The sequence below is a fragment of the Sphingopyxis sp. MG genome (assembly GCF_002953155.1).
GTDB classification, from domain to species: domain Bacteria; phylum Pseudomonadota; class Alphaproteobacteria; order Sphingomonadales; family Sphingomonadaceae; genus Sphingopyxis; species Sphingopyxis granuli.
In genome coordinates this window covers 336,692-452,034 of the sequence record NZ_CP026381.1, presented here as the reverse complement: position 1 = coordinate 452,034, position 115,343 = coordinate 336,692, and the positions used below count along the sequence as shown (strand labels likewise).

Annotated in this window: 93 protein-coding genes (2 of these 93 running past the window's edge); 28 read left to right on the top strand and 65 right to left on the bottom strand. The window is 66.5% G+C overall.

Going from position 1 to position 115,343, the window contains the following annotated elements:
• Both C3E99_RS02020 and C3E99_RS02015 read left to right on the top strand, forming a co-directional pair.
• Positions 1-1,134: the 3' portion of an amidohydrolase family protein gene (locus C3E99_RS02020; RefSeq protein WP_076074118.1), read on the top strand. The gene continues 201 nt to the left of window position 1, outside the view; the window shows 1,134 of its 1,335 coding nt (coding positions 202-1,335); the start codon falls outside the window, past its left edge; it ends in the stop codon at positions 1,132-1,134.
• 81 nt (positions 1,135-1,215) lie between these two features.
• Entirely contained in the window at positions 1,216-1,533 is a 318-nt protein-coding gene (locus tag C3E99_RS02015; RefSeq protein ID WP_104959335.1) for a hypothetical protein, read from the top strand.
• 8 nt (positions 1,534-1,541) lie between these two features.
• Here C3E99_RS02015 and C3E99_RS02010 read toward each other — a convergent pair whose 3' ends face one another.
• From C3E99_RS02010 to C3E99_RS01990, 5 genes are read right to left on the bottom strand one after another with little or no spacing between them, the layout of a single operon-like run.
• On the bottom strand, positions 1,542-2,798 hold the full coding sequence (locus tag C3E99_RS02010) for an amidohydrolase family protein (RefSeq protein ID WP_076074115.1): 1,257 nt from the start codon (positions 2,796-2,798) through the stop codon (positions 1,542-1,544).
• Entirely contained in the window at positions 2,795-4,201 is a 1,407-nt protein-coding gene (locus C3E99_RS02005; RefSeq protein WP_104960283.1) for an amidohydrolase, read from the bottom strand. Before C3E99_RS02005 ends, C3E99_RS02010 begins: the two co-directional genes overlap by 4 nt.
• Before the next feature lie 11 nt (positions 4,202-4,212).
• The gene (locus tag C3E99_RS02000) at positions 4,213-4,935 is read right to left on the bottom strand and encodes a hypothetical protein (protein ID WP_067113779.1); all 723 of its coding nucleotides are present in this window, start codon (positions 4,933-4,935) and stop codon (positions 4,213-4,215) included.
• Entirely contained in the window at positions 4,932-6,218 is a 1,287-nt protein-coding gene (locus C3E99_RS01995; RefSeq protein ID WP_104959334.1) for an amidohydrolase family protein, read from the bottom strand. Before C3E99_RS01995 ends, C3E99_RS02000 begins: the two co-directional genes overlap by 4 nt.
• Positions 6,215-7,609 carry an amidohydrolase gene (locus tag C3E99_RS01990; protein WP_076074109.1) on the bottom strand — a complete coding sequence of 465 codons (1,395 nt, stop codon included), beginning with the start codon at positions 7,607-7,609 and terminating at the stop codon, positions 6,215-6,217. The genes C3E99_RS01995 and C3E99_RS01990 overlap by 4 nt, the downstream gene beginning before the upstream one ends.
• Before the next feature lie 159 nt (positions 7,610-7,768).
• Here C3E99_RS01990 and C3E99_RS01985 point away from each other — a divergent pair, with 159 nt between their 5' ends.
• From C3E99_RS01985 to C3E99_RS01965, 5 genes are read left to right on the top strand one after another with little or no spacing between them, the layout of a single operon-like run.
• The gene (locus tag C3E99_RS01985) at positions 7,769-8,965 is read left to right on the top strand and encodes an aminotransferase-like domain-containing protein (RefSeq protein WP_076074107.1); all 1,197 of its coding nucleotides are present in this window, start codon (positions 7,769-7,771) and stop codon (positions 8,963-8,965) included.
• Positions 8,965-10,083, top strand: coding sequence for an ABC transporter ATP-binding protein (locus C3E99_RS01980; protein WP_104960282.1), 1,119 nt, complete (start codon positions 8,965-8,967; stop codon positions 10,081-10,083). The genes C3E99_RS01985 and C3E99_RS01980 overlap by 1 nt, the downstream gene beginning before the upstream one ends.
• Positions 10,080-11,129 (top strand): ABC transporter substrate-binding protein, encoded by a 1,050-nt coding sequence (locus tag C3E99_RS01975; protein WP_076074102.1) that lies wholly within the window; start codon positions 10,080-10,082, stop codon positions 11,127-11,129. Before C3E99_RS01980 ends, C3E99_RS01975 begins: the two co-directional genes overlap by 4 nt.
• Before the next feature lie 7 nt (positions 11,130-11,136).
• A complete protein-coding gene (locus C3E99_RS01970; RefSeq protein ID WP_083674999.1) occupies positions 11,137-12,303 on the top strand; it encodes an ABC transporter permease in 1,167 nt (388 codons plus the stop codon).
• Positions 12,300-13,139: an ABC transporter permease gene (locus C3E99_RS01965; RefSeq protein WP_067105137.1), complete on the top strand. Its 840-nt coding sequence runs from the start codon at positions 12,300-12,302 to the stop codon at positions 13,137-13,139. Before C3E99_RS01970 ends, C3E99_RS01965 begins: the two co-directional genes overlap by 4 nt.
• Here the strand turns inward: C3E99_RS01965 and C3E99_RS01960 are convergent.
• The 10 genes from C3E99_RS01960 to C3E99_RS01915 form a co-directional block, all read right to left on the bottom strand.
• Positions 13,113-14,222 carry a dipeptidase gene (locus tag C3E99_RS01960; RefSeq protein WP_076074097.1) on the bottom strand — a complete coding sequence of 370 codons (1,110 nt, stop codon included), beginning with the start codon at positions 14,220-14,222 and terminating at the stop codon, positions 13,113-13,115. The two genes, C3E99_RS01965 and C3E99_RS01960, sit on opposite strands and share 27 nt — an antisense overlap.
• On the bottom strand, positions 14,219-15,442 hold the full coding sequence (locus tag C3E99_RS01955; RefSeq protein ID WP_158682061.1) for a hypothetical protein: 1,224 nt from the start codon (positions 15,440-15,442) through the stop codon (positions 14,219-14,221). Before C3E99_RS01955 ends, C3E99_RS01960 begins: the two co-directional genes overlap by 4 nt.
• Positions 15,439-17,259 carry a DUF885 domain-containing protein gene (locus C3E99_RS01950; protein WP_076074092.1) on the bottom strand — a complete coding sequence of 607 codons (1,821 nt, stop codon included), beginning with the start codon at positions 17,257-17,259 and terminating at the stop codon, positions 15,439-15,441. The genes C3E99_RS01955 and C3E99_RS01950 overlap by 4 nt, the downstream gene beginning before the upstream one ends.
• Positions 17,256-19,067 (bottom strand): DUF885 domain-containing protein, encoded by a 1,812-nt coding sequence (locus C3E99_RS01945; RefSeq protein ID WP_076074089.1) that lies wholly within the window; start codon positions 19,065-19,067, stop codon positions 17,256-17,258. Before C3E99_RS01945 ends, C3E99_RS01950 begins: the two co-directional genes overlap by 4 nt.
• Entirely contained in the window at positions 19,064-20,989 is a 1,926-nt protein-coding gene (locus C3E99_RS01940) for a S9 family peptidase (protein ID WP_158682059.1), read from the bottom strand. The genes C3E99_RS01945 and C3E99_RS01940 overlap by 4 nt, the downstream gene beginning before the upstream one ends.
• 64 nt (positions 20,990-21,053) lie before the next feature.
• Entirely contained in the window at positions 21,054-24,275 is a 3,222-nt protein-coding gene (locus tag C3E99_RS01935; protein ID WP_076074087.1) for a TonB-dependent receptor, read from the bottom strand.
• Between the two features lie 123 nt (positions 24,276-24,398).
• Positions 24,399-25,370: a FecR family protein gene (locus C3E99_RS01930; RefSeq protein ID WP_158682057.1), complete on the bottom strand. Its 972-nt coding sequence runs from the start codon at positions 25,368-25,370 to the stop codon at positions 24,399-24,401.
• On the bottom strand, positions 25,342-25,911 hold the full coding sequence (locus C3E99_RS01925; protein ID WP_083675195.1) for an RNA polymerase sigma factor: 570 nt from the start codon (positions 25,909-25,911) through the stop codon (positions 25,342-25,344). Before C3E99_RS01925 ends, C3E99_RS01930 begins: the two co-directional genes overlap by 29 nt.
• A gap of 150 nt (positions 25,912-26,061) precedes the next feature.
• Positions 26,062-26,781, bottom strand: a complete 720-nt coding sequence (locus C3E99_RS01920; protein ID WP_067181373.1) for a hypothetical protein — start codon at positions 26,779-26,781, stop codon at positions 26,062-26,064.
• 15 nt (positions 26,782-26,796) lie between these two features.
• Complete coding sequence (locus C3E99_RS01915) at positions 26,797-28,491, bottom strand: alpha/beta hydrolase-fold protein (protein WP_158682055.1); 1,695 nt, start codon at positions 28,489-28,491, stop codon at positions 26,797-26,799.
• A gap of 195 nt (positions 28,492-28,686) precedes the next feature.
• Between C3E99_RS01915 and C3E99_RS01910 the strand changes: the two genes are divergently transcribed.
• Together C3E99_RS01910 and C3E99_RS01905 are read left to right on the top strand one after the other, a co-directional pair.
• Positions 28,687-29,769 (top strand): helix-turn-helix transcriptional regulator, encoded by a 1,083-nt coding sequence (locus tag C3E99_RS01910; RefSeq protein WP_067105148.1) that lies wholly within the window; start codon positions 28,687-28,689, stop codon positions 29,767-29,769.
• 103 nt (positions 29,770-29,872) lie between these two features.
• A complete protein-coding gene (locus C3E99_RS01905) occupies positions 29,873-34,627 on the top strand; it encodes an autotransporter family protein (protein WP_104959331.1) in 4,755 nt (1,584 codons plus the stop codon).
• A gap of 63 nt (positions 34,628-34,690) precedes the next feature.
• Here C3E99_RS01905 and cueR read toward each other — a convergent pair whose 3' ends face one another.
• The 5 genes from cueR to C3E99_RS01880 form a co-directional block, all read right to left on the bottom strand.
• A complete protein-coding gene (gene cueR / locus C3E99_RS01900; RefSeq protein ID WP_067105150.1) occupies positions 34,691-35,140 on the bottom strand; it encodes a Cu(I)-responsive transcriptional regulator in 450 nt (149 codons plus the stop codon).
• Positions 35,137-37,653 carry a heavy metal translocating P-type ATPase gene (locus tag C3E99_RS01895; RefSeq protein WP_076074079.1) on the bottom strand — a complete coding sequence of 839 codons (2,517 nt, stop codon included), beginning with the start codon at positions 37,651-37,653 and terminating at the stop codon, positions 35,137-35,139. The genes cueR and C3E99_RS01895 overlap by 4 nt, the downstream gene beginning before the upstream one ends.
• Before the next feature lie 155 nt (positions 37,654-37,808).
• On the bottom strand, positions 37,809-39,431 hold the full coding sequence (locus C3E99_RS01890) for a flavin-containing monooxygenase (protein ID WP_104959330.1): 1,623 nt from the start codon (positions 39,429-39,431) through the stop codon (positions 37,809-37,811).
• A 117-nt stretch (positions 39,432-39,548) separates the two neighbouring features.
• Positions 39,549-41,132 (bottom strand): AMP-binding protein, encoded by a 1,584-nt coding sequence (locus C3E99_RS01885; protein WP_076073498.1) that lies wholly within the window; start codon positions 41,130-41,132, stop codon positions 39,549-39,551.
• Between the two features lie 12 nt (positions 41,133-41,144).
• Positions 41,145-41,909 (bottom strand): enoyl-CoA hydratase/isomerase family protein, encoded by a 765-nt coding sequence (locus C3E99_RS01880; RefSeq protein ID WP_083674947.1) that lies wholly within the window; start codon positions 41,907-41,909, stop codon positions 41,145-41,147.
• Between the two features lie 258 nt (positions 41,910-42,167).
• On the opposite strand from C3E99_RS01880, the gene C3E99_RS01875 reads away from it, so the two are divergent.
• On the top strand, positions 42,168-42,929 hold the full coding sequence (locus C3E99_RS01875; protein WP_076073494.1) for an SDR family NAD(P)-dependent oxidoreductase: 762 nt from the start codon (positions 42,168-42,170) through the stop codon (positions 42,927-42,929).
• A gap of 4 nt (positions 42,930-42,933) precedes the next feature.
• Here C3E99_RS01875 and C3E99_RS01870 read toward each other — a convergent pair whose 3' ends face one another.
• The 4 genes from C3E99_RS01870 to C3E99_RS01855 form a co-directional block, all read right to left on the bottom strand.
• On the bottom strand, positions 42,934-43,800 hold the full coding sequence (locus C3E99_RS01870) for an SMP-30/gluconolactonase/LRE family protein (RefSeq protein WP_076073493.1): 867 nt from the start codon (positions 43,798-43,800) through the stop codon (positions 42,934-42,936).
• Between the two features lie 93 nt (positions 43,801-43,893).
• The gene (locus C3E99_RS01865) at positions 43,894-44,733 is read right to left on the bottom strand and encodes an IclR family transcriptional regulator (protein WP_234002563.1); all 840 of its coding nucleotides are present in this window, start codon (positions 44,731-44,733) and stop codon (positions 43,894-43,896) included.
• Between the two features lie 213 nt (positions 44,734-44,946).
• Positions 44,947-45,396, bottom strand: coding sequence for a nuclear transport factor 2 family protein (locus C3E99_RS01860; protein ID WP_076073492.1), 450 nt, complete (start codon positions 45,394-45,396; stop codon positions 44,947-44,949).
• Between the two features lie 82 nt (positions 45,397-45,478).
• Positions 45,479-48,208, bottom strand: a complete 2,730-nt coding sequence (locus C3E99_RS01855) for a TonB-dependent receptor (RefSeq protein ID WP_076073491.1) — start codon at positions 48,206-48,208, stop codon at positions 45,479-45,481.
• Between the two features lie 285 nt (positions 48,209-48,493).
• Here C3E99_RS01855 and C3E99_RS01850 point away from each other — a divergent pair, with 285 nt between their 5' ends.
• The gene (locus tag C3E99_RS01850; protein ID WP_067105241.1) at positions 48,494-48,838 is read left to right on the top strand and encodes a carboxymuconolactone decarboxylase family protein; all 345 of its coding nucleotides are present in this window, start codon (positions 48,494-48,496) and stop codon (positions 48,836-48,838) included.
• A 65-nt stretch (positions 48,839-48,903) separates the two neighbouring features.
• Here C3E99_RS01850 and C3E99_RS01845 read toward each other — a convergent pair whose 3' ends face one another.
• Genes C3E99_RS01845 through C3E99_RS01825 form a run of 5 tightly spaced genes read right to left on the bottom strand, consistent with a single transcriptional unit; the run spans position 48,904 to position 53,409 of the window.
• Positions 48,904-49,464 (bottom strand): hypothetical protein, encoded by a 561-nt coding sequence (locus tag C3E99_RS01845; RefSeq protein ID WP_158682051.1) that lies wholly within the window; start codon positions 49,462-49,464, stop codon positions 48,904-48,906.
• Positions 49,458-50,207 (bottom strand): SDR family NAD(P)-dependent oxidoreductase, encoded by a 750-nt coding sequence (locus C3E99_RS01840; protein WP_234002562.1) that lies wholly within the window; start codon positions 50,205-50,207, stop codon positions 49,458-49,460. The genes C3E99_RS01845 and C3E99_RS01840 overlap by 7 nt, the downstream gene beginning before the upstream one ends.
• Positions 50,194-51,018, bottom strand: a complete 825-nt coding sequence (locus C3E99_RS01835) for an amidohydrolase family protein (protein WP_067105160.1) — start codon at positions 51,016-51,018, stop codon at positions 50,194-50,196. The genes C3E99_RS01840 and C3E99_RS01835 overlap by 14 nt, the downstream gene beginning before the upstream one ends.
• A gap of 37 nt (positions 51,019-51,055) precedes the next feature.
• Positions 51,056-52,150 (bottom strand): NADH:flavin oxidoreductase, encoded by a 1,095-nt coding sequence (locus tag C3E99_RS01830; protein WP_104959327.1) that lies wholly within the window; start codon positions 52,148-52,150, stop codon positions 51,056-51,058.
• 14 nt (positions 52,151-52,164) lie between these two features.
• Complete coding sequence (locus C3E99_RS01825; RefSeq protein WP_234002561.1) at positions 52,165-53,409, bottom strand: spinster family MFS transporter; 1,245 nt, start codon at positions 53,407-53,409, stop codon at positions 52,165-52,167.
• A gap of 250 nt (positions 53,410-53,659) precedes the next feature.
• Here C3E99_RS01825 and C3E99_RS01820 point away from each other — a divergent pair, with 250 nt between their 5' ends.
• The 4 genes from C3E99_RS01820 (at position 53,660) to C3E99_RS01805 (ending at position 56,786) form a co-directional block, all read left to right on the top strand.
• Positions 53,660-54,193, top strand: a complete 534-nt coding sequence (locus C3E99_RS01820) for a DUF3237 domain-containing protein (protein ID WP_158682049.1) — start codon at positions 53,660-53,662, stop codon at positions 54,191-54,193.
• A gap of 73 nt (positions 54,194-54,266) precedes the next feature.
• Positions 54,267-55,205 carry an SDR family NAD(P)-dependent oxidoreductase gene (locus C3E99_RS01815; RefSeq protein WP_104959326.1) on the top strand — a complete coding sequence of 313 codons (939 nt, stop codon included), beginning with the start codon at positions 54,267-54,269 and terminating at the stop codon, positions 55,203-55,205.
• A 15-nt stretch (positions 55,206-55,220) separates the two neighbouring features.
• Positions 55,221-55,670 (top strand): nuclear transport factor 2 family protein, encoded by a 450-nt coding sequence (locus C3E99_RS01810; protein ID WP_067105165.1) that lies wholly within the window; start codon positions 55,221-55,223, stop codon positions 55,668-55,670.
• 24 nt (positions 55,671-55,694) lie between these two features.
• A complete protein-coding gene (locus C3E99_RS01805; protein WP_324787698.1) occupies positions 55,695-56,786 on the top strand; it encodes a YeiH family protein in 1,092 nt (363 codons plus the stop codon).
• Positions 56,787-56,819: 33 nt separating this feature from the next.
• Here C3E99_RS01805 and C3E99_RS01800 read toward each other — a convergent pair whose 3' ends face one another.
• Positions 56,820-57,425, bottom strand: coding sequence for a glutathione S-transferase family protein (locus C3E99_RS01800; protein ID WP_076077446.1), 606 nt, complete (start codon positions 57,423-57,425; stop codon positions 56,820-56,822).
• Between the two features lie 164 nt (positions 57,426-57,589).
• Between C3E99_RS01800 and C3E99_RS01795 the strand changes: the two genes are divergently transcribed.
• Together C3E99_RS01795 and C3E99_RS01790 are read left to right on the top strand one after the other, a co-directional pair.
• A complete protein-coding gene (locus tag C3E99_RS01795) occupies positions 57,590-58,177 on the top strand; it encodes a hypothetical protein (RefSeq protein ID WP_076073486.1) in 588 nt (195 codons plus the stop codon).
• Positions 58,174-59,745: a rhodanese-like domain-containing protein gene (locus C3E99_RS01790; protein WP_076073485.1), complete on the top strand. Its 1,572-nt coding sequence runs from the start codon at positions 58,174-58,176 to the stop codon at positions 59,743-59,745. The genes C3E99_RS01795 and C3E99_RS01790 overlap by 4 nt, the downstream gene beginning before the upstream one ends.
• A gap of 48 nt (positions 59,746-59,793) precedes the next feature.
• On the opposite strand, the gene C3E99_RS01785 is transcribed toward C3E99_RS01790, so the two are convergent.
• Entirely contained in the window at positions 59,794-60,909 is a 1,116-nt protein-coding gene (locus tag C3E99_RS01785) for an acyl-CoA dehydrogenase family protein (RefSeq protein WP_076073484.1), read from the bottom strand.
• A gap of 13 nt (positions 60,910-60,922) precedes the next feature.
• A complete protein-coding gene (locus tag C3E99_RS01780) occupies positions 60,923-62,101 on the bottom strand; it encodes an acyl-CoA dehydrogenase family protein (RefSeq protein WP_076073483.1) in 1,179 nt (392 codons plus the stop codon).
• A gap of 181 nt (positions 62,102-62,282) precedes the next feature.
• Here C3E99_RS01780 and C3E99_RS01775 point away from each other — a divergent pair, with 181 nt between their 5' ends.
• From C3E99_RS01775 to C3E99_RS01765, 3 genes are all read left to right on the top strand, one after another.
• The gene (locus C3E99_RS01775; protein WP_104959325.1) at positions 62,283-63,932 is read left to right on the top strand and encodes a long-chain fatty acid--CoA ligase; all 1,650 of its coding nucleotides are present in this window, start codon (positions 62,283-62,285) and stop codon (positions 63,930-63,932) included.
• Between the two features lie 258 nt (positions 63,933-64,190).
• Complete coding sequence (locus C3E99_RS01770) at positions 64,191-65,360, top strand: thiolase family protein (protein ID WP_083674995.1); 1,170 nt, start codon at positions 64,191-64,193, stop codon at positions 65,358-65,360.
• A gap of 52 nt (positions 65,361-65,412) precedes the next feature.
• A complete protein-coding gene (locus tag C3E99_RS01765) occupies positions 65,413-66,984 on the top strand; it encodes an AMP-binding protein (RefSeq protein WP_158682047.1) in 1,572 nt (523 codons plus the stop codon).
• Between the two features lie 51 nt (positions 66,985-67,035).
• Here C3E99_RS01765 and C3E99_RS01760 read toward each other — a convergent pair whose 3' ends face one another.
• A complete protein-coding gene (locus C3E99_RS01760; RefSeq protein ID WP_076074074.1) occupies positions 67,036-67,710 on the bottom strand; it encodes a nitroreductase in 675 nt (224 codons plus the stop codon).
• Positions 67,711-67,812: 102 nt separating this feature from the next.
• On the opposite strand from C3E99_RS01760, the gene C3E99_RS01755 reads away from it, so the two are divergent.
• Complete coding sequence (locus tag C3E99_RS01755; protein WP_076074073.1) at positions 67,813-68,916, top strand: CaiB/BaiF CoA transferase family protein; 1,104 nt, start codon at positions 67,813-67,815, stop codon at positions 68,914-68,916.
• Between the two features lie 3 nt (positions 68,917-68,919).
• On the opposite strand, the gene C3E99_RS01750 is transcribed toward C3E99_RS01755, so the two are convergent.
• Positions 68,920-70,038, bottom strand: coding sequence for an acyl-CoA dehydrogenase family protein (locus tag C3E99_RS01750; RefSeq protein WP_076074071.1), 1,119 nt, complete (start codon positions 70,036-70,038; stop codon positions 68,920-68,922).
• Positions 70,039-70,057: 19 nt separating this feature from the next.
• Positions 70,058-71,221, bottom strand: coding sequence for an acyl-CoA dehydrogenase family protein (locus C3E99_RS01745; protein ID WP_076074068.1), 1,164 nt, complete (start codon positions 71,219-71,221; stop codon positions 70,058-70,060).
• A gap of 100 nt (positions 71,222-71,321) precedes the next feature.
• Between C3E99_RS01745 and C3E99_RS01740 the strand changes: the two genes are divergently transcribed.
• Complete coding sequence (locus C3E99_RS01740) at positions 71,322-73,082, top strand: N-acyl-D-amino-acid deacylase family protein (RefSeq protein ID WP_076074066.1); 1,761 nt, start codon at positions 71,322-71,324, stop codon at positions 73,080-73,082.
• Entirely contained in the window at positions 73,079-74,689 is a 1,611-nt protein-coding gene (locus C3E99_RS01735; protein ID WP_076074063.1) for a flavin-containing monooxygenase, read from the top strand. Before C3E99_RS01740 ends, C3E99_RS01735 begins: the two co-directional genes overlap by 4 nt.
• A gap of 72 nt (positions 74,690-74,761) precedes the next feature.
• On the opposite strand, the gene C3E99_RS01730 is transcribed toward C3E99_RS01735, so the two are convergent.
• The 14 genes from C3E99_RS01730 to C3E99_RS01665 form a co-directional block, all read right to left on the bottom strand.
• Positions 74,762-75,211, bottom strand: a complete 450-nt coding sequence (locus tag C3E99_RS01730; RefSeq protein ID WP_076074060.1) for a MaoC/PaaZ C-terminal domain-containing protein — start codon at positions 75,209-75,211, stop codon at positions 74,762-74,764.
• Positions 75,211-75,777, bottom strand: coding sequence for an FAS1-like dehydratase domain-containing protein (locus C3E99_RS01725; RefSeq protein WP_067105180.1), 567 nt, complete (start codon positions 75,775-75,777; stop codon positions 75,211-75,213). Before C3E99_RS01725 ends, C3E99_RS01730 begins: the two co-directional genes overlap by 1 nt.
• A gap of 43 nt (positions 75,778-75,820) precedes the next feature.
• Positions 75,821-76,603, bottom strand: a complete 783-nt coding sequence (locus C3E99_RS01720; RefSeq protein ID WP_067105181.1) for an enoyl-CoA hydratase-related protein — start codon at positions 76,601-76,603, stop codon at positions 75,821-75,823.
• A gap of 159 nt (positions 76,604-76,762) precedes the next feature.
• The gene (locus C3E99_RS01715) at positions 76,763-79,081 is read right to left on the bottom strand and encodes an acyl-CoA dehydrogenase (protein WP_083674992.1); all 2,319 of its coding nucleotides are present in this window, start codon (positions 79,079-79,081) and stop codon (positions 76,763-76,765) included.
• Between the two features lie 30 nt (positions 79,082-79,111).
• Entirely contained in the window at positions 79,112-80,350 is a 1,239-nt protein-coding gene (locus C3E99_RS01710) for an acetyl-CoA C-acetyltransferase (protein ID WP_076074058.1), read from the bottom strand.
• Positions 80,351-80,399: 49 nt separating this feature from the next.
• Complete coding sequence (locus tag C3E99_RS01705) at positions 80,400-81,182, bottom strand: SDR family NAD(P)-dependent oxidoreductase (RefSeq protein WP_076074055.1); 783 nt, start codon at positions 81,180-81,182, stop codon at positions 80,400-80,402.
• A 12-nt stretch (positions 81,183-81,194) separates the two neighbouring features.
• Complete coding sequence (locus C3E99_RS01700) at positions 81,195-81,962, bottom strand: acyl-CoA dehydrogenase family protein (protein ID WP_067105185.1); 768 nt, start codon at positions 81,960-81,962, stop codon at positions 81,195-81,197.
• Positions 81,962-83,110, bottom strand: coding sequence for an acyl-CoA dehydrogenase family protein (locus tag C3E99_RS01695; protein WP_076074052.1), 1,149 nt, complete (start codon positions 83,108-83,110; stop codon positions 81,962-81,964). The genes C3E99_RS01700 and C3E99_RS01695 overlap by 1 nt, the downstream gene beginning before the upstream one ends.
• A gap of 70 nt (positions 83,111-83,180) precedes the next feature.
• Positions 83,181-84,845: an AMP-binding protein gene (locus C3E99_RS01690; RefSeq protein WP_083674989.1), complete on the bottom strand. Its 1,665-nt coding sequence runs from the start codon at positions 84,843-84,845 to the stop codon at positions 83,181-83,183.
• A gap of 25 nt (positions 84,846-84,870) precedes the next feature.
• A complete protein-coding gene (locus C3E99_RS01685; protein ID WP_067105187.1) occupies positions 84,871-86,049 on the bottom strand; it encodes a lipid-transfer protein in 1,179 nt (392 codons plus the stop codon).
• Entirely contained in the window at positions 86,046-87,338 is a 1,293-nt protein-coding gene (locus C3E99_RS01680; RefSeq protein ID WP_158682046.1) for a Zn-ribbon domain-containing OB-fold protein, read from the bottom strand. Before C3E99_RS01680 ends, C3E99_RS01685 begins: the two co-directional genes overlap by 4 nt.
• 80 nt (positions 87,339-87,418) lie before the next feature.
• Positions 87,419-88,219: an SDR family NAD(P)-dependent oxidoreductase gene (locus C3E99_RS01675; RefSeq protein ID WP_076074047.1), complete on the bottom strand. Its 801-nt coding sequence runs from the start codon at positions 88,217-88,219 to the stop codon at positions 87,419-87,421.
• A complete protein-coding gene (locus C3E99_RS01670) occupies positions 88,216-89,835 on the bottom strand; it encodes an AMP-binding protein (protein ID WP_076074045.1) in 1,620 nt (539 codons plus the stop codon). Before C3E99_RS01670 ends, C3E99_RS01675 begins: the two co-directional genes overlap by 4 nt.
• Positions 89,836-89,883: 48 nt before the next feature.
• Positions 89,884-90,747: an enoyl-CoA hydratase-related protein gene (locus C3E99_RS01665; protein ID WP_067181310.1), complete on the bottom strand. Its 864-nt coding sequence runs from the start codon at positions 90,745-90,747 to the stop codon at positions 89,884-89,886.
• Between the two features lie 144 nt (positions 90,748-90,891).
• On the opposite strand from C3E99_RS01665, the gene C3E99_RS01660 reads away from it, so the two are divergent.
• Positions 90,892-91,359, top strand: coding sequence for a MarR family winged helix-turn-helix transcriptional regulator (locus C3E99_RS01660; protein ID WP_076074042.1), 468 nt, complete (start codon positions 90,892-90,894; stop codon positions 91,357-91,359).
• A gap of 6 nt (positions 91,360-91,365) precedes the next feature.
• On the opposite strand, the gene C3E99_RS01655 is transcribed toward C3E99_RS01660, so the two are convergent.
• The 5 genes from C3E99_RS01655 to C3E99_RS01635 form a co-directional block, all read right to left on the bottom strand.
• On the bottom strand, positions 91,366-92,787 hold the full coding sequence (locus C3E99_RS01655; protein ID WP_158682045.1) for an MFS transporter: 1,422 nt from the start codon (positions 92,785-92,787) through the stop codon (positions 91,366-91,368).
• Between the two features lie 115 nt (positions 92,788-92,902).
• Positions 92,903-95,317: a TonB-dependent receptor gene (locus tag C3E99_RS01650; protein ID WP_104959321.1), complete on the bottom strand. Its 2,415-nt coding sequence runs from the start codon at positions 95,315-95,317 to the stop codon at positions 92,903-92,905.
• A gap of 123 nt (positions 95,318-95,440) precedes the next feature.
• The gene (locus C3E99_RS01645; protein WP_076074034.1) at positions 95,441-96,904 is read right to left on the bottom strand and encodes an aldehyde dehydrogenase; all 1,464 of its coding nucleotides are present in this window, start codon (positions 96,902-96,904) and stop codon (positions 95,441-95,443) included.
• 82 nt (positions 96,905-96,986) lie between these two features.
• Positions 96,987-98,201 carry a cytochrome P450 gene (locus tag C3E99_RS01640; RefSeq protein WP_067105196.1) on the bottom strand — a complete coding sequence of 405 codons (1,215 nt, stop codon included), beginning with the start codon at positions 98,199-98,201 and terminating at the stop codon, positions 96,987-96,989.
• Positions 98,198-98,416: a ferredoxin gene (locus C3E99_RS01635; protein WP_067105197.1), complete on the bottom strand. Its 219-nt coding sequence runs from the start codon at positions 98,414-98,416 to the stop codon at positions 98,198-98,200. The genes C3E99_RS01640 and C3E99_RS01635 overlap by 4 nt, the downstream gene beginning before the upstream one ends.
• 173 nt (positions 98,417-98,589) lie before the next feature.
• Between C3E99_RS01635 and C3E99_RS01630 the strand changes: the two genes are divergently transcribed.
• The gene (locus tag C3E99_RS01630; RefSeq protein WP_076074029.1) at positions 98,590-100,272 is read left to right on the top strand and encodes a GMC family oxidoreductase; all 1,683 of its coding nucleotides are present in this window, start codon (positions 98,590-98,592) and stop codon (positions 100,270-100,272) included.
• Positions 100,273-100,289: 17 nt separating this feature from the next.
• Positions 100,290-101,354 carry a phosphotransferase gene (locus tag C3E99_RS01625; RefSeq protein WP_076074026.1) on the top strand — a complete coding sequence of 355 codons (1,065 nt, stop codon included), beginning with the start codon at positions 100,290-100,292 and terminating at the stop codon, positions 101,352-101,354.
• Between the two features lie 42 nt (positions 101,355-101,396).
• Here the strand turns inward: C3E99_RS01625 and C3E99_RS01620 are convergent, their stop codons facing one another.
• The 7 genes from C3E99_RS01620 to C3E99_RS01590 form a co-directional block, all read right to left on the bottom strand.
• Positions 101,397-102,797: a hypothetical protein gene (locus tag C3E99_RS01620; protein ID WP_104959320.1), complete on the bottom strand. Its 1,401-nt coding sequence runs from the start codon at positions 102,795-102,797 to the stop codon at positions 101,397-101,399.
• Between the two features lie 78 nt (positions 102,798-102,875).
• The gene (locus tag C3E99_RS01615; protein WP_067105201.1) at positions 102,876-103,706 is read right to left on the bottom strand and encodes an SDR family NAD(P)-dependent oxidoreductase; all 831 of its coding nucleotides are present in this window, start codon (positions 103,704-103,706) and stop codon (positions 102,876-102,878) included.
• 22 nt (positions 103,707-103,728) lie between these two features.
• Complete coding sequence (locus tag C3E99_RS01610; protein WP_076074021.1) at positions 103,729-104,136, bottom strand: MaoC/PaaZ C-terminal domain-containing protein; 408 nt, start codon at positions 104,134-104,136, stop codon at positions 103,729-103,731.
• Complete coding sequence (locus C3E99_RS01605) at positions 104,129-104,587, bottom strand: MaoC family dehydratase N-terminal domain-containing protein (protein ID WP_076074019.1); 459 nt, start codon at positions 104,585-104,587, stop codon at positions 104,129-104,131. The genes C3E99_RS01610 and C3E99_RS01605 overlap by 8 nt, the downstream gene beginning before the upstream one ends.
• Positions 104,584-105,774, bottom strand: coding sequence for a lipid-transfer protein (locus tag C3E99_RS01600; RefSeq protein ID WP_076074016.1), 1,191 nt, complete (start codon positions 105,772-105,774; stop codon positions 104,584-104,586). The genes C3E99_RS01605 and C3E99_RS01600 overlap by 4 nt, the downstream gene beginning before the upstream one ends.
• A gap of 35 nt (positions 105,775-105,809) precedes the next feature.
• Positions 105,810-107,381 carry an AMP-binding protein gene (locus tag C3E99_RS01595; RefSeq protein ID WP_158682044.1) on the bottom strand — a complete coding sequence of 524 codons (1,572 nt, stop codon included), beginning with the start codon at positions 107,379-107,381 and terminating at the stop codon, positions 105,810-105,812.
• Positions 107,382-107,392: 11 nt separating this feature from the next.
• Positions 107,393-109,699 (bottom strand): TonB-dependent receptor, encoded by a 2,307-nt coding sequence (locus tag C3E99_RS01590; protein WP_083674984.1) that lies wholly within the window; start codon positions 109,697-109,699, stop codon positions 107,393-107,395.
• A gap of 534 nt (positions 109,700-110,233) precedes the next feature.
• Between C3E99_RS01590 and C3E99_RS01585 the strand changes: the two genes are divergently transcribed.
• Complete coding sequence (locus C3E99_RS01585; protein ID WP_067105207.1) at positions 110,234-110,806, top strand: TetR/AcrR family transcriptional regulator; 573 nt, start codon at positions 110,234-110,236, stop codon at positions 110,804-110,806.
• Between the two features lie 66 nt (positions 110,807-110,872).
• Here the strand turns inward: C3E99_RS01585 and C3E99_RS01580 are convergent, their stop codons facing one another.
• The 3 genes from C3E99_RS01580 to C3E99_RS01570 are packed head-to-tail and all read right to left on the bottom strand — an operon-like array spanning position 110,873 to position 113,903.
• Complete coding sequence (locus tag C3E99_RS01580) at positions 110,873-112,099, bottom strand: acyl-CoA dehydrogenase family protein (RefSeq protein ID WP_076074008.1); 1,227 nt, start codon at positions 112,097-112,099, stop codon at positions 110,873-110,875.
• 15 nt (positions 112,100-112,114) lie between these two features.
• The gene (locus C3E99_RS01575) at positions 112,115-112,861 is read right to left on the bottom strand and encodes an SDR family NAD(P)-dependent oxidoreductase (protein ID WP_067105209.1); all 747 of its coding nucleotides are present in this window, start codon (positions 112,859-112,861) and stop codon (positions 112,115-112,117) included.
• Positions 112,862-112,871: 10 nt separating this feature from the next.
• Positions 112,872-113,903: a phosphotransferase family protein gene (locus C3E99_RS01570; protein ID WP_234002560.1), complete on the bottom strand. Its 1,032-nt coding sequence runs from the start codon at positions 113,901-113,903 to the stop codon at positions 112,872-112,874.
• Between the two features lie 323 nt (positions 113,904-114,226).
• Between C3E99_RS01570 and C3E99_RS01565 the strand changes: the two genes are divergently transcribed.
• Positions 114,227-114,832, top strand: coding sequence for a TetR/AcrR family transcriptional regulator (locus C3E99_RS01565; RefSeq protein ID WP_076074006.1), 606 nt, complete (start codon positions 114,227-114,229; stop codon positions 114,830-114,832).
• A gap of 215 nt (positions 114,833-115,047) precedes the next feature.
• Here C3E99_RS01565 and C3E99_RS01560 read toward each other — a convergent pair whose 3' ends face one another.
• A protein-coding gene (locus C3E99_RS01560; protein ID WP_076074003.1) for an acyl-CoA dehydrogenase family protein crosses the window boundary here: on the bottom strand, positions 115,048-115,343 show its end. It continues 847 nt past the right edge of the window; the window shows 296 of its 1,143 coding nt (coding positions 848-1,143); its start codon lies off the right edge, out of view; the stop codon is at positions 115,048-115,050.

The following is a 115,343-nucleotide window of genomic DNA, read 5'->3' as shown; positions in this document are numbered from 1 at the left end:
GATGCGGCGATTCCCGAAGGCGCCGAGGTCATCGACCTGGGCGACGCGACGCTGCTGCCGGGCTTCATCGACGTCCACTCGCACCTGACGCTCGAACCCGACGAGAATTACTATCGCAAGACGCTCAACGAGCTGATGCGCAACCCGACCGAAATGGCCTTCTATGCCGCCGCCAACGCGCGCCGGACGCTCGAGGCCGGTTTCACGGCGGTGCGCCATGTCGGCGGCCGCGAGTTCATCGATGTGGGACTCCGCAACGCGATCGCGGCGGACCTGACGCCGGGGCCCCGCATCCTAGCCGCCGGCAATGCGATCACCGCGACCGGCGGCAGCTGCGACCGGCCACCCTTTCCGGCGCAGCGCGTCGCGCCCCTGACCCCGCGCGAGGGCGTCTGCACCGGCGCCGACCAGTGCCGCGAGGCGGTGCGCGACCAGATCAAGTGGGGCGCCGACGCAATCAAGGTCTGCGCCTCCGGCGGCGTGCTGTCCTACGACCCCGTCGACGTGCCGCAGCTGACGCGCGAGGAGCTGGAGGCGGTGATCGGCGAGGCCCATAAATGGGGACGCAAGGTCGCCGCGCACTCGCACGGCGACGCGGCTTCGCGGCTGGCGGTCGAGGCAGGCATCGATTCGATCGAGCATGGCAGTTTCCTGTCCGAGGACACGCTGAAACTGATGCGCGCGAAAGGCGTGTATCTGGTTCCGACCTTCATGGCGCTCGACTGGGTCGAGAGCCACGCCGACGGCTATCCCCCCAATATTGCCGAAAAGGCGCACGTCGCCGCCGCCGCGCACGCGGACATGTTCCGCGCCGCGCTGCGCATCGGAGTCCCGATCGCGCTCGGGACCGACGCGACGGTCCGTCCCGATGGCCACGGCCGCAATGCGATGGAGTTCGCGCTGATGGTCGAGGCGGGAATGCGTCCCGGCGCGGCGCTGCTCGCGGGCACCAGCAATGCGGCGCGGCTGATCGGCCTCGAAGCCGAGATGGGCACGCTGACGCCCGGCAAATGGGCCGACATCGTCGCCGTCCCCGGCAACCCGCTCACCGACATCCGCACGACCGAGCGGCCGCTGTTCGTCATGCAGCGCGGCCGCGTGGTGCGACGCGACGGCATTTCGCTGCTCCGCTGACCCCCTCTTTGCCCGAAGCCCTTGCGCTATTCAGGGAGATTCCGATGCGCCGCCTGATCCCCGCGCCTGCGCAGCGAACCCATGGACGCCGCCCGGATCGCCGACCGCGCGACGTTCGTCGCCAACGGACTGTCGAGCCAGACCGAGCGCGCGGCGGGTCTCGCCAACTATCTCTCGACGCTGGTTGCCAGCGATGCGTCGCTCGACGTGCTCGCATCCGAAGTGTCCGCGAAGGCGCCGCCATCCCCCGAAGACATCGCCGCAACGGTCGCCGGACATATCCGGAGCGATCGGGCGACGCTGATCCTTGCCGGCGATTCGAAGCAGTGGATCGCGGCGCTGCGCGAGCGCTATCCGGCCGTGAAGCTGATCGACGTCGACGGCAAGCCGCTGCCCTGAGCCGAAGCTCAGGGCAAATAGCGGTCGCGCAGGTCTAGCGGCCGGGCGGTCAGCGGCTTTTCGAGCCCCTCGACGAAGATCAGGCGGGGCTGCGACAGCGGCTCGAGCGGATCGCCGCTCCACAATATCAGGTCGGCCGCGCGCCCGACGGCCAGCGACCCGATGCGGTCGGCGACCCCGAAAACGCGCGCCGGGTTGATGGTGATGGCGGCCACCGCGGCATCGTGCGGCAGGCCCCAGGCCACAGCGTTGCCGGCGCTGTAGCGCAGTTCGCGCGCGCGATGCGCGACGCCGCTGCCGGCCTTGAGGACGACGGCGACCCCGGCGGCGTGCAGCCGCGCGGCGTTGTCCATCGACGCGCCGACCTGCGAGAAGCTGTGCGGCAGATTGGCCAGCGGGTCGACGATGACCGGCACCTTCGCCGCCGCGATGGCATCGGCCACCCGCCAGCCCTCTTCGGCGCCGTCGAGGATGATGCGCAGTCCCTCCTCGCGGGCCAGCGCGATCATCTCGACGATGTCCGACGCACGATCGACCTTGACGATCAGCGGCATGCGGCCTTCCGCCACCGGCACCAGCGCTTCGAGGTCGATGCGCGACAGCGTCTGCGGCCGCCCTTCCCCACGGTCGTAGGCGGCGCGGTGACGCGCGAAATGGCGGACGTCGGCGAGCGTCGCGCGCAGCGCCACGATCGCCGATCCGCGCGCGCCGCCCGCGCGTTCGGCACCACCCTCCCCCATTTCGAGCACCATCGCCACGCGCGGCCGCGTGACCATGTCGGGGCGCTGCGCCAGATCGATCACCGCGGCCTGTCCCGAGAATTGCAGGTCGCGCCCGGACCGGTCGTCGTAGAGCGGCGTGGTGACCGCGTGCGTGATTCCCGCAAGCCGCGAGACCGGCAGCAGGATCGAATCGGGATTGAGCCCCAGCGAAATGTCGAAGCCGGCGCTGATCGTCCGGCTGTGCGTCGCGCGGTCGGCGCTCGCCGGCACCTGGCTGACCTCGACCGCGCCTAGGGTGCTGTCGGCCTGGATGAAGCCCGGCGTGACGACGCCGCTGCGTCCGTCGACGATGCGCGCATCGGGCGGGACCGCGACATTTGCGCCGATCGACGCGATGCGTCCGTCGCGGATCAGGACCGTCCCCTTCCCGATCGTCCCGGCCTCGGTCATCGTCAGCAGCGTCGCGTCGACGATGGCGATGGTTTCGGCGGCCGCGGGCGCCGCGAGAGCGAGCGCCGCGCAGGCGGCGAGGAAGCGGATCATGGCCTTTCTCCCGCTTGTCCGACCAGAAAGTCGGAATGGCGCCGATAGGTTGGATCGTCGCGATCGAAGACGAGACCGCCGTCGATCCAGACCTTGTCGGCGCGCGCATAGATACTGAAGGGATCGGCGCTCCACAGCACGACGTCGGCATTCTTGCCCGGTTCGAGCGTGCCGACCCGGTCGGCGATGCCGAGTGCCCGGGCCGGGTTGGCGGTGAACCAGCGGATCGCCCGGGCCTTTTCGATCTTCAGCCCGGCGCGCCAGGCAGCCGACAGCGCCACCGCCGCCTCCTGATTCAAGCGCTGGATCAGGACCGGGTCGTCGGAATGGATGATCGCGCAGCCGCCCGCCGCCTCGACGAGCGCGGCATTCTCCTCGATCGCGTCGAACACCTCCATCTTGTAGCCCCACCAGTTGGCCCAGGTGGCGACGCAGATGTCCTCCTTCACCAGCAGGGGCGCGATCTTGTACGCCTCGTTCGCGTGATGGAAGGCGCGGATGCGAAAGCCGAATTCGTGCGCGATGTCGATCATGTTCGCCATCTCGTCGGAACGGTAGCAATGGTTCTGGACGAATATCTCGCCCTTCAGCACCCCGGCGAGCGTTTCGAGCTGCAGGTCGCGCTTCGGCGGCTCGCCGGTGCGGTCGCCGCTTTCCCACCGGTCCCATTTGCGCGCATAGTCGGCGGCGTCGATCCACGCCTTGCGATAGCCCGCGACATTACCCATCCGCGTCGCCGGCGACCGGCCGCGCGCGCCATAGACGCGCTTGGGATTCTCGCCGCAGGCGATCTTGATGCCATAGGGGGCATCGGGAAATTTCATGCCCTGGACGGTGGCCGACGGCACGTTCTTGAGCGTGACGGTGCGGCCGCCGAACAGGTTCGCGGAGCCCGGAAGCACCATCAGCGTCGTCACGCCCGCCTCGCGCGCCGTGTCGAAACCGGGGTCCTGCGGCCAGATCGAATGTTCGACCCACATCTGCGCCGTATTGGGGTCGGTCATCTCGTTGACGTCGTTGAGCGCGCCGACGCTGTCGGGCTGCGACCAGGCGCCGAGATGCGAATGGGCGTCGATCACCCCCGGCGTCACCCACTTGCCGCGCGCGTCGATCGCCCGATAGCCCGCCGGAACCGGCAGCCCGGCGCCGACCGCGGCAATCTTTCCATTCTCCATCAGCACCGTGCCGTTGGCGATCTCCTCCCCCGTCGCGGTGAGCACGGTGGCGCCGACCAGAGCGACCGGCCGGGTTGCCGGCGGACGATAGGTGCTCGGGAAAGGGGCCGAATGGACGGTAGGCGCAGCCGGCCCGGCGGATGCCGCCTGCGGCCCCGCCCCACCCGACGCGGCGCAGCCGGCGAGCGCGAAGGCCGCCGCCGCGACGAGGAGCGGACGCGCTGCCATCGCGTGCCCCATCACGGCGTGTTGGGGGCGACGGACCGGATGAGGGCGCCCTTTTCGTCGAGGAAGTCGATCGACGCCTTGCCGTCGGACGTCACCTGCATCCGGATGCGCGGCCGCCCCATCGCGTCGCTGAGCATCACCGCCGAATCGCGATCGCGCGTCTTGCCGACATAGAGGCGCTGGCGCCCGAAACTGCCCTCTGCCTGCACCTTCTCCAGCAGCGCGGTGCGTTCCGGACCGTCGGGCATCTTCGAGATGCGTTCGGCGAGATCGAAGTCGAGCGGCTGATCGGGCCGGTCGTTGATGATCATCCCCGCCCAGCGCCGCCCGTCATATTCGCTCTGGGTCAGCTGGATCACCTGATCCTGCTCATATTGGTCGAAGCTGAGATGCCCGCCGCCCGACACCTTGCCGTCGGGACCGGTCTTGCCCGCAAAGGTCAGGCCGCCGTTTTCGGACCCTTCCTCATTGTAGAAGATGATCCCGGCGCCGCGATTGCCGGCGGGATGCGGACGTTCCTTGCCGTGCATGATGATGCCCGGCGCGTGGCTGCTGTTCGACACGATCATGCGGATCGTCCCGTCGTCCTCTCGCACGTTGATCCGCTTGACGTCGATCTCTTCGAACGCCGCCTTGCCCGGCCGCGTGTCGGCCCCCGCCTCGCTCACCACCGCGAACGCGAAGGCCGCGGTCAATATACCCGAATACAGCAAAAGCAGCTTGTTCACGTTCATGGGATTTCTCCTTCGGCGGAAGACCGGACGGTCGGAAGATAGCGGTCGCGCAATTCGGTGGCGCGCGACGTCATGGGCTGGCGGGCGCCGCGGATCAGCACGGCGACGGGCCGCGTCAGCGTGTCGAGCGGATCGCCGTCCCAGACGACGACGTCGCCGTCCTTGCCCGATTCGAGCGAGCCGACGCGGTCGGCGAGCCCGAAGATGCGCGCCGGATTGATCGTGATCGCGGCCAGTCCGGCGCGCCAGTCGAGGCCGCTGGCGACCGCGTTGCCGGCATTGTAGCGCAATTCGCGCTCCCGATGATTGCCATTGCCTTCGATCGCGACCAGCACGCCGGCTTCGGCGAGACGGCGAGCGTTGGCGAGCGTCGCGCCGAGCGCTTCGAACGACGCCGGGCTGTTCTGGACCGGAGTGACGAGGACCGGGACGCCCGCCGCGGCGATCTCGCCCGCCACGCGCCAGCCCTCGGCGACGCCCTCGAGGATCAGCTTCACGCCTTCGGCGCGGGCCATCGCAAGCGCGTCGCGGATGTCGGAGGCGCGGTTGACGGTGACGAGCAGCGGCATCCGGCCGTCGACGACGGGGATCAACGCCTCCATATCGGCGCGCGACAGCATGTAGGCGCGCGTTTCGCCGCGGTCATAGGCGGCGCGGCGCGCCTTGAAATCGCGCACCTCCGCAAAGAGCGCGTGCAGCAGGGCCAACTCTCCACCGCGTGCGCCGCCCGTTCGCTCGGCGCCGCCCTCGCCCATTTCGAGCACCATCGCGACCCCGCGCCGCATCAGCATCGGGCGGCCGTCGAGCACGACCGCCGCCGCCTGCCCGGCGAACGGCAGTTCGCGGTCCCCCTTGTCGTCATAGGCGGGGGTGGCGATCGCACGGGTGATGCCGCCCAGCCGCGCGACGGGCACGAGCAGCGAATCGGGATTGAGCCCATAGCCGGCGTCGAACGCGGCGCTGAGGTCGCGCTTGTGGGTGGCGCGATCGTCGGCGGCGGCGACCATCCGCACCTCGACGAGGCCGAGCGCCGTCCCCGCCGCGACCAGCCCCGGCGTCACGACCTTGCCGCGCGCGTCGATGACCGTCGCATCGGGCGGCACCGCGACGCCCGCGCCGACCGCGACGATACGGCCGTCGGCGATGACCACCGTCCCGTCGGCGATGTCGCCCGCGGGCCCCATGGTGACGACACGGCCGCCGGTGATCGCGACGGTTTCCGCCGCGGCCGGGCCGGTGCAGGCCAGCGCCAGCGCCAGCAGGAAAAGGCCGAGGCGGGTCATCGCGCGAAATCCTGACCGGGCTGGCCGAGCAGGAAGTCCGACGGCAAGCGATAACGCGGATCGCCGCGATCCCACATCGGCACGCCGTCGATCCAGACCCGGTCGGCGAGCGCGTAGACGCTGAACGGATTGGCGCTCCACAGCACGACGTCGGCCATCTTGCCGGGTTCGAGCGAGCCGACCCGGTCGGCGATGCCGAGCGCCCTGGCCGGGTTGGAGGTGATCCACCGGATCGCCTCGCCGCGGGTGATCGACAGGCCGGCATGGTTGGCCGCGGTCATCGCGATTCCCGCCTCCTGATTGAGCCGCTGGATCAGCAGACCGTCATCCGAGTGGATGATCGCGCAGCCGCCCGCGGCGTCGATCATCGGCGCATTTTCCTCTATCCCGTCGAGCGATTCCATCTTCGCGCCCCAGCTGTTGGCCCAGGTGGCGACGCAGATGTCCTCCTTCACCAGCAAGGGTATGATCTTGTAGGCCTCGTTCGCGTGATGGAAGGCGCGGATGCGAAAGCCGAATTCGTGCGCAACGTCGATCATCACCGCCATCTCGTCGGCGCGGTAGCAGTGGTTCTGGACCAGGATTTCGCCCTTCAGCACCCCGGCGAGCGTTTCGAGCTGCAAATCGCGCTTCGGCGGTTCGCCGGTGCGGCCGCCGCTTTCCCACCGGTCCCATTTGCGCGCATAATCCGCAGCGTCGATCCATGCCTTGCGATAGCCCGCGACATTGCCCATCCGCGTCGCCGGCGACCGGCCGCGCGCGCCATAGACGCGCTTCGGATTCTCGCCGCACGCCATCTTCAATCCATAGGGAGCGCCGGGGAATTTCATGCCCTGCGCCGTCACCGCGGGAACATTCCTGAGCGTCACGGAGCGCCCGCCGAACAGGTTCGCGGAGCCCGGAAGCACCATCAGCGTCGTCACCCCGCCGGCGCGCGCGAGACGGAATTTCGGATCCTGCGGCCAGACCGAATGTTCGGCCCACACCTCCGCGGTGTTCGGAGCGACGGCTTCGTTGCCGTCCTGATGCGACGGCGTGGCCGGCGAAGGATAGACGCCGAGATGCGAATGCGCGTCGATGATTCCCGGAGTCACCCATTTGCCGCGACCGTCGATGCGCGCGTAGCCGTCGGGAACGGAAAGGTTCGCGCCCACCGCCTCGACCCGGCCGTCGCGCATCAGCAGCGTCGCATCGGCGATCTCGGCGCCCGTTCCGGTCAGCAGCGTCGCGCCGACGATGGCGGTCGGCGCCGCGGCGGCCGGCCGATAGGTGCTGGGAAAGGGTCCTTCGGCGGCCGGATCGGCGGCAATGGCGCCACCGGCGGCAAGCGCGAGCGCGGCCCATAAGGCGCCGACGGCCCGTCCTCCCCTATATCGCAGACGTCGTCGCATTCTTCCCCCTCCCGACCAGCACGAGCGATGGCGCGCGCAAATCCGCCACTCGCTTTTTGGTGGTCGGATGATGGCGGATTCGTCGGCCCGAACCATCGTTCCGGGCAGGGTGAGCCGCTTCGCAAACGGGCGCGGCGCAGAAGAGGGGCACAGGATTTGTTGAGTGATGATCGTCTGGCACGCCGGGCAAGACCCCTGTCGACGCGCTTTCCGGCCCCGCATTTTCCATCCGAGTTCGACGAGGGGACGATCTTCTTCGATTCGGGTTTCGCCGCGCCGCAACTGCTGCCCGACCTGACGCCCTATGCGGAGGCGGCCCTCGGCGCGCATCGCGAGGAGGTGCTGCAATATGCATCGGGCCGCGGCCAGCCCTATATGCGCGCGTGGCTGGCGGAGTGGATGAATGCCAATGGCTGCGACCTGACCGCCGACCACATCCTGGTCACCAACGGCGCGAAGCAGGGGATCGACCTCGTCTGCCGGCTGCTGCTCGACGAAGGCGACGCGATCGTGGTGACCGCGCCGACCTATTTCACCGCGGTGCCGATCTTCCGCAATTTCGGCGTCGAGTTCATCGAGGTTGGGCAGGATGCGGCGGGCCTCGACGTCGCGGCGCTTGCCGCCGCGCTCGATCGCCGCGCCGCCGCCGGCCGGGCGGCGCCGAAGCTGATCTACAACGTCCCCGAATTCCACAATCCGACCGGCACGACGATGCCCGACGCGCGCCGCGCCGCGCTGGTCGCGCTCGCGGAGGAGCGCGGCATCGCGATCATCGAGGACAGCCCCTATCGCCGCGTGCGCTTCGAAGGCGCGGACCAGGCGCCGCTCAAGGCGCTCGACCGGTCGGGATCGATCTTTCACCTCGGCAGCTTTTCCAAGCTGGTCGCCCCCGGACTGCGCATCGGCTGGGTCGCCGCCGAGCCCGCGCTGATCGCGCGGATGATCGCGCTCAAATCGGAAGGCGGTTCTTCGCCGCTGATCCAGAGGATCATTCATGGGTTTGCGAGTTCCCCTGCCTTTCCCGCGCATATCGCGCGCGTGCAGGCGGCCTATCGGGAACGCCGCGACGCCATGATGACGGCGCTGGCGCGCGAACTGCCCACCGCCCGCGTCGCGGCGCCCGAAGGCGGCTATTACGTCTGGGTGACGCTGCCCGACGAGGCCGACGGCGACCAGCTCGCGGCGCGCGCGGCCGAAGCGGGCGTGCACCTGATCGCCGGAAGCCGCTTCTTCGCGTCGCAAGGCGCGGGCGTCCCGCGCAATCACGTCCGGCTGGCTTACAGCTATGCCACGCCGACGCAGATCGAAGAGGGCGTGCGGCGACTGGGCGCCGTCTATCGATCGATGACATGCTGATGGCGGCATCCGCCTCGCCCCTGGTCGAGTTCCGCGGCGTCGAGAAACGCTATGCGGCTGGCGCCGCTGCCGCGGTGGCCGGGCTCGACCTGGCGGTCGAGCGGGGCGAATTCCTGACCCTGCTCGGCCCCTCGGGCTCGGGCAAGACGACGACGCTGATGATGCTCGCAGGGTTCGAGACGCCGAGCGAGGGCGACATATATCTCGATGGCCGCTCGCTTGCCGACCGGCCGCCGCACAAGCGCAACATGGGCGTCGTCTTTCAGAATTACGCATTGTTCCCGCACATGAGCGTCGCCGGGAATATCGCCTTTCCCCTGCGCGTCCGCGGCATTCGCGGCGCCGATGCGGCGGCGAAGGTCGAAGCGGCGCTGGCGCTGGTCCGGCTCGAAGGCCTTGGCGACCGACGGCCCGACGCATTGTCGGGCGGCCAGCGGCAGCGCGTCGCGCTGGCGCGCGCACTGGTCTTCGAACCCGACCTGGTGCTGATGGACGAACCGCTGGGCGCGCTCGACCGCCAGCTCCGCGAACATCTGCAGATCGAGATCAAGCGCATCCAGCGCGCGCTCGGCCTCACCATCCTCTATGTCACCCACGACCAGAGCGAGGCGCTGACGCTGTCCGACCGCATCGCGGTGTTCGCCGACGGACGGGTGCAGCAACTCGGCCCGCCCGATACGATATACGAACGGCCCGCCAATGCCTTCGTCGCCGGTTTCATGGGCGAAAACAACCGCCTCGCCGCCACGGTGATCACGCAGCAGGGCGACCGGTGCGCGATCCGGCTGGCGGGCGGCCAGATCGTGCGGGCGACCGCGGCCGCCACCTTCACCCCCGGCACCGCCGTCGTCGCGGCGATCCGGCCCGAACATATCGAGATGGGCGAGCAGCCGCTCCCCTGCTGCAACGCGCTCGACGGACGCGTCGACCAGCTTGTCTATCACGGCGATCACCGTCGCATCCATGTCGGCCTCGACGGCGGCGGATCGCTGATCGCACGGGTTTCCGCCGACCGGGACGTGAAACCGGGGGACCGGCTGGCGATCGGCTGGTGCACCGACCGCTGCTTCGTCTTTCCGGCGGCGGATGGCTCGAATCCGGGGGGAGAGGGATCATGACATTCCGGCTGAGAGCGCTCGGCGCGCTGGCAGTGCTTACGCTCGGCGCCTGCGGATCGGGGTCCGACCTTCGCCCGCTGACCGTGGTCGGCTGGGGCGGCTCCTCGCAGGACGCGCACCGGCAGGCCTATTGGTCGTCCTTCTCGCAGGCGACCGGCATCCCGCTGCGCGAGGACAGCTGGCGCGGCGGCGTCGGCGTGATCCGCACCAAGGTGACCGGCGGCGACACGAGCTGGGACATCGTCCAGGTCGAGACCGAGGATCTGATCCTCGGCTGCGAGGAAGGCTTGTTCCAGCGGCTCGACTGGGCCGCGCTCGGCGGACGCGACGCCTTCCTTCCCGCGGCGGTGCACGACTGCGGCGTGGGCGCGATGCTGTGGTCCTATGTGATCGGCTATGACGGCGACCGCATCCGCGGGGCCGGTCCGCAAAGCTGGGCCGATTTCTGGGACGTCAGGCGCTTCCCCGGCAAGCGCGGCATGCGCAAGACCCCCAAATATTCGCTGGAGTTCGCCCTGATGGCGGACGGCGTACCGCCCGACCAGGTCTATCCGACGCTCCGCACGCCGGCGGGGGTCGATCGCGCCTTCCGCAAGCTCGACGAAATCAAGCCGCATGTCGTCTGGTGGTCGTCGATCTCGCAGGTTCCCGACCTGCTGGGGTCGGGCGAAGTGGTGATGTCGGTGACCAGCCCCGGCCGGCTGGTCGTCGCCAACCGCACCGAAGGCCGCCATTTCAAGCTGAACTGGCACGGCAACATCTATGCCGTCGATTATTGGGTCATCCTGGCCAACAGCCCGCGCAAGGCCGAGGCCGCCCAGTTGCTGCGCTACATGACGCGGCCCGAAAGTCAGATGCGGCTGGCACGCTTCATCCCGACCGGCCTCACCAACATCGAGGCGAACCGCGAGGTCGGCCCGGAGTTGAAGCGCGATACGCCGAGCGACCCCGCGAACATGGTCGGCGCGCTCGAACTCAACGCCGATTTCTGGGTCGAGTACGGCGACCAGCTCACCCAGCGGTTCAACGCCTGGGTCGCGCGCTGATCCGCCGATGACGCGCCGCTGGTGGCCCTTTGCGCTCGTCGCGCCGCTGCTGATCTTCCTGATCGCAAGCTTCATCGCGCCGGTGATGCTGATGCTGTCGCGCGCGGTGATCGACCGCGATCTCGAACGCGCCTGGCCCGAAAGCGCGGCGGCGCTGCGGGCATGGGACGGCGACGGACTACCGCCCGACGGGCTCGCGCGCACGGTGGCGCACGAAACGCTGGCGACGCATCGGGCGGGCACGCTCAACCGCGTGGCCAATCGGCTGAACTACGACATGGTCGGTTCGCGGAGCCTGCTCTATGCCACCGCCGACCGGCTCGCGGCCGGCGCGCCCGGCGATACGGTCGCCGATCTCGCGCGGATCGACCCGCGCTGGGGGCAGCCCGCCATATGGTCGGTGATGCGCCATGCAGACGGACCGCTGACCAGCTATTATCTGCTCGCCGCGCTCGACCGGCGGCTCGACGCCGAAGGCCGCATCGTCGGCGTTCCGCGCGAGCAGGCGGTGTTCGGCGACATCTTCCTGCGCACCTTCAAGATCAGCGCGGTCGTCGCCCTGCTGTGCACGCTGCTCGGCTATCCGGTCGCCTATCTGCTCGCTTCGCTGCCCGCGCGGACCGCCAACCCGCTGCTGATCCTGGTGCTGCTGCCCTTCTGGACGTCGGCGCTGGTGCGCACGGCGGCGTGGGCGGTGCTGCTCCAGACCAACGGCGTCGTGAACGGCGCCCTCCAGACGATCGGGCTGATCGACGCGCCGATCCAGCTCATCTACAACCGCCTCGGTGTCTATATCGCGATGACGCATGTGCTGCTGCCTTTCTTCATCCTGCCGCTCTACAGCGTGATGAAGGGCATTGCGCCGACGGCGATGCGCGCCGCAAGCTCGCTCGGCGCCTCGCCGATGCTCGCGTTCCGGAAGGTCTATCTGCCGCAGACGCTGCCGGGCGTCGCCGCGGGCGCGATCATCGTCTTCACCCTGGCGCTCGGCTATTATGTGACGCCCGCCCTGATGGGCGGCGGCGCCGACCAGATGATCAGCGCCTCGATCGCCTTCTATACCAACCAGTCGCTCAACTGGGGCATGGCCGCGGCGCTCAGCCTGCTGCTGGTGCTGCCGCTGCTGCTGATGCTGTTCGCGGGACGGACGATGGTCCGCACGGTGCCGGCATGATCGCCGTCCGCTCGCGATCCGGGCGGCTCGGCCGGGCGGCGCTGATCGCCTTCTGCGCGCTGGTGTTCGCCTTTCTGGTGCTGCCGATCCTCGCCGTCGTTCCGCTTTCGCTCAATCCCGGCGGCTTCCTCGTCTTTCCCGAAGGCGGGCTGTCGCTGCGCTGGTACCGCACGCTCGCCGATTCGCCACAATGGACGCACGCCTTCGGCAACAGCTTCAAGATCGCGGTGGCGACGACGGCGATCGCAACGCCGCTCGGGACGCTGGCGGCGATCGGCCTTTCGCACATGCGCTCGCGCGCCAAGCCGGTCATCGTCGCGCTGATCAGCGCGCCGCTGGTCATGCCGATCGTCGTCGTCGCGGTCGCCTTCTATTTCCTGTTCGCGCCGCTGGGCCTCGTCAACGGGCCGGTGGGGCTGGTGATCGCGCACAGCGCGCTGGCGCTGCCGTTCGTGGTGATCGTCGTCCATGCCTCGCTGAGCGGCCTCGACCCGGACCTGCTGCGCGCCGCGGCCAGCCTCGGCGCGCCGCCGCTGACCCAGCTCGTCCGCGTCCTCGCGCCGCTCGCCGCGCCGGGAATCGCCGCAGGCGCGGTCTTCGCCTTCATGACCTCGTTCGACGAGACGACGGTGGCACTGTTCATCGCCGGTCCGGAGCAGCGCACGCTGCCGATCCAGATGTTCGAAGGGGTGCGCGAACAGATCAGTCCCGCCATCGCCGCCGCGGCGACGCTGCTGATCGTCGCGTCGACCCTGCTGCTGGGGACCGCCGAACTGCTGCGCCGACGCGGCGAGCGGCTGCGGACGGGTTCAGCAGCCCCAGACGTCGGCGCATAATCGCGCGAAATTGGCGCCGAGCAGCTTTTCGATGCGCCGCGCCGGCCAGCCGCGCGCCGACAGATCGTCGGCCAGCGTCAGGAAGCGCGTCGGCGCGTTATAGTCGGGAACGAGGTTGAAGACGTCGGGTGCCTCGCCCGGCGCCGCCACCCCCGCCGCCTTGCGTTCCTCATAGAAGCGCCGCTGGTTCTCGGCATAGCCGGCGGTCAGTTCGACCGCCCCGATGCCGCCGTCGGTGCCGAGCGCGACATGATCCTCGCCCGCGACCTTCACCGCATGTTCGATGTGCCGGATCACGTCGTCGGCGCGCGGCTGCCCGCTCGCGCGCAGGAAGGGCATGAAATAGATGCCCGCGACCCCGCCGCGATCGGCCAGCGCGCGCAGTTCGGCATCGGCGGTGTTGCGCGGCACGTCGACGAGCGCGCGGCAGCCGGTGTGGCTGATCGCGATCGGCGCGCTCGACGCCGCGATCGCCTCTGCGATCGTGCGCTGCGATGCGTGGCTGGCATCGACCATCATCCGCCGCGCGTTGAGTCCGGCGACGACCTCGCGCCCGAAATCGCTGAGGCCGGCGTTTCCGGGCTCGAGACAGCCGTCGCCGACCAGGTTGCGCTTGTTGTAGGTGAGCTGCACGATGCGAACGCCGAGCAGGTCGAACAGGTCGAGCCGGCCCGCGTCGGTTTCGAGCGGCACCGTATCCTGGAACCCGAAGATCACCCCCAGCCGGCCGCTGTCCTGCGCGGCGCGCAGGTCGGTCGCGGCGCGGATGTGGAGCAGCCGGTCGGGAAAAGCCCGAACGAAGCGTCCGTAGCGGGCGATGCGCCGCAGCGTTTCCTCGAAACGCCCCGCGGTGTTCCCCGCCGCACCGACCGTCTGGTGGATCGCCGTCAGCCCCGACGCGCGATAGGCGGCCAGTTGCGACGCGACCGCCGGCCCCTCGGGATCGAGCGGGCCGAGCGAGGACAGGCCGTCGATGATCATGGCGCGGTCGTATCGACCGCGCCCGAACCCGGTCGCCCCGGCGCGGGCGGAGACGGCGAGCGCGGCTGCGCCGCCCAGCACCGTCCGCCGCGAGACCTTCATGTGTGGAGCGCCGTGTCGAATTCGCGCGCCGCATCGGCACCCGCGATCTCGGTCAGGTGGCGCAGAAAGACCGCCGTCGTGTGCACCGGCTCCTTCGCCATCGCGATCATCAGCCGGTCCATCGCCGCGCGCCCGATCCGATGCTCCAGATCGACCAGCAGCAGCGGCCCCTTGCCGTAGAGCTGGACCCGGTCGGGCCGGCCGTGCCCCATGACCGGACCGGCCTTCGTCGTCGCCTCGCGCTTGGCCGCGATGTTCTTCGCCAGTTCCTCCGGCCCGAAAGCCTGTTCGACATAGCGCATCGACATATATTCGGCCGCCGATTCAACGAGCCAGAAATCGTCGGTCAGCGGGCTCGCGAGCATCCACCAGGCATGCGCGATCTCGTGCGCGACATGGCGGCCGGGTCCGACCTCCGAATCCTCCGGGCTGCCCGCGCGGCCTTCGGTCACGACCGTATAGGCCGTGCGCGCATAGCCCATCGACCGCTCGCGCCACACCTGCGCCATCCGCACCTTGCGGGGCAAGGGACCGAACATCGCCTCGAAATAGCGCGCGGCGGCCTCGCTATGCTTGATATATTGCTGCGAACGCCATGCCGACAGGTCGCGCGAATAGAATTCGACGCCGTGCGCCTCGGCGCGCTCCAACCCGCGCATCGCGACCAGCGGCAGGTCGATGTCGAGGAAATCCCGCTTGATCCGCACGCCATCGGGGGTCCGCGTGACGTCGCCCTGCGCGACGACGACCAGATCGGGCGCGAGCCCGTCGATCGTCGCATCGACGGTGAAGCGCGTCTGGATGTCGGCGCCGACCGGATACCACATATGATCGAGGAACAGCTCATAGCCTTCGGGCCGCAGCGGCTTGTTGCCGCTGTCATGCTCGGTGTCGATCGGCCCGACATAGCGGAAATGCAGCTTGACCGGTTCGGCGTGCGGATCGGCGAAACGGAAGACGTACCGGTTCAGCGCGGGCATCGGCGAATCGGCCGGCTCGACCGTCATCGTCACGCCGTGCGGCAGCGCCGTCGGCTGCATCGCGAAACGCTGCGAGAGCAGAAAGGCCTTTTCGGCCTCCCCTTCGCTGAGCGTGATCGTGACATCCGCGTCGAGCCGGCCTTCGGGGTCGAAATGCGCCGCGACGTCATAGTGCGGCGGCGCGGCAAGCGCGGTGCCGCCGCACAGGCAGGCGGCGGCGAAAGCGAAAATCATCCTCATGCCGCGGCTCCTCCATCGGCGATCCAATTGTCTATTCTTTCCTCGAGCAGCGGCAGCGGCAGCGGACCGGCGCCGAGCGCGACATCGTGGAAGCGGCGAAGGTCGAAGCGGTTGCCGAGCTTTTCGCGCGCCCGCGCGCGCAGCGCGACGATCGTCTGCATGCCGATATAATAGGCGGTCGCCTGACCGGGCAGGACGATATAGCGGTCGATCTCGCGCTGGTTGTCGTAATGGCTCGACGGCATGTTCGCATCGAGCCACGCGACCGCCTGCTCGCGGGTCCATCGCATCGCATGGATTCCGGTGTCGACGACGAGGCGGCAGGCGCGCATCAGCGACAGCGAAAGGCGGCCGAAATCCGAATAGGGATCGGCATAGAGCCCCATTTCCTTGGGCAGCAGTTCCGAATAGAGGCCCCAGCCCTCGCTGAACGCCGCGATGCTGGCGAAACGGCGGAATTTCGGAATCCCCTCCATCTCGTGCGCGATGCAGGTCTCGATATGATGGCCGGGGATCGCCTCGTGATAGAGCGTCGCGGCCAGCTGGTAGCGCGGCTGCGCCTGCATGTCGGCGAGATTGATGTAGAAGATGCCCGGCGCCGAACCGTCCTGCGGCGGATTGCGGTAATGCGCCTTGGGCGCCGACTTCTCGCGCCACGCCTCGATCGCGCGCACCTCGACCGGCGCTTTCGGCAGATGGCCGAACAATTCGCCCTGCCGCGCGCGAATCTCGTCGAGCAGCGCATTGGCCTCGGCCAGATAGGCGGCGCGGCCGGCATCGCTGTCGGGATGATAGAAGCGCGGATCGGTGCGCATGAAGGCGAAGAAGGCCTGAAGATCGCCGTCGAAACCCGTCCGCCGCATGATCGCGCGCATCGCGTCGTGGATCGCCGCCACCTCGCGCAATCCGAGCGCGTGCACCTCGGCCGCCTTTCGCGGCAGCGTGGTATAGGATTCGAGCTGCGCCCCGTAATAGGCCTCGCCGTCGGGAAGCTTCCACACGCCGTCGACGCCGTCGGCCTGCGCCTCGGCCGCGCGCAGGTGCGCGACCAGCGCTCCATAGCCGGCGGCGAAGCCCCCCGTCAGCGCCGCGGTGCCGCGCGCGAGAAGGTCGGCGCGATCGGCATCGGAAAGGTCGGCCGCGGCGAGCTTGGTCTTGAAGTCGGCGAGGATCGGGCTGTCGCCCTCTCCCTCGAACGGCGCCCCCTTCAGCAGGTTGACGCAAGGTTCGATCACCAGCCCATAAACGAAGCGCGGCGGCCGGATGCCGCGCGCCTCCTGCGCCCGAAGCCGCGCGACCGCCTGCGCCATCAGCGGTTCGACGCCGGTCAGCCGCTTGATATAGGCCTCCGCATCGGCGCGCGTGGCGATCGGATGGCTGTTGGTGAGCGTGCTCGGCACGCGCGTGTGCGCGCCGCCCATCTGGGTCATCACATAATCGTGATGCCGCCATTTGAAGTCGCGCAGCGCGCGTTCGGACTGGAGCGCGAACATGCGGTGGCTGAGCCGGGCCTGCGGCGACAGTTTCGCGACGTCGAACCCCTGCAATTCGGCATGATCGCGCTCGCGCAGCCGGTAATCCTCCAGCTCGCGCGCCTCGCTGATGTCGTCCCACTTGTCCTGGTCGCGGCGGATGCCGAGCGCCGACTGGCGCGTCGGGCTGCGATCGAGCGAGCGCTGGAAGATACGTTCGAAAAAGGCGTCGAGCCGCGCGTCCTCTCCGGTCTCGATCGCAAACGCCGGCGGCGCGATCAGCGCGGCCCCCGCAAGCGCCGCCGATCCGATGAAATGGCGTCGGTCGATGCTGCCGCTGATCATGCGGTTCCTCCCCCCTTGGCTATCCAGGCGTCGATATGGGCTTCGAGCAGCGGCAACGGCAGCGGACCGCTGCCGAGCACGCTGTCGTTGAAACGGCGGAGGTCGAACCGGTCGCCAAGCCGGACCCGCGCGCGGTCGCGCAGCTCGACGAGCTTGAGCTTCCCCATTTCATAGGCGCAGGCCTGACCCGGGGTGACGATATAGCGCTGGATCGCGGTGACATTGTCGGCGTGGTTCGCCGGGGTGTTCTGGTCCAGCCAGGCGACCGCCCGCTCCCGGCTCCAGCGCAGCGCATGGACGCCGGTGTCGGTGACGAGGCGCCCCGCGCGCATCAATTCCATCGAGAGCCGGCCGAATTCCTGCCACGGATCGTCGTAAAGCCCCATCTCGACCGGCAGCTGTTCGGCGAACAGCGCCCAGCCCTCGCTGAACGCGGTATAGCCGCCGAAGGCCCGGAATCGGGGCAGGCCGGTCAGCGCCCGCGTCACCGCCTTTTCGAGATGATGGCCCGGCACCCCTTCGTGATAGGAGAGCGCCGACAGTTCGTAGATCGGCAGATTCCGCATGTCGCGCGTGTTGACATAGAGGATGCCGGGGCGCGTGCCATCGGCCGAAGGCGCGAAATAGCCGGCGGTGCCGGCCGACGCTTCGAGCCAGGGCTCGACCGGCTTCACCACCACCTCCGCGCTTGGCACATGGTTGGTGAGTTCGCCGAGCCGCGCGGTCACCGCCGCGATCTTCGCGCGCATCGCGTCGAGATAGGCCGCCTTCCCCTGCGGCGTATCCGGATAATAGAAGCGCGGATCGGTGCGCACATGCTCGAACAACTCGGCGAGCGTGCCCGAAAAACCCGCGCGCTTCGCCACGGCCCGCATCTCGGCATGGAGCCGCGCGGTCTCTTCGAGTCCGATCCGGTGCACCTCCGCCGGCGACAGGGACAGCGTCGTGTTCCAGCGCAGTTGCGCCGCATAATAGGCATCGCCGTCGGGCAGCCGCCAGACGCCGTCGTTGCAGCCTTCCCCGCAGGGGATGCTGCGCAGACAGGCGATCAGGTGGCGGAAACCCGGACCGAATCCTTCCAGCAAGCCAGCCTCGGCTGCGCGCAGCAACCCCGACTTTTCGGCATCGGACAGCGCCAGCTTCGCGATCTTGCCGCGGAAATCGGCCAGCATCGGGCTGTCGGGCGCCCCGGGCTGAAACGGCGCGCCGCTGATCAGCTTCTCGCAATTGCCGATGACGAGCGGGATGGAAAAGGCGGGAGGGGCGACGCCGTTCGCCGCCTGCCGTTCCAGACCCGCGACGACGGCCGCCAGATAGGGGGCCACGGCATGCAGCCGCGCGACATAAGCCTCGGCATCGGCGCGATCCGCGATCGCGTGGTTGTTGATCAGCGTCTGTGGAATATCGCGCTGCGGCCCGCGCATCTGGCACACCGGATAGTGATGGCCGCGCCAGCGATGGCGCTCGATCGCCTCTTCGGCATCATAAGCGAAAAGATCGTAGCTGAGCCGGGCCTGCGGCGTCAGCGCGCGGCGATCGAAGCGGCGAAGCGCGGCGAGATCGCCCCGCGCCAGCCGGACATCCTCGTCCGCGCGGCGCTGGCTGACGTCGGGCCACCCCGCCTGCCCGCCCTTGACGCCCATCGCCGATTGCGCGGACGGGCTGCGGGCGAGATCGCGCTGGAACACCGATTCGAAAAAGGCGTTCAGCCGCGCGTCCTCGTCTCCGCCGGCCGCCCAGGCCGGCGCCGCCGCAACGAGCGCGCCGGCGGCAAGCAATTCGCGCCGGCTGAGGCGAGCCCCCGTCACCGGCCGATCGGAAAATCGCCCAACGGGGAGATTTCCGCCTCTTTCCCCGGCGCATTCTTCACATGCGCGTCGAGGAATTCGAGGATGGCGCGATAGGCGGCGATCTGGTTCGCCTTCTTGCGAAAGCCATGCCCCTCGTCGGGAAAGACGATATAGTCGACGGGCACGCCGTTCGCCTTGACCTTTGCGACGATGTCCTCGGATTCGACCGGCAGCACCCGCGGGTCGTTCGCCCCCTGGAGCACGAGCAGCGGCTTGCGGATCGCGTCGGCGTGGAACACCGGCGAAATCCTGCGCAGATAGTCCGCATCCTTTTCGGGATCGCCGACCTCGGTAAACAGCAGCCGGCGCAGATCCTCCCACCAGCTCGGCGTGTTGGCGAGCAGGCGCGGCCAGTTCGACACGCCATAGATGTCGACCCCCGCGGCGAAGGCGTCGGGCCGGAAAGCCAGCCCGGCCAGCGTCATATAGCCGCCGTAGCTCTGGCCCTGAATCGCGATCTTGTCGGGATCGACGAAGCCGGTGTCGACGAGCATCCGCTTCGCCGCGACCACATCGTCGAGGTCGGCGTCGCCATGGCGGCGGTCGTCGAGGTGATAGAAGGTGCGGCCCGACCCGCTGCTGCCGCGATTGTTGATCTCGAACACCACATAGCCGTGGTTGGCGAGATATTGCGGCAAGGGGCGATAGCCGACCCGGCTTTCGTCGCCGGGGCCGCCGTGGACATGGATCACCGCAGGCCGCCGGTCGCCGGCGCGCGCATCCTTCGGCACATAGAGGATGCCCGGCACCGCCAGCCCGTCATAGGACGCAAAGCGCACGACCTTTCCGGGCACGAGGTCTTCGGGTGCGACGCCGGGGGCACGCGCGTCGAGCAAGGGCGTGCGCCTGCCGCTGGAGAGATCGAGAAGCGATATCTCCCCCGGCGTCGAGCCGTTCGAGGCGCTGATCAGCGCCTTTCGGGCATGGTTGGCAAGCAGCAGCGCGGTGCTCGCATCGGGCGTCCCGACGTCGAACGCGATCGGACGGAAATCGCGCGCATCGAACAGGTAGGGGCGCGAGCGCGCATCCTCGTTGACCGAGACGATCAGCGTCCGCCCGTCGCGCGACAGCGCCGCGCCCTCGACGTCCCAGTCGGGCTTGAAGACGGTGACGCGCTCGCCGGTCGCCAGGTCCCGCCGCACCAGAAAGGCGAACTCGCCGCCGTCGTCGGTGGTGTAGAAAAGCTGCGCGCCTGCGCTTGCAAAGACCTGCGGCTCGCAGGCCACCGGTTGGCCCTCGGGGGTGAGCTGGATCAGCTTCGCGGCGGTCCGGTCATAGACATAGCAATGCCGCGTCGCATTATCGACGATCCGGCTGAGCGCGACATAGCGCCGGTCGGGGCTGACCGCGCGCACCTGATAGGCCTTGTCGTTCTCGAACAGCCGGGTCTTTTCATAGCCGTCGGCCTGAATCTCGTAGAGGTCGAAGAAGCGCGGGTCGCGTTCGTTCGTCTGGACAAAGAAGGAGCGGCCATCGTGCGCCCAGTCGACGAAGCGGGCGACGTGCCGGTCGCCGGGCGTCACGTCGCGCGCCGTTCCGTCGCGTTCGCGGACATAGATATGCGCGAGTTCGTTGCCGCCCTGATCGCTCGAAAAAAGGATACGCTCGTCGTGCGGGAAATAGCCGATCGCGCGGATCGTCTCGCCGGTCGACCGGGTCAGCGGCACCGCCTCCCCGCCCGCCGACGGCATGACGTAGATATTGGCGATGCCGGTGCGGTTGCTGGTGAAGATCAGCTTGCTGTCATCGGGCGACCAGGACAGGCCGCCGATCGAATCGGAGTCCATCAACTGCTCGATCGTGTAGCGCTTCGGGCCGTCGTCCGCGAAAGCCGGAACGGCGAAGCAGGCGAGCGCGATGCCGAGCAGATATCTGGTCATGTTCGTTCCCTGGAGTCGGCGAAGAACGGGGGCGGGACAAACGGCCCCGCCCCGGCTCCCCCCATCAGAAGTTGGCCGTCGCACGCAGCGTGTAGGTCCGACCGATCGGGTCGTAGACGCCGAATTGGCGCGAGACCTCGCCGGCATAGGGAACCGCCTGATCGAACAGGTTCCGCACGCCGAACTGCAGGCGGAAATTGTCGTTGATGCGAGCCCCGAGCGTCGCATTGACGATCGTCGAAGACGGATAATAGAGGATCGGTGTATCCTCGATCGTCGCGGTATGGTCGGCGATCGTCTTTTGCGACCAGACGACCTGGAAATCGAGGTCGAACGGATCGAAACCATAGCCGATGCGGCCGTTGATCCGCCATTTGGGCGTGCCCACCGTGCCCTTCACGTCGATGATCGGCGAGCCCGACGAGACCTGCGTCGTGAACTTGGTGACGCGGAAGGCGCTGAGGCCCAGCCGCAGCGCGCCCGGCTCGCCGCCCGACGCGATGTTCGGCACCCCGATGCGATAGTCGAGCTGGCCGAGGATGCCCGCGAACTTCTGCGACGAGGTATTGTAATAGGATTCGGCGTAACCGTTGGCGATATCGCCCGCGATCCGCGCCGCCCCCGGCTGCGCCGCCGCTTCCGCCGCGGTCAGGCGGCTGAAGGCGTTGCACGCGTTCTCGTTCGGATAATTGGGGCTGTCGTAACAGGCCGCCTGCGCGGTCACGAGCGTGAAGCGGCTGATCGCGTCGTGAAGATCGATGTTGTTGTAATCGACCGCGAAACGAAGGCCGGGCACTGCCTGCGGCTGATAGACCATGCCGATCGACCAGCTGTTCGCCCGCTCGTTCCGAAGATCGAGATTGCCCGACACGGTCCCCGCCGGCGACGCACCGCTGGTCGTCGGGTTGAAGGCGTTGGGAGCCGGACCGCCGACCGCGGCAAGCGCGGCGGTGCAATTGGCGAGGCGCACGGCGGGATTCGGCCCCGAATTGACGCGGCTCGCCGCGCAGACGTCGGCCGCGTTGCGCAGCACGCTCGCCCCGGGCAGGGCGAGTTCGACGATCGAAGGCGCCCGGATCGCGCGGGTATAGACACCGCGGAAGGTCAGCCCCTCGATGAAGCTCGGCTGCAGGCGGCCGCCCGCCGACCAGGTGAGGTCGCCGCCCGCCGTCGAGTGATCGACGTAACGCAGCGCGCCTTCGAACTGGAGCGCGCGAACGAGCGGCAGGCCCATCTCTTCGTCGATCAGCGGAACGATCGTCTCGCCATAGACTTCGTCGGTGTTGAAGCTGAACGGCGGCGTTTCGGCAAACGCAGCCGATCCGCCGAGCAGGCTGATGCCGCCCTTCAATATGGCGTCGGGCACGAAGCTGCCATATTCGCGGCGATGCTCGTAGCCGATGTTGAAGGCGATCGGGTCGGCGATCCCGAACGGCAGGCGGCCGTCGAGGTTGGCCGTGATCGTCTGCAGCGAGTTGATGCTGACGCCGACGCCGCGATCGACGACATATTCGGCGGCTTCGTCGGAGAATCTGTTTTCGCCGAAGATATTGAGCGGAACGCAGCTTCCGCCCGACCGGCAGACCGGAGCGCCGGGCGTGCCGACGACGTCGATCGCCCGCAGGAAGCGCGTCAGATTGACCTGATTGAATTCGGATTCGTTGCGGCTGCGGCCGTAGTTGTACGAAAGATCCCAGTTCCACTTTTCGCCGCTGACGTCGAAATCGCCGCGGAAGCCGGCGACGATCCGATAGACGTCGAGCTTGGTGCGTCCGGGCGCCCGATCGGCGATGTCGTTCATGTTGCGGTTGAGCTTGAAGCTCGTGACGCCGTTGGCGACGAGGATGTCGCGCGCCTGGGCGCTGAGGAACGGGTTGTCGATGCTCATCGTCAACACCGGCCCGCCCAGGATGTTCGGCGCCGCGAACTGGAACAGGTCGCTGAGTTTGGTGCCGCTGGTGTGCGCGTAGGACCCTTCGACGAAGAAGGTGACGTTGTCGGTCAAATCGTAATGACCGGTCGCATTGAACAGATACCGCTCGTTCGGCGTCAGCAGGCTGAAATGCTTCGCGGGATCGAGCCCGTCGCCGCCGTCGCGCATGATCGCATAGGGGCCCGAACTCGACCCGAAGAAGCTGGCGCCGAGGTTGAACGGAACGAGATCGCCGTTCGGACCGAATTGCAGCGGATTGCCCGCAGCGTCGCGAATATAGCTGCCCGTTCCCGGCGCGATGTCGCCGGCCAGATAGGGCAGCCCGCCCTCGGTCAGCGCGGCGTAGCGCAGATCGCCCACGACGAGCTGCGCGGGGATACCGTCGGTGCGATCGACATTGCCCGACGGGCTCAGGTAGCGGAACTTGTACCGCGAGGCGAGGACCATGCCTTCCTGGCGCACATATTCGGCGCCGAGGACGATGTTGCCGCGACCGCCCGCGAAATTCTTGCCGAACAGCGCGCGCACCGCCTGGTTCGCGGCGTCGCCGCGGTCGCTGAGGCTGGCCTGCCCGGTCAGTTCCAGCCCGTCGTAATTGTCCTTGAGGATGATGTTCACGGTGCCCGCGATCGCATCCGAGCCATAGACCGGCGCCCCGCCGATCGCGACCGTTTCGATCCGGTCGATCAGGCCGACGGGAATCAGGTTGAGGTCGACCTGCGACCCCGGCGAGGTCGCCGCGCCGCTGCCCGACACGGTGTTCGACGACACGAAGCGCCGGCCGTTGACCAGCGTCAGCGTGCGCTGCGAGCCGAGGCCGAGGAAATTGGAATAGCTCTGCGCGACGCCGAGATTGGCCTGCGCGGCCCCGATCTGGCTGTTCGCGGCGGGCGCGAAGCCCGGCGTATCCTGCAGCGCTTCGATCGCGTTGGTATAGGCGCGCTTTTCGATCTGTTCGCGATCGGTCACGGTCGCCGATTGCAGCGTATCGAAACCCGCGCGCTTGATGCGCGATCCGGTCACGATGATGTCCTCGCCGACCAGTTCGGTCCCGGGTTCGGCCGCGGCCCGGCCGGCGCGGCGGATCACCACCACCCCGTCGCGATTCTGGAAGACCTCGACCCCCTTGCCCGCGAGCATGCGGCGCAGCGCCTCGACCGGCGTATAGCTGCCGTCGATGCCGTTGGTCCGAACCCCCGCCAGATCGGAGTCGGGTATCATCACCTGCACGCCCGACTGGACGGCGAGCCGCTGCACCGCCGTCGCGGCGTCGCCGGACGGGATGGCATAGCGCTGCCGTTCCTGTGCCGCGGCCGGCGCCGTCCAGCATATCGCCGCAGCCACGCCGGCCATCAGCACCGCATGTGTATGGATTCGGTCCGGTGTCCCCCAGATCATCATTCTGCCCTCCCTAATGCCCCGAAGCAAAGTGACGCTTCCAAAGGCGAACGAGGGACGGCACGCGGAAATCCGCTATCAGTGCGAAGGAGAATTCTGCTGGCGCACCAGCACCAGCTCGTTGCCGCGGCGAATCACCTCGCCATTGAAGGCGCTGGCGGCCGCACCGGCAAAGGCCCGCGCATCCCCCAGCTTGAAAACGCCCATGAATTCGGCGCGCGCCAGCGTCGGGTCGTCGATCGTCACGCGCAGGTCGGAATAGCGGTTGACCTCCGCCGCCGCGTCGCCGAGCTGCTGCCCGTTGAAGACGAGAAGCCCCTTGCGCCAGGCGATGCGCCGTTCGACATCGGCGGCGTCGAGCACCTCCTTCCGCGGGCCGGTGGCGGCGGCGACGAACTGTTCGTTGCGGCGGATATAGCGCGGCGCGGCCGACCCGCTCGCCGTGCCTCCGACCGCGACGACGCCTTCTTCCACCGTCACCTCGACCCCGCCCGCGCCGATCCCGACGACGAATTCGGTGCCGACCGCACGGACGTCCAGCCCCTCGGCACGGACCACGAACGGCCGCTTGCTGTTGTGGGCGACCTCGAACGACGCCTCGCCGCGCCGCAGGATCACCTGCCGGACCTTGTCGTCGTAGCGGATCTGCACCGCGGAATCGCCATTGAGGGTGACGGTGGAGCCGTCTTCGAGCACCATGTGGCGAACCTCGCTGCGCCCCGTCTCGACGCGGCCGGCGAGATGGTCGTAGGCGGTGGCGCCGCCGAGCGCCACGAGCGCGAGCGAAGCCGCCATGGCGAAGGGCCGCCAGTTCCGCGCCCGCGCGGGTGGCACGGCGCGGCGCGCGCCGCCCTCCAGCGCCACCGCCCGGTCGATGTCGAGCCACAGCGCCTGCGCACGCACATAGGCGCCAAGATGGCGGCTGTCCGCCGTCAGCCAGGCATCGAGTTCCCGCTGTTCCCGGCCGTCGAGCGCACGCTCGGCCGACCGCACCGCCCAGGCGGCCGCCCGGGCGTCGATGTCAGCCCCATTTCCAGAACCTGCGCTCACGCCTTCTTCCATCCTCCGCGCCCGCGGGCGCCTGTTTCATCGCTTCGGAGACCAGCCGCAGCGCCTTGGCGAGATGCTTCTCGACCGTGCTCTCGGCGATCCCCATATGCTCGGCGATCTGACGCTGCGAGAAGTCCTGAAACTTCTTCAGCTCGAAAGCTTCGCGGCATTTGGGCGGCAGCGTCTGCAATATTCCGTGCAGGCGCGCCAGTTCTTCCTGTCCACTCAGGCGCCTGTCGACGCTCATTTCCTCATCGACGATGTTCAGGGCATCCAAATCCGCCACCAGATCGATCGCCACGATGCGCGACCGGCGGATATGCTCGCCGACGATATGCCGCGCGGTGACGAACAGATAGGCGCGCGCGTTGCGGATCGAATCGGAATCGGCGGTCCACAGCCGGGCATAAGCCTCCTGCACCACCTCGTCGACGTCGCACGAGCCCAGACCGCGCAGGCGGCCGACAAGCCATTTGCGCAGATCGGGTTCGTGCGGCAGCACCTCCCGCGCGAACCAGCGAAGTCGAGCCTGATGATCCATCGCCGCGATGGCATCAGCATTCACCGCCCGGGTCAAGGGGAAATGACAATATCATGACTTATTTGTTGGAATTACAAATGCTTGTATCGCGCACGGCGAAGGGCCGGGCGGCGGGTGCCCGGCCGTGCTGCAGCGCCGCGTCGCCGGCGATCAGCTGATCCGCTTCACCACCTTCCCCGTCGCGTCGAGGAATTCGATGCTGGGTTCCCCCGATGCACCGACCCGCAGCAGCAGGCGCGGCTTGCCGCTCTTGTCGGCGAGTTTCACGATCGCATCATCGGATGTCTTGCCGACGAACAGCCGTTCGGCGGCCGTGCCCTTCGCCGTCGCATAGGCGCGCATCTCTTCGCGGATGCGGTCGCGGGCGGCCTGGTCGGGCGCCGTCGCGGCGCGTTCGCTCATCTCCATCAGCGGCTTGATCGGCCAGTCGGGCCGGTCCCATACGCGCAGGCCGGCGGCGCGCTGGCCGTTCGCCTCGCTATACTGGATGCCGACGGTCTGGTCCTGCTTGTACTGGTCGAACATCAACGATGCGCTGGCGCGGCGGTTCTCGCCCACGGTCTTGCTGTCGAAGGTCAGCCCGCCGACCTCGTCGCCTTCGTCGTTGAAGAAGAGCATGCCGCCCGTATCGCGGCTGTGGTGCTTATATTCCTTGCCCTCCATGAACAGGCCGGGAAAGCGTTCCGAATTGGCGAGCACCAGCCGATATTTGCCGTCAGGTTCGACGATGTTGATCCGCTTGACGCTGATCTCGTCAAAGCTGCTCTTCGCCGGCCCGGCGTCGGCCATCACCATCGCGGCGGGCGTCGCGGCGCCCGCTGCGAAGCCCGCCGCGATCAGCATCATCTGCCCCATGCGCTTCCCGGTCATCGTCCATTCCCCTCTTCAATAATTCCACGTATCGACCGGCGCGCCCGCGGGGGCCGCGCTGCGGACATGGTCGGCGACCTCGCGGACGACGCCCGCCCAATCGGTGTGGTGCCAGTTGTGCCCTTTCTTGGGCCGGCCATATTCGAAGCGGATCGGATAATCCGGGCCCGCCACCTCGGCGACCATGTCCTGAAAGCGGTAGACCGCGAGGTTGAGATAGAAATCGTCCATCTCGCCGGCAAAGAAGTTCAGCTTTCCGCGCAGCTTCGGTCCCAGCGTCGCCCAATTGTCGCGCGCATAGCCCGACAGGTCGAAGCCGTGCTCGCGCATGTAGCGGACGACCTCCTTGTTGATGGCGCCGGTCTTCTTGTCATAGAGGAGCACCGGATAGCCGTCGGCGCCGACCGGACCGTGCGTCGTCTGCCAGATGTCGAGCTGATAATAGGACCGTCCCTTCGACCCCATCATCGCCTCGAACGCGGCGAGGGTGCGCAGGTCCATCAGCGGCATCCCCTCGCGGCTGCGGCGGAAGGGCTTTTCCTTCGTGATCCAGTCGTTGATCTGCAAGGTGAACATATTGTCCTCCTTGTAGATGTCGGTGAGCTGGTAGCGGGTGAAGTCGATCGGATCGGGATTGAACACCCACGCGCCGCCGAACAGGTCGGGGTAATGGAGTTGCAGAGCCAGCGCCTCCCAGCCCCCGGTCGACGCCCCCTCGACGATCCGGCCATAGGGCTGGTCGATCAGCCGGAAGGTCTTTTCGAGATAGGGCATCAGTTCCCTGGTGATGGCGTCGCCCCACGGTCCGTTGTTCGCCGAATTCAGCGCATAGGATTCGAAGAAATAGGGCCCGGGCGTCTCGAGCGTGATCGCCGCCATGCGCGGGAAGCCGTCGCCCGTCCATTCGCGCGAGAATTGATAGCCCGTCTTGACGTTGGCGTCGGCCGCGCCGCGCCGAGCGCCATCGGTATCGCTCGCCGGATCGGGATTGAAATTGAACGGCGCGCCGAAATGGCCGAACGTATAGATCGCCGGATAGCGCACGTTCGGATGCTTGGCGAAATCCTTCGGCAGCAGCACCTCGGCACCGATCGAGATGGGAATGCCCCAGAAATCCGACAATATCTTGCTCTTGATGCGGACGCGCTTGATCCACGGCGTATCGGGATCGCGCGCGACCGGGCCGATCTTCTCGGTCAGCGTCAGCGCGACGGGCGCGCCGGACGCGGGATCGAGCCTGGCGTCGAGCGGCTTGCTGTACGGGTTGCCGGGGAACATCGCCGCGCCGACGCGCTGGTCGCTGACCGGCACCCAGATGGTATGACCATCGGCCCGCTTCGCCTTGACATAGGGAATGAGGACGGCCTGCACCCTGTAGTCGCCCGCGGGCAACCGATCGAGGTCGAACGGAAAGCCGTCCGCCTTCGCATCGACCGTCACCGTCGTGCCGGGCGCGAGATTCTCGACATCGATGCCGAAGGCGGGCGGGCCGCCCATCCCGAGTATCTGGCGCGGCTCGGCCCTGGCCAACGCCGCGTTGGAGCGCGGAGCGGCGACGACGATCAACCGCCCGGTGACCGGCGCGTCGGCGGCCGTCGGCGGCAGGGTCACCGAAAAGCTGATCTGCGCCGAAGCCGGCGTAGCGACGATCAGCGAAACCAGCGCCAGAACGGCCTGAATCCCCCGCCTGCAATGATTGAAAAGCCCCACGTCCGCTCCCCCTCGAATAACAACTCTCCGGATGACGATGAACCGGAAGGCGATTTCCGCCATTCGATCATCAATAGGCTGGTAAGCTTCGATACGATGGGTATGGCCGCAAGACGTCGGTGCGATTCGCGATTGGCAAATGCGCCTGCATCGCTTTTAATGAGCAACGACGGACCGCTGGGAGAAGGAAAACGCTTGGGTCATCGTCACGAAGCGACCGACGCGATCATCGGCCGCATCTATGAAACGGCGGTGATTCCGGACCTCTGGCCGGACCTGCTGGAGCATATCGCGAAGTCGCTGGACGCTTTGGGCGGGAATCTGATTCGCCGCAGCGCCGCCGGAGTCCAGATCGTCTCCTCTCCATCGGCCGTGGAAATCACGCAGGAATTCGACCGGCAGGGCTGGAACCGGAACAACAGCCGGGTCGCGCGCCGTTTGGAACGAGCGTCCTATCCGGGTTTCCTGTCGGATATCGACCTGCACAGCATCGAGGAGATCAACTCGCTGCCGATGTATACGGAGTTCCTGACCCCCGCCGGGCTTGCGGCGGGTTCGGGAACCATCATCCAGGGCCTGGAGGACGAGGCGGTCGTCGTCGCGATCGAGGGGTTCCCATCGCACCGGGCCGCGCAACAGGCGGCGCCCTTCCTCGACGGTCTGCGCCCGCACCTCGCCCGCGCGGCGACCCTGGCCGGAGAGATCAGACGGCAGCGGGCGGCAAGCCTGGTCGAAGTGTTCAACGTCATGAACATGGCGGTCGCGCTGCTCGACGCTCAGGGGCGGGTGCTGCGCGCGAGCCGACACTTCGAGGCCGCTTTCGACGATCTGCTGCTCGACGGCAGCGTGCGCCTCCAGATCGCGGACAGCATCGCGGACCGGCGGCTGGCCGACGGGCTGGCGACGATGCGCTGGATCGATCGCGGCTGTTCGATCGCCATTCGCGACCGCGACCAGACCGGACGCGCCGTGCTGCATCTGGTCCCGGCCAGCCGTGACGCGATGGGCATGTTCGACCGGGTCCGCCTGTTCGCCGTCCTCGCCGATCCCGAGAATCGCGCCCTGCCGGGTGCCGACATCATCGCCGCGCTGTTCGACCTGACGCCCGCCGAGGCACGGGTCGCGCGCGCGATCGCGGGGAACCGGGCACCGGCCGAACTGGCGGCGGAATGGGGAATCTCGGTCGAGACCATCCGGTCGCAACTGAAGCGCGCCTTCGCCAAGACGTCCACCACGCGCCAGAGCGAACTGGTGTCGCTGCTGACCCGCTTTGGTTAACGACCGATAAAAGACGGATTTTCACCCATATGGGTGATGCGCATCATCGTGCCGCGCAATAGCCGACCTCGAACACTGTTTTCGAACATATCGGGGGGCATATATGCGGACGACTGTTTCTGGAGCGACCAATCGCAAGGCGAGCCTCGTCGTAGGGGCAAGTCTGCTGGCACTGAGCACCGCCCAGCCCGCGCTGGCGCAGAGCGCGTGCGTCGGGTCGGTCTGCACGGTCGAGAACGACGGCGAGCGTGGGCCGGTCAGCGGGCAGACGGGCACCGTGACCATCGTGACCAACAGCGGCACGATCGCCGGCACCCCGGCCATCAGCCAGGCCGAATCGGTCGGGCTGCTGGTCTCCAACCAGCAGGGCGGCGTGATCGACGGCGAAGGCGGCGTGGCGATCCAGGGCATGCCGCGGCTGATCTTCGGCATCGCCAACGCGGGGACGATCAACGGCGATGTCGTGCTCAACGACGCGCCCGCCCCCAGTATCTTCACCGCCCCGCTGGTCTTCTACATTCAGGAAGAAGGCGGGGAACTGCACGGGAATCTGAGGCTCGGCACCACCGGTTTCGGCAGCGCCTATTTCCTTCAGCGCGGCGAGGACGATGGCATCTTCGGATCGCTGTCGGCCGGCGCCGGGATCGACGTCTTCGCCAAAAGCTATCGCGAGACCGGCTCGGTGGCACTGGGGCAATATGCCAAGCCCGCCGATTTCGAGGTGGAAGGCTATGAAGTGCTGGGGACCGGCACGACGCTGACCCTCACCGGCAGCGGCACCACGATCAACCTCGCCGGCGACGGCAACGTCGTCAATACCGCCACCATCACCACGCTCAATCCCGTGGGCGCCTATCCGCCGGGCGTGATCGTCGTTCCGACGGCTATCGGCTATTTCCAGGCGAAGGTCGGCGTACAGCCGCGCGGCGCCACGCCTGCCAACCCGACCCCCTTTCGCAGCTTCTCCTATGGCAGCGCGCTGAACAGCTTCGTCAACAAGGGCTCGGTCGACGGCGACATCCGCCTGTCCACCGCCAGCTTCGTGAACGAGGGCGACGTCAGCATCCGCACCAACGGCCCGGGCACGCTGATCCGCGCCGCCGCCGATCGCGCCTTCGCGTTCGACAACAGCGGTTCGATCGCCATGGCCGAAAATGGCGCGCGCGGTCCGCAAGCGGCGCTCGAAATGGAATATGACGACGGGGTGGAAGCGGCCGTCCGCATCCGCTCGGCCGTCGACAGCACCACGCCGAACCCGGTGACGATCGGCAACAGCGGCACGATCGCCGGCGGGCTCGACGCGCGCGTGATCGCCAGCACCTTCGCCTTCGACAACAGCGGCACGATCGAAGGGCTGGACAGCCCGACCTATTTCGCCCGCGGTCTGACGCTGGAGGTCGGCGAACTCGACCTGACGATCGGGCCGGACGGGGACGACGAATTCAACGGAACCAGCGCGACGATCCGCAACACGGCGGACGGGGTGATCCGCGACGGCTTCCTTGCCGAGATCGCCACCGACACGCTGCGCTTCGAAAATGCGGGACTGATCGCCGCATCGACCCGCGAATGGGGCGTCGCGCTGCAGATCGAGCACGAACTTCTGTCGAGCGACGCCGACGAGGAGTCCGGGCTGCCCGAGATCGCGGCGTCGAGCCTGACTGTCGTCAACAGCGGCACGATCGAAGGCAGCATGGTGATCGACGCCGAAACGGTCGACGCCACGATCGACAACAGCGGTTCGATCGTCCGGGCCGCCCGGGCCGTCGACCAGACGAATTTCATGACCTTCGCCTATGGCGGCCAGGCGGCGCTCGAAATCTACAACGGCACCGACCCCGACCAGCGGTTCGTCTTCACCAACAGCGGCACGATACGAAATGACGAGCGCGGCGGCAGCGCCGTCGACATGGAGATCGAGGCCGGCGAAGAGGATGACGGGCACATCGGGTCGGCCGACGTGCGGGTCGTCAATACCGGCAGCATCGTCGCGGCGGGCGGCGCGACCGTCGTCCCCGGACAACTGATCGGCATGCCCCAGGAGATGGTGCTGGTGAACCCGGTCGCGGCGCTGAACGTCGATGCATCCGACGTGACGGGCACTTCGACCATCCGCATCGAGAACGGCACGGACGGGGTGATTTCGGCCCTCGCCAACTTCAGCGTCCTGTTGCCCAACGGCTATCAGGAGCAGGCCGGAACGGCGGGCGCCTCGTCGGTCGCGATCGCCGCGTCGGGCCAGTTCATCACCATCGTCAACTCGGGCCGCATCGAGGGCGGGGCGGGAAGCGACTATGCCAACGCGCCCAATGTCGTGTTCAACGGTCCCGACCTGCCCGATCGCTATCTGGCCGGCGCGATCCAGACGCTGGGCGACGAATATGACCCCGCGGACCCCGCCGGCTATGTCGGGTCGATCGACCATGTCATCAACCGCGAAGGCGGCGTCATCATCGGGTCGATCGACCTCGGCGCCAACGACGACATCATCGAGAATTACGGGTCGATCAGCGGCAATGTCTTCCTGCGCGACGGCGACGACACCTTCATCCATGGCTTGCTGGCAAGCTTCGACGGCATCGCGGACGGCGGCACCGGGACCGATACGCTGGTCTTCGACATCACGGGGGCGCTCTATACCGGATCGATCGATCCCGTCCTGCGCGCGAAGTTCGTCAATTTCGAGATCGAGAAGCTGATCGGCACCGGACGCGTCGTCGCCGAGGAAGGCATCACCGTGGCCGAAGGCGGCGAGTTGATCCTGACCGAGGATTCCACGATCGACGTCGGCGCCGGAAACGACGCCGTGTCGGGCAGCGAGGGAAGCGGCGAGACGGTCGTCCTTCAGGGCACCATCGTCGGCAACGTCAACATGAAGGGAGGCGACAATGTCGTCACCAACCAGGCGTCGATAACTGGCGACATCCTGGCGGGCGACGGCAACAACCGGATCGCCAACCCCGAAGGCCTGACTCTGACCGGCAACATCGCGCTGGGCGACGGCGAGAATAATGTCGTCAATCAGGGTGTCGTGACCGGCGACGTGCGTTTCGGCGACGGTGGCAACCATTTCGCCAACAGCGGCCAGATCGGCGGCGACGTCCGCTTCGGCGGCGGCGACGACGTGCTCGACCTGACCGGGGACTGGGCGATCGGCGGCACGGTCGTCGGCGGCGGCGGAACCGACATCGTCAACGCCAGCTTCTCCTCCGCACCGGTGGCGGAGGCGGACCTGCCGGTCCTCGACCTGTCGGGGTTCGAGCAGATCGAGCAGTTCAACGTCAACGGCGGCACCGGCAAGATCGGCGGAACCGCGACCTTCGACGATATCCAGATCAACCAGGGCCGGCTGATCGGCGCCCAGGGGTCCGACATCAATGCCGATGTCACCGTCCAGCAGGGCGGCACCTTCGGCAGCGCGGGCACGGTCAACGGCGACATCACCGTTCTGGCGGGCGGCACGCTGTCGCCCGGCGCCTCGCCGGAGGTGATGATCCACAACGGCGACCTGACCATGGCGTCGGGATCGAACCTGCTGTTCGAATTCGTCCCCGTGGGGCAGAGCGACCAGCTGCTGGTCAGCGGCGCGCTGACGATCGCGAACGGCGCCACACTGACCATCACCGGCAGCCGTCCGCTGACGCCGGGGATCGCCTATGACATGATCGTCGCGGACGGCGGGATCAGCGGCGAATATACGATCGCGAGCTGGGACCGCACGGCGGTCCAGGGCTTCCTGCGCTATACGCCGACCAAGCTGCAACTGCTCGGCACGTTCGTCGCCGCATCGGACGTGGCGACGCAGACCGGCGCGGCGATCGACTATGTCAACGGCCTGCTGGTGTCGGGCGACGCGGGGGCCACCCTGCTGGGCGCCATCCCGACGCTGCTCGACAGCAGCGGCTTCGCCAGCACCGCGGCATTCGGACAGCTCCATGCCGAAGCCTATGCCAGCGCCGCGCAGCTGGGCGTCGAACAGGGGCTCAGCCTGGCGAAATCGCTGCGCTCGGGCGCGGCGGCGAGCGCCGCCGCGGAGCCCGGCCTCTATGGCTTCGCGCAACTGTTCGGCGATTGGCGGACGCTGAAGGGCGACGCCGTGATCGGCACCGCGCGGGCGAAAAGCCGCAGCCACGGGCTGCTGGGCGGGATCGGCTTCGGCAGCGAAGCGGCATCGATCGGGGCCTTCGTCGGCTATATGGACGGCCGGCAGACGATCGCCGGGCTCGACGCGCGAACCGACTCCGACGGCGTGATCGCCGGCATCGCCGGCCATGTCGAAACCGGCGGACTGACGCTTCACGCGCTGATCGCCCACGACTGGAGCGATGCGACCACCGACCGCGCGGTTCCCGGCGCGGCGCGGGTGACGGGCGACCACCGCCTGCGCAGCTTCGTCGTCGACGCCGCGATCGGTTACGAGCTGGCGGCGGGAACGAATTGGGCGGTCCGGCCCGAAGCGGGGCTGACGCACGTATCGACCCGGCGCGGCGCGGTCGCCGAAACCGGCAGCGCGGCCTTCGGTCTTGCGGTCGACAGCGAACGGGTGAAGGCGACCTTCGTCGACGCGTCGCTGGCGCTGGTCGGCGGACAGGCCGACGATGCCGCGGTCGAGCCGTGGATCAAGGCAGGCTTCCGCTATCAACTGGACGGCGAAGCGACGACCGCGCGCGCCGGTTTCATCGGAGCGGGCAGCCGCTTCGTGGTGGCGGGCGCCGAACGCAAGAGCTTCCTGCCGACGCTCGGCGCCGGGATCGGCGTCCGGCTGGCGCCGGGCATGCGCCTGACCGCATCCTACGAGGGCGAATATGGCGGCGGCAACGGCCACCACGTCGCGCTGGGGCTGCGCCTGGCATTCTGACGGCCGTATGGGCCGGCGCGCGGGTCCGATCCGGCCCGCGCGCCATGCCCCCGGCCTAACGCGTCAAGGCTGATGCCGCAGCCTGCCGGTGCCGCCCGCGGCTTGGCCAGTCGAGTTTCCCTCCCCCGCCTCTTCCAGATCCGCCAGAATGGGGCAATCGGGCCGGTCGTCACCCGCGCAGCATTGGACTAGGGTGGTCAGCGTCGCCGCCATCTGTTCGAGCTGTTCGATGCGATCGCGGAGCCGGGCGATGTGCGCCTGCGCGATCCGCTTCACGTCGCCGCTGTGCCGCGATGTGTCGCGCCAGAGGTTCAGCAGGTCGTCGATCTCCGAAACCGCAAAGCCAAGGTCGCGCGCGCGGCGGATGAAGCGGAGCATGTGCACGTCGGACGGCGAATAGTCGCGATAGCCCGATTCCCTGCGCAGCGCCTTCGGAATCAGGCCGGTCCGTTCGTAATAGCGGATCATCTTGGCGGAAACGCCCGACGCCTTCGATGCCTGCCCGATGTTCATGCCGCCTCTCCCGCCGCGTCCTGCCCGGCCTGCACCGGTGCTTCGAGGGGCCGGAAGCCGCGCAGGCGCAGCGCATTGCCCAGGACGAAAACACTCGACATCGCCATAGCACCGGCGGCGAAGACCGGCGACAGCAGGATGCCCCACAGCGGATAGAGTATGCCCGCGGCAACAGGGATCAGCGCGATATTATAGGCGAAGGCCCAGAACAGATTCTGGCGGATATTACGGATCGCCGCGCGCGACAGCGCGATGGCTGTGGCGACGCCGCCCAGATGCCCCGACATCAGCACCACGTCCGCCGCCTCGATGGCGACGTCGGTGCCCGTGCCCACGGCAATCCCGACGTCCGCTTCGGCCAGCGCCGGCGCATCGTTGATGCCGTCGCCGACGAAGGCGACGCGGCCGTGCGCGGCCTTCAGGCGGCGGATCGCTTCCACCTTGTCGGCGGGCAGCAACTCGGCGACCACCGTGTCGATGCCGATCCGGCGCGCGATCGCGTCGGCGGTTCGGCGATTGTCGCCGGTCAGCACCGCCACGCGCAGGCCGAGCCGATGGAGCGCCGCGATCGCGGCCGGCGTCGTCGGCTTGATCGGGTCGGCCACGGCGACGACGGCGGCGAGGCGCCCGCCGATCGCGGCATAGAGCGGCGATTTGCCCTCCTGTCCCATCTGCTCGGCGACGGGAGCGAATGCGGCGACGTCGAGGCCGAGTTCGCGCATATAGCGGTCGGCGCCGATGTGGATCGCCTCACCCTCGACATCGGCCTTCACCCCGAAGCCGGTGATCGATTCGAAATCGACGACAGCCGGCAGATCGAGTCCCTCCGCCCGCGCCGCATCGACGATCGCGCGCGCGATCGGATGCTCGGATTTCGCCTCCACCGCCGCGATCCGCGCCAGGACACGGGCGCGATCGAACCCGTCCGTCACCCGGAAATCGGTCAGCGCGGGACGCCCCTCGGTCAGCGTCCCGGTCTTGTCCACCGCGACGACCGCCGCATCGCGCAGTAGTTGGAGCGCCTCCCCCTTGCGGAACAGAATGCCCAACTCGGCGCCGCGCCCGGTGCCCACGACGATCGCGGTCGGCGTCGCCAGTCCCATCGCGCAGGGACAGGCGATGATGAGCACGGCGACGGCATTGACCAGCGCCAAGGTCAGCGAAGGCGACGGCCCGACCCACAGCCAGACGGCAAAGGTCAGCGCGGCCACCGCGAAGACGGCGGGAACGAACCGCATCGTCACCCGGTCGACCAGCGCCTGGATCGGCAGCTTGGCCCCCTGCGCCTGCTCCACCATGCGGATGATCTGCGCGAGCATGGTTGCCTCGCCCACCGCGGTGGCGCGAAAGGCGAACGCGCCCTGCTGGTTCACCGTGCCGCCGATCAGCGCGTTCCCCACCGCCTTGGCAACGGGGATGGGTTCGCCGGTAATCATCGATTCGTCGACGAAGCTTCCGCCTTCGACCAGCTCGCCGTCCACGGGAATGCGCTCGCCGGGCCGCACGTCGACGATATCCCCCATGACGACCGCGCCGACCGGCACCTCGACCAGCGCGCCGGCGCGGCGGACGCGCGCGGTCCGCGGCTGCAACCCGATCAGCCGCTCGATCGCCGCAGACGTGCGCCCCTTGGCGCGCGCTTCCAGATAGCGGCCGAACAGGATCAGGGCGACGATGACGGCGGCGGCCTCATAATAGACGTTCACCGTTCCCGCCGGTAGCAGGTGCGGCGCAAAGGTCGCCACCAGCGAATAGGCGTAGGCCGCGAGCGTCCCGACCGAAACCAGCGCGTTCATGTCCGGCGCCAGACGGACCAGCGCCGGAATCCCGCTGCGGAAGAAACGGAGGCCGGGGCCGGCGAGCACCAGTGTCGTCAGCACGAACTGGACATGCCAGCTCGTCTGCACGCCGATGGTGCGGGCGACCAGGTGATGCACGCCGGGGATCAGGTGCGATCCCATCTCCAGCAGGAACACGGGCAGCGCCAGTGCGGCGGCGAGGATGACGTCGCGCTTCAGCGCGCGGCGTTCGGCATCCCGGCGCTCGTCGGCCTCCCCTTCGCGCTCGGCGCCGGTCCCGACCGGATGCGCCCGATAGCCCGCGCGCGCGATCGCCGCGACCAGCGCCGGAACCCCGGCGACACCGCGCACGCTGGCGCGTTCGGTCGCCAGATTGACCGACGCGCCGGTCACGCCGGGAACCGCTTTCAGCGCCTGCTCCACGCGTCCGACGCACGATGCGCAGGTCATCCCCTCGATCGCGAGTTCGGTCGCAGCGGCCGGCACACCGTAACCGGCCGCCTCGACCGCCCGCACCAGCGCAGCGCGGTCCACGGCTCCGCTTGCCCGGACGTCGGCGTATCCGGTCGCCAGATTGACGCTGGCGGCGTCGACACCCTCGACCCCGCCCAAGGCTCGCTCGACGCGCCCGACGCACGACGCGCAGTTCATGCCCTCGACAGGCAGGCGGATCGCCGAATCGACGGCATGATCCTTGATTTTCGCGGCCGGCATCGCCCGTCACCTCACGTGTCACCATGGGAACTGGCATCAGGATGCAGCTTCCCATCGTTGGAAGGTCAAGGGTGATAATGCGGGGCTCTACGGAGTCGACCGGCGGCCTTGCGCCGATGTCGGCTTGCTATGCGCTCGTCCCATTCACTGCAGAGTTACCGGAAGTCGAAATCGCGATATCCCCCGGCGGCGGCTTCGCTGCAAATCTCCCGATAACGGCCGAGCCCGCCGATATAGACGGGGAAGGTCCGCGGCTTGCCCGGCACATTGGCGCCGGTATACCAGGTATTGGCGGTGGGATAGAGCGAGCGCGAACCCAGTTCGCGCACCTTCGTCATCCAGTCTTCCTCAGCCTCGAGCCGCGGCTCGATCGAGCGAAAGCCGTTGGCGCGCAGGTGGGCGATGCAATCGCAAACCCAATCGACATTCTGTTCGTTGAGCAGGATGAAGTTGGCGAGTGCGGACGGACCGTTGGGGCCCGCAATGACGAACAGGTTCGGGAAGCCCTCGATCATCAGGCCAAGGTGCGACCGGCCGCCTTCCGCCCATTTGTCCTTCAGGCTGCGTCCGTCCTTGCCCTTGACGTCGATCGACAGCATGGCGCCGGTCAGCGCGTCATAGCCGATCGCGGCAATGATGATGTCGACCTCGACCTCACCCTGGTCGGTCCGAATGCCCTTTTCGGTAATCTCGACGATCGGATGCTCCAGGCAATCCATCAGCGTCACATTGTCGCGGTTGAACGCCTCGTAATAGCCGGTATCGAGACAGGGGCGCCGCGCAAAGATCGGATAGCCCCGCGGCGTCAGGCGGCGCGCGGTATCGGGATCCTCGACGACCTCCGCAATCTTGCCGCGAACGAATTCGGCAACCACCTCATTCGCTTCGCGGTTGGTCAGAATGTCCGAGAAGAGGCCCAGGAAGGCGAGGCCGCCATACTGCCACGCCCCTTCCATCAATTCGTCCCGCTCGGCAGGCGAAACGCTGAACAACGGGCGGTAGGTGATCGGCCGGACCCCGCCGGTCAGCGAGTGGCGCGCCGAGGCGCGCAGGTCGGAATAATATTTCTTGATGTGCGCGATGAAGTCGGGGGCGAGTTCACGATTCCGCATCGGCAGCGTAAAGCTGGGGGTGCGTTGATAGACGTAAAGCTGCGCCGCCTGTTCGGCGACGACCGGAACGATCTGGATACCCGACGATCCGGTGCCGATCACCGCCACCCGCTTGCCGGCGAAGTCGACCGGATGGTGCGGCCACTTGCCCGACAGATAAAGGTCTCCGCCGAAGCGGTCGGCCCCCGGGATGTCGACCTGCTTCGGCACCGACAGCGGGCCGGTCGCCATCAGGCAATAGGAGGCTTCGAACGTCGTGCCGTCGTCGGTCGTGATCCGCCACAACGCGGCATCCTCGTCATATTCGACCGCCGTCGCGCGCGTTCCAAAGCTGATGTCGCGGCGCAGATCCAGCTTGTCGGCGACGAAACGCGCATAGGCCAGGATTTCGGGCTGCGCGGCGAATTGTTCGCTCCACGTCCATTCCTGCTGAATCTCGTCAGAGAAGGAATAGCTGTAATCGATGCTCATCACGTCGCAGCGCGCGCCGGGATAGCGGTTCCAGTACCAGGTCCCTCCGACGTCGTCACCGGTCTCGATCGCGTGGGCGTTTAGCCCCATGCCGCGCGCCCGGTGAAGCGCATACATGCCGCCGAAGCCGGCACCGATGATCAGCGCGTCGAGCCTGCGCGGCGTCGTGGCGGCCCGATCGGAAGATTGCTTCATTGATGATTCCCCGAAGAAATTTGGAACTTGCCCCGTCGTTAATCGGCTTTTGCAGGCCACCAAGCGCGGCCGCCGGTGAAGCCCGAACATCACATGCGTGAAGGCGAACGCCGCTGGTCAGGCGGCGCCGATGCGCGCCCTTGCGAGTTCCATCCCTTGGCGATAGTCGCTCTTTCCGCTCGCGTGGCGCGGCATCGCCGCGACGCGAACGATCGTTCGCGGCTGTTTGTAGACGGCGAGGTCCTGCGACAGATGCGCCCGGATCGCCTTGTCATCCGGCGCGTCGCCCGCCTCGATTAACGCGGTCACGGCGCTGCCCCATCTGGGGTCGGGAAGGCCGAAGACCATTGCGTCGGCGATGCCCGGCACGCGCTTGAGCGCTTCCTCGACCTCTTCGACATAGACTTTCTCGCCGCCCGTGTTGATGCACAGGCTGCCGCGACCGAGCAGACGGAGCCGCCCGCCGGGCAGGCGCTCGGCCATGTCGCCGGGGATCGCGTAGCGCTGTCCGCCGATCGTCCGATAGACGCTCGCCGTCTTCTCCGGATCGCCGTGATAGCCAACCCCGAACGGCGGCCGGCGCGCAAGCCACCCCTGCCCCGGCTCGTCGTCGGCGAGCACCCGGTCGCTGTGCTGGTCGATGATGACGGTCTGCGGCCCGGGCTCGAACAGACCGGTCGGCGTCGTCCTGTCCCGGTTTGTAATGGCGTAGCCGAAGCCCGATGCTTCCGACGCGCCCAATATGTCGAGCAGCGTCAGATCGGGCAGCGCGGCGAGCAGCGCCGCCTTGACCTGTTCGGACCACATCAGGCCCGCCGAGGAAATGAGGCGCAGCGTCGAAAGGTCCCATCGCCCGGGATGCGCGAGCAGCGCGTCGGCCATCGGCCGCGCAAAGGCATCGCCGACGATCAGGATGCGCGTGACGCGATGACGCTCCGCCTCGTCCCACAGGCCGGCGGCATCGAAGCGGTCCGAAGGCAGAAGCACCGCGGTGCCGCCGATCAGCAATTCGGCAAGCGAACTGTTGAGCCCCGCGCCATGCATCAGCGGACATGCCGGCATCACGCGTCCGGCCGTGCCCCTGCGAACCTGGGCGATATGGTCGTCCATGCTTTCGGGCGTCGCGGCCGCGACGGGCGATTCGAGCTGCGAGCGCCGGGCATCGGCAGAGCGCCACATCACGCCCTTCGGCCGGCCGGTGGTCCCGCCAGTATACAGCAGGTAGCCGTCGTCGGGAGAACGCGCGATCCCCAGCGGGGCCGGGTCGCCCTGCGTGACGGCGGCGTCATAGGCGCCCGCTCCGCCGATCTGCACCGCGTGGATCAGGTGGTCGATCGCCCCGCCGATCAGCGGGGCGACGACGGGCGCGAACTCGTCCTGATAGAACAGGCCGGCGGCCTGGCAGTCGCGCAGCACATATTCGATCTCTGCGGTGGTGTAGCGATAGTTGAGATTGACGTGCGTCAGCCGCGCCTTGAAGGCGGCGGCGGCGACCTCGATGAACTCGGGAATGTTGCGCGCAAGGATGGCGACCCGGTCGCCCGGCGCCAGCCCGGCCGCCATCATCGCGCGCGCCAGGCGGTTGGTGCGGGCATCGAAATCCGCCCAGCTGGTCACATCGTCGCCGCGGATGATCGCAGGCCGTTCGCCGGGGACATGCGCCGCCGTCACGTCCAGGATATCACCGAAATTCCAATCCATGGGAAATCCTACTCAGCGGCCGAGGAAGACGGGCGGGCGTTTCTCGACGAACGCCGCCACGGCTTCCTGCGCGTCGTGCGATGTCGACAGTCTCGCCGTGTTGCCCTGCTCGTAGATATAGCCGTCGCGCAGCGTCATATTCTCGATCGTGCGCATGCTGTCCTTTGCAAGGCGCGTCGCCAGCGGGCTTTTCGATGCGATCACGGCCGCCATTTCGAGGCAATAGGGGAGGAGGTCGCCGGCCGGCAGGCAGGCTTCGATGACCCCGCGCCGATAGAGTTCCGCGGCAGGCGCACGGTAACCGGTCAGCATCATCCGGCGGACCAGCGAATGCGGCAGCAGGCGTCCCGCATGCTTGCCGCCTCCCATCAAGCCGACGTCGATTTCGGGGAGTCCGAACACGGCATCCTCCGATGCCACGATGATATCGCAGCTCGCCACCAGCCCGAGGCCGGCGCCGAGGGCCGGCCCGTTGACCGCAGCGATCACCGGCTTGGCGCAGTCGGCGATCGAATAGCCGACCTCGCGCACCACGCGGTTGCGGCGCCAGCGCGTGCCGGGCACCGACAGATCGGGACGGTTCTTGAGGTCCGCCCCCGCGCTGAAGCAACGCCCCGCACCCGTCAGGACGACGGCACGTATCTCGTCGCGATCGTTGAAGCTGTCGAAGGTGTCGGTGATCTCTTCGAGCATGGCAAGCGCGGCCGCATTGACCGGCGGATTGTCGAGCGTCACCAATGCGACGTGGTTTTCGATTTCGGTGCGGACATTGCCCATCAGGTTTCTCCCATATCGGCGGGAAGATGGCATCGTCCGCTCCGATCCCTTCGGAAAAGCCGCACCGGACGGCGAAAATCTCATCTGAGAAACTTGGCGCTCGGTCCTGGGTCCGGGCGGCATCGCCCCTGTGATATCGCACCGCCGACCGCATCGCCGGTTGCGATTTCCGCCGTAACGTCGAACGATTTCCTGCGGTCATAACGGGGCAGCCGCATCGACGGCATCGACCGGCCCCTTCCACATCCAGGATCGATCATGGCAAACGAACTCGATGGACGTATCGCGCTGGTGACCGGCGCATCGCGAGGGCTGGGCCGGGACATCGCCGCGCGGCTCGCGGCGGCAGGGGCAGCGGTCGCGCTCGTCGACCGCAAGGCGCGTTGGTGCGAGGATTTTGCACAGGAGATCGAATCGGCGGGCGGACGGGCGATCGCCCTTGGCTGCGACGTCTCGGATCGCGAGGCGCTCCACGCGGCCTTCGATGCCGCGGTCGAGGCGCTCGGCGGCCTCGACGTGGTCGTCAACAATGCCATGTGGACCCGCTATGCGCCGGTGGAGGAGATCGAGAAGGAGAGCCTCGATCGGATGCTCGGGGTCGGGATTGCCGGAATCGTCTGGGGAACGCAGGCGGCGGCGAGATACATGCGGCCGCGCGGCGGCGGAGCCATCGTCAATATCGCCTCGGTTTCGGCGCGGATGGGCCTGCCCAACGCCATGGTCTATTGCGGGATCAAGGCAGCGGTAGAGGGAATGACGCGTTCGGCCGCCATCGAACTCGCGCCTGCGGGCATCCGCGTCAACGCGGTCGCTCCCTCGACGATCGCCACCGAAGGCGTGCGCGCGATGCTCGACGAAGCGGCCTTCGCCGCGCGCGTGGCCAGCACGCCGCTGGGCCGCCTGGGCGAAACCATCGATATTGCCGAGGCCGTTCTCTTCTTCGCCGACAGCACGCGGTCGGGCTTCGTCACCGGGCAATCGCTGCTGGTCGACGGCGGCATCTCGATCGCGCTGCGGTGATCGCTCAGCGATAGACGCCTTCGACCAGCCCGGTGACGCCCAGCCCGCGAATGACCGTGATCCGGCCCGCATCGGGATGGTCCGCGACAAGCCGGTGCCCCGAATTGGCGATGCTCGTCAGATAGAGCGTATCGAGACCCGGACCGCCGAACGCGGGACAGGAGGGATAAGGAAGCGGCAGCGGGATCGAACGCAGCAATTGGCCCTCGGGCGAATAGCAGGCAACCGCCTGCGCCAGCACCAGCGCGACCCAGATATGTCCTTCACTGTCCACCGTCGCGCCGTCAGGCGGGGATCCCTGGTCGCGGCAATCGACCAGATCGGTTCGCGGCCCGATCGTTCCGCTGTCCCCGGCATAATCGTAGCGCCTCAATATTCCGTCCATGCTGTCGGCGAAATAGAGCGTGTCGCCATCGGGCGAGAAACAGATGGCATTGCCGATGGTGACGCCGTCTTCGAGCCGTTCGCACCCGCCGTCGGCGTCGAGCCGGAACAGGCCGCCGGCTCGGACATTGGCCCCGGTGCACATCGACGCAGAGAGAAAGCGTCCGCACCGATCCGCCTTGCCATCGTTGAGCCGCGTCGCGGGTGCCATCTCGGGCTGGGCAATCGGCACCAGCTTCGCGCCATCGGGATCGAACCGGTAGAAGCCGTCCGCCAGTGCGACGAGCAGCCCCTCCTTGGCGAGCCCGATGCTGCCGATCGGCTGATTCAGCACCCAATGCTCCGCATCCTGCCCTTCGGCATCGCATGCATGGAGCGTCGGGCCGGTCGAATCGACCCACCACAGCCGTTCCGAACGATGGTCCCACAATGGGCTTTCACCCAGACCGGCAACCCCGACCGGCAGCAAATCGATTTCCACGGGCATCGGCACTTCCTCTCTGCCCGCACGATAGACGGCGGTCGGATGCGCGCCCTGCAGACGAGGTCTCCAGCGCAGTTTATCGCGACTGTGATGGCGTCATTCGGCGGCGACGGCCAATTCGTCGAGGCAATCGTCCAGGTCGGGGGCCGGACGATCCTCCTGCGGATAGCGCAGACGAAACTCCGTGATCGTGTTCCGCATGATTTCCACCAGTTCGGCGCGCCGCGGAGACAGGCGCTCGGTCGTCCCGCCGATACCGATGACGAGCGGTATTCCGTGCAGGGTCTCCCCGAGCGGCATGGCGATCGAACCGATGCCGGGCACCGGATGATCCGGCCAATAGCAATAGCCCGTATGCCGTATCCAGCGGATATGCTGCATCACGTCGGGCAAGGAGATCCTCTGGCCCGGATTCAGCTCGTAATAGTTGGAATAGCGATAGATCTTGTCGATTTCGCGGTCGCGCATCTGGCTCATCAGCGCCATCCCCGAGGAGGCATCGAGCATCAACCGCATCTCCCCGGTATTGGGGGGCCGCTTGTGCGGATGGTCGGGAACCCGCATCATCATATATTGGATGAACAGGTCGTTCTGCGTGACGAGGACCACCGTCTCGTCGGTAAGTCGAAAAAGCTCGTCGATCAGCCAATGATAACCATTTGCCAGGGCAATGTGGCTGAATATCCAGCTTCCGAGAGACGCGACCTGCAAGGTGGGAAGATAGGTGCGCGTGGCCCGATTGTAATTCAAATACCCCTCGATCACCATGCTCTTGAGCAGATTCGTGGTGCTCGACTGAGGATAGCCGAGCGCCGAGTAAATCTCGTTGAGCCGTAACGGCGTGCGACGATCACGGAACAGCTCCAGCACTTCGAACGTGCGCGAAGCCGATTTGACGGGCCTGCGTTTCATCTCTCCACCCAACTGCTGCGGCATAATGCCGATCAGTCATTTGTCGCCTCGAGGCGATCTCTGCGATGCCCATGAAGGATGAATGGCAGACAGACTCCACCCAAACCGCCATGTCTGCCAAGCATATCACATACGTGATTCCGCTGAAAGCGCGATGCGACGAGACGGGCCCGGGCTCCCCGGGACCCATCCGGGCTGTCGCGGCGGACTGCTGCCGTGGCGGCGAGCCAAGCCTTTTCAGGCAGGCGGCGCGGATTTCTTGTCGATGAGCTTTCGCATCGTCCGCCGCACGATCCGCCACCCCTCCGGCCGCAATTCAAACCGGTCGCGATATTCCGTGACCATTTCCGTTCCCCGCAGCGGCACGGGCAGCGCGCCGTCGCCCCACGGCCCATCGACGATCAACGCGATGCAATAACCTTCCGCTTCGGTCGGCCCCGTGACAGTCACGAGCGGGTTCTGGAGGAGGTGCAGGTTGAAGACCTTCTTCTGACGCGATTCGAAGTAGGACCGAATGGCATCCTGCCCGGCCAGGGTCCGCGGCGTGTCGTTCACGAGTTCCCAAATGGCATCGGCCGAAAAGACCGAAAGGAACAGGTCCGCATCCCGTGTATCGAGCCCGACGCAATAGCGGGTCATCAATTTCCGGCACGCCGCTTCGATGAGCAGTTCGTCTTCGCTCCGCATGACAGTCGCTTTCCCTGATAGAACGGCAATGTTCGAACGGACGGCGGCATCGCAAGGGTGCCGCCGTCCGGCCGGCCCCCTTTTAAAAAGCCTTGGAAATCGAGATGGCGTAGATGCGCGGCTCGCGCAGAAACGCCCGCGCGGTCAGGCCGATCGAATCATCGTTATAGAGGTAATCGGTCGTCGCACGATTGTTCGTCACATTCTTCACGTAGAATTCGACGTCCAGCATCATCTCCTCCTGCGTGAACTTGAGGCTGAGATTGAGATTTTCCCAGGCCGGCAGATAATCCACCGCGGCGTTATAGGGCCGGGCGAAAGAGCTCCCCTGGCGATAATAGTCGCCGCGCAAGGTGGTCGACCAGCTGTCGCTCAGGTTCCAGCGATATTCGGCGCCGAAGGAAACGGTCCAATCCGGCGCATTGGGCAGCTTGTTTCCGGCAAGATTGGCCGGTGCCCCTTGCGTGGGGACCAGTCCCATCGACGCATAGGTCCCGCCGCAGATGTTGAACATGGAATTCGGATTGCCCGAAATTCCAGCCACTTCCGGCGCCCCGTTGCTCCGCTGCACGATCGCGACGAAGTCCGCGAGCGCCGCCTTCGGCACGACGCACACCGAAGCCGAGCCGTTCTTCACGATGGCGAGATCGGCGTCGCCCTGGGTGCGATCGAACAGATCGAGCGAGGTGCCGTTCTTGATCTTCGAGTCCAGAAGACCACCGGTGAAATTGAAGCGGAGACCATCGAGCGGCCGCGCAACCGCTTCCAGTTCCAGTCCCATCACCCGTGCGTCGACATTCTCGGTCACATTGACCCGATTGACGAACTTGGAAATCTGATAGTCCTTATAGTCGTAATAGAAGGCCGACGCATTCAGCGACAGCGCGCCGTTCAGAAGCGTGTTCTTCGTTCCGATCTCCAGGGCATTGACATATTCCGGTGCGAAGGTCGCCCCGACGTCGGGCGTCACGGGGTTGAGGCCGCCGCCCTTGTATCCGCGCGACGCGAACGCATAGACGAGGGTCGAGTCCGTCCAGCTCAATTCGGGCTTCCAGTCGATCCCGATACGTCCCGTGAATGCCTCGAAGCTGGCCTTGAGGGCGGCCGGCACGCCGGCCGGATAGCCCGACCCGGGCGTAAGAAGCCGTGCCGGAATATTGTCGAGCCGCTTGTCGTCCTTCGTATACCGTGCGCCGGCCGTGAGCTTCACCGTATCGGAAAGCTCGAAATAGAGTTCTCCGAAACCGGCGTAGGAATGCAGCCGGTAGGGCTGATAGCTCAGGAAATAATTATGCCCCTGACCCATCAGGCTCGAGTCCGGATCGATATAGATGCAGCTGTTGTCGCCGATGGCACAGGAAGCACCACCGTTCGCGACATTGGCGAAGGCGGTCAGCGTGTGCGAATAATTGCCGGCGGCCTGAACCAGCCGGTAGTCCAGATAGTTTCCGCCGATGCTGAAGTTGAAAGGACCGGAAAAGGACGAAGCCACCCGCAATTCGTGGAAATGCTGCTTGCTCGTCCGATCGTTCGAGTTGAGGTACATCAGCCTGTCATAGGCGCCCAACTGCGGATCGTTCACGATTCCGCCGGGATAAAGGGCGGTCGAATTGAATGCGATCTCCGGGTACACCAAAAGCGCATCCTGCCGCGAAGCGGTCCTGCCGGTCTGATACGACCCCAGATATTCGACGCGGATGCTGTCCGTCGCGTCCCAGGTCAGGCCGCCCTGATAGATGTCCTGCTGCGCCACATAGGCCGGCGTGACCGGCGTGGCGACCTGGTCGAAGCCCGGGATCTGCGTCTGGCCGGCAAATACGTCACCCGAAGCAAGGCCGGCCCGATAGGCGGCAAGGCCGAAGAATGTAGCCAGCGAATTGGGAAGCGCCGTCGCCTTCCCCGGCGTCAGCACCTCATTCGCGCAGCCCTGGCTCAGCAACCCCCTCACAATGGGATTGGTGATGTCCACGCCGCCGAGCGAAGCCGGGCCGGGGTCCGCGGCGCACACGCCCTTGCCCGTGGTGAGCCGGTCGTCGTCCTCGCGAAAGCGCTGCCAGGTGAAATAGCCGCTGAGGCGATCCGTCGGCGTGAAGCCCAGCGTCGCGCGGAACGAATACATGCTGCGGCCATCGATCGTGTCGCCGTTCATCAGATTGCGGACATAGCCGTTCCGGTCGAACATGCTGGTCGCCAGCCGCAGGCTCAAAACATCCTGGGCAAGCGGAATGTTGACCATGCCCCGGAACTTGCGGCCGCCATGGTTGGTGAATTCGGCGTTCAGCGACGCCTCGAAGTCATCGGTCGGGCGCGCAGGAATGACATTGATCACGCCGCCCGTCGCATTCCGGCCGTATAGCGTGCCTTGCGGTCCGCGCAGCACTTCGAGCCGCTGGACGTCGTACAGGTCCATCTGGAAGAGGCGGTTGTCCGTGACCGGCGCACCGGCGAAATGGACCCCGGTCGCCGAATCGCTCGATCCGGAGAACGCCTTCGTCCCGATGCCGCGGATGGTGACATTGTCCCCGCGCTGCCCCTGCGCGAAGGTCATGTTGGGCACGCCCGTCTGGATGTCGAGACCGCCCTCGATCTTCTGGGCTTTCAATGTCTCGGTGCCGAATGCCGACACGGCAATCGGCACATTCTGCAGGCTTTCCTCGCGCCGCTGTGCCGTGACGACGATGTCGCCGGCACCGACGGTTTCCGCGGAGGCGTTCGCGTCTTCCGCTGCCTGATACCCGAAAGCAGGACCGGCCACCATGATGGTGGCGGCCGAGGCGCTCGATAGACAAATCTTCCTGATAGAAATATTCATTTACAACTCTCCCACAGACCTTATTCCATTTGAAATTAATTGTGATCTATTCATAAGAAAGAAATAAAATTAGTTCCTATATTTCATTCTCGAAAAACGATATTTTATAAGAGAAACATACAATCGGCGCCCCCGTCTGTCGCCATCGCGCGGGAACATTCGTCCGTTATTCAAGATGTGATTATCCGTCACCTTTCGGCGCGACGCTTCGCGACGTCATCGATGATCGACAAAAGGCCCGTGACGGCCGGATGGCATCTCAGCGGCCAATCGACGGAGGATGGAATGATCGACTGGAAAGAGTATCGCGAAGCGCTGATGGGCCGGATCGGCGAGCTCGGCGCCTTGTCGCCGGACACTGTCGGCGGCTACATGATGGCGAGCGGCGCCGGTGCTAAAACCGATTGCCTCGACGCGAAGACCCGGGAACTGATTGCCTTGGCCGTGGCCGTCACGACCCGTTGCGATGGCTGCATCGCGGTCCATTCGGACAAGGCGGTAAAGGCGGGGGCCGGCAAGGGAGAAATTGCCGAAGCTCTCGGCGTCGCGGTCGCGCTGAACGCGGGCGCTGCGCTCGTTTATTCCGCCCGCGCGCTCGATGCCGTTTCGGCAGCGGAATCCGCTTCCTGACCGGACTTCATGGCAGGCCGGGCGCCCGGGCCCGGCCCGCCCGCACGCAAGCGCATTACCGCTTGTCAGCGATGGTCGACGTAGCGGCTGTCGAGATGCGCGGCGCCGTCGATGAACAGCCGCAACCCGCACAGCGTTTCCGAACCGGCCACGGCCGATGCAAGGCGCGCCGCGTCGTCGAACATGCCCGGGCTTCTCCGGGCGGGCTCGATCGGCAGGATGAGCATGTTGCACCGCACGGGCGGATGCATTCGTCCGAGCGAGCGCCCGAGCTGGATCATCGAACCTGCCGCCGCAGCCTGGGGCGCACTTTCCGGTTTTCCCAGAAAAGCATCCGTTCCAACGAGCAGGAGACTGCCCGAAGGCCCGGCCAGCGTACGCGCCATGCCGACCATCCGCTCGAGACGAATCGTAGGCGCCAGACAGAGCCGCTCGAAATCCTCGTCGGAAAGATCGAGAAAGCGAATGCTCCGCGCCTCGTCGACGGCATCGATCATGACGAGGTCGAACGGCCCATGGCCGGTCTCGACGAAATCGTGAATGTCCGTCAGCCGCCCAGCAATCGCCTCCGCGACGCCGGACCCGTTTCCGATCACTTTCAGGGAAAGGGAGCGTGCTCCTACCACAGGTCGATGCCCAGGCTGGTGCCTTCGTCGACGATAAGCATCTGGCCCCGCGCCCGTCGCCCTTCGGGAGAGGCGAGATAGCGAACCGCGGCGGCGATGACAGCGGGCGGCATGGGGCCATCGGAATAGATGCGGGCGAGATGCGCGCGCTGTTCGTCGGACAGCGCGCTCTGCATCGTCGTGTCGATCGCACCCGGTCCGACGGCGTTGACGCTGATCCCGCGGCGACGGAATTCCAAGGCCATCGACCGAGTCAGGCCGACCACCGCACCCTTGGTCATGCCGTAATGAGGGACATTGGGACTCACCAGATAGGAGGCGGAAGCAATATTGACGATGGCGCCCCCACTCCCCATCCGCCGCACGGCTTCCTGCGATGCGATGAATATCCCGAGCAGGTTGACGCGCAGCACATCTCGAAACTCGACTTCGGAAATGGTCCCGATCGCACACCGCTTTCCGGCGATCCCGGCATTGTTCACAAGGAGGTCGAGCGTTCCAATCCGATCGAGCACTGCTGCCACCGCGCACCGATCGGTGACGTCCATGACCTCGGTCGACAGGGGCGCGGAGCCGGGCGAAGAACGGGCCAACGCATCGAGGGCGTCACTGTCGCGATCCGCGGCGACAACATGCCACCCGTCCTCCACAAGCCCCTCGGCAATCGCCCGGCCTATCCCGCGGCCAGCCCCCGTGACGAGAGCCAGACCCGCGCGAGACGCCGCTGGTTCACCCTTCTTCAATGCCGAGAATCCGGGCGGCGTTGGCATAGGTGAACCTGTGCCAGGCCTCATCGCTCCAGTCCCATCGTGCCCGGATCTTTTCCATCGCGTTCAGCGACGCAAAGGGAAAGGCGCTCGCATAGATGATCTGATCCGACAATTGCCCGTTGGCCGCGATCCACATCGCGTCGCATCCCGGATTGGTCCAATAGATCGACGGTTCGAGAAAGACATTGGGCCGCCGAAATGCCAGGCCGAGCCAATCGAGAACCTGCGGCCATACTGCATGCGAATAGACGAATTTGACCATCGGGAAATCCGCGGTCGGCTCATCGAACAGATAGGGATCGCCGAAACGGCCAACCAGCGGCCCCACGGTCGTGACGACCGGAATGCCGAGTTCGGCCGCCTTTTCATACAGTGGATAGAGTTGCCTGTCGTTGGGAAGGATGCGCGCGGTGAAGGGGTCGATCGAGATTCCCTTCATGCCAAGGTCCCGCACGGCTCTTTCGATTTCCGCGACCGCCCGATCGCCGGACGAGACGTCGATGCCCGCAAAACCGATGAGTACGTCCGGATACCGCTTCACGCAGTCGGCGATATAGTCGTTGCTCGTCCCGAACGCGACGCCCTGATCCGACACGACCTGCCGTCCGGTGACCACCGCCCGCGTCACGCCGACACCCCGCAGATCGGCCATGAAGTCGGCGAGTTCGACCTTGGGAGGCGGAGGGCAGCCCCAGCGCTTCCACAGGAACTCACGCCCCGGCTGATCGTAGAGCGACATGATTTCCCTGGTATTCGGCCGCGCCCGAAAATCGATCAAACCCATGATATCCTTCTCCCTTTGAATGAGTACGCCCGGACGCTCAGGCGAGCGTCCGTTCCGCGTCCTTTGAATAGGTGATCAGATTCTCGAACCGGCCGGCGCGCACCTTGCGCGGCCAGAGCGGATCGGCCAGAAGCGCCCGGCCGATAGCGACCAGGTCGAATTCGCCGCGAGCCAGCATGCCGTTCAGCGCTTCCAGCCGGCTTTCATCGATCGCGGTATCGACCCCGGTCCTGCTGACCAGAAATTCCTGGTTCAGCCCGACGGAGCCCACGGTGATCACCGTCACGCCCGTCAGCTTCTTGGTCCATCCAGCCAGGTTGAGCGCTTCACCTTCGAATTCCGGTTCCCAGAAGCGCCGCGACGAGCAATGGAAGATGGTCACGCCGGCATCGACCATGCGCGTCAGAAATGCGGAAAGATCAGCGGGGTTTGCAAAGATCCGGGCATCGTAATCCTGCTGCTTCCACTGCGAGAAACGCAGGCCGATCGGGAAGCCAGGCCCCACCCTCCGCCGGCACTCGGCCACGATCGCTTCGGCGAGCAGATAGCGGTCGGCGCCATGGGCATCCGCGCGCAGATTCACCTCTGGCCAGAAGAACTGGTCGACGAGATAGCCATGGGCAAAGTGGAGCTCGATGCCGTCGCAGCCCAACCGCTTCGCGTCCTCTGCCCCCTGGCCATAGGCCGCCACCAGCCGTTCGATGTCCGCGTCGGTCATGGCGCGCCCCACCGCCTGTCCGGGAGCGAACAAGCCGGAAGGCGAAATGGCCTCCACTTCGGGATTGGCGCTCAGTTCGGACTGCCGCGCCGCCCCGGTGTGCCAGAGCTGCGGGAAGAACGCGCTGCCGGCAGCGTGGACCGCATCGACGATCCGCTGCCACCCGTCGAGCGGTTCTTCTCCATGGAATCGCGGGATTCGAGGGTTTGTAACCGCGGCGGGCTCATCGATCGCCGCCCCCTCCGAAATGATGAGCCCCGCTCCGCCCTCCGCCCGCCGGCGATAATATTGCACCACATCGTCGCCGGGCACGCCATCGGGGCTGAAACATCGCGTCATGGGGGCCATGACGATCCTGTTGGGCAGATCGAGTCCGGGCGAACGGAAGGGTTCAAAAAGATGGTCGGGAATCATGCAAAAGCCTCGGTTCAATCAAGTTCAAGTTCTTGGACGATGGTTCGGCGGGCCAGCCAGAAGCCTATTCCGGCAACCAGATTCGCGGGCGCGGTCAGGAGGAGCGCCCAGCGCAATCCTTCCGCACTCCCGAGCGATGCCGCGAAGAGGTCGGAGAATATGCCGATGAGCAGCGGCCCAAGTCCGAGGCCCGTCAGCGTCAGGATGAAAAGCAGGATCGCCGCCGCCGTCGCGCGCGTTCCGGGCGAAACCAGCGTCTGCACCGCCGCGAAGGACGGGCCGAATATCAGGCTCGACAGAAAGACGGGAAGGATCAGAAGGCCGGCGGCGGTCGTGAAACCGGGCGCCAGCATCACCAGGACGAAGGCCGGAGACGCCAGTATGAGAGCGATGGCCGGGACGGAACAATAGCTGCGCAGATCGTTCCGGGCGAGACGGTCGGTGATCAATCCACCGGTGATGACGCCGGCCACGCCGCTAAGCCCCTTTACCAGGCCAAGGCTGAGGCCGACCAGCACCAGCGGTCCGGTGCCGGCCGGAGCCAGCGCCGCGATTTCCTCCCCGTGGACGCGGAGAAAGAAGGAGCTCCAGAACGCGCCCTGGCCATAGGTTGCGACGGATGTTGCAGCGCCTGCAAAGCATATCCACCAGAACGTGCGCTTGGACCGCAATTCGATCCACGCATCCCTGATCCCCGCCTTCGGCCCGGCCTTGAGCGAACGAAGGTCCCGCGGTTCCTTGACCGTCGCCATCAGAACGGCGGCGAGAAGAATGCCGGGAACCGCCGCGACGAAGAAAGCCATTCGCCAGCCGAACGCATCGGCGACGATCGCGCCGAGACCGAGGCCCAGCAACGTGCCGACCGGACTGCCCAACGAAAAATAGGCGAGGGCGGAGGCCCGATTCTGGGGTGTCGTGAAATCGGCGATCAGCGAATGAGAGGGAGGCCCGCCCCCCGCTTCACCGCATCCGACGCCGATGCGCGCGAGCAGCAACTGAACGAACGAGCCGGCAAGGCCGCACAGCGCGGTGAAGGCGCTCCACGCGAGCAGCGAAACCCCGATGATGACCGGTCGGTTGGAGCGATCGGCCAGTCGCGCGATAGGCAATCCCAATACCGAATAGAAGAGTGCGAAGCTCAGCCCGGTCAGCATTCCCAGTTGCCAGTCGGCGAGTTGCAGGTCCTGCTTGATGGGCTCGACCAGAATGTTGATGATCTGGCGGTCCAGGAAATTGAGCGTCGAGACGACCAGCAGCAATGTCAGAATATAGCGGCGGTAGGACGGCGAAACATTCGCGGCCCCACCTTCGCCGCCCTGTCCCTCGGCGGTGCCCGTTGCACGAGTCATGGTCGCTCCTCTGCCATCTCAGCCATGCCTCTGGTGGGAAGGCTTGCGGACATCGTGGCGCAAATCGGTCGGCAAGTCGTAGTCCAAATCGCCTTGCGCCCCAATTTTACGAATGTGATTTTGGGACCGGCGCCGGCGCGCGATTTGGAGCCTGCCGGGGTTGCTGCTCTACAAGCCGGAATGTCTGCGGCATGGCCGCCCTGAAATCGAGTGGAGGATGAAGATGGCCGGAATCGAAACCCTTTCCTGGGAACCGCTGTTCGCGATGCGGCTGGATGTCGCCTATGACCGGGCTCAGCCCGTGGGTGGTGAGAACAAGCGGGGCATCTTCCCTGTCGTCGGCGGCACCTTCGAAGGGCCCAGAATGCGAGGCCGCGTCCTCGACGGGGGTGCCGACTGGGTATCCTGGCGCAGCGACGGAACGATGCTGATCGACGTGCGCACCGCCCTGGAGACCGACGATGGCGCGCTGATCTCGATGCAATATACCGGGCTGTCGACACCGACCTCGCCGGAAGCCGCCGCGCGCTTCGCCCGCCGCGAACCCGGCCCTTATGAAGACCTCTATCTGCACACGACGCCGCGGTTCGAAACCGCGCATGAAAAATATGAATGGCTGAACCGCGTGATCGCCGTATCGAACGGTATGCGCACCGACGACGGCCCGCTGTATCACGTCTTCGCCATCAAATGAGCCCGGCGGCGCACGGCGCTGCCACATTTTTCCGGTCCGTCCGCAGGCGGCCGAAGCAGAGAGGACATCGACCATGGAACAAGTGGAGGGGAAGGTCGCCTTCATCACCGGCGGCGCCAGCGGCATCGGCTTCGGCATGGCGCAGGCCTTCGGCGAAGCGGGAATGAAGCTGGTCATCGCCGACGTCCATGCCGAGCGACGGGAGACGGCGGTCGGCGCCTTGTCGGAAAGCGGTTTCGCCTGTCATGGCGTCGACCTCGACGTGCGCTCTGCGGCGTCATGGAAAGCCGCGGCCGACGATGCCGAAGCCCGGTTCGGGGCAGTCGACATCCTCTGCAACAATGCCGGCGTCGGGCAGGGACGACGGACCGACGGAACGCGCCTGCTGCTGGAAGCAACCGACGAAGAGCTTTTCCGGCTTGTCTTCGACATCAACGTCATGGGGCCGTTTCTGGGCGTCCGCACGATGGTTCCGCGCATCGTCGCACGCGGGGCGGCGGGACATATCGTGAATACGGGATCGATGGCGGGACTGATCGCCCCGCCCGGCCTCGCGACCTACAGTGCCTCCAAATATGCGGTAACGGCGCTGTCCGAATCGCTGCGTGCAGAGCTTGCGGCTCGCAATATCGGCGTTTCGCTTCTATGTCCCGGCGGCGTCCAGAGCAGCCTCGACACCACGTCCGCCGAGCGCCGCAACGAGCAATTGGGCTCCGGTTTCGATCGCGAGGCAGGTTTTCTGTCGAACCGGCCGATCAACCCGGAGATGATGGAGCCGGTCTCGGTCGGTCGCCGCGTTCTGCGCGCCATCCGCGACAATGATTTCTACATCTTCACGCACCCCGAATATGCCGGCCTCATCGAAGAACGCTATGCGGCGATACGGCACGACATCGGGTCGTCGGCCCAGGACGGGTACGTCGACCCCGACTGGCTGCTCGCCGCTTCGCGCAACCCCGCCTATTCCGAGGATGACCGCGGCGACGCGACTGCTGGTCTTTCTGCCCGCTAGAAGGTCGATTCACCGATGAACGAACTCGACAAGATGCTCATCGAGCGCGAGTGCCATAGGCTGATGGTCGATTATAATATCTATAACGACACACTCGACATCGAGGCATTCCTGACGCTGTGGACCGAGGATTGCGTCTTTTCGCGCGTCGTGCCCGAACCCGTGTTCGAGGTGTCCGGCCATGCCGGTCTGCGCGCGGCGATGGATCAGATCATCGTCCACTCCGACAGGCTGCGCCGGCATCTGCTCGTCAATCCCAGGATCACCGTCCATGGCCCCGACGATGCGGAAGGTTTCTGCATCGGCCTCGCGATCTATGGCCCGGCGGGCGACCGTTCGCTTCCGGTTGCCATGGGGGGCGTCGAGCTTGTCGGCGAATATCGCGACCAATATCGACGCACATCCGAAGGATGGAAGATCGCGCGTCGGGAATTGACGCGCGTGATCGATCTGGACGCACGCTAGCGCCGCCGGTCCCCGCCGGCCGGCATGTCCCTTTCATCCGTTCAGGGCTCGCCATCGCCGCGGGCCACAGGAGATTCCATGGCCGGATCCTCGCCCTATCCCATGGCATGCGACCTTTACGGCGACATCATCGACCGCCCCGATCACACGTGGCGAAGCCTGTTGCCTGGGCTCGTCGTCGTCTGCATGGCGACGCTCGCGGCCGGATTCATCGCCGACCGTTATGCCATGCCGCTGACGCTGACGGCGTTGCTGACCGGCCTCGCCCTGAACTTCCTGTCCGCCGACGAGCGGCTCGACGCGGGGCTGGCCTTCGCATCGCAATATCTGCTCCGCGCCGGCATCGTCCTCGTCGGGCTCAAGATCACTTTCGGCCAGATCGCCGACCTGGGCCCAAGCGTTCTGATCGCGACGATGATCGTGATGGCGTTGGTGATGCTGGTCGCCGTGGGGATCAGCCGCCTGCTCGGCTTTGGCAACGGCTTCGGGGTCCTCGCCGGGGGCGCGGTCGGAATCTGCGGCGCATCGGCGGCGATGGCGATCGCATCCACCCTTGGCGAACGGCGGATCAGCCAGGCGCAACTCACGCTGGTGCTGGTGGGGGTGTCGGGCATGAGCGCCATCGCGATGATCGCCTATCCCATCCTGCTGCACAAACTTTCGTTCGGCGACATCGACGCCGGTTTCGTGCTCGGCGCCGCCATCCACGACGTCTCGCAGGCGATCGGAGCGGGCTATTCCTTCTCCGACGCGGCCGGACAGACGGCGGCGATCGTCAAATTGACGAGAGTAACGTTGCTCGCTCCGGTGCTGGCGATCATCGCCCTCTGTTTCCGGACGGAGGAGACCGGCCGGCGGCATCCCGGCGTCCCGCTTTTCGTGGTCGGCTTCTTCGTCATGGCCGGGATCAACTCGCTGGGAATCGTCCCCGGGTTCGTGGGAGCGCAGGCCGATCGTCTGGCCGCGGCCCTGCTGGCGGCGGCCGTGACGGCAACGGCGGTTCGCTCTCCGCTCCGGCAGTTGACCGGAGGCGGCGGCAGGCAACTGGTCATCGTCGGTGCTGCGACGCTGACGGCCTTGGCGGCCACACTCGTCGCGGTCCGTCTGGGGGTCTGACCGGCGCCGCCGGTCGCGCCCCCTCCCTCTTTATCAGCGATCGAGGGCGCGCCGCACGGCCGCGCGGTCCATCAGGCGCTCATAATGTGCGCCGCAATTGCGCGGCAATCGGCCGTCCAGCCGATTGACCATCCACCATTCGGCATAGAAGAGCGCCGCGTCGGCGATCGAGAATGATCCGGCGACGAACGGCCGATCCTCCAGCACCCTGTCGAACAGGTCGAAACCCGAACGAAAAATCTCGAGCCCCCGCTCTTTCACATGTTCGGCTTGATCCCGATCCGGACAGAAATTCTCGGGCCGGACGATCCGCGAGAAGCCCTGCATATGCATGGTCGAAACGACATATTCGACGGCTTCGAGAACACGAGCCAGACCCAGAGGATCGGCAGGCAGCAGTTGCCGTTCCGGTTTCAAGGCCGCGAGATAGGAAGCGATGGCCGGCCATTCGGTGATGAGCTGACCGTCGTCGCGGATCAGCGCGGGCACCTTGCCCTTCGGATTGATCGCCAGGAATTCCGGCGTTCGCTGCTCACCGCCGGGCAGATCGACATAACGAACCTCGCAATCGATCCCCAATTCCTCGATCAGCACGAGGATTCCGAGCGAACAGCTTCCTTTTGCGTGATGAAGAATCATGACCCCATTTTCCTTTTCGATGAATTTCGCGCAGGCACACCGCCGGATCAGCCCCGGCACTGCAATGGAACTTGCCCGTCTGCGATCCAAATCACGCATGAAATAAGCCGGCCGCGCGGCCGTCCGGCGGGCATTGGCATTTCCGCTGCGCTATCGGTCGATGGATGAACGCGGCCCTTCCCATCGCGCGCTGGAACCGATTCATCGACCGATTCACCGAGGCGGTCGACGGGTGGAGTCAGCGGCCCGATCTCGATCGGGGCGCCAGCCTCTTGTCCGACCTCGTGGCGCGCGACGATTGGCTGCCGGCGCCCTTCGCGCTCCCCGATTCACGAAGCTACCGGCAATATCTGCTGCATCTCGATCCACGGGCGCGCTTCAGCGTTGTCAGTTTTGTTTGGGCGGCCGGCCAGTCGACGCCGATCCACGATCATTGCACATGGGGGCTCGTGGGCATGCTTCGCGGGCGGGAAGCCTCGCAGGGCTTCCATCGACGGCAGGGATCGCTGGTTGCCGGCGGCACGCAGATACTGCATCCGGGGGACGTCGCGGTTCTCGACCCCGAAACCGGTGATATTCACAGGGTCAGCAACGCCGCGGAAACGGCATCGGTCAGCATCCATGTGTATGGCGGCGACATCGGCCGCATCGAACGCCACATCTACACCATCGACGGGCAGCGACGGAGCTTCGTCTCGGACTATTCCGCGGCGCACGTTCCCGACGACTGGCCGGGGAGCCTGCCGCAATGAAATTCACGACGCCCGAAGCGATTCGTCTCGCACTGCTGTCGCGCCGGGAGATCGCTTTGTTCGACCTTCGCGGAGAGGCGGCGTTCGCGACCGGCCATCCCCTGTTCGCCGCCAACCTGCCTCTGGGCCATCTCGAACAGCGCATCCTCCTCCTCGTGCCGCGCAAGGAAACACCGGTCGTCGTCTATGATGACGGCGAAGGATATGCGGTTCCGGCTTTCGATCGTCTGACGGCGATCGGCTATACCGATGTTTCGGTCATGGAGGGCGGGCTCGCCGCATGGAAGGGCGCCGGCTATGAATTGTTCGAAGATGTCAATTCGGCCAGCAAGGCCTTCGGGGAACTGGTCGAGGCCCGCCGCCATACCCCGTCGGTCTCCCCGCAGGACGCTCGCGCCCTGATCGAGAGCGACGCAGACCTGGTCGTTCTGGATGTGCGCCGCTTCGACGAATATCAGCGGATGAGCATTCCGCATGGGATCAGCGTTCCGGGTGCCGAACTCGTACTGCGCGCGCGGACGATCGCGCCCGACCCGGCAACGACGATCATCGTCAATTGCGCGGGCCGCACGCGCGGCCTGATCGGGACACAGTCGCTGATCAACGCGGGCTTGCCGAACAGGGTGATGGCGCTTCGCAACGGCACGATCGGATGGACGCTGGCGGGGCAGGAACTGGATCGCGGTCGGACCGAAAGTTTCCCCGACGTCGGCAAGAAGGAGCGCGAAGATGCCCGGGCGGCGGCGCAGGCCGTGTCCTACCGCGCCGGGGTGAAGCGCCTGTCCCCCCAGCAGCTCGATACGCTGAAGGACGATCGGTCGCGAACGCTCTATCTGTTCGACGTGCGAACCGCGGAGGAATATCGGAAAGGCCATATCGACGGGTTCGTCAACATCGCCGGCGGCCAGCTAGTGCAGGAGACCGACATGTATGCGCCGGTGCGCGGCGCCCGCATCGTCCTGGCCGACGACATCGGGGCCCGCGCCGACATGTCCGCTTCCTGGCTCGCGCAGATGGGATGGGATGCCTATGTGCTCGAAGGCGGCTTCGACGGCGAATTGGCGACCGGCGAATATGAAGCCCCACGCCCGCCCGCGCCCGAAGCCCCAACGATCACCGCGGCCGAACTGCACGACATGGCTGGCGATGCCGCGTGCGGTGTCGTCGATGTATCGCTCAGCACATCCTATTCGGAAGGGCATATTCCCGACGCCATGTTCGCGATGCGCAGTCGCCTGCCCGATGCGGTTGCGGTTCTCGACAGGTTCGGACGGATCGTCGTGACAAGCGAAGACGGCTATACGGCGCGCTTCGCGGCCATCGAATTGCAGCCGCTGGTGAATGCCGAGGTCCTCGCCCTCGACGGCGGCAATGGGGCCTGGCGCAGCCAGGGGCTGGCATGGGTCGCCGGAGCCGGTCAACGGCTTACCGCGGCAGACGATCGCTATCGACGACCCTATGAAGGCACCGACAATCCGGTCGAAGCGATGCAGGCCTATCTCGATTGGGAATTCGGGCTGGTGGCCCAGCTGGAGCGCGACGGCACGCACGGCTTCTTCGTCATCTGAACATGCGACTGCCGGGCCGATCCCGGCTGCCCGCCAGAATCGCCGCGCCTACCGGAACGAGGCGTCGGCGAAGCGGGCCTTGTGGAAGGATGCATCCCCGAAGGCCAGTTCCAGCATCATCTGGCGTCGGAGGTGATGGCTGACCACCAGTTCCTCACTCGTTCCGACACCCCCGTGCAGCTGGACGGCCTGCTGGGTGACGGCGATGCCGCACTGGGCCACGCGGACCTTTGCCGCCGCCACCAGCGCCGCATCCGATGCCGTCTGCGCATATTGGGCCGTGGCGACCATCGTCAGGGCACGCGCCTCCTCGCAGGCTAGGCTCATGTCGACCAGCTTGTGCTGCACCGCCTGGAATGTTCCGATCGGCGCGCCGAACTGCTGGCGCGTCCGGACATAGTCCAGCGTCGCCGCAAGAGCGGCTTCCATCGAACCGACCGATTCCGCCAGCACGGCGAGAATGGCGCGATCCATCGCCAGATCGATCCGATCGGCCGCCTCCCCCATTTTTCCAACCGGGGTGGCGGAGACTTCGCGGAGCACGAGCGAGGCATGCCGATGCCCGTCGACTGACCGGAATCGCCGGACGTCGAGCCCGTCCGCATCGCAGGGCACGAGAAAGAGGCCGATGCCGTCCCGGCTGCCGGCGCTTCCCGACGTGCGCGCCGAAACGAGAAACCAGTCGGCGTCGGCCCCATCCTCGACATGGATCTTCGTGCCGGACAAACGAACGCCGCCACCGTCGGCGAGCGCTTCGGTGCGGATCGAGGCGGGGTCGAACCCGCTATCCTCGATCAACGCGGCGGCGATGCGGATCGCACCGGCGCCGAGTTGTTCGAGCAATACCGCGCAATGTTCGCCGCCGCCGCGCATCAGCGCCGGTGCAAGGACACAATGGCTGGCATAGGCATCGGTCATCAGGTGCCGGCCGATGCCTTCCATGATCGCCATGACCTCGACCGGCCCGCCGCCCAGTCCGCCCTCGCTCTCGGAAATCGGCAGCGCCAGCCATCCGAGTTCGGCCATCTTCGCCCAGCGGCGGCGACCGCCCGCGGGGCCTTCGGCCAGGCGCTTCAGGCGGTCGGCGGCATTCCATTCCTCTTCGCCGAAACGCTCGACGCTGTCGCGCAGCATCTGCTGCTCGTCATTATAGGCGAACTGCATCGGCCCCTCCCCTTCAAAGCCCGAGCGCGCGGCGCGCGATGATGTTGCGCTGAATCTCGCTCGACCCACCATAGATGGTCGTGACACGCGAGAAGAGCGCGCCCTGAAGCGCCAGCGGCATGGCGTCGGACAGACCGCCGTCATCGAGCGGCTCGAAATGCTGCGCTTGCGGTCCCAGCGCTTCGATCCACAGGGTCATCGCCTGCTGTAGCAACTCGGACCAGCGCAGCTTGACCATCGATCCACGCGGTCCCGAATCCGCACCCGCCGCCGCATCGGCCATCAGGCGCAAGACCATGGATTGCACTCCCAGCGCCTCGATCTCCACCTGCGCCAGCTTCGCACGAAAGCCGGGCTGTTCGATCAGCGGACCCGTGCATGTTCGTCGCCGCGCGGCCGCGGCGCGCACCGCGCGCAGCGTCTGCGGCAGAAACATCGCAGTCGCAGCAGCGACCATCCGCTCGCGGTCGAGCAGGACCTTGCCGTAATTCCAGCCCATGCCCTCCTCGCCGACCAGGTTCGCGGCCGGAATGCGGACATCGTCGAGGAACACCTCGTTCGTGTGATGCTTTTCGTCGAGCGTACGGATCGGGCTGACTCGGATGCCGGGGGTATCCATGTCGACGAGCAGCAGCGAAATGCCCTGCTGCCGCCGCGTCTCGCTGGAGGTGCGCGCCAGCACGAACATGCGGGTCGAGACATGGGCATAGCTCGTCCACATCTTGTGGCCGTTCAGGATATAGGTATCGCCATCGCGTACCGCCCGCGTGCGCAGTGCCGCCAGATCCGATCCCGCGCCCGGCTCCGAATAACCCTGACACCACCAATCCTCGCCGCTGATGATGCGCGGCAGATAGAAATCCTTCTGCGCCTGGCTGCCATAGGTGAAAATGATCGGCCCGATCAGTTCGAGCCCCTGGTGATATTGCGAAGGTGCATCGGCCGCCGAAGCTTCCGACCAGAAGATGTGGAGTTGCTGCGGCGTCCAGCCGGTGCCGCCATATTCGGTCGGCCAGGTGGGCGCCCCCCAGCCGCGGTCGGCCAGGCAGCGTTGATAGGCGGTCAATGTTTCGGGCGGCAGCCGCAGTCCGGCACGCACCGTCGTTTTCCATGCGTCGGGAATGGCATTTGCGAAAAAGGCGCGGACCTCTCGTTGGAATTCCCGGTCTTCGGGGGTCAGGGCCAGATTCATCGGGCATCTCCCATCCTGCTTGGGGTGCCCATAGCCACGGCCGCCGCCGCCTGGCTCGCGGTCCGGCGACGACGGCGCCAATTTCGCAAATGTGATTGTCGGGGCACGCATCATGCCCTGCTTCGCTTGCGCGCCGGGGCACGCGATCAGGTCGCAGCCCGGCTTTGGAAGGAGAGAGACGATGCTCGGCGCAATGCAGGCGCACCAGCTGACGACCGCGATGCTGATCCAGCATGCCGCGACCAATCATCCGCTCCGCGAGATTGTGTCGCGCGGCGAAGACGGAAGGCTGACCCGGTCGAACTGGCGAACCGTGGAAAGCCGCGCGCGCCGCGTCGCGGCGGCGTTGGCCGACCTGGGACTTCGTCCGGGAGACCGCGTCGCGACGCTGGCGTGGAATCGCCTGCCGCACCTCGAGCTCTATTACGGGGTCAGCGCGGCAGGCATGGTATTGCACACGGTCAATCCGCGCCTGTTTCCAGAACAGATCCGCTATATTCTCGACCATGGCGGGGCGCGCGTGCTCTGCGTCGATCCCGACCTGTTGCCACTGGTCGAACCGATGCTGGCCGACCTGCCGAAGATCGAACGGGTGATCGTCCTCGCGCCGCAGGCGACGATACCTGCAACGACGATCGCCGACCCCATTGCCTACGACAGCCTGATCGCCGAAACGCGCCCCATCGAGCGCTGGCCGGCCATCGACGAGAATTCGGCGAGCGCACTGTGCTACACCTCGGGGACGACGGGGAATCCGAAAGGCGTCCTCTACAGCCATCGATCGACGGTGCTGCATGCGATGAGCGCACTCGCGGCCGACTCCATGGCGCTCGCCGCTGCCGATTCGATCCTTGTTGTGACGCCGCTCTTTCACGTCAATGCGTGGGGGATTCCCTATTCCGCGGCGATGGCGGGCGCGAAGCTCGTCCTTCCCGGCTCGGCACTCGATCCCGTCTCGCTTCACGATCTGATGCGCGACGAGGGCGTCACCTTCTCGCTCGGCGTCCCGACGGTCTGGCTGGCCTTCCTCGATCATCTGCGCCGCGAGCGGTCGAGCGACGAGCGGGCGGCGCTCAGGCTCAACCGGGTATTCACCGGCGGCGCGGCGACACCCCGCGCATTGATCGAACAATTCCGCACGCTTCTCGACGTCGAGACGATACAGGCGTGGGGTATGACCGAGACGAGCCCCGTCGCCACCGTCTGCCGTCCGCTGGCTCATCATGCCAGCCTGCCTCCGCATGCGCAGATCGACCTGCGCGCACTGCAGGGGCGCGCGGTGTTCGGCGTCGAACTGCGGATCGAGGACGAGGAAGGCCGCGAGCTGCCGCGAAACGGCGAGCTATCGGGGCTGCTCAAGGTGCGCGGCCCCTGGGTGCTCGACGCCTATCACGGTCAGGCGCCGGGAAGCGCCGTCGATGCCGACGGCTGGTTCGATACCGGCGACGTCGCCAGGATCGACGCCGATGGCTTCCTCCAGATCACCGATCGTGCCAAGGATGTCATCAAGTCGGGCGGCGAATGGATTTCATCCATCGACCTCGAAAATGCGGCCGTCGCGCATCCCAAGGTCGCCGAGGCGGCCGTGATAGGCGTCGCCCATCCCAGATGGCAGGAGAGGCCGCTGATGCTGATCCGGCTGCATCCCGGCGAAAGCGGCGACCGGGCGGAGATACTGGACCATCTCGCCGCGCATGTCGCGCGCTGGTGGCTTCCCGACGATATATTGTTCGTCGACGACCTGCCGCACACGGCAACGGGGAAGCTTCTCAAGACCGAATTGCGAGCACGCCACGGCGATCATTTCGCCGATCGCCTCGGGGTCGGCTGACCCGTCCGTATCATCAGTTGCGTAAAAGGCAACGGTCGCCTCACAGCGGTTTTCAGTTCCTGTTTAAATGGTATTGACCAATACCATATCCATGCATATTTTATAACATTCTGATCGTCGCACGACGCTTCGGGATCGAGTCAGCGGAGGCGACGACCCTCGAACGGCACGATCCACGGGCGGTTGGGGTATTGCAGTCAATAGAGCGCCGGGCCGGACCTTTGCCGTCTCCCGCGCTCCTCCAGAGGAAAATCTGTGATGGAAACTATCATCATCGGCACGGGGTCCAGCCGGTTCGGAATGTTCGTCGATACGCCGGCTCGAACGCTCGCCGCCGAAGCGGTGGCGGAAGCGCTGAAGGACGCGGGGCTGGAGGGCAAGGATGTCGGCCTCGTGCTGGTCGGCAACGCCGTGGGCGGTGTCGTGACCGGACAGGAGATGATCCGCTCGCAAACCATATTGTCGCAGTCGCTGCTGGTCGGGCGACCGATGGCGGCGGTCGAGAATGCCTGCGCATCGAGTTCTTCGGCCTTCTATCTCGCGCATCTCGCGATCCAGTCGGGCATGCACGACGTGGTGGTGGTCGTGGGCGCCGAGAAGATGACGTCGACCGATCGGACGCTGGCGACGAAGGCGCTGGCGGCCGCAACCGACGTGTCGCTGCGACAGGAGGCGGCCGGCGATGGCGGCAAGCCCCGCCCGGTCTTCATGGAAATCTATGCCGCCAATGCGCGCAACTACATGGCACGCTCGGGTGCGACGGCGGAGGATTTTGCGGACGTCGTGGCGAAGAACACCCGGAACGGCAGCCTGAACCCGATCGCGCAGGTCAAGGTTCCGCTCTCGCGCGAGGATGTCCTGAACGCGCGGGAGATCGTGGCGCCGCTCACCCGTCCCATGTGCGCCGGTATCGGCGACGGCGCGGCGGCGATCGTCCTCTGCTCCTCCGGCTTCGCCAGGGCAAAGGGCAAGAAGGGCCCGAAAGTGCGGACGAGCCTGCTCGCGTCGGCCGAAATCGAGGACAATCACGAGATCGTCTCGCGGACCGCCGCCAAGGCGTTCGAAGCAGCGGGCATATCGCCCGAGGACGTCAGCCTGGTCGAGTTGCACGACGCCGCCGCGCCGGCCGAAATCATGGTGCCGGAGGAGCTGCTGCTGGTCGCACAAGGGGACGGTCCGTCGCTCATCCGCAGCGGAGCGAGCCGGATCGACGGGCGATTGCCGATCAACCCTTCGGGAGGCCTGACGGCGCGCGGGCACCCCGTCGGAGCCACGGGCGCCGCCCAGATCGTCGAATTGGCCAATCAGTTGCGCGGGCGATGCGGGCCGCGGCAGGTCGCGAATCCCCGGATCGGCCTCGCCGAGAATGCCGGTGGCAGCATCTTCAATGGTGCGGCCGCGTGCATGATCACATTGCTGGAGGCCTGACCGGCTCTCCGCATTCGATGCCGAAGACATGCAGATGCGCGGGGGTTCCGGAATGACCGAACGAGTCATCAAGTCCGAAGAGGTCGTCGTCAGATCCCTGCTCGAACGCGGGGCAAGTCGCTCGCCCGACGAGATATTGGTGAGCTTCGAGGATGGCGGGACGCTGACCCGCGCCGAGGCGCTGGGGACGGCCTATGCCTTCGCGAACGAACTCAGCGCGCGGGGCATCCGCCGCGATGACCGCGTTCTGGTGATGTTGCCGAACGGCGCCGATTTCCTGCGCGTCTGGTGGGGGATCGCATGTCTGGGAGCGGTTATCGTCCCCGCGCACGTCGGCTTCCGCGGCGCGATGCTGCGGCATCTTCTGGAGCTGTCGGCGCCCGCGCTGATCGTCACGAATGCGAGCTTCGCGCCAGTCTTCGACGACGAAGACCTCTCGATCCCGGTCGCGCTTGCGGAAGAGATGCGCGGGACCGACCGCACGCCGCCCCGGCTGGACCGGCCGATCGAATATTGGGACACGGCGATCTGCCTTTTGACGTCGGGAACGACCGGGCCGTCGAAGCTGGCAAGCTGCACCTATCTGCACGGTCTGCGCGGCGGCGCGAATTTCGTCGCGGACGGATCGCGGGGCAGCGAGGATTGCCTGCTCGTCGACATCCCCCTCTATCATGGCGCCGCCTTGCGTTTCGTCGTCGCCGCGCTGGGATGCGGGGTGCGCCTGCATGTGCGCTCGGCCCCTTCGCTCTCGACCTATTGGCAGGACAATGCCCGCGCCGGGGTCACCATGACCGCGCTGATCAGCAGCATGGTGCCGTTTCTGACGAAGCAGCCCCCGAGCCCGTCGGATCGCGATCACAAGGTGCGCATCGTCCTCGCCAGCCCGCCGCCCCGCGATCCGGAGGCGTTCAAGCAGCGCTTCGGCATTGCCGAAATCCGGACGGGCTATGGCTCGACCGAGGTCCCGGGTCCGCTCGCAAGCCATCCCGACGACGAACTGCGCGACGGCTATTGCGGGCGGCTCACCCCCGACTACGAATGCCGGCTCGTCGACGAAAACGACCTCGACGTTCCGGAAGGCACGCCGGGGGAACTGATCCTGCGGACGCGACAATCGTGGCAAATCATCTGCGAATATATCGGCAACAGCCCCGCAACCGCAAAGGCTTGGCGCAACGGCTGGTTCCATACCGGCGACGTGATGCGACGGGACGCGCTCGGCAGGTTCTTCTTCGTCGACCGCGTCAAGGATTCGCTTCGCCGTCGCGGGGAGAATATCTCGTCGGTGGAAGTCGAGAAGGCCGTGGCGCTCTTTCCGGGAGTCATCGAGGCCGCCTGCGTCGGGGCGGTGTCGGACGGCGGAGACGACGAGGTAAAGGTGTGGCTGGTCGTCGAAGATCCGGGCACGTTCGATCCCCACGCGTTCTTTCACTTCTGCGCGCATGGTCTGCCCTATTTCATGGTCCCCCGCTTCGCTGCGCTCACGGATGAATTTCCGAAAACGCCGAGCATGCGCATACGCAAGCATGAACTCAGAAACCGGCCCAACGGCGAGTTTCACTGGGATCGGGAGGAACTGGGCATTTCGGTCAGACGACCAGGCGCGTCGATTTCCGCCGGCTAAACAGCGGCGCAAAGTTGAGGCCGCCCGGCCGATCGCTCACGCCGGCACCCGCTACACCTCGAAAAAGTGCGCCGCTTCGGCGATAGCGGCCCTCGGCGTACAGAAGGCGTTCGCGGGATGGGCCGGATCGGCGTAGCCGAAGGAGATGCCGCAAACGACCCGGCGATCGGGCGCCATTCCGAAATGACGGCGTATCACCTCGGGATGGCGCGCCAGGGCTGCCTGAGCGATGCTCGCGACGCCGCGACTTTTTGCCGCAAGCATGAAATTATGGACATAGGCTCCGCAATCGATCGCGCCATAGAGACCGAGGTCGGCCGGCGACGTCACGATCGCGACGTGCGGCGCCCCGAAAAATCGATAATTATCACGCGCGGCCTCCTGCGCGCGTGCGCGATCGCCGCGCTCAATACCCAGGCTTTCGTATAGCAGGCGCCCGCATTCCCGGCGCCGCTGACCATAGACGCCGGAATATTCGGACGGAAATTCGAAGTCGGGGGCGGGCTCCGACCGTTCCGCCGCCGCGGCATAGGCCGCACGAAAGCGATCCGTCGCTGCGCCCGTGGTGATGAAGAGTTGCCAGGGCTGGCTGTTGCACCAGGACGCCGTCTTCTGCGCGCTGGCAAGGATGGCCTCGATAATGGATCGATCGACGGAATCGGGAAGAAAGGCCCTGCAACTGCTTCGTGCGACCAGCAACGCATCGAACGAATCGGCACCAGTCAATTCCGCTCCCCTCCTCCACCGCGCATGCGATTTCTCTCTGGCTATAGCAGGATATGATACTGTATAATACCATATTATTCAATACTATTGAAAGGCATTCCGATGCAATCGCAGGATATGACCGGACCTTTGCAGGGAATCCGCATCGTCGAATTCGTGGGGATCGGGCCGGGCCCCTTCGCCGCGATGATGTTGGCCGACATGGGAGCGGAGATCGTCTCGATCGCGCGACCGGATACAGGGATCAAGACGCCGGAGGATTTCATCTTTCGCGGGCGGCGGGTCGTGGAGCTCGACCTCAAGGATGAGGAGGACCGCCTGCGGGCCTTCGATCTCGCCTGCGCCGCCGATGTCGTCATCGAGGGGTTCCGGCCTGGCGTCATGGAACGGATGGGCCTGGGGCCGGACCGGCTCGCGGCGCGCAACAGGGCGCTCGTATATGCGCGGATGACGGGGTGGGGACAGGCGGGGCCGCTTGCCCGGATCGCAGGGCACGACATCAACTATATCGCGCTGACGGGCGCCCTCGATTCGATTCGCTGCTCCGATGGCGCTCCCGTGGCGCCGCTCAACCTCGTCGGCGATTATGGCGGAGGCTCGCTCTATCTGGTCGTCGGCGTGTTGGCGGCTCTGATCGAGGCGCGCCGCACCGGCTGCGGACAAACGGTCGACGCCGCCATATGCGATGGCGTGTCTCACATGCTGTCGACCTTCTACTCGCTCCGGGCGCGCGACCGCTGGTCGGACACGCCGGGAACCAACATCCTCGACGGAGGGGCCCATTTTTACGGCACCTACCGCTGTTCCGACGGCAAATTCATCGCCCTTGGCGCGATCGAACCCCAATTCTACGCCATATTGTGCGAGAAGCTGGGCCTGGACCATGACCCGCGACGCCAGATGGAGCAGTCGGATTGGTCCGGTTTGCGCGGCAGGTTCGCGGACATCGTGGCCGGCAAGACGAGGGCCGAATGGGAAGCGATCTTCGACGGAAGCGACGCCTGTTTCGCGCCGGTGCTCAGCCTCGACGAAGCATCCCGCCATCCCCACATGATCGAACGCGGCGTGCATCGGGTCGAGCGGGACGTCGTGCAGCCTGCCCCCGCCCCCCGCTTTTCCAACCATCCCTCAGCAGGACCGCGACCCGTCGCGCAATCCCGCACGTCAGCCGAAGCCATCCTGTCGGAGTGGCGTCAGCAGGCCTAGCGGCTAGGCAGCCGCCAGCCGGGCGCCCATTTCGGCGAGCTGCTGGCGCGCGGCCCCGAACTGGAATTCGAGGTGCCGCTGCCTGAGCGTGAGCCATGGCAGTTCGGACTCCATGACCACGCCGATCCCGCCCTGCAGCAGATGGGTCGTCGCGGCAGTCAGGCTGCCGACCTCGCTCGCCCAATATTTGGCGCTCGATGCTTCATCGGGCGCCGGGATGTCCGCCGCCAGCAGGTCCGCGGCGTGCCACATGGTCAGGCGCAGCGCCTCGATGGCGATGTAGACGTCGGCGGCACGCAGCGCGACCATCGGAGAACTAGCGAGCGACCGCCCGAACTGTTCGCGCTGGTTGACCCATTCGGCGGTGATGCCGAGCGCGCGCCGCGCCGCGCCGAGCTGGCAGGCGGCGACGGCGACGCGGGCGCGCTGCACGATCCAGTCGAGCACCGAGGCGCGCTCCGCCTCGTCCCCCAGCACCATGTCGCCCGCAACCGGAACCGCGTCGAGCGTCATCAGCGCCTCCGGCGAGCCGTCGGCCGAAACCTGCAGTTCGCGCGCGACGCCGGACGACGTCACATCGACCAGGAACAGGCCGCTTTCCCCGTCCTCCATCCGCGCGGGAACGAGGACGAAGTCGGCCATCATGCCGGCCGCGACCGAGGTCTTGATCCCCGAGAGCAGGAAGCCGTCGCCCGATCGCACCGCCGTCGTGGCGAGCCCGAACGGCGTTTCCATCGCCGGTTCGTCGAGCGTCGCCGTCGCACAGAGCGATCCCGATGCGACGCGGCGGGCCACATCGCTTTGCCTCGCCGACCGGCCGAAGCGGGCGAGCGGCATCGCGGCGAGCACGACATTGGACAGAAAGGGGACCCGCCCCCCGTGCGCGCCGATCCGTTCGAGCACCGAACAGGCCTCCCGCATACCGAGGCCGCTGCCTCCGAGCGCTTCGGGTACGCCGATCCCGTAAAGCCCACTGTCGGCGAATTGCCGATGCAGCGCCGCGTCATACCATCGCGCCGAATCCAGCGCCGCGATCGACCGGCCTTCGCCGGCGGCATCGCGGAGAAGGCGATCGGCCAGATCGGCGACCGATCGTTGCAGGTCGGTAGGCTGAAAGTCCATTGGGTTGCTCCCTCGAAATCTAGCGAATGCGCGGAAAGGCGAGCGCGTCGGTCGCGATCAGGCCGCGCAATATATCGTTCGCCCCGCCGCCGAACTGCTTCACCAGATAGCCGTTATAGGCCTTGATGAGCCTGCCCTCGAGGACCGCCATCGGCGAGGTGCCGCGCAGCGGCGCCTGCGCCCCCAATATTTCGAGGAGCAGGCGCTGGCACAGGATCAGCGTTTCGCTCGCGAAGACCTTGTAGCTGGACGATTGGGCGAAGCCGATCTCGCCCTGATCGAGCGCCGCGGCGAGTTCGGCGGCGTGAAGGCGCGACACCTCCAGATGCGCGCGCATCCGGGCGAGGTTCGTCTGCACCCACGGCCGGTCGATGATACGGCGGCCGTCGATACCGACCGTCCGGCGCGCCCATTGCGTCACCTGCTCGACCATATGCGCGGTGCCGGCGACCGTGAAGCACAGGACCCGCTCGCGGCTCAGCTGTCCCATGATGAGCTTCCAGCCGTTCCCCTCGCCGCCGACCAGATTGTCCGACGGCACGACGACATCCTGATACCGCGTCACCGACACCGGATAGTGATCGAGAATGTCCAGCGGGGTCCACGAGTAGCCGGGCGCATCGGTGGGGACGAGCAGGACCGAAATGCCGCGATGGGGCGGCGCGTGCGGATCGGTGCGCGCCGCGAGCCACACATAGTCGGCGACGTTGGAGAAGCTGGTGAACAGCTTCTCGCCATTCACCACATAGCCCGACGCGTGCGGAACCGCCGAGGTGGAGAGGCTGGCGAGGTCCGTGCCCGCCTGGGATTCGGTGTAGCCGATCGAAAACAATATCTCCCCCCGGACGATCGCGGGGAGAAACCGCTCCTTCTGCTCGGCGCTGCCGAAACGCTGAATCAGCGGTCCGACCGTATGGGTGGTCAGAAAGGGCAGCGAGACCCCGGCGCGTTCGGCCTCTTCGGAGACGATGAGCTGCTCGACCGCAGACCGGTTGCCGCCGCCCCATTCCTCGCCGAGCGAAATCCCGAGCCACCCGTCGGCGCCGAGCTGTCGAACCAGCGCCCGGTAATGCGTGCGCTTCTCGGTCGAGCCGTCGCCGCCGAAACGACGCACAAGATCCTCGAAATAGGATCTGACCTCCTTGCGGAAATCTTCGATCCGGGCCGGGTAGCGGGTGTCCATGCCAATCGCCTTTCTTGACGCGTTCCGGACGCGCGCCCGCACAATAGTATGGACTAATATAGTATTCAAGCATACATAATGGAGCCGGGAGGATGTGACGATGCTCGATCTGGCCATCAGGGGCGCGCTGATCATCGACGGCACGGGCGGCGAACCCTATTCCGGCGACGTCGGGATCGCGTCGGGGCGAATCGCGTCGGTCGGCCGGACCGGGCCGGCGCGAGAGGAGATCGATGCGCGCGGCCGCATCCTGACGCCGGGCTTCATCGACATCCACACGCATTTCGACGGACAGGCGACATGGGAGAACCGGCTTGCCCCTTCGTCGGAGCATGGCGTGACGACAGTCGTCACGGGCAATTGCGGCGTCGGCTTCGCGCCGTGCCGGCCGGGCGACCGCGATGCGCTGCTGGCGTTGATGGAAGGCGTGGAAGACGTCCCCGATGTCGTGATGGCCGCCGGCCTTCCGTGGACATGGACCAGCTTTCCGGAATTCCTCGATTTCCTCGATCAGCGGCAATTCGACATCGATGTCGCGGTGCAGATACCCCACTCCCCCATTCGGGTCTTCGTCATGGGCCAGCGCGGCGTCGACCGGGCGCCAGCAACGCCCGGGGAAATCGAACGCATGGCGGCGCTGGTCGAAGAGGCGATCGGGGTGGGCGCGATCGGCGTATCCACCTCGCGTTTCCTGCTGCACCGCACGAAAGCCGGCAAATTGTCGCCGAGCGTCGACGCCGCGGAACAGGAACTGCTCGGCCTTGCGGAAGGGCTGCGGCGCGCCGGGGACGGCGTCTTCCAGCTCATCGCCGCCGTCGATTCGACTGCTGCGGACGAATATGCGCTCATGCGGCGCCTGGTCGAAAAGTCCGGCCGTCCGTTGTCGTTCACGCTCGTCGCCGAACAACTGCCGAACTATCCGGGCGAAAAGGATGCGTGGCGCATCTTCCGGCACAGGCTGGCCACCGACCAGCCCGCCGGCGCCCCCATTCGCGGGCAGATATTCCCGCGTCCGATCGGCACGCTGCTGGGCCTCGATCTTTCCTATCATCCCTTTTCGCTGAACCCCTCTTACGCCCCGCTGCGCGATCTGCCGCTGCCCGAGCGCGTCGCCCGAATGCGCGATCCGACGATCCGTGCACGCCTGCTCGCCGAAACGCCGCAATCCGACAATCTTCCGGCGCTTCGCATGGTCTCGCTCGACCGCGAACATTATCGGCTCGGCGACCCGCCCCGATACGATCCGACGCCAGACGAGGAGATCGGCCGACTGGCGGCGCGCGCGGGGCGCCGCAAGGCGGATCTGCTGTACGACTGCCTGCTGGAGGACGACGGCAAAGCCATCCTCTATTGCCCCAGCGGAAATTTCATCGACCACAGGCTCGACGCCGCCGGAGAATTGCTGCGCGATCCCAACACGATCGTCGCGCTGGGAGATGCCGGGGCGCATTATGGGATGATCTGCGACGCCAGCTATCCCACCTTCCTGCTGACGTACTGGGTCCGCGATGCCGCACCCGGCGCCGGGCTCACGCTGCCCGACGCGGTGCGCAAGCTGTCCGCGATACCCGCGGACGCCGTCGGCCTTTCCGATCGCGGAACGATCGCGGTCGGACAGAAGGCCGATCTCAACATCATCGATCTCGAGCGGCTCCGCCTCCACGGCCCCGCCGTCTTTCACGACCTGCCGGCGGGCGGAAGGCGGTTGCGGCAAAGGGCCGACGGAATCGCCGCGACCATCGTCAGCGGAGAAGTGACCTATCGCGACGGCATCCCCACCGGCCGGCTTCCCGGACGCCTCGTGCGCCGCGGCCGAACCGCAGCCTTCGCATCGCGCACCAATGGAGACAGCCGATCATGACCGACAACGACGCCATGCGCCACGACGTCATCGTCATCGGCGCCGGACTGGCGGGGCTCTACATGCTCCACAAGCTGCGGCAGACCGGGCGACGGGCGATCGTCATCGAAGCCGGGTCGGACGTCGGGGGAACCTGGTACTGGAATCGATACCCGGGCGCGCGTTGCGACGTCGAAAGCCTCGACTATCAATATACATTCTCCGACGCGCTTCAGCGCGAATGGACGTGGAGCGAGCGCTTCGCCCGGCAGGACGAAATCCTCGCCTATATCAACCATGTCGCCGACCGCTTCGACCTGCGCCGCGACATCGTCTTCGATACCCGCGTCACGCGCGCGCGCTTCGTCGACGCGGCGGCCGAGTGGGAGGTCGAAGCCGATGACGGGTCGCGCCACGTCGCGCCGTTCCTGATCGCGGCGACCGGCGCGCTGTCGCTGCCGCAAACGCCGTCATTGCCGGGAATCGAGGATTTCAAAGGCGACATCTATCATACTGGGCGCTGGCCGCACGACGGCGTCGACTTCACCGCGCGCAGGGTGGCGGTCGTCGGGACCGGCTCGTCCGGAATCCAGGCGATCCCGAACATCGCCGCGCAGGCCGAGCGACTCTACGTCTTTCAGCGCACGCCGAATTTCAGCCTTCCCGCCCGGAATGCCCCCCTGACAGAGCAACAGGTGGAAGAACGCCGACGCAATTTCGCGGATATCGCGAGATCGAACAAGGCGTCCCCCAACGGGCTTTACAGGCCGCCGTCCGACGTCGCGACCCAATCGGCCCTCGACGTGCCGGAGGAGCAACGGGCCGCGGACTATGAGAAATGGTGGAACCGGGGCGGAACGCTGCTGATGCGGACGTACACCGACCTCCTGATCAACGCCGATTCGAACCGGACGGCGACCGAATTTGCCCAGCGCAAGATCCGCGACATGGTGGAGCAGCCCGACGTCGCCGACAAGCTGACCCCGCATTATCACATCGGGACGAAACGCATCTGCCTCGACAGCGGCTATTACGAGACGTTCAACCGTCCGAACGTCACGCTGGTCGACGTGAACGAGGACCCGATATCGACCATCACCGGCGACGCCATCGTCACCGCGGGGCGGACCTGCCCGGTCGATGCCATCGTCTTCGCGACCGGCTATGACGCGATGACCGGCCCGCTGCTGGCGATGGACATCACGGGACGCGCTGGCCGGACGATGCGCGAGGCCTGGTCCGATGGCCCGCGAACCTATCTCGGTCTGTCGATCGCCGGTTTTCCGAACCTGTTCGTGGTCGCCGGCCCGGGCAGCCCCTCCGTGCTCGCCAATGTCATCCTGTCGATCGAGCAGCATGTCGACTGGATCGCGGACTGCCTCGACCATATGCGCGACCGGGGGCTCGAGACGATCGAGGCATCGCCCGACGCACAGGACGCCTGGGTCGAGCATGTCAACGAGGTGGCGCAGGCGACGCTCTATCCCCGGACGAAATCCTGGTATTCGGGCTCCAACATCGCCGGAAAGCCGGAGATCTTCATGCCCTATGTCGGCGGGCTCGGCCGGTACACCGCCTATTGCGCCGACGTCGCGCGCGACGGTTATGCCGGCTTCGTCCTTTCCTGACGGGGCGGCTCGCCGCGTCGCCGTCCATGCCGGGTCGCCCGCCCGGGTCCTGCCCCGGGCGAGCGAACGCCGTCACGACAGGGATCGCGGGGCGACGTCGAGCATCACCGTCACCTTGGCGGGGCAGCAGACGCCCTCCGCATTGCCGACGTCGATGTCGATGTCGGCCAGCGCCCGCCCCTGATCGTCGCGATAGCGGCGGGTCACGACGCCTTCGCCGTACATGCGATCGCCGCCATAGACGGGACGCTGCATCGTCATCTTTCGCTTGACGATGAAGGCGCCCGGTCCCGCCCAGTCGGTCACTACGCGGTCGATGAACGCCTGATAGACCATCGTGTTCACATAGATGGTCTTCTGCCCCTGGCTTTGGGCGTAAGCCGCTTCATGATGCCCCGGGAACATGTCCATCGACGCAACCGCACCCCAGACGACGCGCGTGTAGGGAAAATCGAGCTCGATCCGCGGCACGACGGTGCCTTCGGCCGCATCGTCCCATGTCCTGTTCGGCCGTATCGCCATCACGCGTCTCCCTTTTCGTGCGGAATGAAGCGGAACACATTGTTGGTGTTCCGGGCGACGATCTCGCCATTCTGATTCAGATAGGTGGTGACGACGGTGACGAAGTGGCCGGTGCCGAGGCGCGTCGTCTTTTCCGGGCTGATGCCCGACACTTCGTCGTAGGAACTGATCCGGTCGCCGAGCAGGATCGGACGAAAGAATTCGGTTTCGGCCGAAGCATTGATCACGGTGGCACCCGGAAGCGGGACGCTGAACACGATGTTGCGGCGGGTTTCGACGCCGCCCGGCCGCCATGGAAGCGCCTTCGACAGGGTCGCCAGCAGCCCCATCGGAGCGACGATGCCGCCCCACTGCGCCTCGGCATATTCGGCGTCCCAATAGCTTGGATTGGCGTCTTCGATGCTGCCGGCGAAAAACTGGGTGATCGCCTCGGTCGCCGAGAAATCGGCCGTGTGCACGTCGCTTTTCCTGCCGACGATCTTCAGCCCTTCCTCATAGGTGCCGATGACCGCCTTCGAGAGCGCGCCGCCGTCGGGCTGGCCTTTCGCCTGTGATGTTCCTGTCATGCTCATCCCTCGATCTGTTGGTGAATCCCTGCCGACGCCGGGCTCAGCGGCCGACCCATATGGGTTGGCGCTTGCCGGCGAAGGCGCGCGGTCCCTCGATGAAATCCTCACTCGCGCGCATGGCCTTGAGCGCCGGATATTCGGCCGCGAGCGCCGCATGGACGCCGCCATGCTCGAGCCCCGCATAGGCGCATTGCTTGGTCGCCCGCACCGCGAGCGGCGAACATTTCAGGATCCGGTCCGCCCAGTCGCGCGCGCTCGCCATCAGTTGGTCGTGCGGCACGACCTCGTTGACGAAACCGAGCTCGCGTCCTTCGGCCGCATCGACGCGCCGCCCGGTGAGCAGCATGCCCATCGCCTGCTTCATCGGAATCATGCGCGCGAGCCGGTGGATTCCGCCGGCGACGGCGGCCAGCCCGACCAGCGGTTCGGGCAGGGCGAACACCGCCCTGTCCGACGCGACGATGATGTCGCTCGCAAGCGCGATCTCGAAGCCGCCGCCGAAGGCGATGCCGTTGACCGCCGCGATCACCGGCTTGGTGAGATCGCTGCGATGGGTGATGCCTCCGAAACCCGAGGGCGGAAAGGGCTTGCGGTCCTTGAGCGGCGTCGCGGCGGTGGCCTTCAGGTCGTTGCCCGCGCAGAAGGCCCGGTCGCCCGCTCCGGTCACGATCGCGACCCACAGATCGGCGTCGGCCGCGAACGCATCGAAGGTGGCGGCCAGTTCCTCGTGCGCGGCGTGATGCAGCGCGTTCATCACGTCGGGCCGGTTGATCGTGACCGTCAGGACGCGCCCGTCGGTTTGCGTAGTGACAAATTCCCTCACCCGTGGCCTCCGCTGTCGGAGCGCCTCGAACCGTGCGCGACCGCACGGACATCGAACGCCCGAGCCGACCGATCATGGCCGACTATTCCGTATGGTTCTATACCATATTGAACAGGATCATGATAGCAAGCGCTTTTTGCGATCCTGTCCGGTGTCGCCTCAGGACGGAAGCCCGAGGATCGACTTGGCGATGATGTTCTTCTGGATCTCCGTGGTGCCGCCCAGGATGGTGAAGACGCGCTGGTAGATATAGTTGGCGGTCGCCGTCCGGGTGAAATCCTCCGCCGGACCGAACCGGCGTTCGGGCGCGCGACTGTCGGCGAACGAAAAGGGCAGCGCGTCCTCGCCGAGCATCTCCATGTTGAACTCGGCGATGTCCTGGCCGAGTAATGTCGCGGCGATCATCGCCATCGACACGTCCTGCCCAACCGAGCCGGTTTCCCGAATATCGGCGAGCAGGCGCGCGATCCACGCGTCGAGGGCGCGCATCCGTATCTTCAGCATCGTCAGCCGGGCCTTCAGGGCGGGGTGGTCGCCGAAGGGGCGACCGGCGGCGTCGAGCCGCCCGGCCGAACGGACCGCGCGGCCCATGGCCTGACGCAAGGCGAGCGATCCAAGCACCCCTAATCGTTCGTGCGACAGCAGATATTTGGCGATCGACCAGCCGCGCCCCTCTTCGCCGACACGATTCTCGGCGGGCACTTCGACGTCCTGGAAGAAGACCTCGTTGAAGCCGTGATGTCCGTCGGCCGAGATGATGGGCCGCACCGTGATGCCGGGCGAGCGCATGTCGGCAAGCAGGAAGGTGATGCCGTCCTGTCGCCTTTCCTCGCGGCTCGTCCGGACGAGCATGAAGATCCAGTCGGCGTGCTGCGCCGCGGTGGTCCAGATCTTCTGGCCGTTCACGACATAATGATCGCCGTGCCGTTCCGCGCGCGTCTGGAGCGAGGCAAGGTCGCTGCCCGCCCCGGGCTCCGAATAGCCCTGACACCAGGAGGTCGTGCCCGCCATGATCCCCGGTAGATGGCGCGCCTTCTGCTCGGCGGTGCCGAACGCATTGAGGATCGGCCCGGCCATCTTGATCCCGAACAGCGGCAGCCGCGGCGCGTTCATCTCTGCGGTGATGGTCTCGAACAGGAACTGCTCGACCACCGAAAAGCCCGGACCGCCCTCCGCCTCGGGCCAACTGTAAGCGAACCAGCCCTTGCGGCCGAGGGCCTGCTCCCATTCGAGGCGAAGGGCCTGCGGCGGCGTGCCTCCAGCCGCCGTGATGGCCCGCGTCTCTGGCGACAATTCGGCCTCGACGAAGGCCCGGATTTCTTCGCAGAACGTCGCCTCGGCTTCCGATAGCGGCCCCGCCGCCCCGCCCAGTTCGCCATCGTCGAGCGCGGCGAACCGGTCGCAATGATGCCCGGCGTCGCCGAAGATCGTCGACAGGAAGATCAGCTTTCGGAAATAATGGCTGACGACACTTTCGTCGGTCGTGCCGATCGCGCCGTGAAACTGCACCGCATCCTGACCGACCTTGCGCGCCGCCCGGCATCCCAGCACGCGGGCGGTCGCGACCGCGAGGCTTCGGTCCGCCGTGCCCGCCGCAAGTGCAGCGAAAGCCGCCCCGGTGGCGACCCGCGTTTCGGCGATCATGCGCAGCAGGTCCACAAGCCGATGCTGGACGACCTGGTTCGCGCCGATCGCACGCCCGAACTGCACCCGCTGCTTCACATGGTCCAGCGTCAGGTCGAACAGGGCCTGCATGGCACCAAGCGCCTGGCTCGTCGCGGCGAGCGCCGCGAAGTCGAGCCCATCGTCGAGAATCGCCTGCGCCTCCGCCCCCTCCGCGATCAGGCAATCGAATGGCAGGTCGACGTCGTCGAAGCGGATATCGGCGCCGCCTTGATTGTCGATCAGCGCATAGCCGTCGCACTCGACGCCGGCGGTCGCGGCGGGAACGAGCAGCAAGGCCGGCGTCCCCTCGGCCGACTGCGACGCGACGATCAGCGTGTCGGCATCGCCGCCGCCAATCACCACCATCTTGCATCCGGACAGGCGAATGCGATCGCCGTCGACATGGTGGACCGTGGTGCCCGTCCGGCCGAAACGAGCCCCCGGTTCGGACCAGCCGAACGCCAGCCGCTCGCTGCCCTCGATCACCGACGCCAGACAGGCGGCCGCGCGGGCGGATCGATCGGCCGCGCGCTGGAGAAGCTGGAGGCCGATCATGTTCGCCAGAACGGGGGCGTCGAAAAGCCCACGCCCCGTTTCTTCGAGCACGACCGCCGCCGCGGCCAAGCCCCGGTCGAAGCCTCCATGCGCGGGGTCGAGCCCGGCGAGCAGCAGACCGCTGTCGCGGACGGCGGCCCAGACGTCGGGATCGCAGCGTCCGGTCGCGCCGGCCGAGTTCCAGACCGCCGGCCGCTTCCGTTCGACGAGCCGCCGGACGCTTTCGCGCAGCAGTTCCAGTTCGCTGTCTTCAGCCACTCGAAACCCCTTCCTTCGCAGCGACCGGGATCAGCCGATCCGTTCGATGATGATCGCGGGCGCCATGCCGCCGGCCGCGCACATGGTGACCAGCCCGCGTTCGAGGTCGCGCCGTTCGAGTTCGTCGAGGATCGTGCCGATCAGGATCGCACCGGTGGCGCCGATCGGATGGCCGAGCGCCATGGCCCCGCCGTTCACATTGACCTTCTCGCGGTCGAGATCGAGATCGCGGATGAACTTCTCGGCCACCACGGCGAACGCCTCGTTCACTTCGAAGAGGTCGATGTCCGCGAGTTCCATTCCGGTCTTGCGCAGGATTTTCCGGGCCGCCGGAACGGGGGCGTTGAGCATCAGCGTCGGCGAATCCCCGGCATTGGCCATCGCAACCACGCGGGCGCGCGGTTTCAGGCCATGCGCGCGCGCATAGTCGGGCGATGCAAGGAGCAGGGCGGCCGACCCGTCGACGACGCCGGAGGAATTGCCCGCGTGATGGACATGGTCGATCTCGAGCCCGGGGAATGCCCGGGTGACGAGGTCGCGATAGGTGGTGCCGTCCGCGTCGACCACGATGTCGGCAAGCGCGGCGAAGGAGGGCTTGAGCGCCGCCAGGCTTTCCAGCGTCGTGTTCGGCCGGGGAAATTCCTCGCGGTCGAGCGCGACGGAGCTATCCTCGCGCACGACGCGGACAAGGCTGCGATCGAAGTGGCCGCCCCGGATCGCATGATCGGCGCGCTGCTGGCTGAGCAGCGCGAGCGCATCGAGATCGGCGCGGAAAATCCCTTCGATCGTCGCGATCGCGTCGGCGGCGACGCCCTGATGCGACTGGGGATGAGCGGCGCGCAGGTGCAGATTGCCGCAATCCATGACCGACGGTTTGTCGCTGCCGCGCCGTCCCGGCATCGACATCATCTCCGTGCCGCCCGCGACGACGAGATCCTCCTGCCCCGCCATGATCGTGGCGGCCGCGAAATTCACGGCGCTGATGCCCGAGCCGCAAAAGCGATCGAGCGTGATGCCGCTGCTCTCGACCGCGAAACCGGCATCGAGCGCGGTCATCCGGCCGAGGTCGCCGCCCTGCGTATGAACCTGCGCGCTCGTTCCCCAGATCACGTCGTCGACGTCGCGCGTGTCGATTCCCGTTCGCTCCACCAGCGCGCGCAGCACCGTGGCGCCGAGTTGCTGCGGGTGGATGTCGGCGAGCGCGCCCTTGCCCTGCTTGCCGATGCCGCGCGGCGTTCGGCACGCGTCGATGATCCATGCTTCCGGCATTTCCCGTTTCCCTTTCCTGATGTTTCGATCCGTGCCCTGTCGGGCCGGCCTATCGCGGCTGCATCCGGATCGCTCCGTCGAGCCGGACGTGCTCGCCGTTGAAATATCCGCAGGTAATCATCGTCTCCGCGAGCTGCGCGAATTCGTCGACCCGGCCCAGCCGCTTCGGAAAGGGGACCTGCGAGGCCAGGCTCTGCCGCACCGCCTCGGGCGTGCGGGCGAGGAGCGGCGTGTCGAACAGACCCGGCAGGATCGTGTTGACCCTGATCCCCTCCGACGCGAGATCGCGCGCGACGTTGAGCGTCAGCCCGACGATGCCCGCCTTCGAGGCGGAATAGGCGACCTGGCCGATCTGGCCTTCTTTTGCGGCGATCGAGGCGGTGTTGACGATCACCCCGCGCTCGCCTTCCGCGTCGGGTTCGAGCGCGAGCATCCCGGCCGCGCTGCTGGTGATGCAGCGGAACGTCCCCAGCAGGTTGATATCGATGATCCGCTCGAAATTCGCCATCGGATAGAGGCGCGCCTCACCCGTCTCGCGGTCGCGGCCGGCGGTCCTGGCGCCGCCGCCCACCCCGGCGCAATTGACCAGGATACGCTCCTGCCCATGCGCGGCGCGGGCCTGCGCCAGCCCGGCGGCGACGCTCTCCATGTCCGAAACATCGACCGGACAGAACAGGCCGCCGATGTCCGCCGCGATCCGTTCGCCGCGTTCACGATCGATGTCGAACAGCGCCACCCGGACGCCGTGCGAGGCGAGACGCCGCGCCGTCGCCTCGCCGAGACCCGACGCGCCGCCGGTCACGACGGCCGAAACATGCGGACCCAATTCCATTTCGATTCTCCTTCACGTCGAACGCTGCAGGCCGACGACGATCTCGATCGCCGGTGCGTCGTCGTCGAGCACCGCGGCCCCCAGCCGTTCGTCCCAATAGGTGGCGCCGCCGTGCGCCATGCCGAGCGCCCGCAACCGCGCGGCAAGACCGCCCAGCGCATGCTCCCCGCTGATGCCGATCGCGCCATGGACCGCATGGGCGGTCGCCGTGACGACGCGGGCCGCGCGCGTGGCGCGGGACTTGGCGATGGCCACCAGCGCATCCCGGGGCGGACGCCGCCACCCGGCAAAGGCCGCTTCGGTGGCGATGCGCGCAGCGAAGACATGCTCCGCCATCACCGCGATCTGGTGCTGCACCGCCTGAAAACGCGCGATGGGCCCGCCGAACTGCTCGCGGACACGCGCATAGTCGACGGTCATGTCGAGCAGCGCCTCCATGAGGCCGACCATCGAGCCCGCGGCGAGCAGGGCGGCGAGCGGCCGGGCAACGTCGGCGCAGCCGCGATCGACGAGAAACCGTTCGATATCCGCGACCGCGAGCGCGTCCGGCTCGTGGCGGCGCGCCACGATGGTCTGCACGACCGGCAGCGCGGGGCGCAGCCGGGCCGCGGCGACCGCGAGGCCGAAGAGGCCGTCGATCCCGACCCCGGCGCCGCCTTCGGATTCGGGCCGGCACAGGTCGAGGAAACCCGCGGCGAGAAGTTCGCCCCACGGGTCGGCGGCGTCCGCCGCGCGCAGGCAGCGGTCGAACTGTTCGAGCAGAAGCGGATCGATCGTCATCAGCGAAGCCCCAATCCGCGCGCGATGATCCCGCGCAGCACTTCCCGCGTTCCGCCGCGCAGCGAGAAGGAGGGCGCCATCGCGGCGGTATAGTCCAGCGCCGCGGCGAGGTCGGCCGGGATCGGCGTGCCGAGCGAGGCGAGATGCTCGGCGATCCGTTCGGGAACATCCTGTTCGAAACGGGTCCCCAGATCCTTGACGATCGACGCCTCGGTGACCGGGCTTTCGGGGTCGTCGAGTCGTGCGGTGACCGCGAGGGACATCTGCCGCAGCGCGCCGAGCTCCGCGATCAGCCGGCCGGCGAGCGCGCGGTCGGTCGCGGTCGTCTCGCGGCGGCTGCGCACGAAGGCCAGCCACCGGTCCAGCAGCACCATGCTCGAATAGAGGCGTTCGGGGCCGCTGCGTTCGAAGGCCAGTTCCTTCATCACCTGCGCCCAGCCTTCGCCCTCGCGCCCGACGAGCGCATCCTCGCCCAGTTCGACGTCGTCGAAATGTACTTCGGCAAAATGCGCGTCCCCCGCCAGATCGAGGATCGGCCGGCGCGTCACGCCGGGCAGCGAAAGATCGACGATGAACTGCGACAGCCCCTTTTGCCGATCGCCGGGCTTCCCCGACGTGCGGACGAGCGCGATCATGAAGTGGGCGAGATGGCCGTTCGTCGTCCAGATTTTCGATCCGTTGAGCCGCCAGCCGCCGCCCGACGGGGTGGCGCTGGTGCGGACGCCGGCCAGGTCGGACCCCGCCCCCGGCTCGCTCATGCCGATGCAGAAATGCGCCTCGCCGCGGCATATCCGCGGAATGTAGCGCGCCTGCTGGGCCTCGGTGCCGAAGTTCAGCAGCAGCGGCGCGCTCTGCCGTTCGGCGATCCAATGCGCGGCGACCGGCGCACCGGCGGCGAGCAGTTCCTCGTTGAGGACGAAGCGCGCGAAATGGCTTCGCCCGCCGCCGCCAAGGCGGCGTGGCAGCGTCAGCCCCACCCAGCCGCGTTCGGCGAGGCGGGCGCTGAAGGCGGCGTCATAGCCGAGCCATGATCGCGCGCGGCGGCCGGCGGGCATTTCGCGCAGTTCCCGGTCCAGAAAGGCCCGGACCTCGCCGCGAAGTGCCTCGTCCCCGGCGGGGATGGCGGTCAGTTCGAGCGGGCGGATCATGCGCGCGCTCCGGCGGGCACAGCGGCGCCCGCAGCGGCGCGGCGGCCGCCCTGCCATCGAGGAAGCCGAGTCATCTTTTTTCGATCACGATCGACGACGACGCACGATCCCAGGTCGCGGCGGTGATGCCCTCGGCGCGCAAGCGGTGCTTCATCACGCGCCCGGTGGGCGTGCGCGGCAGTTCGGTGCGGAACTCGATGAAGCGGGGAACGGCGTAATAGGGAACGCGCTCGATCGACCACCGGCACAGCTCTTCCGCGTCGACCGTCATGCCGTCGCGCGGAATCGCCACCACCTTCAGCTCGTCCTCCGACACCTCGGACGGAACGGCGTGGACCGCCACATCCTCGATCGCGGGATGAGCGCGAAAGACCGCCTCGATCTCGAAGCTCGAAATATTCTCGCCGCCGCGGCGCAGATAATCCTTCTTGCGATCGACGAAGGTCAGATAGCCGTCGGCGTCGATCGACACGATGTCGCCCGAGTGGAACCAGAGGTCGCCGAACACCGCCATCGTTTCGACCGGGCGCCCCCAGTAGCCGGTGAACATGACATTGGGGCGCACCGGGCGCAGCAGCAGTTCGCCGGGCACGCCGGGCGGGCATTCCTCGCCCCGGTCGTCGACGACGCGCGCATCGAAGTCGGGCGACAAGATGCCCGACGTCCCCGGCCTTTCCCGGCCGATGCGACGATAGGCGACCGGCGCCGCCTCGGTCATGCCGAACGCATGGTTCCCGACGATCGCCGTTCCGAAGCGTTCGCGCCAGATCGTCTCGATCGGGGGCGGAAAGGGAACCCCCAGCGCACAGCGCACCTGGCCGAAGCAGCGCGCCGCGACGTCGCTGTCGGGGGCGTGGGCGATCAGCGCGATCATCGACCCCATCAGATTGACCTGCGTCGCCCCGCTCGCCTCGACCTCGCACCAGAAGCGACCGAGCGAAAAGCGTTCGAGCAGGACCGACCGGGCACCGACCATCATCGAGGCGAGGATCAGGTTCGTGGTCGCGGCGATGTGGAAAAGCGGCAGCGGGCTGAGCACGACATCGTCCTGGCGGCGGTCGGTCGCCTCGCGGACCCGGCCGCTCATGGTCAGGACATAGCCGTGCGGGAGCGCGCAGCCCTTCGACGGCCCGGTGGTGCCGGAGGTGTAGATGATCAGCGCGATGTCGCCGGGCTCGACCCGCGACGCGACGGGCTCGTCGCCGCATGCGCGCAGGAGCGAGAAGTCGGGAAGTTCATCGCCCTGACCCCCGCGCGCGATGATGGTGCGCAGCGCCGTCAGTTCGGACCGGATCGCCGTCACGCGCGGGATGTAATGCGCCTCCGCGATCAGCAGTGCCGATCCCGCGTCGTTGATCTGGTGGCTGAGGAAGCCGCCCTTCAGGGCGGTGTTGAGCGGCACCGCGATCGCGCCCAGCTTGTTGATCGCGAACCAGATGAGGACGGCGTCGTCGCTGTTGTCGAGCATCGTCGTGACCGTCGCGCCCTTGACCACCCCCTGCGCCTCCAGCCCGCGGGCGAGCCGGTCCGCCTCGCGGTCGAACGCGGCGAAGCTGTAGGAGACGTCGCCGAATTCCAGAAAGGTCCGATCGGGCCATTGACGCACGGCTTCGGCGAGCAGGCCGGGGATCGTCATCTGCCCGGCCTGGCTCCAGAGCGGCCCCGCGTCCGCCGGGCGGTAGGGGCGCGCCGCCGATGTCGGGGCGGATTCTGCGGATTCGGAAGGGACGGGCATCGGCTCCAACTCTCTCGCCATCATGTCATGCATCGGCGCGCAGCACGACCCCGCTGGTCGGCACCCCGGTTCCTGCGGTCACCAGCACGTTGCGGCAATCCTCGACCTGGTTGACGGCGGTGCCCCGAATCTGGCGCACCGCTTCGTTCAGGCCGTTCATGCCGTGGATATACGCCTCTCCGAGCTGGCCGCCGTGCAGGTTGATCGGCAGTTTCCCGCCATGTTCGATATTGCCGCCGGCGATGAAGTGCCGCGCCTCCCCCCGCGCGCAAAAACCCAGTTCCTCGAGTTGGAGCAGGACGAAGGGGGTGAAATGATCGTAGAGGATCGCGCAGTCGATGTCGGAAGGCGCCATGCCGCTCTGCGCCCAGAGCTGCCGACCGACCATCGCCATTTCCGGAAGGCAGGCGATGTCGTCGCGCGCATAGCTCGTCATCGCCTCCTGCCCCGCCGCCGCGCCTTGCGCGGCGCCCGCGATATGAACGGGACGATGCGGAAGGTCGCGCGCGCGCTCCGCGCTCGTCACGACCACCGCGACGCCGCCGTCGCTTTCCTGGCAGCAATCGAGAAGGTGAAGCGGATCGACGATCCAGCGCGAGGCCTGATGTTCCTCGATCGTGATCGGCTTTTCGTAGAACCAGGCATTGGGATTGGTGGCCGCATGCTTGCGGCACGCAACGGCGACGCGGCCGAAATCCTCGCTCGTCGCGCCATATTCATGCATGTAGCGCCGCGCGACCATCGCGATGAACGAGGCGGGGGTGGCCAGGCCGAACGTGGTGTACCAGCCCATGTTGATGCCCTGCGAGGTCGCCACCGGGACGGCGGGAGCGCCGAAGCGGTTCCCCGACCGTTCGTTGAACGCGCGATAGCAGACGACATAATCGGCGAGCCCGGCATTGACGGCCAGCGACGCGAGCATGATCGTCGCGCAGGTGCCGCCGCCGCCGTATGGCGTGCGGGTAAAGAAGCGCAGCCCCTGCATGCCGAGGCTGCGCGCCACGTCGATTTCGGAGCTGGTGTCCGACATGAAGGTCACCAGGCCGTCGATGTCGGAGGGCTTGAGACCGGCGTCGCGCAGCGCGTGCTGCGTGGCCTCGATCGCCAGTTGCAGTTCGGACCGGCCCGACTGTTTGGAAAATTCGGTGGCGCCGATGCCGACGATCGCGGTCTTTCCGGTCGGAAAGCTGGTTGAACTGGTCATTTGCTTGTCTCGCTATCCCGAATGCTGAACTGCGCCTCGAACCCGCCGCCGAGCGGTGTCGATGCGGTAATCGCGAAGTCGTGCGCGCCGGACGGGCTCCCCCGGATCGTGAGGACGGTGTCCGCCAGCACGGGCCGACCCGCCGCGACCTCGAACATTTCGATGCGTCCCGGATCGTGCCGGCGCAGATAATCGTGCGCGAAGGCGGCCGCGCTCGCGAGGTCGAGGACGGTCGCCGCATAGCCCGCGGCGCGCGCGGCGGCGGGGTCGCGATGCAGCGGCGACAGGTTGTTGCCGGCGACCGCGGCGCCCGCGACGCGCGCGGCCGGAAGCTCGATATCGACCGGTTCCAGCCCGGTCTCGGCACCGAGGCACGCGGGAAGGATCCCGTCTCCGTCCGCGGGGACGAACAGCGGCATCGCGCGTTCGAGGCTGTTCGCGGGCCGGAACCGGACCTCTACCTCCATACCGATCCGGACGTCCGCGGGATCGATTCCGACGATGTTGCTGACGATGCGAACGCCTTCGTCGAGCGCGATCAGGCCAACGACATAAGGCGACGGCAGATCGCCCAGCCGCGAATGGTTGATCGTGAAGCTGTGGACCGTGCCGCGGCCCGATGCGGTGACCGTATCCCACGACAGCGACCCGCAGGCGGGGCAGCTCGGCCCGGGCGGATGGCGAAGCGTCCCGCATTCCTTGCAGCGCTGGATGAGCAGAAGCCCGCGATCGACCCCGTCCCACCAGAAGCGATTGTCGTTGGCCACGAGCGGCTGCGGCCATCGCGAGCGGCCCGTTGGCGCAGGCCCGGCGTTTCGCTGCAATATGGTGAGTTCGACGATAGAAGACGAGGCGCCGCCATCGCCCGATATTCCGGCGGCGATCCGGACCGCTCGCCCCGCGCCGACCGCGCTTTCCTCGTAATCCTCGACCGGTCCCGCCGACAGCGACACGCGCACCGGCTGGCCGACGGCGATCTCGCCCGACAGGTGCGTGCGGATCCGGATGACCTGCGGCGGCGCCACGCCCTCTCCGCCGGCGCCGAACAGCCGCGGCAGGAGGCCGCCTTGCTCGCATGCGGCGCACGCGAGCGCGGGGAGGAAGGCCGCCGGAACCGCCATCCCGTCGCGGGGCAGGTCGAGGGCCAGGCCGAGCGCGGCCGACCAGCGCGCAATGTCGAATGCGGTCACCGGCCCCATATCGACAACCACGGACCCGGTCGCGGGTGCTGCCCCGTCTCCGCCGGAATCCGGGCGGCTCGAATCGTTCAGTGTCAGCTCTTCAGCCATGAATATTCTCCCTGCGGCCTGACCGGGCACGCGCGTTATCGACTCTGGAATGCCGCCTATTCGGCGCAATGCGGGATCCATCATGCGAGACTGATGAACATGCCGCCATTCGCGAAAAGATGCTGGCCGGTGATGTAGGATGCGGCATCGGACAGCAGGAAGCAGACGGGATGCGCCGCCTCCTCGACCTGCCCCCAGCGCCCCAGCGGGATGCGGGCGAGCGTCGCGGCCCCGAATCGCTCGCCGCGTATCGTCTCGGTCATCGCGGTTTCGATCACGCCGAAGCCGACGCTGTTGCACCGCACGCCGAAACGCCCCCATTCGCGCGCGGTCGCCATCGTCATGCCGAGGAGCCCGCTTTTCGCGGCGGCATAGTTGAGCTGTCCGACCGTTCCCGTTCGACCGGCGTCCGACGAGATGTTGACGATCGCCCCGCCGGGATGTCCCGCCTCGGCGCGCGCCAGCATGTGCTCGCCGACGAGCTGCGTCCAGATGAAGGTGCCGGTCAGGTGGACATCGATGACCTCGCGCCACTGCTGCATCGTCATCTTCTCGATCAGCGCCGGGCGCAGGATTCCGGCGTTGTTGACGAGGCCGTCGATGCGTCCGAAGCGCTCCAGCGTGGCGTCGACGCATCGTGCGGCGGCCGCCTCGTCCACCACGTCGGCGACCGCGCCCATCAGCCGGGCGCCATGCTGCGCCTCCAGTTCCTCCAGCCCCGCGGGGTCGCGGTCGACGACCGTCACGCTCGCTCCGAGCGCCAGGACGCCTTCGGCGATCGCCCGGCCGACCCCGCGCCCGCCGCCGGTGACGACGACATGGCGTCCGGCGAGCGAAATCGCGTCCGCGCCGACGGCGGCGGTGATGCCCGCGCCGCTCATGCGCCCAGATACCCGGCTGCGGAAACGTCCCACGTTCCGGGGCTGTTCCAGGCCTCGCGCAGCTTGAACCGCTGCACCCGCTCGCTGCCGAACGTGCGCGGCAGTTCGTCGACAATCTCGATATATTTCGGCATCATGTAGGTCGGCAGCGTCTCCGCCGAATAGGCGGCGATGTCGGCCGGCGCGATGGCCGATCCGCTGTCTTTCACGATCACAAGCTTCACCTCGTCTTCCCCCAGCTCCGAAGGCACCGCGATCGCGCTGCACTCCGCGACACCCGGCATCTGGCGGATCACCGTCTCTATCTCGCTGGGCGCGATGCCCATCGCGCGCCGCCGGATCAGGTCGCGCTTGCGTTCGACGAACCAGTAATGGCCTTCGGCGTCGCGGCGGAAATAGTCGCCGAAATGCACCCATCCGCCGCGCACCTTCTCCGCCGACGCCTCGGGGTCGTTGAAGTAGGTGACGACCGGCGCGAAATCGCGCGCGCGCATGATGAGTTCGCCGATCTCCCCATCCGGAACGTCGCGGTCGTCGTCGTCGACGATACGCGCCTCATATTCCTTCCACGGCCTGCCGACCGATCCCGGCGGCGCGCTTCCGTCGTTGGTCATCCAGCACCCGCCCGAATCCACCGAGGAATAGCATTCGAAGATCTGCGCATTGAACCGCTCCTCGAACGGCACCCAGGCATCGGCCGGCATCGCCGCCGACGTGACGACGATCCTGCCGTGGGCGCCGTCTTCCGGCTTTTTCGGCTGGTTCAGCAACATGCGCGGCATGGTGCCCATCAGGTGGATATGATCGCATTTCCGGTCATGGAAATCCTGCCAGAGCCGGCTGGCGCTGAAGCGCGGGGGGATGACCACCGAGCCGCCGAGCGCGAAGGCGATGCACGTCTGCCACACCGCCGCCGTATAGCCCCAGGACAGGGCGATATAGACTTTCGGCGGATGGTCGAAACAGCCCCATTTGCGCGCCGCGATCAGGCCGCCGCCCGCCCATGACTGGCCAAGGACGACTCCCTTCGCCTCGCCCGTGGTTCCCGATGTGCCCATGATCAGGGCGGGATCGGTGCTCGCCGGATAATCGCGCGCCAGAAAGGGCGCCACGCCGTGCCCCGCGTCGACCGCGGCGCAGAATTCGGGGCCATGGCCATCGAGGACGGCCGGCGGCGAGGCGGCCGCCGCGGCGGCTTCGCACGCCGCTTCGAAGCAGGCTTCGTCAGCGATCACCAGCGAAAGGCGATAGCGTTCGAACAGCCGGGTCAGCAGCGCGCCGCTCATCTGATAGTTGATCGGGCACAGCACCGCGCCGATCAGCGTGGTCGCGAGAAGCGTGTACAGGGCGTGCGGGTGCCCCCGGAACATGTAGCCGACATGATCGCCGCGCCCGATCCCCCGGCTTTCGAGCAGGCGGGCGATGCCGCCGATCGCCTTCGCCGCCTCGCCATAGCTGATCCGCCGGTCCTCATATTCGATCGCCAGCCGGTCGGCCGGCGCCGCCGCGATCTTCGCGACGATGTCGGCAAAGCGGATTCCGGCCGGATATCCGGCGGCGGTAAGAATATCGGCTATCGAGGGCTCGCTTTCGCGAGCCAGGGCGTCATCGTGCATGTTCGATACCTCGGCCAGGATTGACGGAAGCGGCGTCGCGGGCCGCGTTCAGGATTCGGCTTGCTTGAACGGCGCGTCGCGCCAGGCGATCGCCGCGTTCACGCCGTCCTTCGCCGCGATCTCGATGAAGCGGTCGAAAGCGGGCGTCGTGTGGTACATCGCGTTATAGTCCGCGCCGGCATAGACCGCGGTCCGCAGCCCGCCGATCTCGTCCCAGCGGTTCACGAGATGCTTGACCGTCGTCAGCGCATCGAGCGGAACGTTCGCGATCTTGCGGCACATCGCCATGACGTGCGCATCGAGCGCATCGTCCGACACCGCCGCGTTGATCATCCCGAGCCGTTCGGCCTCGGCGGCACCGATCATGTCGCCGGTGAACAGCAGCTCCTTCGCCTTGATCGAACCGATCTTGAGCGGCCACTGGCCGATCGTGACCGGGATGCCGTGCGCGCGCGAGGGCGGGTGCCCGAACCGCGCGCTTTCGGCGGAGAAGATGAGGTCGCAGGAACCGATGAGTTCGATGCCGGCGCCAAGGCAATAGCCGTGCACCTGCGCGACCACGGGCTTGCGATAGCTCCACAGATGAAGATGCCGGTCGGCCAGCGTCCGCAGCCAGACGCGGTCGCGCCACAGCTGCGCCTCGCCGAGATCGGCCGCATTCGCGCCCTTCGGGGGCGATTCCTCGAGATATTTGTCATAAATCTGGCCCATGTCGCCGCCGGCGCAGAAGGACCGGCCCTCGCCCTTCAGCCGGATCACCCGCACGGCATCGCCCGGGTCCAGCTCGGCCAGCGCGTCGAGCAGTTCGACGTGCATGGTTTCGTTGAGCGCGTTCAGCCGCTCCGGGCGATTGAAGGAGATCGTGGCGACCGGACCGTCGATTTCGACCTTGATCTCTTTAAATTCGGGCATGATTTCCTCTCCACCGTCGAACTAGTATGGTTCTATACCATACGAAATCGGGTGGCAAGGCCGATTTTGCGGGACACGCCCCTTGACCAAATGGGATTGCGCGATGAAGTATGCTTGAATACGAAACAGATGGCCGGAGAACAAATGACACGCCATTCCGAAAAATATGACCAGTGGGACGTCGAACTGGGGGTTCTGATGCACGACGTCGCGCGTCTGCGACGGGTCGTGTTCGACAAGGATATGAAACCCCTGGGCGTCACCCGGTCGCATGCATGGGTGCTCGCGCGCCTGGGGGCGGAGGACGGGCTGAGCCAGGTCGAACTCGCCGCGGTGCTGAGCGTCGGCAAGGCAGCGCTGGGCGGGATTCTCGACGGGCTCGAGGCCTCCGACCTGATCAGCCGGAGCGACGACCCCGTCGACCGGCGCGTCCGGCGCGTCTATGTGACCGACAAGGGCCGGCAGGCGATCCGGGCGATGCGTCAGCGGCTGCGCCCGCTGAGCGAGCGCATCCTGCGCAACGTGAAGGCCGAGGATCGGGACAATCTGCTGCAGTCGCTGCAGACCGTGAAATCGAACCTGCTCGAACTGGCGAACGAAGACCCCGAATAAGCGGCGCTACGCCGCGGCCGGACGGGGCGCGGCCGCTTCCTTCTTCAGTGCGGCGGCCATCGCGATCGCCGCCACCCCCGCCGCCGCCATGATGATCAGCGCCAGGACATAGGCACGCCCGTCGGGATAGGCGGGGCTTCCGCCCGCTTCGAGGGCGATCGTCGACGATGCGAGGGTAAGCAGCACGACCTGCGAGCCGATCGCCTGGAAGATCGCGCGGAGGACGCTCGACAGGCCGGCCGCCTCGCTCGTCCGGTCGGTGGGCGCGGCGAGGACGATGATGTTGCCGACGGTCGCATAGAGCATCGATATCCCGATCTGGATCACGATCCCGAATGCCAGCAGTATCGCGATCGAGGAGTGGTCGGCCAGAAGGGCGAGCAATCCGCCGGTCATGATCGACGCCGACCATATCGCCGCGCCGCGGCCGCCGATCCGGCTCGTCAGCAATCCCCCGAAGGGCGAGCCGACGGTGCCCACGGCATAGGCCGGGAATTTGACGAGCGCGGCGGCCGTCGCGGTCGCGCCCAGCCCGACGAGGGTCCATGTCGGCTGCTGCACGAGCATCGTCACGATGATCGTGGTCTGCATCGCGCCGAAGGCGCACATCGAAAAGACGCCGTTGGCCAGCAGAATCTCCCGGCGCGCCAGAAGGCGGATGTCGATCAGCGGCGCCGGATGCCGGAGCTCGTAGCGCGCCCAGAGCGCGAGCACGCCCAGCGCCGCGACGCCGAGGGCCAGGCTGCGCGGATCGAGCACGCCCCAGCGGAACGCGTCGGTCGCCGCCAGCAATATCCCCACCACGCCGGGAACGAAGAGGATGCCGCCGAGTACGTCGAGATCGCCCTGCGGCCGTGCCCCCGCGCCGCGCAGCGGAAAGAAGCACGCCGCGATGGCCGCACCGGCGAGAGCGAGACCGAAGCTGAGGGCGAACATCCAGCGCCATGAGATATGATCGACGATGATCGCGCCAGCCAGAAATCCCAGGCCGGCGCCCAGCGACGCCGTCCCCGCGAGTACGCCGATCCCGATCGGCAGCATCGGCGCCGGAAGGTGCAGGCGCGCCAGGCCGAAGCAGAGCGGCAGCACCGCGCCTGCCGATCCCTGCAATGCCCGGCCGGCGATCAGCCATGCCAGCGTCGGCGCCCATGCGGCCATCGCGGAGCCGATGGCGGAGAGCATGAGCATGATGACGAGGATGCGCGCCCTTCCATACAGGTCGCCAAGGCGCGCGCAGACCGCCGCGAAGGCGGCCGAGCCGACAAGATAGCCGGTGACGAGCCAACTCACCCCGATCGGATCGGGAAATTCGCGCAGCAGGGTCGGCAAGGCGGCGAACACCATGCTCGTTTCGTAGGATGCAGACAATTCGGCCAGCACGAGTGCGGTCAGTGCCAGATAGGGAAACCACTTGCTTGACCTGTCCACGCGCGATTCCTTGTCAGCTTGCCACGCCATCCTGCCGCCCGGGCCGCGCCGGGCAACCGAAAAAGGGCGGCCGCCGGAAATCGGGGGCCGCCCGGTCGAGCCGCATCCGGTCGGCCTATTCCCCGCCGAACGACTTGCGGAACGAGATCCCGAACATGCGCGGTTCCCGCGTCACGGCCAGCTGGGGTCCGCCACCGCCGGCGCGGGTCGAGCCCAGTATCTGATATTTCTTGTTGAGCGCGTTCGTCGCGAACAGGGCGATCGTGACGTCGGCCGATTCGATCGTGTAATCGAGGCGCAGGTTGAGCAGGCCGACGTCGCTGCGGACCAGTTCGTCGACGAGCGCGACGGGAAGGGCCTGATCGACGAGGCGGGGGGTCGGCCGGGCGCCGGCTGCCCACGACCAGTCGGCCTGCATCGCGATGCGCGCATTGGGCGCAAAGAACTGATACCGGGCGTTCAACGTATAGGTCCAGGGCGGATTCGGGAAATGTTCGCCGCTGGCGTCGACGACCTGATTGAGCCGGTTCAGCGCGGTCGGATAGGAGTTATACTTGCCGTCCAGATAGGCCACCGTGCCGCCGAGCGACAGGCCCTGCGCGGGCTGCAGCGTCACATCGGCCTCGAAGCCGCGTATCCGCGCACGCGCGGCGTTGGTCGTCAGCACGGTGTTGACGTTGCCGACCGGAACGATCGCGGTTTCCTGCTTGTTCGAATAGCGCGTCGTATAGGCGGCGATATTGGTGCGCAGCAGGCCGTCCAGCAGCCGTCCCTTCATCCCTACTTCGATCTCGCGTGCCTTTTCCGGCTGGAACGGCGGAGCGATCGGCCGGGTGTCGAAGCCGCCGCCCTTGAAGCCCTGCGAAATCTTCGCATAGAGCAGCACGTCGTCGGTGATCTGGTTGCTGATGCTGGCGAGCCACGACCAGCCTTCGAAGGTCGCCCGGCGCGTGACGGCGCATTGCATCGGATCGGTAACGACGGCGGTCGAGGTCGTGTTGCACTGATAGAGGCCCGTCGAGGGCGCGAAACGATTGTTGAGCTGGGTCAGCCCCTTCGTCTCGCGGTTGTAGCGGAGCCCGCCGGTCAGCGTGATCCGGTCGGACAGCCGCACGTCGTTCTGGGTGAAGATCGACCAGCTGCGGTTGATGATGTCGATCACATGGGTCTGGTTGATCGTATAGGGGTTCCCCTGCACGACGCGGATCTGGTCCGCCCACAGATTGTTCGTCGACGAATCGTCGCCCTTCTCGTCGCTGACGAACCCGCCGACCAGCCAGGTCAGCGGCCCCGCCTCGCCGGTGAGGTTCAGCTCCTGCGTGAACAGCCGGTCCTTGACCAGCGCGTACGGCGGGAAATAGTTCGGCCCCGGGCTGTCGGCGCCATAGAGCAGCAGATTGAAGCGGGTGCCGTCGAGGTCCATCTGACGATCGTTCTTGAACCGGCGGAAGCCCGAAATCGATTTGATGCTGACCGCGTCGCTGATGTCGTAGGCGATGGTCAGCCCGACCGACACCGCATCCAGATCGTCGAATTGCTTGTCGTTGATGTCGGACGTGAAGAAGTCCGCGGTTCCGCGATTCACCGCGTCCTGCAGGGCGGCGCGCGCCGCCGTGATGCTCGCCGGCAATGTCGGGTCGAGCCCCAGGTCGATCGCGACCTGCTGGTCGGCGTTCGTCATCGGGAGGTAGAAGCGCGGGGTGAGCAGCGGGCCGTTTTCCCGAATGCGCAGGACGTCGGCCTTCAGGCCGATCGACAGATTGCTCGTCGGGTCGAATTGCAGCGACCCCCGAATATAGGTCTGGTTCTTGTTGCCGCCGACATCCTGACCGGTGATGCGCGATGTCCCGTAGCCGTCGCGGGTCCAGTTCTGGAAGGCGATGCGCGCCGCGAGCTTGTCGTCGACGAGTTCGACATTCATCGCGCCGTTGACCCGGCGGCTGGCATGGTTGCCCAACTCGGCGAAGATATAGCCGTGCTCGCCGTCGTAATCGGCGTTCTTCGAAACGAGGTTGATCGCGCCGCCCGTCGTGTTGCGGCCATAGAGGGTTCCCTGCGGCCCTTTCAGCACCTCGATGCGGTCGAGGTCGAAAAAGGCGGCCGACAGGCCATAGACGCGCGGATAGTTGACGCCGTCGACATAGACGCCGACCGGCTGGTCGAAGGTCAGCTGGATTTCGCTCGCCGCCTGGCCGCGGAGGGTGAAGACCGCGCTGCTGTCCGCCTGAAGGCTCTGCGCCACGCGGAGGCCGGGGGTGAAATTGCCGATGTCGAGCGCCGACTTGATCCCGGTTTCCTCGAGCTTCGCGCCCGAAAATGCGGAAACCGCCACCGGCACCTTGCTCAGCGATTCCTCGCGCTTGCGGGCGGTGACGACGATGTCCTGCGAGTCATAGCCATATTGGTCGGCGCGCGCGCCGGCGTCGGTCGGCGCGCTGTCCGCCGGCGACGCATCCTGGGCCCAGGCCTGCCCACCGGCGAGGCCGAATATCGAGCAGCCCGCAACGAGCGCAACTATCTTGGAACCCATCTTCCGTCCCTCCCATTCGGTGCGGGACTCCCCGCTTCCTTATTTGTTCGACAGATATGTATCGTTACATATGGTATGTGTCAATACGTTATCGAAGCATTCTTAATTCGGCCGAGCGTCCGTTCAGGGCGCCAAAACGACCGTCTTCGTTTCGAGGAACGACCGCAGGCCCTCCGCGCCGCCTTCGCGACCGATTCCCGATCGCTTGAAGCCGCCGAATGCGATGCCGAAATCGGGCCGCGAACCATTATGCCCGACGCTGCCGGCGCGAATCTGCCGGGCCACGTCGAGGGCGCGGTCGGCGGAAGCGGTGAACACGGCGGCGTTCAGCCCGTACAGGCTGTCGTTCGCGAGCGCGACGGCCTCGCGTTCGTCGGCGCAGGGAATGACCGAAAGCACCGGCCCGAACACCTCCTCGCGCGCGATCGTCATGGCGTTCGATACATGGCCGAACACCGTCGGCGCCACGAAAAAGCCGTCCAGGCCGTTGGAGGGACGCGCGCCGCCGCACGCCAGCGTGGCGCCCTCCGCAACCGCCCCTTCGACATATTGCTCGATCCGCGCGCGCTGCCGCTCGCTCGCCACCGGCCCCATGCCCGTCGCAGGATCGAAGGGATCGGCGACCCGGACGGTTTCGAAAGCCGAACGGAGCGCCTCCACCATGGCATCGTGCCGGTCGCGGCGGACGACCACCCGCGTCAGCGCAGCGCACACCTGGCCGGAGAGGAAGGTGGCGCCGCCGGCGATCGTGGCGGCCGCCTGCCCTATGTCGAAATCGTCGAGAACGATCGCGGCGGACTTCCCCCCCAGCTCGAGCGTGCAGCGCGCGACGCGGGAACCGCACACCGCGCCGATATGCTGGCCTACCTCGGTCGATCCGGTGAACGATATCTTGTCGACCAGCGGGTCGCGCACCAGGGCATCGGACGCGTGCCGGTCAGCGGTGACCATGTTGACCACGCCGCGGGGCAACCCCACCTCGTCGCAGATTTCGGCAAAGATATAGGCGGCGCCCGGCGCTTCCGGCGACGCCTTCAGGACGATCGTGCAGCCGGCGAGAAGCGCCGGCGCGCATTTGTGCATGATCATCGAAACGGGCGCGTTCCAGGGAATGATCGCGGCGACGACGCCGACGGGCTCGCGCAGGAGCAAGGCACGGCCGCCCACGGAGGAGGCGTGCTCCTCGCTGAAGGGAAAGCTGTCGGCGAGGCCGGCATAGGAGCGAAAGCCGTCGGGGATCGAAGGCATGACCCGGTCGGCATGCGTGGTCGTGATGCCCGTCTCCGCGATCCAGAGCGACTTGAGGTCGGCGAGCCGCCCCTCCAGCCGGTCCGCGATCGCGCGAAGATAAGCGGCCCGCTCGTCGTGAGTCATCTGCGTCCAGGGGCCCGCGTCGAATGCCTCCCGCGCCGCCCGCACAGCCAGCGCGATGTCGTCGGTTCCGGCCTCGGCCACCTCCATGAAGACTGTTGCGGTGGCCGCATCCGCGACCGCGATCCGCCGGCCCGTCGAGGCGCGCGTCCACGCCCCGTCGATATAGAGCGCGTCGGGCCGCGCCACGGGGGCGATCCGCCGGTGATCGTTCAAAGGTCGTACTCCGGCCGTTCGGGGGCTCCCGGCAACCCGCGGCAAGCGATCCGGCCGCGCCGGCGCATGGACCGGTCCGGGCTCACCATTCGAGCTGCAGCGTGTCGTGGCCCCAGACGGTGACGACGTTGGGAACGGGCTTGCCGTTCGGCGCCAGCCGGAACTCGGGGATACGCGCGAGCCATTCCTCGAGCGTGAGCGTGATCTCGCGCCGCGCCAGATGCGATCCGATGCAGCGATGCGGCCCCGCCCCGAAGGAGATGTTCCGCGTGCTCAGCCGGTCGATGTTCAGCGTGTTGGCGTCCTCATATTCGGCGGGGTCGCGCGATGCGACGCCGAGCGGCGTGATCACCCTGTCCCCCTTGCGCATGGCGACGCCGTGGAACACCGTGTCCTCGGTCAGATAGCGGCTGGTCACCACCGTGCCGAAGGCGCGGATCAGTTCCTCCACCGCCTCGGGAATCTCGGCCGGCGTCGATCGCAGGCGATTCTGGAGGTCGGGCTGCTCCGCCAATGTCGCGAAGATGAAGCTCAGCGTGGCCGCCACCGTGTCGAGCCCCGCGATATAGAGGAAGAAGCACAGGCCGAGGACAGCATCGTCGTCGAGCGGCCGATCGTCGAGCGTCGCGGTGACCAGATGGCTGATCAGATCGTCGGTCGGCTCGGCGCGGCGGCGGCCGATGATGTCGAGCAGATAGGCCTTGAGCGCATGCGCGGCGCCGGCGCGAACCGCGACATCGTCGCTGTGCATCATCTCGTCCTCCCATTTCCGGAAGGTATCGACCTCTGCCAGCGGCAGCCCCATCAGCCGGAGGAAGACGTTGACGGGCAGTTCGCGGGCATAGGCGGTCATGAATTCGCATCCGCCGCGATGCCGGACCGCCTCGATCAGTTCGATCGCGGATTCGCGCACGCCGGCCTCGATCTCGTCCATGCGCCGCGGCGAAAAGAGCGGGTTGATCAGCTTGCGGTACCGCATGTGATCGGGCGCATCGAGCTCGACGGGCATCAGCGGCCAGCTTTCGCCCAATATGGCCGAGAATCCCGAAATGCCGCGGCTGGAGAAGAGTTCGGATTTCTGGAGGACCTCGCGTTGCAGGTCGGCGCGCGTGACGATCCAGCTTCCGCCGTCGACGTTCCTCAGGTCGTCCGAAAGGTTGAAGAAGATGTCGGGGCCGTCGTGCAGCTTGCTGGCGGCAACGAAGGGGCAGCCGACCGCTTCGGTTTCGCGCGCCAGATCCCAGCGCCGCACCATGTCCGGCGCGATGTCGGGCCGCGACGGGCATCCGCCACTCACCGGCCCGCCTCCGCCTCTTCGCCGTCTTCGACGATGCGGATCGCCCGTTCCGGACAGGCGCGGGCGCCGCGGCGCCCCTCTACCTCATGTCCGGCGGGCACAGGGTTGATCGCCCGTTCGTTGTAACCGTCCGAATTGAGCACGAAGACATGCGGCGCGACCGCGACGCAGCGCGCATGTCCGCTACATTTCCCGACATCGACAATGGCCTTCATGGCTCTCCTCTCCACCAGGCTCCGCCGGCGTTTTCGCCGTTTCGGAAACGGGATTTATCGTAGCATCCCGATTTAGTCTAGAACAATATCGTATTGTGTCATACCTTTTTTTCGGCCAAGGTGATGTGTGAAACGGTCGCGACGGGCGGCCGGGTTGGAACGGGTGCCCGCCGATGGAGCCTGCGGTTGCGGATTATGTGATTGTCGGCGCGGGATCGGCCGGGTGCGTGCTCGCCAACCGGCTGTCCGCCCGCCCCGACGACCGCGTCGTCCTTCTCGAGGCGGGGGGAGACGACCGGCCGCATCGCAACGCCGGGCAGTGGCTGTCGAACCTGATGATCCACGTTCCGGCCGGCTATGCCCAGACGCTCGCGGACCCGAAGGTCAACTGGAACTTCCGCACCGAGCCCGACCCGTCCACCGGAAACCGCGTCTATTCCTGGCCGCGCGGAAAGGTGCTCGGCGGCACATCGTCCATCAACGGCATGATTTATGTCCGGGGCCAGCCGCAGGACTATGACCATTGGCGTCAGCTCGGATGCACCGGCTGGTCGTGGGAGGATGTGCTCCCCTATTTCCGGCGCGCCGAAGACCAGGAGAATGGCGAGGACGAATGGCACGGCGTCGGCGGGCCGCTGCATGTCGGCGACCAGCGCGAAAGATTCGCGGTCGGCGAAGCCTTGCTCGATGCCTGCCAGCAGGCTGGAATACCGCGGCGGGACGACATCAACGGCGCCGAACAGGAAGGCGCGACCTGGTATCAGCAGACCACGCGGAACGGCCGGCGATGTTCCGCCGCGGTCGCCTACCTCCACCCGGTGATGACGCGCCCCAATCTCGACGTGCGGACCAATGCGCTCGCCTTGCGGATACTCTTCGAGGGCGGGCGAGCGGTCGGCGTGGAATATTCGGCGCATGGCGCGATCCACAGGATTCGGGCGCGCCGCGAAATCATCCTCGCCGGGGGCGCGATCAACTCGCCGCAGCTGCTTCAGCTTTCCGGCATCGGCGACGCCAGCCTGCTGAGCGCCCTCGGGATCCGACCCGTTTTCCACAGTCCGCAGGTCGGCCGGAATCTGCAGGATCATTTCGGCGTGGCCACCGCCTTTCGGCTGCGTCCCGGCGTGAAGTCGGTCAACGAGCTGACGCAAGGGATACGGCTTGCGGGCCAGATCGCCCGCTATGCGCTCCGGCGCCGCGGCCTTCTGACCTTCGCGGCGGCGGCGGTCGGCGCCTTCTGCAAGTCACGGCCGGAGCTGGAGACGCCCGATATCCAGTTCCACATCCTGCCCGCGACCGCCGACCTGGCGGCGATGGGGCGCAAGCGGTTCATCGCGATGACGCTCGAACGCCAGCCCGGCATGACCTTTTCCGCCTATCACATGCGGCCGCAGTCGCGGGGTTCGGTGACGATCCGGTCGTCCGATCCGCGGGATCATCCCGCCATCGCGCCCAACTATCTGGCCGAGGCCGAGGATCGGTCCGTCACCGTCCAGGGCCTGCGCTGGGCGCGCGCCATCGCGTCGCAACCCGCCCTGCGGCCCTATATCGAGAGCGAATTGCGGCCCGGCGCCGGAACCGAGACCGATGCCGAGCTTCTCGACTATGCCAGATCCAGCGGGACGTCGCTCTATCACCCGGTCGGAACATGCCGGATGGGCGACGACGCCCTCGCCGTGCTCGACCCGCGGCTGCGCGTCCGGGGCGTCGAGGGTCTCCGCGTCGCCGACGCGTCGATCATGCCCCGGCTCATCTCGGGCAACACGAACGCCCCCGCCATCATGATCGGCGAAAAGGCGGCCGACATGATTCTCGCCGACCGCGACGGCCCGGGAAGACCCGGCACGGCGGCATGATTTTCAAGGACGGACAGATGGCAGCATTCGCACTTCCCAAGACGCTCGACGATTTCACCGCCGACTGGATGCAGCAGGCGCTGCGGACCCACGCGCCCGCGGCCAGGGTGCATGCGGCGAAACCCACCCTCGTCATCCAGGGCACCGGGACCAAGATGCTCATGGAAATCGTCGCCGAGGGCGGCACCCCCGACCGCCCCCTGCCCGCATCGGTCTGCGTCAAGGGCGCCTATTCGCCGAACAGCGAATATCTGATGCCGCGGGGCCGCTACATCAACGAGGCGGTCTTTTACAAATCGCTCCAGCCCGAACTCGGCATGCGCTGTCCGCAGGCTTTTTTCGCCGAATTCGACGCGTCCGGCCAGTCGGTCATCGTCATGGAAGACCTTACGCTGCGGGACATCCATTTCAACCTCGCCACCGAAACAGTGGCGGTCGACGCGGTGCGCAGCGGGTTGCGGCAACTGGCGAAAATCCACGCCAGATGGTGGAACGGGGCGTTCCTCGACACCATCACCAGCCTCGGCCCCGCCCTGCCGGGCGGCGGGCACGAAGCGCGGCAGCGCGAGCCGGTGACCTGGGCGAAAATCATGACGCTGCCGCGCGCGGCCCAGCTTCCCGCCTTTGCGCGCGACGTCGCGCGAATGGGCGCGGCGCTCGACAGGCTGCGGCAATCGCATCTGACGGAACCATTCTGCCTGCTCCACGGCGATCCGCATATCGGGAACACCTATATCGACGAGGAGGGAGCGCTGGGCTTCTACGACTGGCAGACGCTGGCGCGCGGGTCGTGGGCGCATGACGTGAACTATCTCGTCGGCTCGACCCTGAGCATCGACGACAGACGGCATTGCGAGCGCGATCTCCTGCAGGACTATCTGACCGAACTGCACGCACTCGGCGGCCCCGCGATCGCGCTGCGGACGGCATGGGAAGACTATATCCTGCACGATGCCTACGGCCTGTTCTTCTGGACCGTGAACCCGGTCGAGATGCAGTCCGAGGAAAACAACATCGCGGTCGCCGGACGATTTGCCGCCGCGGCGGCGGACCACGACTGCCTTGGCGCCCTCGGCGTGTAGCGCGCATGCAGCCTTGCGCCATTACAGGTCGGCCATACCCCGCTAGCGCTCGTCGCGACTGGCCGGGCACCCCATTTTCTCGAACTCCTCGATGCTCATATACTCCCCCCGGGGGAGGTAATCGCCCAGCACCGCCGCCTCATCGCCCGGCAGCTTCGTATTCTGGTTCGCATGGGAGAAACTGGACGAAGGAAGCAAGTTGCGCACATATATATAGGCGTCGTCGAGATGACCTGCCCCGTCGCCGACGGCAGACCATGACAGGAAGCCAACGCCGCATTTCGCGGTTGCATTCTTGGGACGGTCGCTGTCGAGGCTGCTGACGATCACATAGTTGCGATCGCTATCGATGGGAACCTGCTCGTCGTATAGGCAGGAGGTGGTCCGGGTTGTTGCGATGCTCTCGGTCTGGCAGATCGACCAGTAGCGCAACTGCCCCTCCGACGACCGCGGGTTGCGGTTGTAGGTTGTCGGCACCGTCGGCAATTTCCCCCGGAACACGAGTACCTTTCCGTAGCGGCGGCTCAAATAGGCAGCGATATAATTGTTGTCGATGTTCGGGTAGAGGCCGCCAGCGCGCGCCGGGGCCGTGGCGGGACGACAGTCGACCCCCGGATTCAGGCTGTACAGGCACGACGTCCGGAACTTCGGATTATAGAAGGCATGGAATATCGGCGGATTCTGGGCCGGGAAACCATCCGGCGCGCCGGGCCGGTCGCGAAGCGCCGCGTACTGCGCCTTAGTGGGTATCGGGATCGGTACGATCTCCGCCGCGACGTTGAGCGCGGCGCAAGCGGCCTTGCCGGTCATACGGCGTCCATCGGCGAGCACGAGTTCCGGGACCGGCAGTCCCACGCCGCCGGTCAGGTCTCGGTTCTTGTCGGGAACATACAGGCGGAAGATCAGGATTTGCCGATCGCTCGCTGATGCCTTCGCATATAATGTGTTGGATGCCCGATCTGAGGCAGGGACGGCTTCGTTCCGGATTTCCACGGTGAATGATCGATTCTTCTCACTCGTTCGCCGTTCGCCGGGAAGGAAGGGGTTACGCGAGCCCCGGTCGGGGGCAATCTGGTAGTCGGTCAGCGAATCAAGCGCCGCGCCATTTGCTTCGTAGGCGCTGACCGATTGGTAGCGGGCATGTGCGTACTGCCCCCTGAGCACGATCTTCGACCCGACCGGCATGGCGATGTTCGCCGACCAATATGCCGCTCCGGTATCGGGGAAGCCGACATTGAATCCCGGATTGTCTTTGACATACGGCCCAAACCAGAAACACGCACTGGCGTCCTGTCCGCGCTGCGAATGGGAAGCGGCCATGGCCGATGGGGTGAAGCTGGCGACCGCCAGGGCACCCAGCGACATCGTCAACGCCAAGCGCGACTGCCTGAGTTCGAACCGGCAGCCCGCATGAATGGCTGCGGCTATCGATCTGATCATCATACTGTCCTTTCGAGGTTTGGCAGCGCCACGCGGAATCGATCCTTCACCCTCTTTCTCCCGACGCCCGGCCCAGGATGACTAGAGACTGACGCCGCCGCCGACCAACAGGATTTCACCGCTGACATAATCGCTCTCCGGCGCGCACATCAGATAGACGCCGCCGGCCGCTTCCTCGGGCAGGCCCGCCCGGCCCAGCGGAACCGCGGTCTTCAGCATCTCCAGCATCTGGCGGGGGACGCCCGCCTGGATTTCCTGTCCTTCGATGCCGATGCGCGAATCCGGATCGTCATTAGGTTTGGTCAGCCGCGTCTCGATGAAGCCGAAGGCGACGCAATTCACGCAGACCTTATAGCGCCCCCACTCCTTCGACATCGTCTTGGTCATGCCGATCAGCGCCGATTTGGCGGCCGAATAATTGACCTGTCCGGCATTGCCGTTCGTGCCGGCGATCGACGAGATGTTGACGACCTTGCGGATGACCTCGCGGCCTTCTGCCGCCTCCTGCTTGGCGAACAGCCGGATCGGCTCGGCAGCGGCGCGCAGGATGCGGAACGGCGCGACGGTGTGCACGTCCAGCATCGCCTGGAACTGCTCGTCGCTCTGCCGCTGGATCACGGCGTCGCGCGTGTAGCCCGCATTGTTGACGATGATATGCAGGCCGCCGAACCGGTCGAGCGCCGTCTGGACGAAGCGCTCACCGAAATCGGGCGCGGTCACATTGCCGATGCACGCCGCCGCGCGGCCGCCCGCGGCCTCGATCGCTGCGATCGTTTCGAGCGCCGGCGCCTCGTCGAGATCGTTGACGACGACGGCCGCGCCTTCCGAAGCCAGCTTCAGCGCGACCGCGCGGCCGATGCCGCGTCCCGATCCCGATACGAGCGCAACCTTGCCTTCCAGTTTCAATGCCATGATATCCGTCTTCCTTGTTGTTTCAAGCGACCGCGACCAGCGCTTCGCCCGCGAGCGTCTGCGTACCGTCGTCGATGAAGGCGGCGATCGCGATGCGCAGGGCGCGCTCGCCGTCCATCTCGATTTCCTCCAGCACCTCGCCGGTGCAGCGGACCGTCGCGTAGAGCGGGGTGATCGCGGTGAACCGCACGTTCCAGCGCCGGATGCGATCCTGCGGCGCCCAGCTGCGCAGCGCCTGCGCAAGATAGGCCATCGACAGCATGCCGTGCGCGAAGACGTCGCCCATCCCGGCGTCGCGGGCATAGTCGCTGTCGATGTGGAGCCGGACATGATCGTGGCTGGCGCCCGCGAACAATGCGAGGGTGGTGCGATCGATCGGACCGCGAACGAGTTCGGGCAATATGGTGCCCACTGCGAGAGACTCAGCCATTGCGCACCACCGTCACACTTTCCATTTCCGCCACGAGCACGCCGTTCTCGTCGTGCGCCGTGGTGTCCTGAACGACGAATTCCAGTGCCCCGCCCTTCTTGGCGTAGATGTCCCGGGTCGTCGTCACCAAGGTCAGGTGGTCGCCCGCGCAGATCGGGCGGTGATAGGTGAAGCTCTGTTCGCCATGCAGAATGCGGCTCATATCGACGCCCATCCCGTTCACCGGATCGAGGACCGCACCGATTTTCGCGGGGACGGCCATGTTGAGCGAGAAGAGGTAGGTCGGCGGTGCCGGGAGGGCCCGGAACCCGGCGGCCAGCGCAGCCGCATCGTCGAAATAGACGGGATCGGTTTCCCCGGTCGCCTCCGCAAAGAAGCGCAGGAAGCCGCGCTCGACCTCCACCGTGCGGGGTTCGGACGCCTGCCCGATATGCTTTTCGCGATCGATCATGCCGCGCCGGCCTTTCGGTACAGGGTGACGACGCAGGCGCCGCCCAGCCCGATATTGTGCTGGAGCGCGACGCGCGCGCCTTCGACCTGCCGGCGTTCGGCCGTACCGCGAAGCTGGTGCGTCAGTTCATAGCATTGGGCGAGGCCGGTCGCGCCGAGCGGGTGCCCCTTGGACAGCAGGCCGCCCGACGGATTGACGACATGCTTGCCGCCATAGCTGTTCTGGCCGTCGCGGATATAGCGCTCGGCGGTGCCTTCCGCGGTCAGGCCGAGCGCCTCATAGGTGATGAGCTCGTTGGGCGTGAAACAGTCGTGCAGTTCCACCACGTCGACGTCGTCGGGGCCGATCGACGCCGCCGCATAGACCTGGTCGGCGGCGGCCTTCGACATGTCGTAGCCGACAACGCTCATCATCGATCGGTTTTCGAAGGCGGCGGCGGTGTCGGTCGTCAACGCCTGCGCGACGATCTCCACCGACGCATCGAGACCGTGCCGCGCCGCGAAAGCCGGCGAAACGAGGATCGCCGCGGCCGCGCCGCAGGTCGGCGGGCAGGCCTGGAGCCGCGTGACCGGGCCGTAGAGCGGCTTGGCGGCCATGACCTCTTCCAGCGTCAGCGGATCGCGGAACAGCGCCAGCGGATTGCCCGCCGCGTGCCGCCGCGCCTTCACCGCGATCATCCCGAAAACCTCGTCGCCGATGCCGTAACGCTGCTGATAATCGACGCCGGCGCCGCCGAACTGCTGGGCGGCGAAGGGCACGCCTTCGGCCACGCCCTGAATCTCCTCCTGCACCGACTGGTGCAGGTCCATCACCCGTTTCCGGTCGTTGAAGATCATGCCGATGGCGCCCGGATTCATCTGCTCGAACCCGACGGCGAGGACGCAGTCGGCGGCCCCCGACGCCACCATCTGCCGCGCGAGATACAGCGCGGTCGACCCGGTCGAGCAATTGTTGTTGACGTTGACGATCGGAATGCCGGTGATGCCGACGCGGTACAGCGCGGACTGGCCCGCGGTCGAATCGGCATAGACGTAACCGGCATAGGCCTGCTCGACCTGGCCATAGCCGATCCCGGCATCGGCCAGCGCGAGCCGAACCGCCTTTTCGGCCATCACGTCCCAGTCCTCGGCCTGGCTCGGCTTGGTGAAGGGGATCATGCCGACACCGGCGACGCACACATTCTTCATCGGTTCACTTCCTTGAAAAAAATGATGAAAATCGGTCAGGAGACGTTGGACGACTGCCCCGCCCAATGCCGCGCCCGCAGCTCGGCCTTCAGCACCTTGCCGGCGGCGGACAGCGGCAGGGCCGGGACGAACTCGAACGATTTCGGGCATTTATAGGCGGCGATGCTGTTCCGGCAGTGCGCCCCCAGTTCGTCTTCGCCGGCGTCCGTGTCGGGATGGAAGACGACGACGGCATGGACGCGCTCGCCCCAGCGGGCGTCCGGTACCGCGATCACGGCGCACTGCGCGACGGCCGGGTGACTGTCGAGCACGGCTTCGACCTCGGCGGAATAGACGTTCTCGCCGCCCGAAACGATCATGTCCTTCATCCGGTCGACGACGAACAGCGATCCGCCTTCGTCCAGATATCCGCCGTCCCCGGTGTGCATCCAGCCGTCGGCCAGCACAGCGGCCGTCGTCTCGGGCTGCTCCCAATAGCCGAGCATGACGCCCGGTCCGCGGACCAATATCTCGCCGACATCGCCCGCCGCGACGGGGCGGCCGGCCGGGTCGGCGACACGCACCTCGGTGCCGGGGATCGCCCGGCCGGCGCTGCGGTGCTTGCCCGTCCGGCGATTCTCGCCCCGGTGCATCTCCGGGGTGAGGAGCGTCGCCGCCGCGGAGGTTTCCGTCATGCCATAGGCCTGGTAGAATTGGGCGTGCGGGGCTGCGGCCGTGATGCGGTCGAGCAACGCCTCCGACATCGGCGAGGCGCCATAGAGAATCCGCTGCACGCCCGACAGCAGGCCCGGATCGAAACCCGGATCGTCAAGGACCATCCGGATCATCGCCGGAACCAGAAAGGCGTCGGTGACGCCCTTGTCGGCGATCAGCCGCGGCGTTTCGGCGGGATGGAAGCCCGGCGCAACGACCGCGGCGCCCCCGGCGAGCATCGTCGACATGAGCGCCGATGCGCCGGCGAGGTGAAAGAGCGGCGCCACGATGAGCGCACGACAACCATCGGGAAACACGCCAAGCGTGCGCACGGTTTGCGAGTTGCCGGCGACGTTCGCTCCGCTGAGCATGACCCCCTTGGCGCGGCCGGTGGTCCCGCCCGTATAGAAAATGCCCCACAGTGCATCGCCGTCCACCTGTTCGGGGGGGACGGGCGCGTGTCCCGAAAACTCGCTGGCCGGTACCCATTCGGGGCGCAGCGCGCCGGACGAAACGACTGGAAGCGAAAGCCCGCTTCGCGCGATCGCGTCCTGCGCCGCCTGTTCGAACCCTTCGCCCACGATCATCAGCGCGGGTCGGCAATCGGCCAGGGCAAAGGCATTTTCCGCCACGCTCCACCGGCAGTTCAAAGGCGTCAGCACGGCCCCGATCCAGGGGATCGCCAGATAAAGCTGTACATAGAGGCCGTCGTTCGCCGCCAGGATCGCCACCCGGTCGCCGCGCCCGACACCCAGCGACCGCAACGCGCCGGCGATGCGGGCCGCGCTCTCCAGCGTGCCGCCCCAGTCGAGTTCGGCATGCCGGGTTATGATCGCGGGGCGGTCGGCGCAGCCTGTGACCGCGGCGCGAACCGCGGCCACGCTGCCGCCCCCGTTTTCAACCGACCCGGTCACGCTGCCGATCCTCAAAAGCGGACCGTGGCGGATGCGCCATAGGTTCGCGGCTCGCCGTGGATGCAGCGGATCGCCGTGCTTCCGGGGAAGACCCCGTTCCGCAGTCCCAGGGGACCGTCGAGAAGCTGATAGGCGGTGGACGAGCAAAAGGACTGGTTGGTCAGGTTGTTGCCGAACAGGGCGAGGGTCCAGCGCTCGTCCATGCTTCCGATCGAGAATCGGGCACCGATCTGCGCGAAGCCGTCCATGATGGTTTGCGGGTTCCCGTCATTGACCGAACTGAAATAGTCGGAGAGGAACGAGATATTGCCGTTCATCCTCCATTCGAGGTTCGACCCGATGTCGCCGCGCCATTCCGCCGCGACATTGCCGGTGAACTCCGGCGCGAAGGCCACACGTTGCCCTTTCAGGTCCTGCGTTCCCGAAAGGCCGGGCAGGTTGGGCCCGAATTCATAGCTGGTGAACTTCGAGTCCAGATAGGCAAGCGACGCAGTGACCGAGAAATCGCGGACCGGCCGCATGACGACGTCGAATTCCATGCCTTGCTGCCGCAGGCTGCCGGCATTGCGGACGACGAAGCTGGTGCCGTCGAAGCCGCGGTCCTGATAACCGCCGATGTCCATGCGATAGAGCGTCAGATTGGCCTGCAAGCTGTCGTCCAGCCAGCTCGATTTCACACCCAACTCGTAATTGTCGACTTCTTCGCGGGCGAACAGGCGCCGCTGACCAAGCGCCGGCGTGCCGCCGCCCGAATTGAATCCGCCCGACTTGTATCCCGTCGAATAGGTGGCGAAAAGCATCAGGTCGTCGGTCGGCTTGTAGGACAGATTGGCGCGCCACGTCACCTTGCTGTCGTTCAGGGACAGCGGCGTAAGCTCTGCGGCCCGCAGCGCCGCGCCGAAGGGATTGTTGACTTTCTGATCGAACAGGCCGCGCTTTTCATCGCGCGTCCAGCGGACGCCGAGCGTGGCGTCGAGCCGGTCCGTCAGATGAACGGTGGACTGGCCGTAGACGGCATAGCTCTTGACGTTCTGCGAGAATTGAAGGTCCGTGGCCCCGTCGCCGCCGGGAGAAACCAGGGAGGCGTTGCAAGCCGGCCTCTGCGCGGCACTGGCGGCGAGGCCGCAGAAGCCGCTTTGAAGGTTGAAGCCTTCCCCGATCCGATAATCCTCTTCGAAATAATAAAGCCCCGCCACGAAATCCAGCTTCCCGCCGAGAAGCTCGTCGCTGGGCGAAATGATCTGAAGCTCGTGACTCTGGCTCTCGCTGTCGTAATCGCCGGTGCGCGTCACCAGCGGCACCGGCAGATAGCCGAGGTCGCCGTCGAGCTGCGAGGAGGTCCAGTCCCGGTAGCTGTTGATCAGCCGGAAGGTGAACCCGCCGCTATCCAGCGAAAGGTCGCTGCTGACACCCCATTGCCGGTCGCGCAAGTCGCCGACGCGGACGAAATTCGCGTTGCGGTCCCCGATTTCGGTGTCGGGGAGAAGCCCCCCGAGCCGCGCCTGCAAGGCATCGAGTTGAGCGGGGCTGATCGACGAAGCGATGAAGTCGGCATTATATCCGCCGTCTCCCCTGGTCTCGGCATAGTCGCCGCGCACCAGCCAGGTGATGTTTCCAAACTCCGCCTTGATCGATCCGCGCGTGACGAAATCGTCCGCGCCCCCGAACTGCTTGCCGTCGAGGCGGTTGTGCCAATATCCGCCGAACCACTGTCGCAGCGCCGCCACGCGAACCGCGACATTGTCCGACAGCAGGACGTTGATGTAACCGTCGATCTTGTAGCGGTCGGCGTTGCCGATCTCTCCGGTCAGGCGGCCGGAAAAGCTCTGCTCGGGCTCCGCCGTGCGAAGGCTGAGGGCGCCGACGCTGGCATTGCGCCCGAACAGCGTTCCCTGCGGCCCGCGCAGGATTTCGACCGCCGATATGTCCAGAAAGCTGGTGATGACGGCACCGGGGCGCGGGATATAGATGCCGTCGACGAACGACGCGACGCTCGGTTCGGTCGCCGTGTTGCTGGAGGAGGCAATGCCGCGGACGGAAATCCGGACGTTCGCGGCCTGTCCCGGCTTGGTGACCGAAAAGTTCGACGCCACGCGACCCAGGTCGGCAATATCGGCGATATTGGCCTGCTCCATCTGCGCGCTGGAAAAAGCCGCGATCGAGATGGGGACGTCCTGGATATTCTCGGAGCGCTTTTGCGCGGTTACAATGATTTCGTTTTCGCCTTGCGTGGGCTGCACCTCCTGCGCCGAAGCGGCGCCGGCCGAAATCGCAACGAAAACCGCGCCCGACAGCATGAACATGCGTTTTCTATCCATCCCAGCATCCTCTCCATTCGCGATCCGGGAGAGCCTTGGCCCGCCAACCCGAATCCTCTATTTTTTCCTAAACGATCATTAGAATAATATGAGCGGGCTGTCAATGATGGTACAAAATCACGGCGATTTTTCTCGGAATATTGTGAATAACCCCATACGATGTCCATTTGTGGAACCTGGAAGCCTGCATATTAATTTGACTCATTGGACAGCAATTACGATAGCGCCCCGCAACGGCAGGAACACCCCCGTGTCCCGTCTCTCGCGAGCGATTCATACCGGCCTTTGGGGTCGGCATGCCGCTGTGCTACGGTCTTCGGAAAAAAGGGGGTGGACAAGGCCGAGGGACGGCCGGGGGATCCCATATCAAGGATGCCAAGGGCTCACCCGCGACATGCAGGTCGTCGCGCGGAGGGCGGAACATGATCCGGCCCGGCCGACCCGCCGGCCGCTCGCCATCATTTAGGAATCGCCATGCAGTCACCCACCGTCAGCCCCAAAAGAAATCGTCGCTACGCCACGAGGAAGCTCGACGTGATCCAGGGGGCCGCGCGGGTGTTTGCACGGCTGGGTTATCACGGGTCGTCGCTGAACGACGTCGCGAACGAGCTGGGCATGACGCCCGCCGCGCTCTATTATTATGTGCGGTCGAAGGACGAGCTTCTTCTCGAAGCGAACATCTATGCCGCCGGGAAGATCAAAAAGGCTTTTCTGGAGATTTGCGAAGATACGGACAGCTCCGCGCTCCGGAAGATCATCACATATTTCCGGTTCTACGCCGAATGCATGACCGACGACTTCGGTCGCTGCCTCGCCCTCACCACGCCCAACGACCTGCCGTCGCCGTTGCGCGAAAAGAGCCTGGAGCAGCGGCGCGAGCTCACGGACATGGTGCGGCGGCTGATCCGGGAGGGCATCGCCGAAGGGTCGATCCAGAGCTGCGACGACCGGCTTCTGGCGTTCACCCTCTATGCCGCGGCGAACACGCTGGCCCGCTGGTATGCGAGCGACGGCCCGCAAACCGCGGGCGAATTGATGGACGCCATGCTGATGATGCTGGTCAACGGACTGATCCACCCGCCCCTTCCGGACGGCTTTCCCCGCTAGCGCGGTTCACGGAAAGGCGATGCCGGGCGTCCGCCGCCCGGCATCGCCGGAATCCGGATGCGCCGCCTATCGCGCGTTCATCGCGGCATATTCGGCGATCTTCTGCTTGCCAAGCTGCGACATATGCACCTCTTCGGGTCCGTCGGTGATGCGGACATAACGGTTGAGCGTGAAGAAACCGGCAACCGGCGTATCGTCGCTCACCCCCATGCCGCCGTGCACCTGGATCGCGCGGTCGGCGACGGTCTGCGCCATCGTCGGGGCGATCACCTTGATCGCAGCGATCAGGTCCTTCGCCTTCTTGTTGCCGTACCGGTCCATCGCGTCGGCCGCCTTCAGCGTCAGCAGCCGCGCCATTTCCACTTCGCAGAAGCTGCGCGCGACATCCTGCCGGATGCTGCTCTGGTCGGCCAGCTTCTTGCCGAAGGCGACGCGACTGTCGGCGCGGCGCGCCATATGTTCGAGCGCGCGCTGCGCCTGCCCGATCGAGCGCATGCAGTGATGGATGCGCCCCGGCCCGAGCCGCCCCTGCGCGATCTCGAACCCGCGCCCTTCGCCCAGGATCAGATTTTCCTTCGGCACGCGCACATTGTCGAACTTCAGCTCGACCTCGCCGCCCGGCGAATTGTGCGAGCCGAACACGGTCAGATGGCGCACCACCTCGACCCCCGGCGTGTCGCGCGGGACGAGAATCTGCGAGTGCTGGATATGGCGCGGCGCGTCGAAATGCGTCTTGCCCATCACGATGAAGATGTCGCAGCGCGGATGCATCGCGTTCGATATCCACCATTTGCGGCCATTGATCACATATTCGTCGCCGTCGGGCAGGATCGACAGTTCGAGGTTGGTCGCATCGGACGAAGCGACCTGCGGCTCGGTCATCACATATGCCGAGCGGATTTTGCCGGCGAGCAGCGGCTTCAGCCAGCGTTCCTGCTGGTCCGGCGAACCGAATTTGGCCAGCACCTCCATATTGCCGGTGTCAGGCGCCGAGCAGTTGAAGATCTGGCTCGCCCAGGGCACGCGCCCCATCGCTTCGGCCAGCGGCGCATATTCGAGGTTGGAAAGCCCCGGAGAGAATTCGCCATATTCGTGCGGCAGGAACAGGTTCCACAGCCCGGCGGCGCGCGCCTTGTCCTTTAGCGCCTCCATCTGCGGCCATTCCTGCCACAGATTGTTCTGGTCGTGGACGAAGTCGTAATAGGCCCGCTCGTTCGGATAGACATGCTCGTCCATGAAGGCTTCGAGCGTCTTGAGCAGGGCCGCGACCCTGGCGCTATATTCGAAATCCATGTTTTCTGCCTTTCGTTACAGCATCAGCCCGCCGTCGACCACGATGGTCTGGCCCGTGACATAGGAGGCGAGCGGCGAGGCGAGGAAGATGGCGGTGCCCGCCATGTCGGCGGGTGTCCCCAGCCGCTGCTGCGGAATATTCGCGAGCGCGCCTTCGAGCCGGGCGGGATTTTGCGTCGTGACCTTCGTCAGCTTGGTATCGACGAGACCGGGCGCGAGGCCGTTGACGCGGATGCCGTCGGCGGCGAACGCCTGCCCCAGCGTCTTGGTCAGGCTGATCGCCCCGGCCTTCGACGCCGCATAGGCGGGGTTGCCGATATTCGCCTTCAGCCCCGAAACCGAGCTGACGATGACGATCGATCCGCTGCCGTCCGACAGCGCCGCGCGGAACTTGCGAGCGCAGTGCATCAGGCTGTCGAGATTGACCGCCATCACCCGGTCCCAACCCGCGCGCTCGAATTCGCCGCGGCGATAGACGACGGTCCCCTGGCACAGGATCAGCACGTCGAGGCCCCCGTCAAACGAAGCCGGCGCGGGCGCGGCCTCGATCGCGTCGGGGTCGCCGACATCGACGCAGTCATAGCCGAGGCCCGACAGGTCGGACCCGTCGGCGGGGTCGTAATCCGCGGCATCGGCGCGCGTGCCCCAGACATGGACCCGCGCGCCGCGTTCGCGGAACCCGTGCGCGATGCCGTTGCCGATTCCGCTCGACCCGCCGACGACAAGCACGCGCTTGCCGGAAAAGTCGGTATCGTCCTTCATCTTCTTCCTTTCAGCCAATGCGGCGCAATGCGCGCGCGAACAGGTCGACACTATGGGCATGGAGCCGGTCGCCCGTCTCGCGCGGCGCCTTTCCGGCGCAGGCGCGGGCGTACGTGCCTTCGAGGATGATGCCGAGCTTGAAGCAGGCAAGCACGACATACCAGTCGAGCGCCGCGAGGTCGCGTCCGCTGACGGCGCCATAATGCGCGACCAGTTCCGCCGGCGTCGCAAAGCCTTGCCACGGCGTCGCCGCTACGTCGGTCGCGCGCGGGACGTCGCCCTCGGGCCAGGTCGCGAGCAACCAGCCAAGATCGAGCAGCGGATCGCCGATCGTGCTGAGTTCCCAGTCGACGACGGCGGCCAGGTCGCCGCCGTCGGGGCGGACCATGACGTTTGCGAGATGGAAATCGCCGTGGATGATCCCGGGGCGGAAATCCGCCGGCCGGTGCCTGTCGAGCCAGCGCCCGACGGTGTCGACGCCCGGGATCGCATCGGGGCCGGGCCAGCCCGGCAGATCGGCGTAGGAGGCAAGCTGCGCCCGCCAGCGGCCGACCTGCCGCTCCAGATAATTGTCGGTCTTGCCGAACCCTTCGAGCCCGGCGGCGCGATAGTCGATCGCCCCCAGCGCCGCGATCGCTTCCACCATCGACAGGCCGATGCGATGGCGGATCACCGGGTCGCCGGCATGCAACGGCGGCAATCCCGCCACCGGATTGAAGCCGTCCACGGGCTCCATCAAATAGAAGGCCGCGCCGATCACCGCCTCGTCGGGACATGCGGCAATCAACCGCGGATGCGGAACGCCCTTTCCGGCAAGGCCCGCCAGGACGCGCGCTTCGCGCCGCATCGCTTCGTTGGAGTTGGCGCGCAGATTGAACGGAGGACGGCGCAGCACATAGACCTCTTCGCCGCGCGTGAAGCGCAGCAGGATATTCTGCGTGCCGCCCGATAGCGGATGCGCGTCGACGATCGGGCCCGTCCCGATGCCCTGTCCATCCATCCATACCCGCAGCGCGGCCAGGTCGACCCCTTCGATCATCATCGCCCCTTCACGCATTCCAGTCACCTGATAGCGCATCCCGGCATGGCCGCCAGAAGCAATACCCTCATCCCGCTTCTCTATTTTCATCCGAACAGTTAGTAGATTTATTGGACTTCGCTGTCAATCGGTGGCACCTCTTTCTGCCATAAAGAGGCCTTCGTCATTGCAAATTTCAACGCGCGGTTTATTTGACGTTGAAGCTGATTAATCGTTTCGCAGGATTGGATTAAGAGGCGGCACCAACGGGCATCCCGGGCGTGGCACGGGGCCCGACGTTTGTCATTGCCGCCCACGACACCTGCAACCGTAACGAAGGACGAAAGATGGACGCAGTCTCTGCAAAACGGTCGCCGCGCCCGCGAAAGCAGAAATTCTTCGACCGGCACGACGAGGTCATCCGCGCCGCCGCCCGCGTCTTTGCCGAGAAGGGGTTTCGGCATGCGACGCTGGAGGATATCGCGGATGCGCTCGATATCACCCGCGCCGCCCTTTATTATTACGCGCGCAGCAAGGACGAACTGGCAACCCAATGTTCGGACAAGGCGGCCGAGCAATTCAACGAGGCGGTCGAAAGCGCGCAGCGGCACCAGACCGGCCGCGAACAGATCGTCGCCTTCTTCCGCCGGTATGCGGAGATCATCTGCGACGATTTCGGACGGTTCTTCGTCCGGCTCAACATCACGGAGCTGGCCGAGCCCGCCCAGATACGAACCAGGGTCGGACAGCGCGAGCTTCACGAAGCGGTGCAATCCATGATCGCGGCCGGCATCGCGGACGGAACGCTCCGCGATGCGGACCAGAAGGATATAAGCCGCATTCTGTTCGGCGCGTTCAACGGCATCGTCCGATGGTATCGCCCGGGATCGCGCGCGCCCAGTCAGGTCGCGGACGATTTTCTCGCCATCTTTCTGCGCGGTCTTACGGCCTGAGGCCTTGGCCGGTTCAAGGGATGCGCCTTGCGGCAGCCCCGAGCCTGCCGGCCTATATGCTCCTCAGGCAGGCAAGGGTTTGTTCCCCGGCGAAAGCCGGGGTCCAGATGGCGTAGCGCAGCCCCGCGTGGGCCCGGCTTTCGCCGGGGAACGATTCCTTGCCGAAAAAGGGATCGTCACCGATCCTGCCGGAGTCCCTCGGCCGGCCTTGGACGCTACAGCGACCGCCCCACCAGCTCGCGCTGGATCTCGTTGGCGCCGCCATAGATGCGTTGCACGCGGGCATCGGTGTACATGCGGGCGATTGGATATTCGCGCATATAGCCATAGCCGCCGAAAAACTGCAGGCAGCGGTCGATGACTTCGACCTGCCGGTCGGTGAGCCAGAATTTCGCCATCGAGGCGAGCGTGGGATCGAGCGTCCCGTCGACCCATTTCTCGATCACATGATCGCAAAAGGTCCGGCACGCCAGCACGGTGGCCTTGATGTCGGCGAGTTCGAAGCGCGTGT

Bases quoted from the DNA above. Each gene is read 5' to 3' on its own strand.
- C3E99_RS02015 (WP_104959335.1), top strand. From the start codon at position 1,216: ATGGACGCCGCCCGGATCGCCGACCGCGCGACGTTCGTCGCCAACGGA.
- C3E99_RS02010 (WP_076074115.1), bottom strand. From the start codon at position 2,798: ATGATCCGCTTCCTCGCCGCCTGCGCGGCGCTCGCTCTCGCGGCGCCC.
- C3E99_RS02005 (WP_104960283.1), bottom strand. From the start codon at position 4,201: ATGGCAGCGCGTCCGCTCCTCGTCGCGGCGGCGGCCTTCGCGCTCGCC.
- C3E99_RS02000 (WP_067113779.1), bottom strand. From the start codon at position 4,935: ATGAACGTGAACAAGCTGCTTTTGCTGTATTCGGGTATATTGACCGCG.
- C3E99_RS01995 (WP_104959334.1), bottom strand. From the start codon at position 6,218: ATGACCCGCCTCGGCCTTTTCCTGCTGGCGCTGGCGCTGGCCTGCACC.
- C3E99_RS01990 (WP_076074109.1), bottom strand. From the start codon at position 7,609: ATGCGACGACGTCTGCGATATAGGGGAGGACGGGCCGTCGGCGCCTTA.
- C3E99_RS01980 (WP_104960282.1), top strand. From the start codon at position 8,965: ATGGCGGCATCCGCCTCGCCCCTGGTCGAGTTCCGCGGCGTCGAGAAA.
- C3E99_RS01975 (WP_076074102.1), top strand. From the start codon at position 10,080: ATGACATTCCGGCTGAGAGCGCTCGGCGCGCTGGCAGTGCTTACGCTC.
- C3E99_RS01970 (WP_083674999.1), top strand. From the start codon at position 11,137: ATGACGCGCCGCTGGTGGCCCTTTGCGCTCGTCGCGCCGCTGCTGATC.
- C3E99_RS01965 (WP_067105137.1), top strand. From the start codon at position 12,300: ATGATCGCCGTCCGCTCGCGATCCGGGCGGCTCGGCCGGGCGGCGCTG.
- C3E99_RS01960 (WP_076074097.1), bottom strand. From the start codon at position 14,222: ATGAAGGTCTCGCGGCGGACGGTGCTGGGCGGCGCAGCCGCGCTCGCC.
- C3E99_RS01955 (WP_158682061.1), bottom strand. From the start codon at position 15,442: ATGAGGATGATTTTCGCTTTCGCCGCCGCCTGCCTGTGCGGCGGCACC.
- C3E99_RS01950 (WP_076074092.1), bottom strand. From the start codon at position 17,259: ATGATCAGCGGCAGCATCGACCGACGCCATTTCATCGGATCGGCGGCG.
- C3E99_RS01940 (WP_158682059.1), bottom strand. From the start codon at position 20,989: ATGACCAGATATCTGCTCGGCATCGCGCTCGCCTGCTTCGCCGTTCCG.
- C3E99_RS01935 (WP_076074087.1), bottom strand. From the start codon at position 24,275: ATGGCCGGCGTGGCTGCGGCGATATGCTGGACGGCGCCGGCCGCGGCA.
- C3E99_RS01925 (WP_083675195.1), bottom strand. From the start codon at position 25,911: ATGGATCATCAGGCTCGACTTCGCTGGTTCGCGCGGGAGGTGCTGCCG.
- C3E99_RS01920 (WP_067181373.1), bottom strand. From the start codon at position 26,781: ATGACCGGGAAGCGCATGGGGCAGATGATGCTGATCGCGGCGGGCTTC.
- C3E99_RS01905 (WP_104959331.1), top strand. From the start codon at position 29,873: ATGCGGACGACTGTTTCTGGAGCGACCAATCGCAAGGCGAGCCTCGTC.
- cueR (WP_067105150.1), bottom strand. From the start codon at position 35,140: ATGAACATCGGGCAGGCATCGAAGGCGTCGGGCGTTTCCGCCAAGATG.
- C3E99_RS01895 (WP_076074079.1), bottom strand. From the start codon at position 37,653: ATGCCGGCCGCGAAAATCAAGGATCATGCCGTCGATTCGGCGATCCGC.
- C3E99_RS01890 (WP_104959330.1), bottom strand. From the start codon at position 39,431: ATGAAGCAATCTTCCGATCGGGCCGCCACGACGCCGCGCAGGCTCGAC.
- C3E99_RS01885 (WP_076073498.1), bottom strand. From the start codon at position 41,132: ATGGATTGGAATTTCGGTGATATCCTGGACGTGACGGCGGCGCATGTC.
- C3E99_RS01880 (WP_083674947.1), bottom strand. From the start codon at position 41,909: ATGGGCAATGTCCGCACCGAAATCGAAAACCACGTCGCATTGGTGACG.
- C3E99_RS01875 (WP_076073494.1), top strand. From the start codon at position 42,168: ATGGCAAACGAACTCGATGGACGTATCGCGCTGGTGACCGGCGCATCG.
- C3E99_RS01870 (WP_076073493.1), bottom strand. From the start codon at position 43,800: ATGCCCGTGGAAATCGATTTGCTGCCGGTCGGGGTTGCCGGTCTGGGT.
- C3E99_RS01865 (WP_234002563.1), bottom strand. From the start codon at position 44,733: ATGCCGCAGCAGTTGGGTGGAGAGATGAAACGCAGGCCCGTCAAATCG.
- C3E99_RS01860 (WP_076073492.1), bottom strand. From the start codon at position 45,396: ATGCGGAGCGAAGACGAACTGCTCATCGAAGCGGCGTGCCGGAAATTG.
- C3E99_RS01855 (WP_076073491.1), bottom strand. From the start codon at position 48,208: ATGAATATTTCTATCAGGAAGATTTGTCTATCGAGCGCCTCGGCCGCC.
- C3E99_RS01850 (WP_067105241.1), top strand. From the start codon at position 48,494: ATGATCGACTGGAAAGAGTATCGCGAAGCGCTGATGGGCCGGATCGGC.
- C3E99_RS01835 (WP_067105160.1), bottom strand. From the start codon at position 51,018: ATGGGTTTGATCGATTTTCGGGCGCGGCCGAATACCAGGGAAATCATG.
- C3E99_RS01830 (WP_104959327.1), bottom strand. From the start codon at position 52,150: ATGATTCCCGACCATCTTTTTGAACCCTTCCGTTCGCCCGGACTCGAT.
- C3E99_RS01815 (WP_104959326.1), top strand. From the start codon at position 54,267: ATGGAACAAGTGGAGGGGAAGGTCGCCTTCATCACCGGCGGCGCCAGC.
- C3E99_RS01810 (WP_067105165.1), top strand. From the start codon at position 55,221: ATGAACGAACTCGACAAGATGCTCATCGAGCGCGAGTGCCATAGGCTG.
- C3E99_RS01805 (WP_324787698.1), top strand. From the start codon at position 55,695: ATGTCCCTTTCATCCGTTCAGGGCTCGCCATCGCCGCGGGCCACAGGA.
- C3E99_RS01800 (WP_076077446.1), bottom strand. From the start codon at position 57,425: ATGATTCTTCATCACGCAAAAGGAAGCTGTTCGCTCGGAATCCTCGTG.
- C3E99_RS01795 (WP_076073486.1), top strand. From the start codon at position 57,590: ATGAACGCGGCCCTTCCCATCGCGCGCTGGAACCGATTCATCGACCGA.
- C3E99_RS01790 (WP_076073485.1), top strand. From the start codon at position 58,174: ATGAAATTCACGACGCCCGAAGCGATTCGTCTCGCACTGCTGTCGCGC.
- C3E99_RS01785 (WP_076073484.1), bottom strand. From the start codon at position 60,909: ATGCAGTTCGCCTATAATGACGAGCAGCAGATGCTGCGCGACAGCGTC.
- C3E99_RS01780 (WP_076073483.1), bottom strand. From the start codon at position 62,101: ATGAATCTGGCCCTGACCCCCGAAGACCGGGAATTCCAACGAGAGGTC.
- C3E99_RS01775 (WP_104959325.1), top strand. From the start codon at position 62,283: ATGCTCGGCGCAATGCAGGCGCACCAGCTGACGACCGCGATGCTGATC.
- C3E99_RS01770 (WP_083674995.1), top strand. From the start codon at position 64,191: ATGGAAACTATCATCATCGGCACGGGGTCCAGCCGGTTCGGAATGTTC.
- C3E99_RS01765 (WP_158682047.1), top strand. From the start codon at position 65,413: ATGACCGAACGAGTCATCAAGTCCGAAGAGGTCGTCGTCAGATCCCTG.
- C3E99_RS01755 (WP_076074073.1), top strand. From the start codon at position 67,813: ATGCAATCGCAGGATATGACCGGACCTTTGCAGGGAATCCGCATCGTC.
- C3E99_RS01750 (WP_076074071.1), bottom strand. From the start codon at position 70,038: ATGGACTTTCAGCCTACCGACCTGCAACGATCGGTCGCCGATCTGGCC.
- C3E99_RS01745 (WP_076074068.1), bottom strand. From the start codon at position 71,221: ATGGACACCCGCTACCCGGCCCGGATCGAAGATTTCCGCAAGGAGGTC.
- C3E99_RS01740 (WP_076074066.1), top strand. From the start codon at position 71,322: ATGCTCGATCTGGCCATCAGGGGCGCGCTGATCATCGACGGCACGGGC.
- C3E99_RS01735 (WP_076074063.1), top strand. From the start codon at position 73,079: ATGACCGACAACGACGCCATGCGCCACGACGTCATCGTCATCGGCGCC.
- C3E99_RS01730 (WP_076074060.1), bottom strand. From the start codon at position 75,211: ATGGCGATACGGCCGAACAGGACATGGGACGATGCGGCCGAAGGCACC.
- C3E99_RS01725 (WP_067105180.1), bottom strand. From the start codon at position 75,777: ATGACAGGAACATCACAGGCGAAAGGCCAGCCCGACGGCGGCGCGCTC.
- C3E99_RS01710 (WP_076074058.1), bottom strand. From the start codon at position 80,350: ATGCCGGAAGCATGGATCATCGACGCGTGCCGAACGCCGCGCGGCATC.
- C3E99_RS01705 (WP_076074055.1), bottom strand. From the start codon at position 81,182: ATGGAATTGGGTCCGCATGTTTCGGCCGTCGTGACCGGCGGCGCGTCG.
- C3E99_RS01700 (WP_067105185.1), bottom strand. From the start codon at position 81,962: ATGACGATCGATCCGCTTCTGCTCGAACAGTTCGACCGCTGCCTGCGC.
- C3E99_RS01695 (WP_076074052.1), bottom strand. From the start codon at position 83,110: ATGATCCGCCCGCTCGAACTGACCGCCATCCCCGCCGGGGACGAGGCA.
- C3E99_RS01690 (WP_083674989.1), bottom strand. From the start codon at position 84,845: ATGCCCGTCCCTTCCGAATCCGCAGAATCCGCCCCGACATCGGCGGCG.
- C3E99_RS01685 (WP_067105187.1), bottom strand. From the start codon at position 86,049: ATGACCAGTTCAACCAGCTTTCCGACCGGAAAGACCGCGATCGTCGGC.
- C3E99_RS01680 (WP_158682046.1), bottom strand. From the start codon at position 87,338: ATGGCTGAAGAGCTGACACTGAACGATTCGAGCCGCCCGGATTCCGGC.
- C3E99_RS01675 (WP_076074047.1), bottom strand. From the start codon at position 88,219: ATGAGCGGCGCGGGCATCACCGCCGCCGTCGGCGCGGACGCGATTTCG.
- C3E99_RS01670 (WP_076074045.1), bottom strand. From the start codon at position 89,835: ATGCACGATGACGCCCTGGCTCGCGAAAGCGAGCCCTCGATAGCCGAT.
- C3E99_RS01665 (WP_067181310.1), bottom strand. From the start codon at position 90,747: ATGCCCGAATTTAAAGAGATCAAGGTCGAAATCGACGGTCCGGTCGCC.
- C3E99_RS01660 (WP_076074042.1), top strand. From the start codon at position 90,892: ATGACACGCCATTCCGAAAAATATGACCAGTGGGACGTCGAACTGGGG.
- C3E99_RS01650 (WP_104959321.1), bottom strand. From the start codon at position 95,317: ATGGGTTCCAAGATAGTTGCGCTCGTTGCGGGCTGCTCGATATTCGGC.
- C3E99_RS01635 (WP_067105197.1), bottom strand. From the start codon at position 98,416: ATGAAGGCCATTGTCGATGTCGGGAAATGTAGCGGACATGCGCGCTGC.
- C3E99_RS01630 (WP_076074029.1), top strand. From the start codon at position 98,590: ATGGAGCCTGCGGTTGCGGATTATGTGATTGTCGGCGCGGGATCGGCC.
- C3E99_RS01625 (WP_076074026.1), top strand. From the start codon at position 100,290: ATGGCAGCATTCGCACTTCCCAAGACGCTCGACGATTTCACCGCCGAC.
- C3E99_RS01620 (WP_104959320.1), bottom strand. From the start codon at position 102,797: ATGATGATCAGATCGATAGCCGCAGCCATTCATGCGGGCTGCCGGTTC.
- C3E99_RS01615 (WP_067105201.1), bottom strand. From the start codon at position 103,706: ATGGCATTGAAACTGGAAGGCAAGGTTGCGCTCGTATCGGGATCGGGA.
- C3E99_RS01610 (WP_076074021.1), bottom strand. From the start codon at position 104,136: ATGGCTGAGTCTCTCGCAGTGGGCACCATATTGCCCGAACTCGTTCGC.
- C3E99_RS01605 (WP_076074019.1), bottom strand. From the start codon at position 104,587: ATGATCGATCGCGAAAAGCATATCGGGCAGGCGTCCGAACCCCGCACG.
- C3E99_RS01600 (WP_076074016.1), bottom strand. From the start codon at position 105,774: ATGAAGAATGTGTGCGTCGCCGGTGTCGGCATGATCCCCTTCACCAAG.
- C3E99_RS01590 (WP_083674984.1), bottom strand. From the start codon at position 109,699: ATGGATAGAAAACGCATGTTCATGCTGTCGGGCGCGGTTTTCGTTGCG.
- C3E99_RS01580 (WP_076074008.1), bottom strand. From the start codon at position 112,099: ATGGATTTCGAATATAGCGCCAGGGTCGCGGCCCTGCTCAAGACGCTC.
- C3E99_RS01575 (WP_067105209.1), bottom strand. From the start codon at position 112,861: ATGAAGGACGATACCGACTTTTCCGGCAAGCGCGTGCTTGTCGTCGGC.
- C3E99_RS01570 (WP_234002560.1), bottom strand. From the start codon at position 113,903: ATGATGATCGAAGGGGTCGACCTGGCCGCGCTGCGGGTATGGATGGAT.
- C3E99_RS01565 (WP_076074006.1), top strand. From the start codon at position 114,227: ATGGACGCAGTCTCTGCAAAACGGTCGCCGCGCCCGCGAAAGCAGAAA.